Here is a 110,652-nt window from a genome sequence, read left to right as displayed (position 1 = left end):
GGGTTCATGACCGCTGTAGTACCGGGCCCGGATCGCGGAACAAAAAAAGGGCTCCCCGAAGGGAGCCCTCAACTCGATGCCCCGGGGGGAGGGCCATCAAGACTAGAAATCGTTCTAGCGTCGGTTATGCGGCCTGGCGGTAGGCGGAGCGGCGGCGGATGCCACCGACCCCGATGAAGCCGGCGAGGATCAGCAGGGACAGGCCCATCAGCGCCAGGGTGCCCGGTTCCGGCACTGCGAAGCGCAGGCTGCCATCGTGGGTGGACTGGGTTTCGCTGAACAGGGACTGGCCTTCGCGGGTGTCGCCGTACACGTTGTTGGCATCGTCACCGAAGAAGGTCTCCGGCGGCGGTTCCTGGATGGTGCCGGCGCTGGCAAAGGCCGAGACGATGAAGGTCGGATTGCCTTCTTCGTCTTCCAGCAGGTCGGCGAAGTCGATGCCGTCGCTGGTAAACCAGAAGCCCGGCAGCACGTTCACCACCTCGAATTCGAAGGTGAAGGTCCCTTCGATGAAGGCCCCGCCCTGGCTCTGGAATTCCAGGATGCTGTTCCCGGACTGCAGGGCCAACTCCATGATCTGTTCGCCGGCGCTGTAGTGTGCCGCCGCCGCTTCATAGTCCTGACCGAAACCGGGAGTCACGCCGGACATGAACAGCTGGAAGTTGTCGGTGCCCACCGCGGTGTAGTTGGCGTTGACTACGTAATTGCCGCCCACCGTATCGGTGCCGGTTACCACGCCGCGGAGTTCGTCCCAGAGGAGCCCCATGGAGTAGTCGTTGCCAAGGATGTCGCCGGACTGGGGTGCGGCCGCGTTGGTGGAGGTCCGGTAGGACGTGGCATCGCCGTACCCGCGGTCATAGAACACATCTCCGACCTGAACCGGGTTGTTCGGGTCCTGAATGTACTGGAAGGTCTGGGTGTTCAGGTCGAACATGATTCGGCGGACGTTTTCGACCGATCCGCTGTAGTTCGCGGTGGCGTCGAGGTTCATGTCGAAGTCGATCACCTCCGCTGCCGTCGCGGTACTCGCACCTGCGGCGAAAATGCCGACGCAGAGCGAAGAAAGAAGTACTTTTTTCGCGTTCAAGGGATTCTCCTGATGCTCAATTTAAAACGATTCAACCATCGCCGTGGTTTGGCCTGGTGGCCGAGTCCGTTGTTGTCGCAGTTATTACGAAGCAGATGCCGTGCCAATTTCGGCCTCGAAAATTAATCGCTCACAACCCATTGTTTGTGCGATAGAAAATGTTGGGGCTTAGCGGCGGGTTTTGGATTCGCCGCCGCGTGCGGGTGGTTTGCCCGCGATCCCGGGGCGGAACTGTAAAGGGGGTCGACGAAGGCTGGCGTGGGTTCGGGGCTTCAGGTCGATGGGCAGGGGCCCATGGACAACAAGTTCCATAAAATCAGCGATCTGTCGGAAATGCCCCCTTGTAAAGCCCATCGACAACGGGCCACGGGAGGCCCCGGGATCGACAAAGGATCGGGGCGAAGGGCCGTTTGCGAGGGTGGGGCGTGATGTGCGGGGTACGCGAACACCGAAGGACCGGTCGGGTCTGGCGGGCGCGACGGGCCTAGGGAGACGCTGATCAATGCGCACGTCCGCGTTGGTGCCCCATTTTTCCCGAGACAAGGCGCGCAGCGCAGCGCCGTAGTCATTCTACGGTCAAGCGGCGCAACGCAGGATCGGGGAAAATGGGGCCCAACCCCGAAGGGGCTCGGCCGATTTTGCCCGCTGACCGCGTTGCGGCTCGCTCATGTAGCTCGGCTACACTTCACTCGCCGCGCCTTGTCAGCCCGCAAAGTCGACTCGAGCGCGGACGTGCGCATTGATCAGCGTCTCCCTAGGCGGTACGCGCCCGCGACAGTCGATGCGCGACGACCAGCATGGCGGGGAGTACCAGCAGGTCGAACAGCAGGGCCGCGATCAGCCCGAAGGCGGTCAGCCAGCCAAAGGCAGCCGTGGGCTGGAAGTCGGACAGCGCCAGCAGCAGGAACTGAGCCACCAGCACGATGGTGGTGGCGGTAATCGCGCGACCGCTGCGGCGGAAGCTCCGGGCAAGTGCCCAGGCAACCGGGCTGCCACGCCCGCGGCGCCGGCGATAGTTGTGCAGGATGTGGATGGTGTCGTCCACGGCGATCCCGATGGCGACACTGGCAATCATGGCCGTGGCCATGTCCAGCCAGATGCCCAGCAGGCCCATCAGGGCGAAGATCATCGCCACCGGTGCCAGGTTGGGGATCATGCTGAGGAGGGTCAGGGGAACGGAGCGCCACATCAGCAGCATCAGCAGCGTGATCATCGCCGCCACGGCATACAGGCTGTGGAGCTGGCCTTGAATCAGCAGGCGTTCCTGATCCGCAAACAGCCTTGCCATGCCGGCCATGTCCCACTCGAGATCGGCCGGTGGGTTGGCCTCCAGATACCCCCGCAGATCGTCCATCAGCGCGTTGATGGACCGGGCGCCGTGGGCGTTCAGGTTGAGCAGGATGCGGCTGCGTTCGAAGTCGCGGTCCACGGCATCGAACAGATCGCGGCCGTCGTAGATGAACAGGTACTGGGCGACCAGGTTGGGGTCGTCGGGGATCCGGCGGTACGCCGGGTCTTCCTCGTTGAAGGCCCAGTGCATCTCCGCGACCAGGTCCGGCAGGGACAGGCTGTAGTCGACTTCGGGGCGCTGGTCCAGCCAGTGCTGTACGCGCTGGATCGCCTGCAGGCGTTCCGGGTCCTGGAGGCTGTCCCAGTCCGGGCCGTCGAACACCACCTCCAGTGCCATCACCCCGGAGAGTTCGCTCTCCACCGCGCGGGTGGCCTGGGTAATCGAGTGGTTGTCGTCAAAGAAGGCGTAGAGGTCGGTCTCGACCTCCACATGCCGGATCTGCGGGATCGCCAGGGCCAGGAGGATGGCCGTGGCCAGCAGCACCCACCCAGCCCGGCGGATGGCCAGGTGTGCCGCCAGCGCGGTCACGCGGTCGAGCAGGAGCAATCCGCGCTTGGGCGTGAGCCAGTCGCCGTGGTCCCAGCGTCCCATGATCGCGGGCAGCAGTAGCAGCACGACCGCTGCGGCAACGAGGACGCCAAAGGCCCCGATCAGGCCAAAGGTCTCGATCGGCCGGATGCTGCTGACTTGCAGCGAGGCAAGCCCCGCCGCGGTGGTCAGCGCCATGAACCACGTGGGTCGGGCCACGGCGGCAAGCGCCGCTTCCACGCGCGCGCGCCCCTGGTGGCCGCGTTGCGCGGCGTGCAGCATGGCGTTGAAGAAGTGCATCAGCATTGCCACCGTGAGCGCCGTCAGCAACGGCGGCAGGATGGCGGAGATCAGCGTGAACGGGCGGTCCAGCAGGATCAGCAGGGCGATCGCGGGGCCGGTCACCGCACTGATGGTGGCGGCGGACAGCACGACCACCAGCGGACGCCGGAACAGCCACCACAGGAGCAGGAGGCTCACGGTCATGGTGCCCGGAACCAGGAAGGCGAGGTCCTTGACCATGGCCCGGAGCTGGGCGACATCCAGGGCAATATGTCCGGCAATGGCCGCCAGCTCGTCTTCCAGGTCGTGTGCGCCGATCCGGTCGCGCAGCAGGCGTTCCAGTTGCAGGCGTTGCAGGCTGTTGTCGAGGGCGTGCGGGCGCACGATCACGGCCAGCGCCTCGCCTCCGGTGCCGGCCACCAGTCCGGGGGCGAAGCGATCGCGCAGCACTCGCTCGCGCCATTGTTCCGGGCTGCGTTCGTCCAGTGCCCGGCCGTCGACCAGACGATCCACCGTGAATCCGTCCGCTGTCGCCCGGATGTGATCCAGGGTGGTGACCGACAGCACCCGTTCGACGGCGGGGTCGGCCTCCATGTCCCGTGCCAGCGCATCAATGCGTTCCAGGAAGTCCGCTTCGAACAGATCGCTTCCGGTGAACAGGCCGACCAGCACCTGATCCTGGGGGAAGCGTTCGCGCAGTTCGCGATCGAAGGTGACGGCCGGGGCGTCCTCGGGGAAATAGGACTCGGGTGCGTTGTCCAGATTGACCTGCAGCAGGACGGGTCCGGGCAGGAGGATCAGCAGGGCCAGGATCCCCAGCGCGAGCAGGGGATGCCCCCGGAGCCAGCGCATCAGAACTGACCTCGCCAGCCCGTCACCAGCATGCGGTTATCGCGATAGAAGCCACCGGCGGTACCCTCGGCACCGTCCAGCCAGTGCAGGCCGATATAGAATTCCATGGGCTCGCGGGCAATCCACGCGAGTTCCGGGTTCAGGTAGATGTCGCGCCGGTTCAGGCCAACCGAGTACCGCATGCGGGCGCGCCAGTTGTGGCCGGCAAACGGGCTTTCCAGTTCCCCGGTCAGGAAGTAACTCTCCCGGGCATCCAGCATGTCCCCGGCATTCAGCAGGTGCTGGCCGGCCAGTTGCGTGGTCATGCGGAAATCTCCGTCCCCGGGGAAGCCCTCGGCACCGATCACCCAGTCGACGCCTTCCACCGTGGTCTGGCGCAGATCGTCCGCGCGGGTGACCGGCACATCGCTGAGCCAGGCGGCCTCGGCCCGCCAGGTCCAGGCGCCGGTGGCAAAGGCGGTGTCGCCGCCGACCACCCAGGTGCGCGGGTGCACGGCCTCCAGCGTCGGGCTCCCGGCGGGCTGACCGGTCAGGATGGCTTGGCGGGTATCGGCATCGAAGCGGTAGTAGGGCTGCGAGTGCCGGGCGCGCTGGATGGTCACGGCAAAGTCGGCGCCCCGCCCGGAGCGTCCCAGTCGCACCCCGGCGCCGCCATTTCCGGAGACATCGTCGTCGAGCGTGGCCTGTTCGATCAGGGGCGCCAGTGCCGGGTCTTGCGGCAGCCCCAGCAGGCGGCCGCGGTTGCGGTCCACCGGGTGCCAGAGGCTGTCGCGATCGGGCAGCTCCGCCGGCCGGAAGATGGGCAGGAACACCAGGTCGGCGTGCCAGGGCCCCTCGAAGAATTCCGCGCGGATGGCGGGATTCGCGCGTCGGCGTTCGCCGTAGGGGTCCAGCCCGAAGCGGGTCAGATCCTTGGTGCTGAGCCGGTCGGTGGGCGGAATCTCGTCCACCCGTCCCCACAGGATGCGCTGGGTGCCGACCGTGATGCGCGTGCGGTCGCCGCGGTAACGCAGGAAGTTCTCGTCGTAGTCGGCGCGGGCCCGCGTCGTGCGCGGATAGTCGCCACCCTGTTGCGCCTGGACGTCCAGGCGGGCGCCCAGGCGCAGGTCCCAGTCCTCGTTCAGGTTGTGCCGGGCGCTGACCACGGCGCGCCCGTGCTGCACGTAATCCACGGGCCGCCCGGACGTGCCCAGGACCCCGAGTTCGATCATCGCCTCGTCGACGCGCAGGTCCCAGGCGGAGGTGCCGGTTTCGGTTTCCGCCTCTGTGTCCTCGTCCGGCCGGTCGCCAAATACAAATTCGCGCCGTGTTTCGCCGTCGGGGGCGGCCGCAACGCTGCCCGCCGGTGCCGAGTCGGTGGGTTGGGGGTCTTGAGGAGGTGCGGCGTTTGCTGGGTCGGCGGCCCCGGCCTGGCCGGCAGGGGTATCCGGGCTCGACAGGACGGCGCCCACCTGCAGGGTGCGTTCATCGCCGGTGAAGGCGTGCGGATTGTGCTCGAACAGAAGGCGGATCGTTTCCTGGATGGAGGTGTGTTCGTCCGGGCGCAGGTGCTCGGCCAAGTCCCAGAGGGTGTCGCCCGGCTGTACCGTATACGGTCCCGGAGAGGCGGACGCCAGGGGCAGGGGGGCCAGCATCAGCAACGCGGCGAGGACCAGGGCGGGGTGCCCCCCAGCCCGCAGGCCGCCGGCGTCATGGGCGATAGGGGCGCGCAAGGCTCGGGTCCGACAGGCCGCGGATGCTGAACAACTCGCTCGGCAGCCCGCTGTTGTAGGTCACGTCCTCGACCTCGAGGATGGTTGTGCGGCCACTGGCAAGATCGGTCATGGCGCTGCGGGTGACCGTCCAGTAGCCCTGGATGTCCTCGATCCGCTGGACCTCCAGGCGTTTGGACGGCTCGTCGCCCCCTTCGTAGAGGTCGATTCGCAACGGCAGCAGGGTTTCCTCGTGGATCCAGCTGACGCGCTTGCTGTAGACGGAGTTGCCGGAGTCCACGGGGATGCTTTCGAGGACGGTGACGGGCGCTCCTTCGTAGGTGTCCTCGCCCAGGATGCGATGGTGGTCCTTGTGTGGCTCGCGGTCTTCCAGATCCTCGAAGTAGAGCTCGGACTGCACGAAGCTGCCGCCGCGATTCTCGCTGCTGATGCGGCGCTCGCGCTGGATGGCAGGTAGATACAACCACTGATCGACGTCATCGCCGGGGTGGTTGTGGATCAGGATGGCGGTGTCGGCGATGTTGCGCGGCGAGGTGAAGCGGATGAGGTTGCGGCTGGCGCCGGGCTCGTCGCCTTCCAGGCGGTATTCGTAGCTTTCGCGTACCCGCTCGCGGCGGCCGCCGCCGGTGAGGGTCATGATGCCGCGGGTGACGGCGTCGTCGCCGTCCGGGCGTTCGTGCACTGCGCGCGCCAGATCGCGTGCCGCGGATTCCTCGGCCAGGGCCGCGGTGGGGAGAGCGGCGGCCGACAGCAGCAGGGCCGTGCTGGCGAATATGGCGATCCGGGTCATCATGGCGTCATTGTACTCCCGGGTTTGCGGCCCGCTGCTGGGCGCGCTGGGCGTGCAGTCGCTTGCGGGCCATGCGGATCAGCAGGCGATGCAGCGGGTTGCGGTTGCCGCCCGGGCGCCACGTCCGCGCCAGTCGCTGGCGGTAGGCATCGAAATGCACGCCCCGCGGGGCCCACGTGACCGACCCGCGGCCCAGCAAGAGCTTGAGCACCTCGGTACCCATGACCCCGGCGCACAGGTCGCAGGCCATGGGCGTGGAGGGCCCGCGCCGCGCGGCCAGGTCGACGGCTGCCGGGTCGGCCAGGTAGCCCATCTGTAGCATGGCGGGGGCCAGGCCAATCATGAAACGAAGCGCCAGCTCCTCGTCGTCCAGGCCGTCGTGCAGGTCGAAGTAGGCATCGAAGCGCATCCCGCCGGGACGGAAGTTCAGGAGCGCCGCCCCCATACCGAGGGGCGCCACCGTGACGGCCGGGATGCCGCGCTCGGCGCAGGCCGCGAACACCTGGCGCCGAATGTCGAAGGCGAAGAAGTCGAGGCCATCGACATAGACATCCACGCCGTCGAGGAAAGCCTCCAGGTTGTCCGGGTGGATGCCCTGCGGATAGGTGTCGACCTCGAGCTCCGGGTTGATGTCCCGGGCCATCTCTTCCAGCACCTCGACCTTGGGCCGGTCCAGGCGCGACAGGGCTGCCCCGACCTGGCGGTTCATGTTGTGCAGTTCGAAGATATCCGGATCAGCGATGCGGAAGTGGCCGATCCCGAGGCGTACGAGTGTCAGCAGATGGGCACCGCCAACGCCGCCCAGGCCCGCGATTGCAATCCGCGCCCCGCGCATCCGCTGCAGTTCGCTGGTGGTCACCCAGCCGACGGTGCGGGCGAATGCCGTCTGGTAGTCGAAGGCGGAGCTCAATTCCTCAACCCGTGGTATCCATTTTCAGGTCTCGTTGGTTGCGGGCGCCACGTCCGCCCGGCCGGCAAGACTTTGGGGCGCATGGGGGCAGCGCGTGGCCGGATGGCTTTCATCGGCATCGCGGTGGGGAGTGGATGTGGTCTGCGCAGCAGGGTCGACTCCACGTGCCGGCACAGCTCGCTCAGGGCACTGGATCGCCGGATGCTTTCGTACGCCTCCCCGGAGTCGATATAGAACGCTGCGCGCTTGCCGTGATAGTGCACGATCTCGCCAATTTGGGTGAACTCGAGTCCGGTGTGGCGCAGGATGCGGGCGAGTGCTGGCTCCATCATGGCAAAGGCATGCTGCTTGCGGTGGTGCACGCAGAGCAGGGTCGCGGCCACGAACAGGCTGACCGCCAGGATCGGGAATACGCGAACCTGGTCGGGCGAGATTTCCAGTGCCTCGATGTCGCCGAACGGTGTGGCGGTCTCGCCATGGCGCCGCCGAAACATGCCGTGGACGGCGAGGCGGGATACCTCGCAGATGTTGTCGCGGTCCAGCCGGTCGGGGCGCCAGGCGCTGTCGAAAAAACTCTCGCTGCAATGGCGTTCCATCGGCAATTGCGTGATCGAATCATGGGCGTCGACATGGACCACTCGCACACACCCGGCCGCCATGGCGCTGGGCTTGTGTTCCAGCAGGCAGTGCCAGGCCTGGGTGTCGTACTCGTCGATCTCCTTGTGCCCCGGGCAGTCTTCTTCACGCTCGAAGCCGAACTCCTTGCAGTACACCTGATAGCGAAGATGCTGGATCTCCTCCAGGCTTTGCCCGGTGCGCGTGGAGAGGTCGAAGTACCGATTGAACGCACTGACTACCGAGTCGCTTTCCACGACTAGTTTCCTCCTGCTACGAGCCCCGCCGTATCCGAGGGCGGACCCCATGGCTCGGGAGCTTCCGCATGGCGCGGCGTGCATTCCGGTCCGGGACTCTCCCATGCAGTGTAGTGCGGAACTTCCGAAAGTGCCGGAAGCTGCAATCGCTGCCGCCAGGCCTTCAGGGCCTCGCCCGCTTCGTCCGTGTGCGTCAGGCAGGGTATGCGTGTGCCGCGATGCCGGTGCGGCGCGCCACAGACCTCGACGGGCAAGCCATGACATCGCAGCAGTCGCGCGAGCGCCGGGCGCACCAGAAAGAACATGCGCAGGTATCCATGCCGTCGCGCGTATTCCTGCGAGGCCTGACACAGGTGATAAAGCACCTCGGGCGAGGCCCCGCGTACGATCAGGCGCGAAACTTCCACTGCTGGAACATCGGCTTCGGCCTCCACCTCCGGGAACAGTCGGCAGTTTTCCGTGGTAGGCAGTGGGCGTTTGCCCGGGAGGATCAGGCGCATCGCGCCGACCCAGCGCGTTTCCGGCGGGCGACCCTCGTGGCTGATCAGGAAGTGTTCGGCATGTTCGTCGTAGGCGTCGCGCTCGATGCCCTCAGGATGCTGCTCGGCGGGTTCGAACCCGGTTTCGCGGCAGTACACCTCGTAACGCAGCCGATAATGAATGCGGCGGGCGGCCTCCGAACGGGCGAGGTAGGTGCGGATCCGGCCGGGGCTACCCATTTGAAAGGGCGCGTCCGAAATCGGACGCGACGAGCGGTTGCGGGGTTGTTTTTGCGATTTCTGCTTGAGTGGCCATCCAGTGTTTCATCTGTCTGCTCCCGTGGGTTGGCGATTGGTAGCCGCTCGCTTCAGGCGGCGGCATTCACGAACTGCAGCCCGACCCCTCGTGGACTGGAAAACACAACGACGCCGTCGCGCGCGCCGTCATTCGGCACGATTACCCGGATGGCGGTCCCGGGCGGCAGCCGCGGCTGGTAGCGCAGCGGCATGACGCGTGCGCCGGAGCGCGAGACGTCCACCAGACGACAGTGGCCCGGCCGTCCCTGGATCCACATTTCCGTGCGCAGGTTGACCGCCTCGCGCGGCCAGCGCCGTCGTTCCCTCTGCTCGCTAGTGGCCTCGTCGGCCTGTTGTCCCTCGCTGAACTGCCATGCGATGGCGGCGCCCCAATGCTGCTCCTGGGCCGATCCGGCGTAGATCTGTGCCTGTGCCGGGTCGGTGACCGGGGGCGACCCCAGGCGGTTGATCAACGCCGCGACGAAGCTGGCGGAGACTTGTTCGTACTCCCCGGCGGATTCCAGGTCCTGATATAGCTGGCCATGGATCTCGTCGAGGATGCGGAGGCGTTGATCCCAGGTTTCGTTTGCGATTGCCGGGAACCAGAAGTCCGCGAGTTCCAGTGCCAACTTTTCGTGACTCATCAGCGATCCTTGATGGTCGGTGCAGGGGCCGCTGCAGATGTGAAACTCTACCCTGTGTGTACAGCAGCAAACTCTGTACCAGTACACAGAAATGACAGGGATTCGCTCATCCTCGCGCGAGTCGCCTGCGCCGTGATTTGCCCGTCAGTTCGCCAGCTGTAAACAATCCCGACATCTGTGGACAGTCCCTGGCAAACCCACTTCAATGAACCTGGGATTTCTCCCAACCCGGCCTCGCCGGCACGCCGGTGTCGAGCCCGGGGGGTCCCGGCGCAAGGCAGACGCGTCCGGGGGGCAGGTATTCGTTAGCAGATCGGCCCGCGGACGCTACCAGGCGCCGGTGCGGTCGGCGGGAAGCTGGGTTGTATGGAAAAGATCGTTCAAGAGCTCTGGCAGCATGTTCGCTCTACTTGGCGCAAGCGCTGGTGGATCCTGCCCATTGCATGGCTGGTCTGTCTGGGCGGCTGGGCTTACGCCCACAACCTGCCGGACACCTATCAGGCGGAGGCCCGGGTCTATGTGAACACCCAGTCGGTTCTGGATCCGCTGCTGCGCGGGATGACGGTGCGGCCGAACACCGAGCAGCGCCTGCGCATGATCACCCGTACCCTGTTCAGTCGTGACAACCTCGAGGAGATCGCCCGCGAGAGCGATCTCGACGTTCTGACCGGCAACTCCAACCTGGATGCCCAGGTCGCGTTGCTGCGCGCACGGCTGACGCTGGACGTCGGCGAGCGCGACAACATCTATAGCGTGAGTTTCCGTCACGGAAACCCCGAGGTGGCCTATCGCGTGGTCCGCGAGACGGTTGACCTCTTCATGGCCCGCGGCATGGGCGACTCGCGCCTCGATCTCACCACCTCGCAGCAGTTCATCGAGCGCCAGCTCGATAACTACGAACAGCAGCTGCAGGAGAAGGAGGCCAAGATCGAGCAGTTCAAGCGCGACAATGCGCGCTTCCTCAGCGGCGACGGCAACTTTTACTCGCGTCTCGAGCGCACCCGTGACCAGCTGCAGCAGGCGCGCTTGCAGGAGCGCGAGGCGCAGAGTCGCTTGCAAACCCTCCGGCGGCGCGCCGGAAGCGGACAAGGTGGTTACGAAAACCTGGAGCTGGACCGGCGCATCAGCGAGCTGCAGGAAAGCATCGACGCGATGCGTCTGCACTACACCGACGAGCACCCGGACGTGGTCTCGTCACGGCGCATTGTCGAAGAGCTGGAGGCGCGTCGTGAAGAAGAGGCGCGCAACCCGCAGGCCATCCGACGCGTGGGCAGCGGCAACGAGGTGCTGCAAAACGCCATCAGCGAAACCGAAAGCGAGATCGCGTCGCTGACCACTCGGATCGCCGAATTCGAGGACCGGGTTGCGCGGCTGGAGGGCGACGTGGATCGCGCACCGGCGGTGGAGTCCGAGCTGACCTCCCTGACCCGCAATTACGACGTCATGCGCAACTCCTATCGCCAGTTGCAGGATCGCCGCGAGCAGGCGGTGATGTCGGGGGCCGTCGAGAGTCAGACCGACGCGGTCGACTTCCGTGTGCTCGAGCCGCCGCGTCAGCCCACAGCGCCGGCCTCGCCGGATCGACCCATGCTGGCCACGGCCGTACTCCTGGTCGGTCTGGGTGCGGGCACCGGCTTTGCGTTCCTGCTGTCGCAGCTGCGCCGAACGATCAGTAGCAGCCAGCAGCTGGCGGCGGTCACCGGCCGCCCGGTCCTGGGCAGTGTCTCGCGTGTGCGTACGCCGATGAGTCGCCATCGCCGCTTGTCGGAGCTGATGGTATTCACCGCCGCACTGGGGACGCTGGTGCTGGTGTATGCCGTGGTCATGGGACTTTACGCGACCGGCTCGGAAGTCCTTCTGGACGATCTCCTGGGGCTGTTGCGATGACGGAACCACGCAGATGCGGGATGGGATGCCCCGGCAATCCGGTGGCGTGCCGACTATCTTTCAGGGAACCGGCCGACTCGATGGAGTCGGTTGCCGGCAAGGGGCTGACAGCATAATGAGTATTATCGAGAAGGCGCTGGACAAAAACCGGGCGCGTCAGCCGGTCCCCGAAACAACGGCCGAACAGGCGGCCACCCCCGAAGCCGCCACGCGCGAGCCCGAACGCTGGCGAGAGCCAGTGTCGCAGGAAGTCAGCATCGATTTTGCCTGGCTGCGCAAGCAGGGGCTCATCGTTCCGGGGGATCAGCGTTCCAGCGTGGCGGAAGAGTTCCGCATGATGAAACGCCCCCTGCTGAACAATGCATTCGGACGACATGCCGCGATGCGCGTGCCCAAGGGCCGGCTGATCATGATCACCAGCTCCCTGCCGGGGGAGGGCAAGACCTTTACCAGCGTGAATCTGGCCCTGAGCATGGCGATGGAGCTGGAGCGCACCGTGCTGCTGGTGGATGCCGATGTATCACGACCGGCTATCCCCCGCACCCTTGGGTTTCACGCCGATCTCGGGCTCATGGATGTCCTCAGCGAACCCGACATCCAGATCCCCGATGTCCTGCTGCGCACCAACGTGGAAAACCTGACCGTTTTGCCGGCAGGCCGCCCCCACGGACGCTCGACCGAGATCCTGGCGAGCGACGTGATGCGGGATCTGGTCGATGACCTGCATGACCGGTACGAGGATCGCATCATCCTGTTCGACTCCCCGCCCCTGCTGGCCACCAGCGAGCCGGGTGTCCTGGCGACGCACATGGGGCAGGTCGTGATGGTAGTGGAGGCCGATCGCACCCCGGCGAGTACGGTGGAGCGAGCCATGCATCAGCTGGATTCCTGCGGCGTCGTGCTCACCTCCCTCAACCGCGCGACGCCGGGTATCGGCATCGGCGGTCAATATTACGGGGGTAGCTACTATGGCATCGAGCGTGATCATGTCGCCGACACCCCCGCCCGCTAGCTTCCAGCGCCAGGGGGGGCCGTTGCCGGCGCGCTGGTGGCTGGTCGGCACGGCGGTGGTCGCGCTGGCATCGCCCGCAAGTGCGCTGGCCGTCGAGTGGACGTTGACCCCGCGGGTCACGGTGTCGGCCGAGGTCACCGACAACGCCCGTCTGGCCCCGCGAGGCCAGGAGGAAGCGGACCTGATCGGTACCGTCAGCCCCGGATTTACGCTGCGCGGGGAAGGCGCCCGCAGCGATACCCGTATCGATTACCGCCTGAACTCGCGCTTTTATCTCGACGACTCGCGCCAGGGGCGCACGACGCACGCCCTGCGCGGGCGCAGCAACTGGGAGCTGGTGGACGACACCTTCTTTGTCAATGCCGGGGCCTCGCGTACCGAGCAGGTGGCGTCGATTCTCGACCCGGTCGGCATCGGTGGCAGTACCCCGCGCGGAAACCTGCAGGAGACCACCTCCTACAGCGTTTCGCCGATGCTGCGGACCCGTTACGGCAGTTTCGCCACGCAGGAGGTCCGCTATACCTATGGCGCGACCCTGAACCACCAGAGCAATCGCCAGGACAGCGACTACCACCGGGGCGAGTACGTCCTCAATAGCGGGGCTGCCTTCAACCGCCCGTTCTGGCAGGTCGCCGGGTTCTACGAGGAGGAGCGCTTCGATAATGGCCTGGAGGGCGAGTTCGGGCAGGTCAGCGGGACGCTCGGCTATCGTTTCGGGCGGTCCCTGCGTCTGTTTGGCGTGGTGGGCGAGGACTTCAATGATTACGCGACGACCCGCGAAGACGATGACGGCAGTTTCTGGCAGGTCGGCGCAGGCTGGGCCCCGACCCGGGTCACCAACATCGAGGCGCGTTACGGCGAGCGCTATTTCGGCAAGAACCGCGCGCTGTCCGTGAATCATCGCAGTCGCCGCGCGACCTACCGTCTCAGCTACGACGAGGGGGTGAGCTCGACCCGGCAGCGGCGTGAGGGCCCCTTTGCCCAGCTGGCGGAGGATGCGCAGTTCATGACCATCGACGAGTTGCTGGATCGCTACACCCTGGAGGAGATATTCCTGTTCGCCCTCAATCCGCAGCTGGGCGACGAGGCCTTCGTTGAAGGCTTCTACTTTACTCGTAGCTGGCGTGCGGGCTGGAGCTATGACACCGGCCGCAGTGTATTCGGGATCAATCTGGTGCAGACCGAGCGTGAATCCGAGACCCAGACCAATGTCGGCCTGTTCGAGGACAACCGGACCCAGCGCGGGGCCAATGTCTTCTGGCAATGGCGGTACGGCCCGCGCACGACCTCCCTGGTGAGCACTGGCGTCACCCGGACCGATTTCGCCGACAGCGATCGCGAGGACGACCTCTGGTACCTGCGTGCCAGTGTCAGCCGTCAGCTGACCCCGGACACCACCGCGAGCCTGGCCGTCCGGCACCAGCGGCGGGAGTCGAACAGCGCGGACAACGAGTATCGCGAGAACGCGATCATCGGCACGCTGACCAAGGAGTTCTGAGGCATGTACGAAGAATTCTACGGCTTCACCGGTCGGCCCTTTGCCCTGAGTCCCGATCCGCGTTTTTTCTATGCCAGCAAGGGCCACAGTCGGGCGATGGCGTATCTCGAATACGGCGTGCAGCTGGAGGAGGGCTTCATCGTTATTACCGGCGAGGTCGGGGCCGGCAAGACGACGTTGGTGCGCAGTCTGTTCGAGACCCTGAGTGACAAGCCTCTGGTGGCGGCGCAGTTGGTCAGCACCCAGCTGGATGCAGAAGACTTGCTGCGTTCGGTCTGTCTCGCGTTCGGGCTGGACGATGCCCCCAGTCACAAGGCCGGCCAGCTGCGCCGTCTGGAGACCTTCCTGCGCGATACCCGGGCGCGTGGCCAGCGCGCCCTTCTGGTGGTCGACGAGGCGCAGAACCTGGGCCCCGATGCCGTGGAGGAGCTGCGCATGCTCTCCAATTTCCAGGGCGAGGACGGGCCGCTGCTGCAGAGCTTCCTGCTCGGGCAGCCGGAATTCCGGCGCCTGTTGCGGAGCGAGGACATGCAGCAGCTGCGCCAGCGGGTGATCGCGACCTACCACCTGGGGCCGATGGACGCAGACGATACCCGGGCCTACGTCGAGCACCGGCTCGCCCGGGTCGGCTGGAACGAACGGCCGCATTTCGACGACGACATCTGGGCGCGCATCCACGACTACACCAGTGGCATCCCGCGCAAGGTAAACACCTTCTGTGACCGCCTGCTGCTGATGGGGTACCTGGAGGAATGTACCGACCTGGATGCCGCGCGGGCGCAGCAGGTGATCGACGAGATCGAGGAAGACCTGGAAGGGGTCCTGCTGGATGAGGGGCCGTCTGCCACGGGGCGCCCCGAAGCCGGGTCGGGGTCGGACGGCCTGGATGATCGCCTGGTGGCCAGCCAGGTCTCCATGCTGCGGATCGAACAGGATATCGAGGCACTGGAGGAACGCCTGCAGCGGATTGAGCGCAATCTCCTGGTCAACTTCCGGGCGACTCAGGAGGTGCTGAAGATCGTGCGCGACGAGGGCTACGAAACGGAGGCGCTGGCGCCCGTTTCCAGTGCCGCGCAGTCGTAGCGGCCGAGGCCTGTCATGCAGACGCAAAGTGCCGATCGGCCCAACGCCCTGACCGTCGATGTGGAGGATTACTTCCAGGTCTCGGCACTGGCCCCGCGCATCCCGCGCGATACCTGGGACACCCGCGAATGCCGGATCGAGCGCAACCTTGATCGCATCCTCGAGCTGTTCGATCAGAGCGGCGCGCAGGCGACCTTCTTCACCCTCGGCTGGATCGCCGAGCGTTACCCGCACGCGATCCGCCGCATCGTCGACGCCGGCCATGAGCTGGCGAGTCACGGCTATGGCCACGAGCGGGTCACGGATCTGGCGCCCGCCGCCTTCCGCGCCGATATCGAGCGCGCCCAGCGCATCCTCGAAGACCTCTCCGGAGCCCCGGTCCGCGGCTATCGCGCGCCCAGCTTTTCGATCGGCGAGGGCAATCTCTGGGCGCTGGAGGTGCTGCGCGAGGCGGGACTGGAGTACAGCTCGAGTATCTACCCGGTGCATCACGATCACTACGGTATGCCGAAGGCCCCGCGACACCCGCATCGCCCGATGCCTGCCGGGGTCCTGGAGCTGCCCCCGGCGACCCTCCGCATGGGCGGGCGCAACCTCCCGGCGGCCGGTGGCGGCTATTTCCGGTTGCTGCCTTATGTGATGTCGCGCGGGGCCCTTCGGCGTATCGGGGCACTGGACGGGATGCCGGCGGTTTTCTACTTCCACCCCTGGGAGATCGATCCCGATCAGCCGCGGGTGTCCGGGCTCGGGGCGCGGAGCCGTTTCCGGCACTACGTGAACCTGCACCGGATGGAGTCGCGCCTGAAGCGTCTTCTGCAGGACTTTCGCTGGGATCGCATGGACCGCGTGTTTGCCGCGGAACTGGCGGCACCCGAGGACCATGCAAGAGTGACAGGGGAAGACAATGTACGAACCGCCTGATCAACGTGCCAGCGGTACCGGTGCCCTGCAGGTCCGGACGCTGTGTGCGGCCGACCATGCGCGCTGGGATGCGTTCGTGGAGCACTGTCCGCAGGCCACCTTCTTCCACCGCGCGGGCTGGTCGACGGTCTTGCGCGAGGCGTTCGGACACGAGACGCACTTCCTCTATGCCGAGGTGGATGGCGCCATACAGGGCGTGCTGCCGCTGGGCCGTATCCGTTCCCGCCTGTTCGGGGACTCGCTGTCATCGCTGCCGTTCTGTGTCTACGGCGGTGTGGCCGCAGTCACCGACGCCGCGGCCGCGGCGCTGGATGCCCGAGCACAGGAGCTCGCCCGCAGCCTGAATGTCGATTATCTCGAGTATCGCCTGCGCGAACCGAGGCACCCGGACTGGCCGACCAAGAGCGAGCTCTACTTCACCTTCCGCCGCCTTCTGGATCCGGATGTCGACGCGAACATGAATGCGATCCCGCGCAAACAGCGGCGCATGGTGCGCAAGGGCATCAAGGCGGGCCTGGTCAGCGAAGTCGAACATGACATCGACCGCTTCTACCCGATTTACGCGGCCAATGTCCGGCGCATGGGGACCCCGGTCTTCGGCCCGCATTACTTCCGCAAATTGCTCGACGTGTTCGGTGATGATTGCGACGTGTTGACGGTGACGCACGAGGGCGAAGCGGTCGCCAGCGTGGTCAGCTTCTGGTTCCGCAACGAGGTGCTGCCCTACTACGGCGCGGGAACCCCGCGAGCCCGCGAAGTGGCGGGCTACGACTTCCTCTACTGGGAGCTGATGCGCCGTGCCTGCGAGGCGGGCTACCGGGTATTCGATTTCGGCCGCAGCAAGCGCGATACCGGGTCTTTCAGCTTCAAGAAGAACTGGGGCTTCGAGCCGCAGCCGTTGTACTACGAATACGACCTGGTGCGTGCCCGCGAGATGCCGGACGTCAATCCCCTCAACCCGAAGTACCGCTACTTCATCGCCGCCTGGCAGCGCCTGCCGCTGCCCGTGGCCAACTGGCTGGGCCCCAAGATCTCCCGCTCCCTCGGCTGAAGGGCCTTTTCACCACAGGGCCAAAGAGAACACTGAGCAGGTCAAGGGCGGATTGACCACGAAGGTCGGTTTACGAGAACTGCCGGGTGCACGAAATGCTGGAATCGGGCCTGTCCTGCGTCTCTCAGGTTCCGATACCCGTCACTTACAAGGGGCAGACGCTGGATTGTGGATGCCGTATCGACATCCTGGTCGAGGACAGACTGATGATGGAATTGAAAAGTGTGGATGACCTGCAACGGGTTCACGAGGCCCAAACCCTCAGGCACATGAAACTCGCGAATAGCGCGCAAGCCCTGTTGATCCATTTCGACAGCGTGCGCCTCAACGATGGCCTCAAACGCCTGGTTCTTTGATTTGAATGCCCTTCTTCGTGCCTTCGCGAGCTTCGTGGTGAACAAGCCTTATGGATGATCTGTTGTATCTGGTGCACCGGATTCCGTGGCCGCCCAACAAGGGGGACAAGATCCGCTCGCACCACATCCTGCGCTATCTGGCGCAGCACTATCGCGTGCATCTCGGCACGTTCATCGATGACCCGGCCGACGCTGCCTACCTGCCCGAACTCGAAGGGCTGTGCGCCAGTGTCTGTGCCCGTCCATTGCCGCGCCGCCGTGCCCAGTTGCGCGCCCTGAGCGGCTTGCTGAGTGGCGAGGCGCTCAGCGTGCCGTGGTATCGCGACCGGGAACTTGCGCGCTGGGTCCGTGCAACGCTGGCAAGGCAGCCGGTCGCCCGAGCCCTGGCCTTTTCCTCGGCGATGGCCCAGTACCTGCCGGAGGGGGGCGGGCTGACCCGGGTGGTCGACTTCGTGGACGTGGATTCCGACAAGTGGACGCAGTATGCGCCGACGCGGCGCTGGCCCATGAGCGCCATATATCGGCGCGAAGGGCGGCGGCTGCTGGCATACGAGCGACAGGTCGCGCAGGCCAGTGACGCCAGCCTGTTCGTGTCGCCGGCCGAGGCGGACACCTTTCGCGAGCAAGCACCGGAAGTGGCAGGCCGGGTGCATGCCCTGAACAACGGTGTCGATGCCGCCTTCTTCTCGCCCGATGCGGTTGCGGCACCCGGTCCCTATGCGGAGGGGGTGCGCACCGTGGTGTTCTCGGGGGCGATGGATTACTGGCCCAATGTCGATGCCGTGATCTGGTTCGCCGACCACGTCCTGCCTGCGCTGCGGCTCGAACATCCCGGTGTGGAGTTCTGCATCGTTGGCAGCCGGCCGGCCCCGGAGGTGATGGCGCTGGCGGATCGCCCCGGTGTCACGGTGACCGGATTCGTGGACGACGTGCGACCGTGGATCGCGCACGCGACCGTCGTCATTGCACCCCTGCGAATTGCCCGTGGGGTGCAGAACAAGGTCCTGGAGGCGATGGCCCTGGCGCGCCCGGTCGTGGCCAGCCCGCAGGCTCTGGAAGGCCTGACCGCGATGGCTGGGCGCGAGGTGATCCGTGCCGAGGCCGAACCGGGCGCGTTTCTGCAAGCCGTTTCCGGATATCTGCGTGCACCGGATCCGGCGCTCGGGCACGCGGCGCGCACCCGGGTGCTGGCGGACTATGACTGGGCGCGCAATCTCGCGCACCTGGGCGAGTTTCTCCGCCTGCACCCCGGCGGGGTCCCCGGCGCCGAGCCGGTCCCGGAGGCTGCCCATGGACGCTGAAACGCTCAACATCCGGGCGTCCGTGCGCGGCTCGTCCTGGTGGCTGGCCGGGCCGGTGCTGGTGCTGGGTCTGGTCGTGCTGGGATGGATGTTCTACCCGACGTTCGAATCCATTGTGGCCGTCTGGAACCGTTCGGAGACCTTTGCTCATGGTTTCCTGATTGTCCCCATCGTGCTGTTTCTGTTGTTTCTCAAGCGCGAGGAGGTGCTGGCCCTGGAGCCGCGTCCTTCCTGGTGGGCGCTGTTGCCCTTGCTGGGCTTTTCGCTGGTCTGGGTGGCGGGAGAGCTGGTGGATGTGGTGTCCGTGCGTCAGTTCGCGGCCGTCCTGATGATCCCCGCGCTGTTCTGGCTCGTGCTGGGCAATGCGATCACCTGGCGCTTGCAATTCCCTCTGGCGTACCTGCTGTTCGCGGTCCCGTTCGGTGAGTTCCTGGTGCCGCCGCTGATGGATTTCACCGCGGACTTCACCGTAACGGCGGTACAGCTCACCGGGATCCCGGTCTATCGCGACGGGTTGTATTTCGATCTGCCCACGGGCCGCTGGTCGGTAGTCGAGGCCTGCAGTGGCGTGCGCTATCTGATCGCGTCGGTCGCGCTCGGTACCCTGTACGCCTATCTCATGTATCGCAGCCCCTGGCGGCGGCTCGTGTTTGTCGGCGTCTCCATCGTGGTGCCGATCGTCGCCAATGGCCTGCGGGCCTACATGATCGTGATGATTGGTCATCTGAGCGACATGGAGTATGCGGCCGGGGTCGATCACCTGATCTATGGGTGGATCTTCTTCGGGGTGGTCATTGCGCTGATGTTCGGGATCGGGGCCTTCTGGCGCGAAGATATGGACCCGCCCACCGCACGCGTGCACACGCCGAAACAGCGACGCTCGTTGCAGGCCGGACCGTTCGCCGTGGCGGCCCTGCTGGCGGTGGTGCTGGCCAGCGTGGCCCCGCTGTATGCGGATTGGATGAACCAGCGTGATCTCGGTCCGGTGGCGGGTCTGGGCGTGGGCCCGCTGGTCCCGCCCGGCTGGCGGGTGCTGGAGGATCAGGCCGATGCCTGGGAGCCGGGTTATCGCGGCGCCCGCGATGGCCGGGGTGGCCTCGTCACGGCGGAATATGGCGGGCCGCCGGTGGGCATGCACGTGCTGTTCTACCGCGAACAGCACCATTACGGGAACATGGTGGGCTGGAGCAATACCCTGGCCGGGCGTCACCGCGTGGGGTCCTGGTCGCAATCCCATCGCGGGCAGGCCACGGTCGACGGTTACCCCAATCCCGAACGTTTCCTGTTGCACGGGCCCGGGCAGCAACTGCTGGTCTGGCGCTGGTATTGGGTGGACGGCCAGCTGACCACGTTGCCGCATACGGTCAAGGCTCGCGAGGCGCTGAACCGCCTGGTGGGAGGCCGCGATGACGCGGCCCTGGTCGTGCTCTATGTGCCCTATGGCTCCGAGCCCGGGGAAGAGGAGGCGACGCTACAGGCCTATGCGGCCGACGTCCTGCCCGAGCTCCTCGAGCAGCTCGCCGCTGTCGCGCGACAGTGACGGTCGCATCCGCCAAGACCGTCCGGGATGGCGATCCGCGACCCTGCGTGGCGCATATCATCCATCGCCTGGACATCGGCGGGATGGAGAACGGGCTGGTCAACCTGATCAACCACATGCCCGCGGACCGCTTCCGGCACGCCATCATCTGCATGACGGACTACACCGATTTTCGCCTGCGCATCCGGCGCGACGATGTCAGTCTGCATGCCCTGCACAAGCGCGAAGGCAAGGACCCGCAGGTCCACGTTCGCCTGTGGCGACTGCTGCGCGCCCTGCAGCCGGATATCGTCCATACCCGGAACTTCGGCACGCTGGAGGCGCAGGTGACCGCCGCGCTATCCGGCGTGCGCGCGCGCGTGCATGGCGAACACGGTTGGGATGTCGGCGACCTGGACGGCACGCGCGACCGCAACCGCCGATTGCGCCGGCTGATGCGGCCACTGGTCCGACACTACATTGCCCTTTCGCAGCATCAAAAGGGATACCTGCGGGATGCGATCGGGGTGCCCACAGCGCGTCTTTCGCACATCTTCAATGGTGTGGATACCGGCCGTTTCGCACCAACGTCAGAGGCGTTCGTGCCCCCGTTTCCAGAGGGCTTCCGGGGCCCCGGCACCTTCGTGATCGGCTCGGTCATGCGCATGCAGGCGGTCAAGGCGCCGCTGGACCTGGCACGGGCCTTTGTCGCACTGCGCGAACGGATGCCGACGGAATTTCCGCGCCTGCGTCTGGCGATGATCGGGGACGGCCCGCTGCGCGGGGAGGTCCGCCAGCTGCTGGAGCAGTCCGGGGTGGCCGGCCAGGCCTGGATCCCCGGTGCCCGGGAGGATATCCCCGACTGCCTGCGGGCGCTGGACCTCTTCGTCCTTCCCTCGCTGGCCGAAGGCATCTGCAACACCATCCTCGAGGCGATGGCCACCGGGCTCCCGGTGGTCGCGACGGATGTCGGGGGGAACCCGGACCTCGTCCAGCCGGGGGTGACCGGGGTGCTGGTCCCGGCGGGCGATCCGGACGCGATTGCGGCCGCGCTGATGGCCTATCCCGGCGACCCGGCACGGACCGCACGGCAAGGTGTGGCCGCTCGTGCGCGGGCCGAGGCGGAGTTCAGCATGGACGCGATGGTCGCGGGGTACATGGGGGTGTACGACCGGGTATTAGGTAGACGCTGATCCATCGACGCGACTGCGTGGATGGATCAGCGTCTACCTTGGCGGCACAGAACGCGGGTCGGCGCCACCGTTAGTTCCGGCGCTAACGCCAGGGGCCCTGTGGCGCGTATCGCGGTCGGTCCGCGGCGGGGTTGTCGTTTATGCTGAATTTTCCGTGATGGTGCGGCGGGGCTTGCCCCGATCAGGGCCTCCCCGGGGGCACCGTCCGGCGTCACTTGGCCTCGGCAAGGAAGCGATCAGGAACCCGACATGTGCGGCATTACCGGCATCTTCGATCTGCGCGACCGGCAGCCGATCAATCGGTCCCTGCTGGAGGCGATGAACGAGACCCAGTTTCACCGCGGTCCGGACGAGGGGGGTGTGCACCTGGAGCCGGGCGTCGGGCTGGCGCATCGCCGCCTGTCGATCATCGACCTCTCCGGCGGGCAGCAGCCGCTGTTCAACGAAGACGAGACCGTCGTTGTGACCTACAACGGCGAGATCTACAACTTCCCGGAGCTGACCGCCGAGTTGCAGCAGGCGGGGCACCGGTTCCGCTCCCACTGCGATACCGAAGTGATCGTGCATGCCTGGGAGGAGTGGGGCGAGGCCTGTGTGCAGCGCTTTCGTGGCATGTTCGCCTTCGCCGTCTGGGATCGCAATCGCGACACCCTGTTCCTCGCCCGCGACCGCCTGGGGATCAAGCCGCTGTACTACAGTGCGCTGGCGGACGGGCACCTGATCTTCGGCTCGGAGCTCAAGGCGTTGATGGCGCATCCGGGGATGCCGCGACATATGGACCCGCATGCGGTGGAGGACTATTTCGCCTTCGGTTACGTGCCGGAGCCGCGCAGCATCTTCCGGGGCGTGCACAAGCTGCCGCCCGGCCATACGCTGACCGTGCGCCGCGGACAGGGCAACCTGAGTGAACCGAGCGAATACTGGGACATCCCGTTCGGCGACAGTGGTGTGGCGGATGCAGCGAACGCCGCGGAGGAACTCACGGCGCGCCTGCGCGAGGCAGTGGACGTCCGCATGGTCGCGGAGGTCCCGCTGGGGGCCTTCCTCTCGGGCGGGGTGGATTCCAGCGCGGTGGTCGCGATGATGGCGGGGCTGTCCGACGACCCGGTGCGCACCAGTTCCATCGGCTTCGCCGATCCGGCCTACGACGAATCCCGCTACGCGCGGATGGTCGCCGAGCGCTACCACACGGATCACCGCACGCAGGAGGTCGATCCCGACGACTTTGCGCTGCTGGACCGCCTGAGCGGGCTCTACGATGAACCGTTTGCCGACAGTTCCGCGCTGCCGACCTATCGGGTCTGCGAACAGGCACGCCAGCAGGTCGTGGTTGCACTGTCCGGGGATGGCGGCGACGAGAACCTGGCCGGCTATCGGCGCTATCGCCATCACCTGGCGGAGGAACGCCTGCGCGCGCCGCTGCCCCTGGGGCTTCGGCGGGCCGTGTTCGGGACCCTGGCGCGGTGGTATCCCAAGGCCGACTGGGCACCGCGCCCGTTCCGCGCCCGCGCCACCTTCCAGGCCCTGGCGCGGGACTCGGTCGAGGGCTATTTCCAGGGGGTATCCATCCTGCGCGACGATCTGCGCGCGCACCTGTTTTCGCCAGCGTTCCGGCGCTCGCTTCAGGGCTACAGCGCGGTGGAGGTCCTGCGTCGGCATGCGGCGCGCGCTCCCACCGAGCACCCGCTGTCGCTGGTGCAGTACCTGGACATGAAGACCTACCTGCCGGGCGACATCCTGACCAAGGTCGACCGCGCGAGCATGGCGCATTCGCTGGAGGTCCGGGTGCCCCTGCTCGACCACCAGCTGGTCGAGTGGACCTCGGGCCTGCCCCCGGATCTCAAGCTGCGGGGGACGGAGGGCAAGTACGTGCTGAAAAAGGCCATGGAGCCCTACCTGCCGGAGGAGATCCTCTATCGGCGCAAGAAGGGCTTCGCCGTCCCGGTCGCCGAGTGGTTTCGCGGACCGCTGCGTGAACGCATGCGGGCGCAGGTGCTGGGGCCGCGCATCGCCGACTCCGGCATCTTCGACATGGACTATCTCAAGACCCTCGTGGACCAGCACACCAGTGGCGCCCGCGACCACAGCCCGGCCCTGTGGTCGCTATTGATGTTCGAGGGCTTCCTGGCCCGGTCGACGGCCTGATGCGGGGGTGGCAATGAAGATCCTGCATGTCCTTGATCACTCCATCCCGCTGCACAGTGGGTATACCTTCCGCACGGCCGCCATCCTGCGCGAGCAGCACCGGCTCGGCTGGGAGACGTTTCACCTGACCAGCCCCAAGCAGGGTGCGGTGGATGCGGACGAGGAGGATGTCGACGGCCTGCACTTCTACCGCACGCGCTATCGCCCCGGGACGCTGCCGGGGCTGGGCGAATGGGGGCTGATGGGTGCCCTGACCCGGCGCCTGGAGGCCGTGGCCCGGGAGGTGCAACCGGATGTGCTGCATGCCCATTCCCCGGTTCTCAATGCCCTGCCGGCGCTGCGGGTCGGCCGGCGTCTCGGCATCCCCGTAGTCTACGAGGTGCGGGCCTTCTGGGAGGATGCCGCGGTGGATCACGGGACCAGCCGCGAACACGGGCTGCGCTACCGCATGACGCGCGGTTTCGAGTCGTACGTGTTCCGCCGGGTGGACCACGTGACGACCATCTGCGAAGGCCTGCGGCGGGACATCGTCGCCCGGGGCATCCCGCAGGACCGCGTCACCGTGATCCCGAATGCGGTGGATGCCGAGGCCTTCCGCCTGGGCGGGGCGCCGGACGCCGAACTCAAGGCGCAGCTCGGGCTGGCCAATGCCCGGGTGCTGGGTTTTATCGGCTCGTTCTATGCCTACGAGGGGCTGGACCTGCTGCTGGAGGCCTTTCCGCGCATCCGGGCGCAGGCCCCGGATGTCCGCATCCTGCTGGTGGGTGGCGGGCCGCAGGCGGAACGGCTGCAGCAGCAGGCCCGGCGCCTGGGCATCGCCGAGCAGGTCGTCTTTGCGGGCCGGGTGCCGCATGACCAGGTACAGCGCTACTACGACCTGGTGGATCTGCTGGTGTATCCACGGCACTCGATGCGGCTGACCGAGCTGGTGACCCCGCTCAAGCCGCTGGAGGCGATGGCCCAGGGGCGACTGCTGGTGGCCTCGGACGTCGGCGGACACCAGGAACTGATCCGGCACGGCGAAACCGGCTGGCTGTTCCCCGCCGACGACCCGGGGGCGCTGGCGGACACGGTGCTCGACACCCTGGCCCGCGAGCCCGAATGGGATGCGGTACGCGCCGCGGGGCGCCGCTTTGTCGAGCAGGAACGCACCTGGGCGAGGAGTGTTGCCCGATACCAGGCGATTTACGAACGTCTGCGGGGTGTCGTGGAGCCCGCCCATGCCCGGTGACCGGCGTCACGCTGGCCGGCGCCCGCGCCTGGTGGTGTTCACCCGCGTCTACCCCAACGCGGCGCAACCCAACCTGGGGCTGTTCGTGCGCGAACGCATGCGGCGGGTGGCCGAACACCTGGACCTGGTCGTCGTGGCGCCGGCCCCGTGGTTCCCCTTCCAGGGGCTGCTCGGGCGTCTCCGGCCGCACTCGCGCCCGCCGCTGCCGCGCTACGAGGAGCAGGACGGCATTGTGGTCTATCACCCGCGGTTCTTCTGTTTTCCGGGCGTGCTCAAGTGGACCGACGGGTTCTTCCTGGCGCTGGGCAGTTTCTGGCTGATGCGGCGGTTGCGGCGCGATTTCCGGTTTGATCTGATCGACGCCCACTTTGTCTATCCCGATGGCGTGGCTGCGCGCTGGCTGGCGCGCTGGTTGCGCTGCCCCTACACCATCACCCTGCGCGGCAGCCTCGTGCGTTTCGCCGGCAGCGCCCTGCATCGGCGCCAGATCAACCGGGCGATGAGCGCGGCGGCGCGGGTGTTCTCGGTGGCGGACTCGCTGCGGCAGGATGCGATCGCCTGGGGGCAGGCCCCCGGGCATGTGCAGGTCGTCGGCAACGGCGCGGACCTGCGGCGTTTCCATCCCGAGGACCGGGCCGGGGCCCGCCAGCGTCTGGGTCTGCCGCAGGAGGGCCGCTTCCTCGTGTCGGTGGGGGGGCTGACCGAGCGCAAGGGCTTTCACCGGGTGATCGCGACCCTCCCCGAATTGCTGCGCACGCAACCAGACCTGCACCTGGTCATTGCCGGCGGCGCGACCCCCGAGGGCAACAACGAGGCCGAGTTGCGCCAGCAGGTAAAGGGCCTGGGTCTGGATGGCCGGGTCTGGTTCCTGGGGCAGGTATCGCCGGAAGACCTGCGTTTCGTCTATTCGGCTGGCGACGTGTTCGTCCTGGCCACCCGGTTCGAAGGCTGGGCGAATGTCTTCCTCGAGGCGTCGGCCTGCGCCCTGCCGATCGTGACCACCCGGGTTGGAGGCAACGCCGAGGTGGTGAATTCCGATCAGGTCGGGATCGTGGTCCCGTACGGCGACCATGACGCGCTGCGCGACGCCCTGCTGGAGGCGCTCGAGCGCCAATGGGACCGCGAGGCCATCCTGGCCCATGCGCGGGCGAATGCCTGGGAGACGCGGATCCCGGAGCTGGTTGCAGCCTTCGAGCAGATCGCGGCCGCGGATACCGCGACGGCCCCCGGGACCGCGCGGTCCGGCTGAACATGGGGCTTTATACCCAATGGGTGGCGCGCGGCCTGTTCCCGCTGCAGGAGCGGCTCAAGGGTCACCCCACGGTGGCGTGGCACAAGGCCCTGGAGGCCACTCAGTGGTGGACGCCGGAGGCCCTGCAGAGCCTGCAGCAGCAGCGGCTGCAGGGGCTTCTGGAACGTGTCGCGCGGCAGGTGCCGTTCTACCGGGAATGGTTTGCGCAACAGGCCTGGTCGCCTGCGGCGTTCTCCGGCATCGCGGACCTTCAGCGCCTCCCGGTCGTCGACAAGGCGCTGATCCGCGAACAGGGCGCGGCCTGGCGCGCGGAGGGCGCGAGGAACCTCGAAGAGCAGCACACCAGCGGGTCGTCCGGCGAGCCTCTGAGGTTCTGGCTGGGCGCGGATCGCATCGGGATGGATATCGCCGCAAAGTGGCGGGCAACCCGCTGGTGGGGCGTGGACGTGGGCGACCGCGAACTGGTCCTGTGGGGATCCGCCGTCGAGAACGAGGCCCAGAACGGCATGCGTGCCTGGCGCGATCGCCTGTTCCGTTCGTACCTGGTGCCGGCCCGCGACCTGAATCCGGCGCGGCTCGACAGCATCATCGAGCAGATCCGCCAGCGGCGTCCGCGCATGCTGTTCGGGTATCCGTCGGCATTGTCCCGCGTGGCATGGCGGGCGCGCGAGCGAGGGCAGCGGCTGGATGATCTCGGGATTCGTGTCGCCTTCACAACCTCCGAGGTGTTGCGCCCGGAGTGGCGCGCGGTGATCGGCGAGGTGATGGGCTGTGGGGTCGCCAACGAATACGGCGCGCGCGACGCTGGGTTCATCGCCCGCGAATGTCCGGCGGGGGGCATGCACATCACGGCCGAGGCCCTGATCGTCGAGATCCTGGATGCGGAGGATCGACCGGTGCCGCCCGGCGCGACCGGAAACATCGTCATCACCAACCTGGTGGGCCCGGAATTCCCGTTCATCCGCTATCGCACCGGGGATCGGGGTGCCCTGGACCCGCGTCCCTGCCCCTGCGGGCGCGGCCTGCCGCTGCTGCGCGACATCGACGGCCGTGCCAACGACGGCCTGATCGCGACGGACGGTTCCTGGATCCACGGCAGCCGCTTCAACTACCTGATGCGCGATCTGCCCGGGCTGCGCGCCTACAAGGTCATCCAGCACGACCGACACCACGTCGAGGTGCTGCTGAGCCTGGTCGCCGCATTGCCGGCGGCCGCCGAGGAGCGCCTGCGCCGTGCATTGGTCGACGCGCTGGGGCAGGCGGTCCAGGTGGATGTGCGGGCGGTGGATGCCATCCCTCCGGAGCCCAACGGCAAGCACCGTCACGTCGTCTGCCGCGTTCCCGATACCGATCAGCCAGCCCGGAACGCCTGAGTACTCACCACGAAGCGCACGAAGATACGAAGAAGGGCTAGTTAACAGGAAGCGGGGAAAACGGGAAGATTCGTGACGGTGGCGCTGGGACGTGCCGGGCGATCATAATAGCCCCCAGTGCGGCGCGTGCAGGTGAACCGACCGGGAAGCCGGTGTCTCGTGCGTGGGCGTGGTTGGAGGCCGAGATGCGTTTCGCTGCGCTCAACACATCCTACCCGCTACTGGGAACCCGGCTCAGGCAGTTTGTTTCCACGAACGGAATTCCCGGATCTGTTTCAGGTCCGCCTGTTCCGATTGCTCCGCCTTGAACAAATCCCAGCGCACCTGAAGGTTCAACCAGAAATCGGGCGACATGCCGAAAAAGCGTGCTAGACGCAGCGACGTGCTTGGCGTAATGCCGCGCTTCTGGTTCACGAGCTCGTTGATGCGCTGATACGGAACATGGAGCGCGTCCGCCAACTGGCGCTGGGAGATATGCATCGGCTCCAGGAACTCTTTCGCCAGCATTTCACCGGGGTGGGTCGGCTGTCGGTGGGTAGGGATGCGGACCATGATTGTGCCTCAGTGGTAATCCGTGATTTCGACCTGGTCGGGCCCGGAGTCTGTCCAGGCGAAGCAGATCCGATATTGCTCGTTGATTCGAATGCTGTATTGGCCTTTTCGCTCTCCCGCCAGGGCCTCCAGCCGGTTACCCGGCGGGACTCTCAGCTCCTCAACGTTCATGGCCGAATCCAGCAATTCCAGCTTTCTTGCGGCAACCCGCCATACAGATTGTGGGCAGACCTTGCGAGCAGCCTTCGACGAAAGCCCGTTGAAGATATCCTCAGTGCCTCGATCCTTGAAGCATACAATCATGGAAACACGGTATCACGGGTTCCATGCTATTCCAAAACCTGAAAAGGGCGGGGCGAAGGGCGCGTGGGTGTCACGGCCTGGAGATCCCGGCTCTCCGCTTCGCTGCGGCCGGGATGACGATGGTGGTGTGCTGCGGCCCGGATGACGGGGATATGGAAACCGTTGCAGTCGGGACTGCCCCAAGCGGTCGATCGCGGGCCATTTCGTCCAGAGCATTCGCGCGTTTCCCGCCTTCCTGTGACCCGCCCTTGCGTCGTGTCTTCGTGCGCTTCTTGGTTCATGCCAGGCGGGCGGCGGGGTGCGATTCGAGCCAGAGGTCGAGCATCATCAGGATCCAGACGAAGTCGCCGTAATAGGCTGCGTGGCCCTCGCGGTGCAGGCGGATCAGCTCGTCGATGAAGTCGTCGCGGAGGAAATTGCGGCCCTTCAGTCGCAGCAGGCTGTCGTATGCCAGCTCCCGCAGCGGCGCGTGCTCCTGCATCCAGACGCCGAACGGCAGGCCGAAGCCGTGTTTTTTCTTGTCGATGATGGCGTCGGGCAGGAAACCGGTAAACGCCTCCTTGTAGAAGTGGCGCAGCCGGCCGTTGCGCAGCTTCAGGTCCGATGGTACGCGGCAGGAGAACTCGACCAGATCGTCGTCCAGCATCGGGAAGGCGACATCGACGCCGGCCAGCTGGCACATCCCGGTTACCTTGCGCAGGTCGTTGTCGGCCAGGGTTTGCTGCCAGTCCAGGTACATCATGCGGTTGAGGGACGAGGCCGATTGCGGCTGCGCGTAGATCCCGCGCATCAACTCCCAGGGGGCCTCGCGGTCCACCGCCGCGAGAAACTCCGGTGCGAACATCGTCTCCGGCGCCAGGCGGTGGAGGTAGTTGTAGGTCTGCAGTCGATCCGGCAGCGGGATGCGCGCCTGTTCCACGTAGCTGCGGGCCTTGCCGGCCAGCGGCAGGCCGCGCGGCAGGCGGGTGAACAGCGGATCCAGCAGGTGGTGGCGTAGCGGCGCGGGGATCCGGCCCCAGTGTTCGAATACGCCCTGCTTGGCGTAGCGCGCATTCCCCGCGAACAGCTCGTCGCCGCCATCCCCGGCCAGTAGCCGGGTGATGCCGGCGTCGGCCGCCATGCGGGCGCAGAAATAGGCCGGCAGGGCCGACGAATTACCGAAGGGCTCGTCGTAGCTTCCGGCGATCCGGGGCACGGCGTCGACCACGTCCTCCGGCGTCACGTAGTACTCGTGCGCCTGGGTCCCGAAGTGCCGCGAGGCGATGCGCGCGTACTCCATCTCGTCGTATCCGGGCGCATCAAAGCCGATGCTGAAGCTGTCGGCCCCGGGGTGCATGCCGGCGAGCATCCCGGCCACCGTCGAGCTGTCCAGGCCGCCGCTCAGAAAGGCGCCGGGGCGGGGGGTGTCCGCACGTCGTTCCACCGCTGCTTGCGCGTGTTCGTGCAGGGCATGTTCCAGGGCCTCGGGCGTGGCCGCGCTGTCTTCCTCGAAGCGCGGGCGCCAGTAGCGGGACACCTCGGCCCGGTCGCCGTTGTGGGTCAGGCGGTGGGCGCCCGGCAGTTTCTCCAGCCCGGAGAACAGGCTGACCGGGGCCGGAAGCATGTGGAAGAAACAGTAGTGGTAGAGCCCCTCGCGGGTCACCTCGGTGGCAACCGCCGGGTGTGCGGCCACGCATCCGGCACTGGTGCCGAAGGCCACGCCGCCATCCAGGTGCGCAAAGTGAAGCGGTGTCTGGCCCAGGCGGTCGATGCCGGCCACCAGGCGGCCGTGCCCGGAATCCACGATGGCCAGTGCATAGTCGCCGCCAACCTGCTCGAAGAGGCCGATGCCGTGCTGCCGCCAGGCCTCCAGCAGGGCTTGCGCCGGGTCGTGCTCTCGCGCCCGTCGGGCCAGGGCAGGGTCCCGCCATTGCGGATGGCCGGTGATGGCGGCAATGACGTCGGCCTCCTGCGCGATCCAGCCGCCCCGGACCCGGCAGCCGCCCAGGCGGTTCGTGCATTGGGCGTCAGGCGCCCCGGAGAGCCCCGGGAGCGCCTGTCCCTGGGCCTCAAGGGCGCCGGCCGGTGATGCGGCATTCACCGCGAACCATCCACAAAGTCCCGCCATCCGTCCGCCTGTTGCCTGGTCGGGCCAGGGAAACGTTGATTGATGTATGCGTTCGCGCTCGAGTCGTTGTTGCTTGCTGACAAGGCGCGGGATGCGCGGGGCGAGGCCGCGCGCACTGCTCGCGAGCACGAATCCGTGCCGTGCTGGACCTCATTCTACGTGCGGGTCCGGGTGCGCGCGGTGGTCCGAGGCCCAGGGGCTTAACGAGCCGATCACGCAGGGGGCGCCGTCTGCCGGCGCCGATCTGGACAGCCCGTGCAGATGCGGTAACCTGCCGGACAATCCCGCATCCCGGCCGGGCAGGGATACCCGACCTTCAGGAACCCGTCATATGTCGACCCTCGATCACACCAAGAACCTGCTGGACAGTGCCCTGAGTCTGAACGGGAGAGCGCAGCACTTCGATCGCAAGACCACGCTGTTGGGTGGCGTACCGGAGCTGGACTCGATGGCGGTCGTTTCGCTGATCACCTCGATCGAGAGCCATTTCGACATCGTGATCGATGATGACGATGTCAGCGCCGAGACCTTCGAGACGCTCGGCACTCTGGTCGATTTCATCGACTCCAAGCTCGACAGCTAGGCGCGCGGCATGGAAGCCGGGTTCCTGGAGGGCAAGGCCGGGCCGGTATTCCATGTGCTCCATCTGCCGGATGGTCCCTCCATCCGGGGTGCTGTGCTGTTTGTCCCGCCCCTGGCCGAGGAGCTCAACAAGGCTCGCCGTATGGTGAATCTGCAAGCGCGCCGCCTGGCGCAGGCGGGCTACGCCGTGTTGATCCCGGACCTCTACGGGTGCGGCGACAGCGGCGGTGACTTTGGCGACGCGGACTGGGATCTCTGGCTGGACGACCTCGCACGCTGCAGCGAACACCTCGAGACGCGTTGCCCGGCGCCGTTCATGGTCTGGGGAGTGCGGGCGGGTTGCCTGCTCGCGGGTGACTTCCTGGCTACACGTGCGCAACCGGCGACGGCCGCGATCTTCTGGGCCCCGGTCCCGAATGGCGAACAGCACCTGACCCAGTTCCTACGCCTGCGCATGGCCGCCGGGCTGATGGGTGGGCAGAAGGAAGGTACCGCCCAGCTGCGGGCACAGCTGGATGCGGGAGAGCCGCTGGAAGTCGCCGGGTATACCCTGGCGCCCGGGCTGGCCGCGCGCCTGGCGGCGGCCCGTCTGCAGCGGCCGCACGCGGAGGCGATCGAATGGTTCGAGGTGGCCGCGCAGGACACCGCACCGCTGCCGCCGGCGAGCGAACGTCTGATCGAGCGCTGGCGAGAGGAGGGCGCCGCGGTCACCGCGACGGTCGTTGCTGGCGATGCCTTCTGGTCCACCCAGGACATCGTCGAGGTGCCGCAATTGCTGGAGGCGACCATGCAACGCCTGGAGGCTCTCCCATGAGCGAGCGCGCCGTCGTCTTCCATGTGGGGGAGGACGAACTCCTGGGGATCCTGCATCCCGGCGCGGAGGGCGCCCGGCGTGGCGTGCTGATCGCCGTGGGTGGGCCGCAGTACCGGGTAGGCAGCCACCGCCAGTTCCTGCTCCTGGCCCGACACCTCGCGGCGCAGGGGATACCCGTTTTCCGCTTCGATTTCCGCGGCATGGGCGATTCTTCCGGTGCCCAGCGAACGTTCCACGACGTGCACGACGACCTGCATGCGGCCGTCGATACCTTTGCAGGCGAGGTGCCGGGGATGCACGAGGTGACCCTGTGGGGCCTGTGTGGCGCGGCCTCTGCGGCGTTGTTCTATGCCTGGCGCGACCCCCGTGTGACTGGCCTGGTGCTGGTCAACCCCTGGGCCCGCACCGAGGAAGGGCTGGCTCGGGCCTACCTGAAGACCTACTACCTCCAGCGCCTGTTCTCGCGCGATTTCTGGTCCGGGGCCCTCAAGGGGCGTTTTAACCCCTGGGTGTCCCTGCGCTCCCTGGGGCGCATGGTCGGCACTGCGGTTGGTTCCGGTTCCGGTGGGGCTTCCGGCGAGCCCGACAACACAAGCCCGGATCGCATCGACAAAGGCCCCCTGCCGGACCGGATGGCCGAGGGCTGGCGGCGCTTCCAGGGACCCGTCCTGGTGATCCTGAGCGGCGATGACCTGACCGCGGCCGAGTTTCGCGATGTGGCGACGAACGCGCCGGAATGGAGTGGATTGCTGCAGGAGCCGCGCGTGACCCTGCGCGAACTGCCCGGTGCCAACCACACCTTTTCTCGCCGCGTGTGGCGCGACCAGGTGGCGCTGTGGACGCATGACTGGCTACAGACATTGCCGGAACGAGGGCGGGAGTGATGTCGTCCGTGGAGCAAGCCCGGACGAGCAGCAGGGCCCCGGCCGCGCCGGAGGGTCGTGATCGCAAGCCCCTGGTGTCGGTGATCATGCCGGCCTACAACACGGCCGCATATATTGCCGAGTCCGTCGACAGTGTTCTGGATCAGGACTACCCGAGCATCGAGCTGATCGTGGTAGACGACGGCTCGACCGACGGGACGCTCGACATCCTGCGCGGATATGGTGACCGCCTGACACTGCTGACCCAGCAGAACCAGGGGGCGGCCGTGGCCCGCAATGCCGGCGTCGCGAGGGCGGGCGGTGACTACGTCGCCTTTATCGATTCCGACGATGTCTGGTTGCCGGGAAAGGTCGCGGCTCAGGTGGACTACATGGACCAGCATCCCGGGATCGGGATGACCTTTACCGCCTGGGCCACATGGAAGCCCGATCCGTCCGGCACGTTCCTGAAACCCGATGCGGCCAAGGGTGCGTACCCGATGAACCCTGACGGCAAACCGCTCGTGGACCGTGGGTCCGGGTGGCTTTACAACCGTCTGCTCTTCGGCTCGCTGCCTCACACCATCACGGTGATGATGCGACGCGACCTGGTGGAACGTGTCGGACAGTTCGACCCTGATCTCAAAAGGGGGCAGGACTACGATTACTGGTTGCGGGCGTCGCGCTTGACCGAGATCCACCAACTGAACCTCGTGACGGCTCTCTACCGGCTTCATGGCGAGGGCTGCATCACCAAGTACCCCGACACGAATTACGAATTCGAGGTCGTCCGCAAGGCGCTCGGCCGCTGGGGTCGGGTTGGCCCGGGTGGAGAGCAGACGTCACGCGGCGCGATTCGCAGGCGCCTTGCCGAGACCTGCTTCAGTTTCGGCTATCACCATTACTGGGAGGGGGATCCGAGGCTGGCGGCACGATCGTTCCTGCAGTCGACGCTTCGGGACCCCTGGTCCGTGTCCACCTGGGCCTACCTGGTCCTGAGTGCCGGGAAGAGTGTGGCAGGGAGACGCAAGGCGCGGTGAGGCATTGGGCCGGGCCCGGCATCGTCCGGGCTGATTGGGGGCCCTCGGCAAGACCCAAGCCGGAGACAGAAGGAGGTTCCATGACTGAAGATCCATCTTCCGCCCAGGCCGAGCGGGTCGAGGCCGAGGCCTACGAGAGCATGATGCAGCTGGCCGAAAGCGCGGGCATCCCGGGCTTTCGAGCGGTCCGCAGCGGGACGCATGTTGCCCTGATCGCCCCGGGCCTGAAGAAGATGCTGGTCTTTAACCGGGTGCTGGGACTGGGCGTTTCAGGCCCGGCAACCGAGGCCCATATTGATGAACTAGCGGCCCTGTACGCCGAGCATGACCTTCCCTGGGCAATCGAGCTCAGCCCTCATGCCCGCCCGGAGTCTGTTCTCCAATGGCTACGCGATCGCAGGATTCGCCGGGGTGCGGCATCTGCGGTCCTGATGCGGGCCAGCAGCGACGTCCCCGAGGGGAAGAGCGATCTCGAGATCCGCCCCTGGCGGCCAGAAGACGAAGATGCCGGCGCCGCGCTGGCGGTCGATGCGTTCTCCGTGCCGCAGGAGGCAAAGGCCCTTCTGGCGGAATTGCCGCGATCACCCAAATGGCGTCAGTGGCTGGCGCTCGACGATGGAACGGTGGTGGCAACCGGCCTGTTGTATCTCGGGGACGGGGTGGCCTGGGCCGGGTGGGAAGCAACCCGCCCGGACTACCGTGGACGTGGCCTGCATGGGGCGCTCATCTCCGCTTGCCTCAGGGACGCGTCGCTGCATGGGTGTACGTCGGTGATCACGGATACCGCCGTGGGGACACCGGACAGGCCTGACCCGTCCTATCAAAACCACCTCCGCAAGGGGTTCGAGGTATTGCATCTCCGGCATACGTACCTGGCTGTGCCTGGAGTGGTCGCGCCGGCGTAGCCTGGAAACAGACGTTGGCCAGAGGCTCGGCGCAGCCTCGTGGTTACGGGGTCGCCGTCTCTTCCAGGGTCGAGATCAGTGCCTTTCGGTCGGCCTTGCCATTGGCGTTGAGCGGCAGGTTGTCCAGCGAGTGGATGGCCCGGGGCACCATCACCGTGGGCAGTCGCTGGCGGAGTCGGTCGCGGATGGCCGATTCGTCCATATCTTCCGCGACCACGAAGGCCACGATCCCCGAGGCGCCGCTTTCCGTTCGTGGCCATCCAACGGCCACTGCCTGGTCCGTGCCGGCGGCCTCGCGCAGTGCGGCCTCCACCTCGCCGAGCTCGATCCGCACCCCGCCAATCTTGATCTGGTGATCCAGGCGCCCGAGAAAGATGAGCGGTTCGCCCGCGGCCGGCCGGCGCACCAGGTCCCCCGTGCGGTAGTGCACGCGCCCATCGTCCAGGTGCACAAAGGCCTGCGCCGTGCGTTCGGGGTCCTTCCAGTAGCCGGGCGTCACCTGTGGGCCGCTGATCAGCAGTTCGCCCTCGGCCCCGACCGGCACCTCCCGCAGGGCCTCGTCCGCCACGCGCAGCCCGACCTGGTTGCCCGGATAGCCGATCGGGACCATGCCGTGCTCGCATTCCGCCGGCGAGCGCTCCCCGTCCCAGCGGTAGTAGCAGGCATCCACCGTGCATTCGGTGGGCCCGTAGGCATTGTCGACAATGGCATTGGGGGCGGCGGCCGCCATCGCCTCGGCCAGCTCCGCTGACAGGGCCTCCCCGCCAAAGCGGCACAGGCGCAGATCCGGGAACCGTCCGGGCGCCCAGCCGTTGCGGCGATTCATCCCGTGCCCGGCCGAGGGGGTGATGTCGATTACCGTGAGGGCCTTGTCCGCGATGTAGCGGTTGGGGTTGAACCACTCCTTGGCGGAGGGGCAACACAGGCAGGCGCCAAAGGCCCACGACACGTACAGGTCGAACATCGAGGAATCGAAGGTGATGTCGTAGAACTGCGAAAAGCGGTCCGTCTCGCTAATGCCGAACTCGCGGTAGCGCTCCTGCGACATCTCCACAAAACGGGCTGCGTTGCGCTGGAGCACCCCCACACCCTTGGGCTTGCCCGTGCTGCCGGAGGTGAAGAACAGGCAGGCCAGAGCATCCGGGGATACGGTCGCTGGCGCCCAATCCGCGGGCCGATGGGAATCGCCGGCCACCCGGAAGTCGTGTCGGGGCCAGCGCGTTTGCAGGTCCTCCAGTCGCTGCGTATCGGGTAGCAGGATCAGGAGCGGCCGGGAGAATGCCTGCAGGAGTTCATCGAGCCGCTCAAGACCCTGGGTATCCACCAGTAACGCTGACAGATCGGCCTGTTCGGCCATGGCCACCGTACGTTCCGTGGGAAACCCCGGGTTCAGCGGAACCAGAGCTTGGCCGGCCATCAGGGTGCCCAGAATCCCGCGGTACATCGCGAGCGAGCGCTGGGCCAGTACACCGACCCGCCCGGGCCCGGGCGGGCTCTGCTGTAGCGTGTGCGCAATGTCCGCGCCGGCCGCGAACAGCTCCTCGTAGCTCAGGACGCGACCCTCGACATCCAGGGCGGGGCGTTCCGGGAAGCGTTCGGCGGAGCGCAGGAAGCCGGTCAGTAAACCCTTCGTTATCCTGGCGTTTGGCATGGATGCAGTCCTCGCTCTCCTCGGGAACCCTTTACTGCTGCGGCTCTCGGGGGTTTTGGGGTCGGCCCGGACTGGCGGCCCATCTGGCCAGTCGTACCCAGGCACGTCCACGGTGCCTTCAGCGCAGCATCCGCGAACGCCCCATCTCGTACAATCCAGACGAGAAGCCGGCCGCCAGGCCTGGCTAACGGCCGCCTGATGGCGGTTGTCTACGGGGCCGCGATAAGGCCCCTCGTGCGAAGGATCCCGGTTCGGCGAAACCATGCTGCAAACTCTGCACAAGCTGAATGCCCTGCTCGACCCCCGCGATCGCGGCAAGGTCGTCTTGCTGCTGATCCTGATGATTGCCACGGCGTTCATGCAGACCGCCGGCATCGCCTCGGTCATGCCGTTTCTGGCGGTACTCTCCGATCCGGGCATGGTCCACGACAACGAGATGCTGCGCTTTGCCTACGAATGGCTTGGCTTCGAATCGACCAGCCGCTTCCTGTACTTCCTGGGTCTTGCGGCCTTTGTTCTGTTCATGACCGGTACCGCGCTCCAGGCATTCAACCAGTGGGCCATCACGCGGTTCACCCACATGCAGCAGTACGAGCTCTCCCGGCGCCTGATGGGGGACTACCTCAGCCGTCCGTTCACCTTCTTCCTTAATCGAAACTCCGGTGATCTGGCGAAAACGGTACTGCAGGAAACCACCCAGGCGATCAATGGCGCGCTGATGCCCGCGCTGAAGCTCGCGAGCCAGCTGTTACTCGCGGCCTTCATCATCGCACTTCTGGTTGTGGTGCAGCCCTGGCTGGCCTTGATCGCTGCGGCTGGCCTCGGTGGCATCTATGCGGTCATTTATGTGGCGTCGCGGACGTGGCTGAACCGCATCGGTCTGGACCGCGTGGAGGCCAATCGCGAGCGTTTCACGGCCGCGGCCGAGGCCTTTGCCGGTGCCAAGGAGATCCGTCTTTTGGGGCGGGAGCGTGATTACCTGGAGCGGTACCGGAAGCCATCCAAGCGGTTTGCGAGTCACCAGGCGAATGCGGTCCTGCTGCAGAGCCTCCCGCAATACGCGATCGAGGCGATTGCATTCGGCGGGGTTCTCGTCCTGGTGCTCTATCTGATGGCGGGGGACGGTGGGCTGGCTCAGGCCTTGCCCCTGATCGGCCTGTACGCGCTGGCCGGACGCCAGTTGATCCCGGCGTTTCAGAAGATCTTCCAGCAGGTCGCCTCGCTGCGTTTCAATGCGGCCGCGGTCGACAGTGTTCTTCGGGACCTTGGCCAGTTCTCTGACAGTACGCCTCCCATTTCGCGCAATGATCGACTCGCTCCGCTGGCTCCGACTCGGTCCATCAAGGTGCAAGGTCTCACCTATCGGTATCCCGAACACGAGCACCCTGCTCTGAAAGACATCTCTCTGGAGATTCGCGCCAGAACCACGGTCGGATTCGTGGGCTCGTCCGGTGCCGGAAAGAGCACCCTGGTCGATGTGTTGCTGGGCCTGTTGGAACCCGAGCAGGGCACTATCCTGATCGATGGCGAACCCCTGACACGAGCCAATATCCGTCGCTGGCAGGCAGCCCTGGGCTACGTCCCGCAACACATCTTTCTCGCCGACCAGAGTGTGGCCGCGAATATCGCCCTGGGTGTTCCCGAAGAACAGATCGACCAGGCGGCGGTCGAGAAAGCGGCTCGCCTCGCCAACCTGCACGATTTTGTAACCCAGGAATTGCCTCACGGGTACGCCACCGTCATCGGCGAACGCGGTACACGACTCTCCGGCGGGCAACGTCAAAGGATCGGCATTGCCAGGGCCCTGTACCGTGATCCCGATGTGCTTTTCTTCGACGAAGCGACGAGCGCCCTGGATAACGCCACCGAGCGCGCCGTGATGGATGCGATTCAGAACCTCTCCGGCAACAAGACCATCCTCTTGGTCGCCCATCGCCTGACCACGGTGCGTAATTGCGACACGATTTACCTGTTGGACAAGGGGGCGGTCTCGGCCGAAGGCGCATGGGACTGTCTGAATTCGCAAAGCAAGGAATTCCAGAAACTGGCATCGGGGTTGGCCTGATGGTTCCCTGAGGCTTGTAGAGCGGCATCTGGGGAAACACCGACTGAGAATCCTTCCTTCCTTCCTTCCTTCCTGCCTGGCATGGCTACCCGCCGATCTGGTGCCAGGCGGCGTTTCCCTTTTGGGCCGCATTGAATCCCCGGTAACAGCCGAAAATGGCGAAAACAGGGATTAAAACAGGCCGTAATGGCCTCAATCTCCTTCTACTAACGCTTCGGCGGAGCGCGAACTCGAGTGCGGAAGCGTGAACCAGCGCCTCCCTGAGGGCTGCATTACTGCGAGGTCCAGATCGAACACCGCTCGATTCGATTGACCGGGGTAGAAACCGCTGGGTGTTTTGCGCCGGAGGCATAAACCAACCGAGTGTAGGTTATGTGCGCTTTCGCACTGACTGGGGTCTGCAAACTCCGCACCATCTAGACCATCGGCCTAAGGCCCTTGGTCTAGATGGTGAACGGGATGCTCGTTTTGATCGCCACACCCTCGCACCTCCAGAGGTAACCATGGTGGTGCGCCGTTCCGAGGGCCAGGTCAAATGGCATCTTGCGCAAACATCCGATTTGGTTAGCGTCTCCCCGGGGCTTCGAATGATGCTCAACCTGCGTTCAGAAGCTTTCACCTCTTCCCTGGATGGCTTGTCGTTATCCCGCATTCGGGAAAGCGTTTGCGCTAGGCAACCTAGATACCTTTGGTGGATTACTCTCTATGCCGGCCACCTGACCTATCAGGGGGAGCCAGCCATTGTCTAGAGCAGCAGTCGAGGATGCCAAAGAGGCAGAGGAAGAAGCGCTCCGTCCCTTTTATGTTGGGAAGGGGAGCTGGCATTGGATCTCTGGCGAGCAGGCGGAGCAGGCACAGGCTCTCGCCTCCGGAAAATGGGCGGATGCCCTGACCGGAATTGATCTCCCCTGGCTCTGCTGGAATGTCCAGAGTGACTGGTGTTTGGTCCAGCAGAGGATGGTGGCATCTGCGGGCTGGACTCCGATTGTCGGATTCGACCCCCGGATCGGGCCGCCACCACTAATCGAGGGTGCCCGGTTGGTCGATTTCAACGAGGGCCTCGATCTGCCCGCCATGTCGATGATGTTCCCAATCGAGTTCGCCTGGCTCTTTGCCCCTCGTCTCGCTTTCTGGCACTCCGATCTGTTGGTCCGCGAGCCTCTGTTTCGTCGTCTGTCCGATCGCTTCAAGGCCCTCCGGGACGGCCAGACAGCAGCGGTAGACATGAGGCTTGGATGGCTGCGCAGACTCAGAGGCCACTACGGTCGTTACTGGGAGCTAATCGGTTGTACAACCAGGCAAGCCAGTCTGGATCAGTTCAACGCGGGCTGTGGGTGGTGGCGGCATCCAATGGCCCACCCCAACGCACCAACGGGTCCGCAAGCGACCAGTCGCAAAAAATACATGAAGGACCATGGCGTGGGCATCCTTATGTGGGACGAACAGGCGGGCGGCGATGTCGTTGCGATCAACCCCGGGCCCTTGCATGAAGGGCATTGCACCCGAATCGGGAACCCGCATTATCGGAAAACTTCGCCGACGGATGCTCGACGCGACCTGAGCAAGGACCTCCCTTCCAACTACGATTTGCGGGAAGTCTGCGCGCAGCTCGGGCTTTCGCACTTTCTTGGTCCCTCGGGCAGCAGTGACTGAACCCATGCCCGCCGCAACTGGTCATCGTTACCCCCTGCATTTCCTGGCTCCTGCAGCCGTTCGCGAGTTCATCGATTCGTTCGCCGGTGTGCCCCTTGATGACTGTCCCGGTCTTTTCCACACCAGCAGCTGGGCCTGGATTGGTCAGACGGCGTTAGAACTCCGCAATTCTGGGCTGGACGTCAGCACGGGCGAGGACTTTCACCCTGGTGCGATCAACTTCGGCCTCGCGGCGGATATCCGGCGGCGCCCTGTGAGCCCCGAGATTTTCAAGGTCAGCCTTGATGCCGATCAACTGCGCCCTCGATGGGCGAACCTTTCGATTGTCCAGAATCAGCGGCAAACATCCCGTCGTGCATTCTGGGTCCCCCACTGGCCCCAGCCAGGCCTGGTCAGGCGCGATGCTTCCAGAACCGACTTTCGCACCGTTGGTTTCTTCGGGCTTGAACGTAACCTTTGTCGCGACCGAGAGTGGTGGGAGCGTATTTGTGCGCTGTACGGAATGGAATTCCGTTTGAAGGCGGCCCCCGAGTGGACTGACTATCACGATATCGATGTGGCCGTGGGTGTGCGTGATTTTTCCTGCAAGAAACACGACGAGAAACCGCCAACGAAGATGTTTAATGCGTGGTTAGCCGGCGCCGTTTTTCTTGGTGGTTGTGACTCGGCCTATACTCAAGTGGGAACAGACCGACGGGACTTCTTGCGGTGCGCTAATGAGCAGGACCTAATGCGATACTTAGGTCGCCTGCAGAAACAGCCGGAATGGGGATCCAATATTGTCCGCACTGCGGCTGGGTCGGTCTCGCGCACCGGGTCCCGAACGAGTACCGTCAAACGGTGGATCGAATTGATCGAGCGCGAGGTTGGGCCCCGGTTTGAAGCCTGGCAGGGGGGCAGCGATATCACCCGGCGGTTTTCCTCCGGCTCGGGCCGCTTTCAAGATTGGACTATCAGGGTTCGAAACTCCGCTTGGCGGGCTGCAAAGGCCCGCGTAGGCAGGCGATAGCGACGCAGCGCCCCGCCTGCTTTGTTGAGCGGTCCAGGTGTTCCAGATCCTCCGAACTCCGGCGTTGAGACAGGCAGCCGGTGGCCTCGCTGGGCTTTCCCCTTCGTGCGATGCGCCATTGTATGGGCCTTGCCTACATCCGATTCCCACGGGGTGCCCCCATTGCTTTGCGAACGGCGCGCCGTAGTTGGCGGATTTTGTATCGCATTTCTGGAATCCTGGACCCGGCTATGATCCGTGCCTTATAGGGGGGGCGAAACTGGTACGTCTCCATCGCCTCTTGTAGCTCCTTATCGTATGTCCGTCGACCTCGAAGTGTTTCGGACATGTATCGAATCCTGTTCTCTTGGTAGATGCGGAGGTCGAATGCATCAGCGAACCTTTCCAGATTCCCGGTGATTTCTAGGCAAAGGAGTGTCCTCAGGCATTTCTCGCAGCGCGAGCAGTTTTCCCCTCGCTCATTGGTTACGCATACGTCCAGTCCCCTTTGAGCGGTTCGGTTCTCAGCCAGGGCCACTGTCTTCTCAACCCGGGTCAACTCGCCACCTACCGGAATCACTTCGATGGATTCCGTTCCCAGCAGAGGTAGCAAGACCGGGTCCGCGTGCCCGATCGAGCGTGTCCTCCCAACAAACGTAGACCCATACGGGTAGGCCGAGGAATACAAAAATCGTTGGGTTTTATCCTGAAAGAGAAGCGCCGCAGCGCCGTTTCGGACGGAGTGGGTCTGCATGAAGTCAATGTCTTCGGACGCCTTTCTAAAGAAGGCGTCCATGTTGGAATCAACCGGCACCAGTTCTAATCCCTCTTCGGAGGCTTTGCGTTTAAGGGTCTCGTATCGCTTGATAAAGTCCGTTAGATTCGATCGTCTTTGCGACCCGACGTTGTTGTAGGTCAGAAAAGAGAGGGAAAACCCTTCGGGCGCATGATCAGGATGGTATTGAGTTAGCGTGCAGAAAGAGTCGACCCCGGAAGAAAAGCCTGTAGCAACCAGGGCCTCTCCGGGGTGAGAGCTGCGTCGTACCGCGTCTGCTTTCACCGCTATGGGTTGGAGATGGGGCGCGATGGCGAGGAGGATCGTCTGAATTGGCCCGTTTAGGTTTCGGAGGAGCCTCTCGGAAATGGTCGTGGAGAACTGTATGTCTTCTCCTAAAGCCATGGCGGGGATAACGAGGGCCAGTGCGGCCGGGTCCGATTTAGCGGAGATCAATTTTGCGTAACGGCTAAACGTACGGAAGTATAGGGAAGTGGGCATTTGTGGGTGGTGAACCGGGGCTTCGAAGATGGTCCAGTCACCTTCTTCTCGTGTTTCCGTTTGGTCGACGTAGATGGTCATGTAGCTGTACCGTTTTGTTGGCTACCTGTCTTGGCGTGTGGTCTGGAGTTGAATGCGTCGATCTTGCTCTCTATCTGTGCAATACGATCCTGAAGGATTCGTTCTCCACCTAGTCGGAAAGGGCCTTTCTGCGAGAGCTTGCGGAGCTTTCTGGCGAAGGTATAAGCCTTAATCCGGGCAAGCACAATGCCATGGGGTGACCGGTGGGCGTGCGACCATATTGTCGGAAGCTTGTGGAATTGGAGTTCAGTCTCAATGCTTGCTGACCAGTCATGCCACTTGCTCAGTAACATTTGTCGGTTCGTAATTACGGGTAGCCAGGGAACACGGAGTGCTTCGGCGGTGATCGCGCCGTGCATGGCGGAGCAGATGACCTTGCGGGACCGGCCGATCTGATCGATTACGCTGTCGCAAGGGGCTTCCGGATGAATGAAATGAACGCCGGCCTGCTCGCAAAGCTGGCGCATTCGTTCGGAGAAAAGGGCGTGATGTGGCATAAAGGCGCAGTCGATATCCTTTTTTCGGTTGAGGTCTTCGGTGCGGTGGAGGAGGATGCCGGGATCAGAGATGGCGAGTTTCGGGTCCAGGTTGAGGGAGGCGGCGGTCAAGGGGCCCCGTACGAAGTGGACCGTCCAGCGCGCGATGGCTTCTGCAGGGACCGTTCCATAACCGAGGCCGCTGCCGAAGATGTGGAGAGTGCCCGAGGTGGGCAGGCGTTCGTTGAGCAAGGTGCCAATGCCGACAAATACCTCGTCGGATCCTGGCTCAGTCTCCAGTGGCGTATTGATGAAACGTGGCCAGAGGTAGTCGTTAAGGGCGTCCCCAAAGTTGGGGTGTTTACGATAGCTGTAGAGATACATCTCTGGCTCCAGCACAATCGGGTGGAATGCTACCCGGATGTTGGGTTTGTATGAAATGGCGGTGAGCGCCACGTGCTAGCCGCTTGATCCCCATGATGGAGGAGTCGCCTTGTCCGAGGGTCCTTTGAAGATCGCCGTGGTCATCCCGTATTTTCAGCGAGAGCGCGGTCTTTTGCGCCGTTGTGTCCAATCGGTGCTCGATTGGCGCGCTGGACTTTCGATATGCGTGATTGTGGTTGACGATGGTTCGCCCTTGCCGGCTGACGAAGAGATCGGGGACCTCCTGGATGATGGAGAGATCGTGATCGTCCGCAAGGAAAATGGTGGGCCTGGTGCGGCAAGAAACACCGGTCTGGATCATGTGCCTCGCGACATACCGTTCGTGGCATTTCTCGATTCGGATGACCAGTGGATTGGGCCGTTTCTGGGAGATGCGGTTCGCGCGCTCGGCCGGGGCTTCGACCTGTTCATTGGCGATACGCAACGAACAGGCATTTCGAGGACGCGGTTCCAGTGGGCGGATTCCCCGGAAGACAATATTCACCCGGAGGACCATCCACTGATCGATCCGGAGCACGGACTTTACGAGTTTGCTGGTGACTTTTTCGATCTCCTGGTACGTCGGAGCAGCATCATTAGTGCGAATGCCATGGCATATCGGCTGGATCGATTTTCCAGGAACCGGTTTCCAGAGGGTCTGATGCAGGGCGAGGATCGGTTCTTCAAGCTGCAACTGGGGCAATCGTTGCGACGCGTAGCATTTTCGCCCCGTATTTATGCCGACGAAGGCGAGGGCGTGAATATCTTCGACAAGTCGGGCTGGAAGACGGAAGGCTATGTTCGCCTGACATCCAACTACATCGCGCTCGCGCGCATGGTTCTTGAAGAGATTCGGCTGGATGAGAAGCAGCGGGCATTTGTGCGGGGACAGCTGGCGGACTCGCGGCGTTCTTTCGTCGCGGCCGTCTTGCACCAGCTGAGGCACCGTAAACCCCTGGACTGGTCTTTGGTGAGGGCGACGCTGCGTCGAGATCCGCTGGGGGCTGGCCTGTTCTTGCCGAACATTCTGCGCCTGGCCCTCGGACGCCTTGGACAAAAGGGTGGACGGCCAACGGCGTAAGCGATGTTGCGCGGCTAGCATGGCGCGTCCCGGTGCCGACTGGGCCATTCGAGTGTCAGTTCGGACATGTAAGTGCCTTTCAGGATGCTTTCGGGGCTCTGGCAAAACCCCATGCCACTAGCAATGGCGGAGGGCAAGGGCGTCTCGTGCCAGTCGCCGGATGAGCAATCGCGCTGGGCTCCGTTCACGGCTTGTCTGAACCCGCGATTCACCCGTTGCGTGTCGGTGACAGCGTGTCCGCCTGGGTTCAGGAGGGTGAGACCCTGTCGACCGCCGTATTCGAGGTTCAGCCGTTGCACGATGCAAGGCTTCTTCAGGGAAATGATCAGGGTGACAGTGCCGACGACGTCCCGGTATGGCGCTCTCCGCAGGGCGGCGCGCCGGCCTAGCGCGCCATCCAGCAACCGCCAGTCGACTGCTGCCAGGGTTCGGGCCGGGAGGCTTGTGTCGGCAAGGCGAAGCAAAGGGCGCGGGTGTCCCGAGAGCGTTACTCGCAAGCGTTCTTCCGAAGCTTCGCTTTCGCACTGTTCGAAGTCGGTGAGTCCGAACAGGCGGTCGTCGATCAGGAACACGGGCGTCCAGCCCGCCAGGGCGGGAGCGTCCAGCAGGGCTTTTACGGGTATTCGGGCAGGCGCAGGACACAGCACGTTCCCTTGCCAGGTCACGTGCAATGGCACGCCACCGGCATAGCGCAGCTCCACGGTGTCGCGGCTGAAGGCTTGTGGAGGCTGCCCGTGCGTAGCGACCAGGGCAAGGGTGGCAGACGGTGTCCCGGCCCGGAGAAGCTCGGTCCCCATGTGGGCTGGCTGTGCGGCCTCGAGCGCATCGAGGTGGACGGCATGCTTGCGATCAGGGCGGTTCGTGCGACAGCGCGCCCATGCGACTATGGCCGCGGCCCAGGCGTTGTAGACCGACAGATGCATGTAGGGGTCCCAGCCTGTGCCCGAAATGGCGGTATCGGCGGGGTTCAGTGCCAGGAAGCCATCGGGTCGAATCTGGTCGGACCAGCGCCCAAGAAGGCCGCTCAATATCCGTCCGGATGCGGTGTCCTGGTGTGCGTCAGTTGCGGCCCCGAGCAGTAGCAGGCTCGCTACCAGACAGGCATCGCCAAAGAGCGCATGGCTGCTCCGGCCGAGGCCGCCAGCGTGGCCGTGGCCGTCCCACACGTAGAGGCTCCATCGCAGCAGGCGCTCGATGGTGAGCCGCCATGCTTCCGGTTCGCCAAGCTCCGCGGCCATGACCGCCACGAATAACGCTTTGTGATGATAGGCCGCGGGTGTGGCCCCGCGTGCCGGTGTGCCGGGGCGGGCCGGGTAATCAACGAAGGCGCCTGAAGGGGTTGTCCAGCGGTCAAGGAGTCCGCGCAGGCGCGCATGCGCCCGGGGTTCGGCCTTGCCGTTGGCCTCCTGCAGTTCGCACAGCCGGGCCAGCAAGGTCCAATTGTTGGATGGGTAGCGGCGCGCCAACTTGCAGCCTTGAGCCAATGTCCGGCTGTGCGCCACTTCGCTTGCCCGTGCCCCGGATCGCTCGAGGTGCTCCGCGAGCAGGTTCAGCAGGAAGCGGTTGAACGGGGCGTGCCCGGTCTGTTGCGCGGGCAGGGTCTCCCATGCCTCCAGGGGGCGCCGCCATGTCTGCGAGTCGGGCCCATCCAGGATTGCAAGCGCGAGAGCGGCACCGGTTTGGCCGTAGTGATCTGCGGGTGTAGGGGCTTCATCGACTGGATCGTGCAAGCCACAGCCGGGCCGGATGTGTGTGCGTAATGCAGCGGCGAGCGTGTCGAGACAAAGGTCCAACCCGGGTACTACCGGGTTGGAGGGAGGGATGATCGGTATGGCCCCCATCAGGTCTGCATCCGCAATCGAGTCAGCCCCTGGACGATGACGGCCCCATCAGGGTGCCGGACATCACCGTGTCCTTGTCTGCGCGGACTGGTTCGGGGTCGGGATCGGGGCCGGGGGCGAGGCCTGGCTCTGTGGGCGGATCGGATGCCGGGGCCGTGGCCGCTTGTGGGGCCTGTTCCAGTTCCCTGCGCATGATGACGGTCAGGGCGATAAAGGCATACAGCAGGTTGAAGTAGGCGACATCCAGGAAGATGCCGGATATCAGATAGCCCACGAGCCCAATCTGCAGGGCCCAGGCGTACTCCGACAGCCAAATCTCTCCGGTCCGTTGGCGCGCCGTGCGCCGGACTCGGTTGAGTGTGTGAAAGGTAAAGGCGATCAGCAGCAGGAATACGGCCAGGCCGCCGAACCCGTGTTGCCCCAGGATGCCGAAATAAACGCTGTGCGGGGATAGCACGTGGCGCCAGCCGCCCTCGAAATTGGCATACCCAATCCACCAGTCGTAGCCCAGCGCGGCGTTGCGGAAGCCCATGCCAGTGAGCGGTCGTTCCAGCGCCATGTTCCAGGCTATGCCCCAGGACTGGATGCGTTGCATGGCGGAGGTGTCTTCCTCGTAGGTCTCGATCGTCTGCCAGCGCTCGACCAGTGGCTCCGGTGCAGTGACACCGACCACCGCTATCAGGAAAAAGCCGACGCCGACCATTAGCCATTTCCTCTGCATGTGCCAGAAGAGCAGGGGCACGATCGCGAGCAGGCCGACAAAAGCCCCGCGCGAGTGAGTGGCGAGGATCGCGATGGCGGTGAGCCAGAAGACGCCATAGAGGAACCAGCTGATGGGGCGCGAGAATCGACGGAGCAGGTCGAATCCGAGGTCGACCCACTGGTGATGGAACATGCGCGCGCTTGCCAGGATGAGTGGCAGCACCATGAGCATGGCCAGGCCGATGTAGGTATTGCCGGAAAGGTAGGAGCCAACGGGCCCAAGGACCATGTGAGCCCCGCCCGTCTGGATGGCGAAGATGCCGCCCTTGAATCCGTAGAAGGCGAGCGAGGCGGTGATCACCAGCAGCAGCCAGACAATGCGGCGCTCGCCGTAGATCAGCAGGGGGGTGATGAAGGTGATCAGCAGGATCTTCATGAAGTGGATCCAGAAGTCCCATGCGCCACTGGAATTCACCGCGAAGTGGCTGGTCATCGCGAAATACGCCGCCAGCGCGAACAGCATCACCGTCTCGCGCGTGAACGGAAACGGTTTGCGGTCCTTTGCCAGGAACAGTGCGATCAGGGTCGCCCCGCCGAAGTAGGTCGCCAGGGGCGCCCCGCGCATGAAGGTCCAGGTGTGCCACTGGGGCGCAAAGAGCCCGACCCAGAACCAGGCCAGGATTCCGATCCACGCGTAGCGCACGATCAGGGGCACGAGCACGACGACGATCAGGGCGAGCAGGTAATCACGCATGCAGTTCGAACCTCGCGCCGCTGTGGCCGGGACGGACGGAAAAGGGATGGCTCATGGCGCGTCTTTTCGGATGTTACACGCGGCGAGAGGCATTTAAGGCCGGGCCGACGAACGGACTACTAACGCTGCGGCCGGGTCGCGGCCAGCGGTGCAAAGTGCGTGGGGTATGATCGATCCGTCAGCCTCCGAGACCCCTTGGCGCCGAATGTCCTTTCTCCTGCACGATTCCGTATTGATGCAAGCCGAGCGCTCGGCGGCCGTGCCGGCCCTGCGCCATCGGGATGCCGTCGAGGACTACGCGAAGCTGGCGGCCAGTATCGAGCGCTCGGCGGCGCGCCTTATGGGGTGCGGCCTGGAGCGTCAGGAACGGGTGGCGGTCTACCTCGACAAGCGGCCGGAGACGGTTCACGCCCTGTTCGGTGCGGCTCGCGCCGGCGGTGTCTTCGTTCCGGTCAACCCGCTACTCAAGGCGGAACAGGTGGCGCACATCCTGCGCGATTGCAACGTACGCATCCTGGTGACCTCCGCGGACCGCCTGGCGGCACTGCGTGCGGCACTCGCCGGGTGCCCCGACCTGCACACGGTGCTAGTGGTGGGGCAGGAGCCGAGCCAGGACTCGGGTCAGGACTCGGGCGATGCCGGGGGCGGGCATGTGCGAGTGGACGCCTGGGATGCCGAGCCGGATCGAGATGGTTTGAGCGGGCACCGGGTGATCGATACCGACATGGCCGCGATCCTCTACACCTCCGGGAGTACTGGACGCCCCAAGGGGGTCGTGCTCTCTCACCGCAATATGGTCGCGGGCGCGCAGAGCGTGTCGACCTACCTGGACAACCGGCCGGAGGATCGCATCCTAGCGGTGCTCCCCTTCAGTTTTGACTATGGCCTGAGTCAGCTGACCACCGCCTTCCGGATCGGGGCCGAGGCCGTGTTGCTGAATTACCTGCTGCCGCGCGACGTGATCCGGGCCGTGGAGCGCGACGGCATCACCGGCCTTGCGGCCGTCCCGCCTCTGTGGATCCAGCTCGCCCGCCTGGAATGGCCGGAAGCGGCACGCGCCTCCCTGCGCTATATCACCAACTCCGGCGGTGCGATGCCGAAGGAGACACTCGCGGCCCTGCGTGAACAACTTCCTCGCACCGATTGCTACCTGATGTACGGATTGACCGAGGCATTTCGTTCCACCTATCTCCCGCCGGCCGAGCTGGACAAGCGCCCCGGCTCCATGGGCCGGGCGATCCCCAATGCGGAGATCCAGGTGGTCCGCGAGGACGGCAGCCCCTGCGCCCCCGGTGAGCCGGGCGAGCTGGTTCACCGTGGTGCGCTGGTCGCCATGGGGTACTGGAATGATCCGGAACGCACGGCGGAACGTTTCCGCCCCGCGCCGGGCCAACCGTCCGGTGTGCCCCTGACCGAGATGGCGGTGTGGTCCGGCGATACGGTACGCATGGATGCGGATGGGTTCCTCTATTTCGTTGGCCGCCGTGACGAGATGATCAAGACTTCCGGGTACCGCGTGAGCCCCAACGAGGTGGAAGAAGCGGTCTATGCCACAGGGCTGGTGGCGGAGGCCGCCGCGCTGGGGGTGGAACACCCGGGCCTGGGGCAAGCGATCGTGCTGGTGGCCCTGCCGCAGGCCCCGGGGCTGCGGGCGGATGACCTGATCGACGCGCTACGCCCCCATTTGCCGGGCTTCATGCTGCCGGCGCATGTCGGTTTGTGCACCGAGCCACTGCCGCGCAACGCCAACGGAAAGATCGACCGCAAGGCGCTTGCCAGCGAGTTTGGCGACCTGTTCCGGGAAGGGGTGCCGGCGTGAACGATACCCGCCCCGACCACAGTCCGATGGACCAGTTCAGCGTGGTGGACGACTGCCTCCAGCTTGGAGGGCAGTCGCTCGTGGATCTGGCCGCGCGTATCGGACAGACCCCCTTTTATGCCTATGACCGGGACGCAATGACCCGCCGGGTCGCGCAGCTGCGCCGCAGCCTGCCGGAGGGCCTCTCGCTGCATTACGCGATCAAGGCCAATCCGATGCCGGCGGTCGTGCAGCACATGGCCGGGCAGGTGGACGGGCTCGACGTGGCCTCGCAGCGCGAGATGCAGGTGGCGCTCGATACCGGCACCGGCCCGGATGACATCAGCTTCGCCGGACCGGGCAAGTCGGTGCCGGAGCTGGAGGCCGCTGTCGCGGCCGGGATCACCATCAACCTGGAATCTCCCACCGAACTCGAGCGGGTCGGCGCGATTGCCGCGCGCACCGGCTATCAGCCCCGTGTCGCGGTCCGGGTGAATCCCGATTTCGAGCTGAAGAGCTCCGGCATGCGCATGAGTGGCGGCCCCAAGGCCTTCGGGATCGATGCCGAACGGGTCCCCGACCTGCTGGCCCGCATTGGCGAACTCGGGCTGCATTTTCGCGGTTTCCATATCTTCTCCGGCTCGCAGAACCTGCGACCAGAGACCTTGGTCGAGGCGCAGGGGCAGACGTTCGAGCTTGCCCTGCGTCTGGCCGAGTCCGCCCCGGGGCCGGTCGAGATGCTGAACATCGGCGGCGGCTTCGGTATCCCCTATTTCCCGGGCGATCAACCGCTGGATCTCGGGCCGGTCGCGGAGCACCTGGAAGGCCGTCTGCCTGCGGTGCGGGATGCGCTCCCGGATGCAGAGATCATTCTCGAACTGGGGCGTTACCTGGTGGGCGAAGCGGGCATTTACGTGGCCGAGGTTCTGGATCGCAAGGAGTCGCGCGGTCAGGTGTTCCTGGTCACCAATGGCGGCTTGCATCACCACCTGGCCGCTTCCGGCAACTTTGGCCAGGTGATCCGCAAGAACTATCCGGTGGTGGTGGGCAATCGCGTGCGCGGTACCGAGCGCGAGGTCGTGAACGTGGTGGGCCCTTTGTGCACGCCGCTGGACGTGCTGGCCCAGCAGATGGAACTGGCGCGCGCCGACGTGGGCGATCTGATCGTGGTGTTCCAGTCGGGCGCCTACGGCTACACCGCGAGCCCCACGCGCTTCCTCAGCCATCCGGAACCCGTGGAGATCCTGGTGTGAACGGCGCTATTGCCGCGCCCCCGGAAAGCCCGGCCCTGCCGCTGGCGCGCCAGACGGTGTATCTGCCTTTCCGCTTCGGGTATCGCACCCTGGCGGAGCCGGTGCGCACGATGCAGGTGCTGCAGCTTCCGTTTACCCGGATTCGTGGCGAGCATGCCGAAGAGATCCTGACGGCCGCACCGGACGAGGACTGCCTGATCCGCTCCATGCCGGTGGAGGCGCCCCTGCCCCGCGTCTCGCGGTTTCGGGGGCGATTGCGCTTCGTGCCACGCCAATACCAGCGCCATTTCATCGATTTGACCACCGGGTGGGACGCCTATCAGGGACGGTTCACCGCGAAGACGAGAGCGAGCATGCGCCGCAAGGTGCGCAAGCTGGCGGAGGCCTCCGGCGGCGCGGTCGACTGGCGCCAATACGACACGCCGGAGGGGATCCAGGAGTTTCATCAACTCGCCCGCGAGGTGTCCGCCCGGACCTATCAGGAGCGCTTGCTGGATGCCGGTCTTCCCGGGGGCAAGGCGTTCGTCGAGCAACTGGTGGAACGTGCTCGCGAGGGGCGGGTGCGCGGGTACCTGCTGTTTCTGCAGGGGCAGCCCATTGCCTATCTGTACTGTCCGATCGACGACGGGATTCTGCGTTACGCATTCCTCGGCTACTTGCAGGAGCATGCCGACCTGTCCCCCGGCACGGTCCTGCAGTGGCTGGTGCTGGAGGCGCTGTTCCACGAGGAGCGCTTTGCCCTGTTCGACTTCAGCCCGGGGGAAGGCGCGCACAAGTCCCTGTTCGGGAAGGACTCCCGCTATTGCGCCGACGTGTACCTGTTGCGCCCGTCCTGGCGTAACCGCGCCCTGGTGTACTCGTATCTGGCGGTCACGGACCTTTCGCGTCTGGCCAGTGATGTCCTGAGCCGCTTGCAGCTCAAGGGCCGGGCCAAGCGTCGTGCCCGGGCGGCCGCGGCAGGCTGAGGGGCGATCGCTCGTGCGCCGGCTGCGCCTGTCACCGATGACGTTCGAGGCATCCGCCCTGTGGCTGCTCAAGCGACTGACCGGTCTCCAGGTCCACTGGCTCTACGAACTGCGCGCGGACGCCACGGACGGCGGGAGTCCGCACGAGGGGCCGCCGGAAGTGTGCTACCACCAGTTTTGTGATGTGGCGGGGTTCGACGGTCTGCCCGAGGATCAGGCCCGGTCGATCGCGGGACACACCGGCCGCTCACCCCGGCGCCTGTTGCGCGAGGGCGGGCGCATCCATGCAATGGAGACGGGCGGACGGATCGTGTCGCAGCTGAATGTGCAGTTCGGCGCATTCGATGTCTCCACGCCGATTCCGTTGCGGTTCTCCCTGCCGGCCGAGGCGTTCTTTGTCTCCTTCCTGTACACGCCCGAATCCGAGCGCGGGCGGGGGCACGCCCAGGCACTGGTTCGGCATGCCTGCGAGATGCTGTTTCGGGAAGGCTACGGTCGTGCGTACTGTCATGTCCGCTCCACCAATATTGCCTCTCGTCGGGCATTCCGGCGCGCAGGCTGGCGGCCGGCGGGGATCATTGTCGCGACCACGTCCGGACGCCTTGTCGCCACCCCCGGTACCCGCCGGCGGGGCTTCGGCGTCACGCGCCTCAAACCCGCCGCAGAACCCTTCGGATCCGGTCCTTGAATTTCAGGCGTGCGGCGAGGGCAGAGAGGGTGTCAGAGAGTCTGTTGAAGCTGCCCAGCGAGGTGTAGAAGAGGGTCCCCCGCACGTTTCGGGGGAACAGGTAGAACTTGCCTTCGCGGCGCGACTGGTTCGAGAGTTTGCGCTTTGCCGCGTTGTCTCCGTGCAGCATGTCGACGCGCTGGATGGTCGGTGACAGCGAACAGAGGTCCTGGAGGGTCCGCGCTTGCAGCACAATGCCCGGATGCCATTCGGACCAGTCCGGGTCGTAGCCGATGTGGTGGCTGAAATAGGTGCCCTGAAAGACAAAGCCGACTCTCCAGGCGACCAGCTTCTGGTCCACAAACAAGCCGTAACATCGCGCGTAGCCGCGTTCGGCGGCGGCCTGCAGCATGCGCTCAATCCAGTGCCCCCGCTTTACCCCCAGTCCGAGCAGGCGGCTTTGGTAGGTGCGGGCCGATACGGGCTCGACGGTATCAAGAAACGCCGTGATCTCTTCCGGTCGGGACAAGACATCCAGGCGTGCGCTTTGGCCGAAGTGTTCGTTGAATCGACGTTCACTGCGGCGGATGTCCTGGCGGGCCTTGCGTGGCAACGAGCCGAGATAGGCATCGAAGGTGCCTGGCAGGTCCGCCAGACGCCGCGTGTCCGTCTCGCCGCTTTGCAGTACGTGGTAGTGACGGCGGAGCTCGGCCGATTGCAGCGCCTGCCAGAGCGGTTCGCCTTCGACCACGCCGATCAGGAACACCACGCCGCGCCGGTCCAGGTGGCCTTTCAGCTCGCCGAGGACGGCCGTCAGGTCATCCTGCGACCAGTCGGGCAGGTTGCCGGTGAGCACATGGCGGCGGATCTCGATGCGCCGCAGGGCCATGCCGCCGAGGACGAAGCTGAGGGCCCCGTCGTGGACATAGATGGGTAACTGGCGGGAGTCCCGCTCGGCCAGCAGCACGCTGCCGTGGCCGGGGTGCCGTATGGCGAGCAGCCACTCCGGGTCATGCTCCATCATCGTGCCCGGCGCCGGGGGCGTGAAGGTCTCGCCCGGCGAGGCCTGGCGCAGGCCCCAGTTCGCTGGGCGGGCACGATCGTTCTGGTGGGTCGCCGTGGCGCTGGGGGAGCGGGCCATGCTCACACCCCGACCGAGGCGTGGTTGAGGCGGTTGACGAGGATGCGTCCCAGGGCCCGATAGGCGGGGACATCAAGCGTGTCGTCATGGGGTGCTGCCGGCTCGTTTCCGAGTGTGCTCATGCAGGCCGCCTCCAGATCGGGCTGTTCCGCGACGAATTTGCACAGTCGTTTCAGGCGGTGACGATTGATGCGATCAAGGGTCGGCGACCGGGCGGCGTCGCCCCGGTGCTTCACGAACTCGAATGGGTGGGTGAGGACCACGACATCCGATACGCCCTGTTCGCGGGCCTTTTTCAGGACGGTCCGGGTCTCCGGCCAGGAGCATCCCGTGATCGTGAGGGTCTTGTAGTGGCGTTCGCCCCGCAGGCAAAAGTCCGTGTAGGTGGTGACCGGGAACTCGCGTATGCCGTCGATATCGTGATGTCCGGCGAATAAGTGCAGCTCGGGCTCGCGCGGGCGGTAGATCGCCAGGCCGATGTTCGAGGCGATCCCCATGCCGCAGCGGCGCATCGCCGCGTAGACGCCAAGCCCGACCTTGAGCCCGCCGGTACGCAGGACCGTGGGCGCGGGCAGGCCCCAGCGGGTGAAGGTGTCCTGGCCCATCCGGATCAGCCGAACCTGCTCGTCCTCGCTGCGGCGGGTGATGTCATCGTTCGGCGGATTCGTCTGCAGCTGTTGAGACCAGTTCGGCTGTTCGAAGTACGTCCAGCAGGGGTGCAGGTGGAGTTGCACGTCATGCCCCCGCGCGGCGATCTCGCGCGCGATGCCCCCCATGAGCTCGTCTCCGAAATAGCAGGTGTTCAGGGTCTCGACAAAGAAGGTGCCGCGAATGCCGTACTGCTCCAGGGTCTCCAGAAGATAGCCCAGACCTTCCGAGCGACCATGGCGCTCGCAGTAGACGGACGGCGGGCCGATCGGCCGCCGGCCCTGCGGGTCGGCAAAGGCCCCGCCGATGCTGAACTCGGTGTCGACCGTGATGTGGACACGGGTGGTCATGCGGCGCGGCGGTCCAGGGGTTCGGCGAGGTTGCGGGCCAGGCGCAGGCCGAAGCGCGGATGATGGAGCGGATCGGTGCTGATACTTTCGTCGGCCTTTTTCGTCAATACTCGGTTGGATCGATCGGGCCCCCGATGTGCCGGTTCCAGCTGAAGCGCATCGGTTTCGGACCGGCATCTGCGTGGAGCTTCAATGTGGCGGCCGAAGTAGGTCGGGTGGACCGAGGTCCCCTTCGGGGATTTCCAGGGTCCGCCAACGTTCCTGTAGCTCTGTCTTGTCACCTTTAGCCCTCCCTTCCGTGTTTCCCACTTCCAGGGCTGTGCGAACGAGTTCTGTTTCGTCCGGCTGGCATCATGAATTCGGCCCTGGTTGCAGGATTCCGGTCAGGTCGCGCCATCCCATGCTGGTCGCGTACCCGGTATCGACCAGGCGTTGCACGGCCTCCCGGGCGGCGGATCCGTTCAGGTTGTAGTGCTCCATCTGGATCAGTCGGGGGCGAAATGCCTGCAGGTCGATGCTCTTCAGGATTTCCAGGTCGAACCCTTCAGTGTCGATGACGAGAAGACTGGCGTCGTGGAGGTCATGAGCCTCAATCAAGCGCTGCAAGGTGCACACTTCGACGGTGATGGGGGCAATGGCCGAGCGATAGCCGTTGCGACGTTTGACACGCTCGAGTTGCTGGCGGTCGAAGGCACTGTACAGGTCGAGGGGTACGCCCTTTTCCTGTCGCTCGGCGAAGACGTACAGGGTCTTCTCTCCTGCTTCGGGGCCCACGGCGCAGTTGGCGAGGGCGATGCCGTCCGTATCGTCGTACAGCGCCTTGAGACGTTCGAATGGGCCCGGATTCGGTTCCACCATGAGCCCGCTCAGATGATGCGCGATGATGTGCTTGCGCAGATTGTCGTCCCGTACGCCATCGTTGCTTCCGATCTGGATGAAGCGGGCGGTTGAGCCTTGCGACTGTCGTTCCTTGATGGCGCATTCGATGAGGTCGGGTGCATGGCGCGCCGCGAGGTGGAAGGCCTCGAAGCGTTGCATGCTTTCGTATGTCACCAGGTCGAGGCCCAAGCGGTTGAGCACGGAACGTACAGTGTTTTTCACGTGGCCTCTCACGTTCCGGCTCCCATGAAGTGCAAATCCATACGGCGCCCCTCCGTTTCCGTCTCGCGAGTTCTGTGCTCCAAGGTGACGAATATCATTGGGGTCATGCGGCGCGGCGTTCCCGGGGCTCGGCGAGGTTGCGGGCCAGGCGCAGGCCGAAGCGCAGGGGCGTGCGGTCCCAGGGGGTAAAGCGCGGGAGCTGGAACGGATCGGAAGCCGCGCGCGCGGCGCCGGCGGCGGTGGAGACGGCGGCATCGAAGCCGCACTCGCGCGCGATCTGCACGTGCTCGGCGGCGTAGTCGCGGTCCGGGCGGCCGTTCGGGTAGGCGAACAGGCGCAGCGGGCGGTCCAGCAGCGTTTCCAGATCGGCCTTGCCGCGCTGGATCTCGGCGCGCGCGGTGGTGGCGTCCACCTCGGTGAGGATCGGGTGGGTGGCCGTATGCCCGCCGATCCCCATGCCCGCTGCCACCAGTTCGCGGACCTGCGCGCGGGTCATCATCAGGTCGTCTGGCAGCTCCAGCCCGAAGCGCCGGGCAAGCGCCTCGGTGCCGGCTGTGCGCTGCTCCGCGGGCTGGTACTTGAACCGGCCGATCAGTTCGCGGATCAACTCCCGCCGGTCGGCGACCGTGTCCAGCTGCCGCTGTCCCAGCCCCTCCGGCGTCAGATCGATGGGTCCTGCTGGCAGGCGGCGTACGGTCTCGATCAGGGTATCGTTGAACATGCGCCCGCCGTCGAGATACCCGGTAGCGATGAAGAACGTGGCCGGCACGCCCGCCTCGCGCAGGATCGGCAGGGCGACCTCGGCGTTGTCGGCGTAGCCGTCGTCGAAGGTCACGCTGACCGCGCGGGCGGGCAGGGTGCCGGCCTGCAGGCGGTCCACGGCTTCGTCCAGTGGCAAGGGGTTCATGGAGCGGGCCAGCAGGCGCATCTGCCAGCGAAACTCATCGGCGTGCGGATCGCCGGGCAACAGCGGGTCGGGTGCGGGCAGGACGCGGTGGTAGATCAGGATGGACAGCCGCGCGCGGGAGCCGCCGGGCGACATCAGGGACAGCAGCGAGCGCAGCAGCATGCGGGTCAGCCCGTGGCGCGCGCGCGCGGCTCGTGCCCCAGCCATTGGGCGATGACGGAGGCAATGCGCTCGCCGGCGCGGCCATCCCAGTATTGCGGGGCGCGGCCCTGTTTGCCGCCATGGTCCATGACGTCGCGGAAGGCGGCCTGCAGACGCTTCGGGTCGTGTCCGACCAGGACATTGGTGCCCTCGTCGATGGTGATGGGCCGTTCGGTATTCTCCCGCAGGGTGATGCAGGGTACGCCCAGGGCCGTGGTTTCTTCCTGCATGCCGCCGGAGTCGGTGAGCACGACTCGTGCGTCCTTCATCAGGCCCAGCATTTCCAGATAGCCGGCCGGCGGCAGGACCGCGATGGGCGCCTCCCTCAGGTGGTGGTCCAGCCCGGAGGCCTGCAGCCGGTCGCGGGTGCGGGGGTGCAGCGGGAAGACCAGGGGCAGTTCGCGAGCGATGGTCGCGAGAGTGGCGATGAGGCGTTCCAGGATCGCCGGGTCGTCGACATTGGAGGGACGGTGCAGGGTCAGCACGCCGTAGGCGCCCTCCGGGGCGAAGCGCGCCGGGTCGATACCCGCGGATTGCAGGGATGCGTCCCAGGGCATGGCCCGCTCGAGGTTGTGGAGCTGGGTGTCGATCATCACGTTGCCGACGAAGTGGACGCGCTCGCGATCGATCCCCTCGCGTGCGAGGTTGTCGATGGCATGGCCTTCGGTGGTGAACAGGAGATCGGAGACCTGGTCGGTCAGAACCCGGTTGATCTCCTCCGGCATGCGTCGATCGTAGCTGCGCAGCCCGGCCTCGACGTGGATCACGCCGATCCCCTTCTTGGCCGCGACCAGGGCACAGGCGATGGTGGAGTTCACGTCGCCCACGACCAGCACGGCCCGCGGGTTCAGCGCGTCCAGCACCGGCTCGAAGCGGCTCATGACCTCGGCGGTCTGTACCGCGTGGGAGGAGGAGCCGACTTCCAGGTTGATGTCCGGGTACGGGATGTTCAGATCGGTGAAGAAGCGCTCGTTCATCGCCGGATCATAGTGCTGGCCGGTATGCACGAGCTGCGTGGTGATGCCCGCGCCGGCCAGCGCGCGCATCACCGGGCCGATCTTCATGAAATTCGGCCGTGCGCCAACGACGCACACGATGTCGCATTGCTGATGGCTTGTCATGGGCTGTCGAGATGTCCTGTGGGCGCATGGGCGGGGCCCGCTTGCGACGACGCCAACGGGCGCTGCTGGGCATCCGCGATGGGTCCGCGAGGCCCGGTCGGGATCCCTGTTGAATCACTTTATCGTGTCTGCAGAAACATGCTGGGCCTTCGTGAATGGCTCGTTAGATCCGGTGTGAGTGGTAGTGCGTGACAACAGGGTGGCCGGGGGCCATCGTTGAGTTCGGCAAGTGGGTTGGGTAAGCGTTTTCGGCAAGGGAGGCCTCGGTGATGGAACGTTTCGATCGCGGGCTGTGCCGTGCCCTTGGCGGGTTGCTGGCGGCGTGCGTCTTGCTGCAGGGGATACCGGCCGCCATTGCAGATCCAGGCACTTCTCCGGTCACAAGTGAGCCTGGAACAGACCTGCCGGATACGGCCTGGAACGTGGTACGGGCGGGTCCGGAAGATTACCGTGCGCGGGTGGCGTCGCTGGAGCCCGGCGACTGGCTGCAGCTGGCACCGGGCGACTACCCCCAGGCCCTGCGGCTGCATGGCGTGCGCGGAACGCCGGAGCAACCCATCGTGATCAGTGGCCCGGTCGACGGCGAGCCCGCCATCCTGCGCGGGCGGCGTGGGGCGAACACGATCAGTCTGGTGGACGCCGAGCATGTCGTGATCCGGCACCTGACCCTGGATGGTGGTGGCGAACCCGTGGCCGGGGTGGTCGCCGAGGCGCGCGGTGATGGGGTCCATCACGTGATCCTGGAACACCTGACCATCCGTCATTACGACCATTCGCAGGGCAACGCCGGGATCACCACGCGGGCGCCCGCCCGGGACTGGGTGATCCGGCACAACGAGATCCACGATGTGGGGACCGGGATGTATCTGGGACAGCCGGACGGGACCAGCCCGTTTGTCGCTGGCGTGATCGAGCACAATCACGTTCACCGCACCCTGGGGTACAACATCCAGATCAAGCACCAGACGGACCGCGACGGGATCCCGGGGATGCCGGCGGAGCCGCGGGAGACCCGGATTCGCTACAACCTGCTGAGCAAGGCAGAGCGCGCCAGCGACGGGGGGCGGGCGCGGCCCAACCTGCTGGTGGGGCATTTCCCGCCCACCGGGTTGGGGTCGCAGGACCGCTATCGCATCGCGGGGAACCTGCTCTATCAGAATCCGCACGAGCGTCTGTTTCAGGGAGAGGGAAATATCGAGCTCCACGACAACCTGTTCGTGAACGATGCCGGCGACGCGGTACTGGTGCGGCCGCACAATCACCTGCCGCGCGAGACCCGGATCGCGAACAACACGGTCCTGGCGACCGGCTTCGGCATCCGCGTGGACGCACCGGACCGGGCATACGAACAAGAGGTGGCCGGCAACGCCGTGTTTGCCGGGGACCCGCTGCAGCTCTCGGGGGGTATCGTGGGCGGCGAGAACTTCACCGCGGCGCGCGCGGACGCGGCCCGGTATCTGGCGGCACCGGATGCCGGGCAGGATGCGCTGGATCTCTATCCCCGGGAGGGCGCTCTGCACGAGCGTTCTGCCGGCGTGAGTTCGGCCCCGGCCACGGGTGCGGATCGCGACTACAATGGCCGTTTGCGCGAGCAGGCAGTCTGGGGTGCCTATGCCGGGCCGCCGGGGCCCAACCCCGGACGAGCGGACGGTGTCGGGCCGCGTGTCCCGGGCTGTGCACCCTGCCGCTGACGGGTTGCGAGCGTCGGTATCGCATACGAAAACGGAGAGGTAACCGGCCGGGCGCCCTCCATTACGATTGGCAAAGAGAACGGACATCTTATGCATACGCTTCCCGCGCTGGATGAAGTCACCATCGGAGTAGTCGGTCTGGGGTACGTCGGCCTGCCACTGGCCGTGGAATTCGGCCATCAATGGCCCACCCGCGGGTTCGATATCGACCCGGAGCGGGTGCGGCAGCTGCAGGCTGGAGTGGACCGCACGCGCGAGGTGGAGCCGGAGAAGCTCGCCGCGACCCCGCAGCTGACGTACACCGCCGATCTCGAGACCATGCGCGAATGCAACGTGTTCGTGGTGACCGTCCCGACGCCGATCGACCTGCACAAGCGTCCCGATCTCGGCCCGCTTCTGGGAGCCAGTCGCAGTGTGGGGCAGGTCCTCAAGCCGGGCGACACGGTAATCTACGAATCCACCGTTTACCCGGGCGCGACCGAGGAGGATTGCGTGCCGATCCTCGAGGCGCAGTCCGGGCTGGTGCATAACCGGGACTTCTTCACCGGCTACAGCCCCGAGCGCATCAACCCGGGCGACAAGGAACACGGGGTCACCTCCATCATGAAGGTCACCTCGGGCTCCACCGCTGAGGTGGCCGACTTCGTGGACGGGCTGTATGCGCGGGTGATCACCGCCGGGACGCACAAGGCCGAGAGCATCCGCGTGGCCGAGGCCGCCAAGGTGATCGAGAACACGCAGCGCGACGTGAACATCGCCCTGATCAACGAGCTGGCCCTGCTGTTCGAGCGCCTGGGCCTGGATACCGAGGCGGTACTGAAGGCGGCCGGAACCAAGTGGAACTTCCTGCCCTTCCGGCCGGGCCTGGTGGGCGGACACTGCATTGGCGTGGATCCCTACTACCTGACGCACAAGGCACAGGCGGTGGGCCATCACCCGGAGATGATCCTGGCCGGGCGGCGCGTGAACGATGCCATGGGCGCGCACATCGCGGACAACACGGTGCGCGCCCTGGTGCGCAAGGGCATCAACCCGGTGGGGGCGCGGATCCTGGTGATGGGGCTAACCTTCAAGGAGAACTGCCCGGACCTGCGCAACACCCGGGTGATCGACATCCACGCCACCCTGGCTGGCTACAACGCCGAGGTGACGGTCTTCGACCCCTGGGTGGACCCGGCCGAGGCCGAGCACGAGTACGGCATCACGCCGGTGACCGAGACGCCGGCACCGGGGCAGTTCGATGCAATCATCGTGGCCGTGCCGCACCGCGAATTCCTGCAGATGGGGATCGAGGCCATCCGCGAACTGGCACGGCCCGAGTCGGTAATCTTCGACGTGAAATCGGTATTCCCCCGTACTGCCACGGATCTCCGCCTGTAAGGGGGCGCCGAGCCCATCAGCGTTCGCGTTGATGCCCCCCCCAGGTTCCTGATGGGGAAGCTTCGGGACCTGGCGCGGCGCGCACCGTTCCCCTGGGCCCCGGCGCGGCGCACGGATGGTGAACGCCACGCCCGCATAACGCCCGCGCTGTTCATGGGCGCGGCCGGAGCTACAGTGGCGGGACGCTTTCGTCCCGGGAGACGCTGAACCGTGTGTCCGTCCGCGTTGTTGCCCCATGGTTTCCGACGTGCCGCCTGATTGCAGGGGCGTCGCTGCGCCCCATGTGCATTCGGGCGTGACGCGCGCCTGCACCGATTCATGGATCGGCGCTTCCCTGACCCTTCGATGAGCCGGCCGCGCGCCGGTTCGGAACCGCTGTCGCTGCGTACCTGCGCGCTGTGGGCCTGGCTGTCGCTGGGCGCTGCGGTCTACCTGACGCTGCTGCCGTTCGAGTTCGGCTCGATGAGCCTGGAGCGTGCCTGGGAGATCTACCGTGGCATGAGCCTGACCGGCCCCGGGACCAGTGGCCGCCAGCAGTTCATGGCCAATGCCCTGATGTTCCTGCCGCTAGGGTTCTTCTGGACCGCATGGCTGACTCATGGTCGCCGCAACCGGCTGCTTGCGGCCGGCGCGTTCGTCTTCGTGGCCGCCCTGGGCCTGGCGGTTACGGCCGGCGTGGAGTTCTTGCAGGTGTGGTTGCCGTACCGGCATCCGGCGGCGGCCGATATCGCCGGAAACTTTTCCGGGGCAGTGGCCGGCTCGCTCGCCTGGCTGGCGTTGCGCGACCCGTTGGCGCGCTGGCGTCGGGTGCTGGAGGGTGCGGGTGCGCAGGCCCTGACCGCCGGGCTGGTGATCTATGCCGCCGCCTATGTGATGGTCGGCTTTGTCCCCTTTGACCTGGTGCTCGCCATGGACGAGCTGCGGGCTCGCCTGGCATCCGATGCCTGGGGCTGGTGGGTCGCTGCCGGGGCCTGCACCAGCGGGATTCGCTGTATCAGCTGGCTGACGCTGGAGGTGGTCGCCAGTATCCCGGTGGGGCTGCTCCTGGCATTGTGGCTGCACCGGCGCGGCGCCTCGCTGCTGGGGGCCGGGATCCCGCTGGCCCTGCTTCTTGCGGGGCTGCTGGAGCTGTTGAATCTCGCCACCCTGTCGGGCATCGCCGAGGGGCGGTCCGTGCTGTTGCGGGCCCTGGGGATGGGCATCGGCCTGGTCCTGTTCCGGAACCTGCCCGCGCATCCCCATGGCGTGATCCGGACGCTGCAGCAGTTCGCCACGCCGATACTCGTGATCGGTGCCGTGTTCTACGCGTTGTTGCTGGTCGCGCTCAACCACGGTTTCGGCCCGTTCCACGCCGATGTGGAAGCGGCCCGAACCCAGTGGGCCGACCTGAACCTGTGGCCGTTCTACTACCACTATCACGTGGACGAGATTCACGCCCTGCGCAGTACGGCGCTGCATCTGGCCATGTATGCACCGCTGGGGTTCCTGGTCTGGTTGTGGCAGCTGCGCCGTCCCCTGCAGCCGTCGGCGCTGAACCTGCTGGCCGTCGTGGCAGGGGTTGTCCTGGCGCTGCTGGTCGAGGCCGCCAAGCTCTTCGTGGACGGCGCGCGCCCGGACCCGGCCAGCCTGGTGCTTGCCGGCCTGGCCGCCTGGGCGATGGCCGCGCTGCTGCAATGGCTGGGTCGTGCCAGTGCCGTGGGGGGCGCACCCGCGGGACGGGCTGCGGCTGAACCACGCGGTCCCCACCCGGAGCCGGCCGGGCCGGGCCCGAATCCGCGCGGTTTTCAGCGCCTGCGCCAGGCGCTTGCCGGCCTGCTGGCGCTGGCGACTCTGTTGCTGGCGGTGACCTGGCCGGTCGTGCCCGTGGCACTGAGCGCCGGGTTGCTGGCCTATGCCGCATTGCTGGCGTGGCGGCCGCAGGGCTGGCTGTTCGTGATCCCCGTGCTGCTGGCCACCCTGGACCTGACGCTCTACCACGGGCGCCTTTTCGTCTCCGAGCTGGACCTGTTCCTGTTGATGACCCTGGCCATGGCCCTCTGGCTCGGGCCGCATGCGCTGCATGCGGGGGCATCGTTGTTGCCGCGCGGCATCCGTTGGGCGCTGGGTCTCCTGGTGGCCTCGACGCTGATCAGCCTGGCGGTTGCCCTGTTCCCGCCCGGCACCTGGAACCCTGGCGAGGCGGTGCATTTTGCCCACCAGTGGAATGCCCTGCGGGTGGCCAAGGGCCTGTTGTGGGCGGTTGTCCTGCTGGCGATGCTGAGGGTTGCGCCTGTCCCGGTGCCGGAGCAGGTGACGCGCTGGTTTCTCCCCGGGGTGGCGCTGGCCCTGCTGGCGCAACTGGCGTTCGTGGTGCGCGAGCGGGTTACCTATCCCGGGCTGCTGAACTTCGATAGTGGCTATCGGCTGTCAGGGCTGTTTTCGGAGATGCAGGCGGGAGGGCCCAGCATCGAGACCTTTCTGGTGCTGGCCTTTCCCCTGGCCCTGATCTGGTGCTGGCGCCAGCGCCTCGGCCTGATGCTCGCCGGCTCGGCCCTGCTGGCGGTCGGGACGGCATACGCCGTGGCGATGACCTATTCGCGCGGCGGTTATCTGGGGTTGGCGGTGGCTGTGGTCGTGCTCGCGGTCGGGGTGCTGCTGGCGGCGTTGCATGGGCGCATGCAGGCTCGGCAGGGGGCACTGGTCGGTGTGCTGTTGCCCGTGGTGGCGATTGCCCTGGTTGCGGGCACCACGTTGGGCGGGTTTGCCGAGCAGCGGATGAGCCACATCGAACGTGACTTCGGAGTCCGCATGGATCACTGGCAGGCCGCCCTCGAACTGCCGGGCGGCGGGCCGCTTTCACCTCTGTTTGGGCGGGGTGTCGGCAGTTTTCCGGAGCACTACCGGACCGGAAACCGGGACGGGCGCTTGCCCGGCAATCTGGCCTTCACCCGCGCGGAGGGTGAGCCGCGCCTGCAAATCGGCGGTGGCGATTCGTTGTTCGTGAATCAGCGGGTGAGCCTGCCCCGCGACGGTCTCTATACCTTGACCGTGGAGGCCGCCAGTGCCCAGCCCACGGGATTTCGAGTCTTCATCTGCGAGAAGCCCATCCGCCATTCCTTCGTTTGTCGCAGCGAAGGCATGCGTCTGGAAGACGGCGGACGTCAGACCTTCCAGTGGACCTTCGATCTGGATCCGATGGAGACACGCCCCTGGCCCATTCAGCGCGGCTTGGTGTTGTCGCTGGGGGTCGATGCGCGCCAGCGGTCTGTCACCGAATTTTACAGCGTGCAGGTTCAAGATTCGGCCGGTCGTGAATACGTCGCCAACGGCGACTTCGAGCATCTGGGCCGTTACTGGTACTTCACCACGGACCATCTGTGGCCGTGGCGGGTCGAGAATCAGTGGCTGGAGATCTATTTCGATCAGGGCTGGCTGGGTCTTCTGGCCTTTGTGTGGCTGACGCTGGTGGCCCTGGTTTTGCTGGTGCGGCGTTCGCTGGCGGGCGATGCGGTGGCGCTGGCGTCGACTGCCGCGTTGACAGGGGCGTTGTCGATCGGCGTGTTCAGTACGCTGTTTTACTCCCCGCGGATCGCCCTGTTGTTCTACCTGGTGCTGTTGCTGGGCGTGGCGGCGTCCGCAGCGCCGGCTGCAAAGGGCGTCAGGCAATCCGCGAAGCCCCGAGCGGGTTGAATTTGGGGCAGTCGCGCGGTGCGCAGTCGGGGGCGTTATGGGCCAGTCCGGTCCGCTCGGCTTGTGCCTAACGCTGCCTCGATCCCGCGCCCGGTCGGGCTGTTAAGCTCGCAGGACGAAACCGCGGTGGGGCCGGGGAGATGGGCGAGGCCTTTGATGCATTCGACGAGCGGCTGATGGAGCTGGCTCATTTTGTGGAGGAGGCCGAGTCCCTGGAAAAGGGGTTGGCCGGCCTGGCCGCGCTGGTCAGTCACGCCATGGAGTGCGAGCGCTGTTCGATCATGCTGCTGAAGCCGGACCCGGACGGGGGTGCGGCGCGCTTGCGCGTCCAGGCACATCACGGGTATCTGCCCGATCAGGCCTATGACGTGAGGCAACCGCTTGGCTCGGGAATTTCGGGGCGGGTGGCGAGTGCGCGCAAGGGGCTGCTGATTCGTGACCTGCATGCCTCCGATCTTGCAGCCGAGGCGCGGCGGGCCGAGGGCGCGGGTCCGGTCGACGTGATCGCGGTGCCAGTGATTCTGGAGGGCGATCTGCTGGGCGTGATCAACATCGACAGCCCCGAGGGGCGGGGCCGGCTGACGCAGGAGGATTTGCGCCGGGCGTTGATCCTGGCCCTGGTGGTGGCGAAGTCGGTCCTCGTCCATCGGCTAAAGGGGTTGTTGCGCACGAGTTTTACGCAGATGGCGCTGGCGCGACAGCCGGGGGCGGCAACGGGCCCCATTACTCACGCCCCGGAACGCGTGGCCCGGTTGCTGGCGCGCACGCTGTACGACGAGATGAGCCGGGCCGGATTCTCCCGCGATCATGTGCTGATTGCCGCGACCGAACTCATCGGTCAGGTCAGCGAGGGCCGGGAATGAACCATCACGCGGTCATGGCGATGGCGCAAGGTGCGAACCGGTGAAGGATGCCGGCTTCGAACGCCGCTGGCGCCAGCGCTTCCTGGAGCGCGGGGCGAACCTGGAGGACGATGCCGGGATCGCGGGCTGGACGCACAGCGGCCTGCATAGCCGTGTCCGGCAGTTCGAGCGGCTGTGGCGGCGCGCCGACCTGGAGCCCGGTCGCTGGCTGGATGTCGGCTGTGGCGCGGGAACCTACACACGGATGCTTCATGCGCAGGGCCATGGGGTCTGGGGGCTGGACTACTCAACGCCCTCCCTGCAGAAGGCGCGGGATCGAAGTGATCCGGCAATTCCCTGGCTGGCGGCGGACATCAATCACCTCCCGCTTGCGGACGCCGCCTTCGACGGGGTGCTCTGCTTCGGCGTTATGCAGGCCTTGTCGGATCCAAAGCCGGCACTTGCCGAGATTCGGCGCGTTCTGCGCCCGGGAGGCGAGGCCTGGGTCGATGCGCTGAATCTGCGTTGCCTGCCCACGGCGGTTCGCGAATGGCGCCGGTGTCGGCGAGGGCGTCCGCCGCATCTGCGCTACGACGACCCTCAGGGTTTTCGCGCGGCGGCGGAGGCCGTGGGTCTGCGGCCCGGGGCGTTGTACTGGCTTCCGTTGGCCCCCGGCCGCCTGGCGCGCTTGCAGCCGCTCCTGGAGAACCGGGGCACCCGGGGTTTCCTGCAGGCAGTGCCGGCCGCCGGGGCGTGGCTGAGTCATTCGTTCATTCTGCGGGTGCGGCGGGTATGAGGGGCGGGCCACTCAGGGCTGTCGGAAAACTTTCCACTCGGCGCCTCCGCGTGCCCCGCGGGCTTTGTATCGTCGAGGGTCGGAGCCTTTATATCAGTAAGTTACCCGTTATTCAAAAGGCTGGCATCCCGCTTGCTATGTTCCAGGAGAAAGCGTCTGATTGCAGTGTACCCCCCGGATCGCAGCCCATTGCGGCGTGGCCGGGTGCCGTTGCCCGGACGGCGAAATGGCGAGGTTTGACCTGGAGCAGGCAAGCATGAGTGATGAACACGAGCACAACGGAAATCATGGCCCCGAAGACGTAGGCGAGAGCAAGTCCACCGCTCCCGTGGACCCGGACACGGGTTCGTCCGGCCTTCGCAGTCGCAGCCGGCGCCGCCTGGCCGCGGCCGGCCTGGGTGGGGCGATGCTGGTGTCGCTCCCGGCCAAGTCGGTCTGGGGCGCTCAGGGGCAGTGCTCGCTGTCGGGCAACATCTTCTCCGCCAACGTTTCCAACATTGACCACGAGTGCACCGCGGGCGATGGCTGTACCTCGGCGTTCTGGAAGGACAACTGGGGTGCCTGGGAGTGCACCGGGTATTCCCCGGGTTCCTGCATTCAGACCAGCGGGACCGACAACAACTGCCAGCGTTTTGACGCCACCGTGGGTACGGGCGGGGCGACCTCCTTCGAGGAGGTCTTCGGTTACAGGCCGGAATGCCTGACCGGCACACCCTCGCTGATGGAGGTGCTCCATGCCTGGGGCGTGTGCAGGGGGTCGCTCGACTGGCATGCCGTGGGTGCTGTTCTGAACGCAGCGTGTACCTCGATCGACTTCGGCGCCTCGGTCGACGACGTGATCAAGGCCTATTCGATGGCCCGCGAGGATGTGGGCAAGCACTCCGCGGTGAGGAACGTCTTCGCCTACATGAACGAGCGCTTCTGCCCGATCAACGGCCTGGGCGACTGCGGCGACGGCTACACGCGCAACGAGGCGGGCGAGTGCGTGGAGGTGCGGACCAACTCTTCCACTCTCAATCGTTGATATCCCGGGGCGCTGCCCACCAGCGCTCCTGGGCCGGTCGGTACACGAGGCCCCCTTGTCCGTTTCTGAAGAATCCCTTGCGCTGATCCCGCTGCCTGCCGCTCACGTGCGGGCATGGGGTGAATCGGTGGTGGTCTATGATCAGCGCTGTGGCGAGACGCACGTGCTGCAGCCCCCTCTGATCGACATCTTCCAGGCCCTGCAAGAGGGGCCGATGACGCCGGCCACCCTGTTCGAGTACCTTGAACAGCGATATGACGCCACGGAAGGGGACCTGGAGGATGCGATGCACGCCGGCTTGAGCCAGTTGCGGCAGCATGATCTGATCCGTGTCTCCCCGGAGTCGCGGGACGCGTGATTGCCCATGAAGACCTGAGGGCGGGGTTGCGGGACGCCGGCCTTGCCATCCAGGTGGGGCCCTTCGTGGTCCGCTTGCGTTCGCGGCTGGACCGGGTCGAGCACTCCGTGGCCCTGTTCTACGACCGGCAGCTTTTGCCGGCCGCCAGTACCCCCTTCGCCGACTTCCACGTCACCCTTGCGGGTTCCCCCGGCCTGCGCTCGGTTTGGCGTCCGCAGGCGCGTTTCTTTCTGGATGGCCGCTCGCCCTTCCGCCCCCTGCCGCTGGCGCACGCCTATCCGCTGTTCGAGTGGGGGCTGAACTGGTGCATTGCCCAGCACGCCCATGACTTCCTGATGATCCACGCGGCGGTGCTGGAGCGCGACGGCCGGGCGCTGGTGATGCCGGGCGAGCCCGGGGCGGGAAAGAGCACGCTGACCGCGGCCCTGACCCTGTCGGGCTGGCGGTTGTTGTCGGACGAATTCGCCCTGCTGTCGCTGGCGACCGGCAAGCTGGTCGCGCTGCCGCGTCCGGTCAGCCTGAAGAATGCCGCCATTGACCTGATCCGCGAACGCTATCCGCAGGCGATCATCGGTCCCGCCTCCCACGACACCAGCAAGGGGACCGTGGCACATCTGAAGCCACCGGATTCGAGCATTGAACGGATGCACCAGCAGGCCGGGCCGGCTTGGCTGGTCTTCCCGCGCTTTGCGGCTGGAGGGCGCGACCGACTGCAGCCGCTGGAGCGGGCCGAGGCCTTGCTGAAGCTGGTCGGCTCGTCCTTCAATTACAGCGTGGTGGGCGGAGCGGGTTTCGAGGCAGCGGCCGATCTGATCGAGCAAAGCGCCTGCCTGAATCTGGAGTACGCGGACCTGGATGCCTCCCTGGGGTTGCTGAACGATCTGGCCGGGGCGGGCGCATGACGCGCCCTGCGCTGGAGCAACTGCTCGCGGTCCTCGCCGAGCCGGCAGCTTCCCGCAGTCTTTCGCTGGCGGATTGGGATTGGCTGGTCCGGGTGGCGCGAGTGGCCTCTCTCGAGGGGCGGTTGCAAGCCTTGATCAAGGATGCCGGGGCATTGTCGGATGTGCCTCCGGCGCCCCGGCGACACCTGCACGTCGCGCGGGTCCTGGCGGATCGTCAGCACGCCATGGTTCGCTGGGAGGTGGCACGGATTCACGAGGCCCTGGCCCCGGAGGCGATCCCGGTGATGCTCCTGAAAGGCGCGGCCTACGTGATGGCCGGGTTGCCCAGTGCGCCGGGGCGCCAGTTCTCCGATGTCGACATCCTGGTCCCGCAGGCGCAGATCCAGTCGGCGGAACAGCACCTGTTCGTTCAGGGGTGGGTCTGCGAGGGCTACGACACCTACGACCAGACCTACTATCGCCAGTGGATGCACGAGCTGCCTCCGCTCACGCACATGCGGCGCAAGAGCGTGCTGGATGTGCATCACACCATCCTGCCGCCTACCGCGCGGTTGCATCCCGATCCGGAACTCCTGTGGGCGGCCGCGCTGCCGCTGGATGGCTTTCCCGGAATGTACGTTCCGGGGCCGGCCGACATGGTCCTGCACAGTGCGACGCATCTGTTTCACGATGGCGAACTGGAGAACGGCCTGCGGGACCTGGCGGATATGGATGCGCTACTGCGTCATTTTGTGGCGGAGGATTCGGACTTCTGGGAACACCTGACGGCGCGCGCCTTCGAGATGGATCTGGCACGCCCGCTCTACTATGCGTTGCGCTATGGTCGCGAGTTCCTGCAGACCCCCGTCCCCGATTCGGCGTTCCGCGCGTTGGCCGCGGCGCGTCCGGCGCCTCCTCTTCTGGCGCTGATGGACGGCCTGTTCCGGCGCGGCCTGAAACCGCATCACTGGAGTTGCGACGGCCGGTTGTCCGGCACCGCCCGCTGGTTGTTGTATGTACGCTCGCACTATCTGCGCATGCCCTTGCACTTGCTGGTTCCGCACCTGCTGCGCAAGGCGGCCAAGGACCATCGCAAGGGCAACAGGAACCAGGCCGAGCCCTGATCAGTGTTTCCCTAGGGCTCAGGGGGCTGCGGGGCCAGAAACCATGGCTTCGGAAAGGGCCATCAGGGGTGCGAGAAACAGTTCGCCGCGGAACAGGATGCGCGGGCCTGCCACCAGCCCCATGCACCGATAGCGTAGTTGTGCCATGCCGGAGCCCGCCAGGCCGCGCCCGGCGGTTTCCACTTGCTCCGCGGGGCTCACCAGGATGTGCAGGGCGTCGGCGCTGCGCAGGGCGCGTGCCAGCCGCTGGTCCACGCTGATGTGGTGCGCGGTGTAGACCATGGGGTCGCGGTAGAAATCGTGGCCGTCCGCATCGGCCTTTTCGAGCAGGGCGCAGGAGATTAGCGCGGCGGGAAACATGTCCGGAAAGTTGATGCGATCTTCGAGCTCGTCGAAGTAGTCCGCCTGACGCACGAGTGATCCCGACAGCAGGTTCTTGGCATTGCTGTTGGACATGAACTTGCGCTTGTGGAACCACCCGTTGTCCGCGAGCACGCAGCGATCCTCGAGCTGCTCGAGTCGGACATCCGCGGGCAGCGGCAATGACTCGCCAGGCAACGCCTGGGGTGTCAGGGAGTCGCGTACATGGCCGAGCAGCACCAGTCCGCTGCCTTTGCGCATCGCGATGCGATTGGATACCTGCGGCTGTCCCGACGCATCCGTGCCCCGGAGGGTGGGTTTGACGACGGTGGTGAACGGCTCGTCCACGCGCAGGGCGCCGGCGAACGTGAATTGGTAGTTGCGGAACCGGAGTTGCGAGGTGCTTCCGGCATCGCCCTCGGCGATCCGCATCCGGGTGACCAGGGCCTCTGCCAGACACTCCAGCTGAAAGCCCAGCACGATCGGTCCGCCAAACGGATTGCCGCGGATGCGCGTCCACTTGTCGCCGTCATGGAATGGGTTGAAGTCGTCCGTGGCGTTGCGCGCCACATCGATGTGGATCTGGCGGTAAACGCAGCGACTATCGGACGATGAGGCCGCCATGGGTGTGCCTTTGTCCGGCTCGGACTTGCCGTGAGGGGAGGGGGTGCGGATCGGCCTACTCCTGGTAGCCGGCCAGCAGCGGGCGGATCCGGTCGGCCGGGACCGCGTAACTGATCCCGCTGGGCCGGCTTACTGCGGCCTCGCGCCCGCCCTGGACGAAGACCTGGTTGATTACGCCGACGACTTCGCCACTGTCGATGCGGTAGAGGGGGCTGCCGCTGTTACCGGGGTAGGCGGTGGCATCCAGCTGAAACACCATCGGCGCGCCGGCGCGCAGTTGCCGGATGTGAGCCTCGCTCAGTTCTCTCGAGCGGCGGGCGGTGATCGCCATGGGGGTGCGTGCGGCCACGTTGGCACGATGGGTCGCGGGGTAGATGCCCAGGATCATGCCGATCGGGTAGCCAGTGAAAGCCAGCTGCTCGCCCGCGCGTACGGCGTCCGACGATCCCAGTCGCAAGGGGGGCAGTGGAGGGCCGGCGATCCGCAACAGGGCCAGGTCGTCGTTCGCCGAATGGGCCACAAGCTCCGCGCTGTGGATGGAGGTGTCGCGACCTTCGCCGCTGACTACCACGAGTTGCTCGCGGTTTGCATGATCCAGTGATTCCGGGATCACATGGTGATTCGTAACGATGAGTCGCCCGTCGCCGACCGCAAATCCGGTTGCGAGGTAATTGGCTCGCGGGCTGCGCGACGGCTGGTGGGTCGCGATACTGACTACCGAGGGCTTGATGCGCTCGATCGTGTCCGGCAGCCCGTCGGCGGCAGCCGGGCGCTGGGTAACCAGCAGGGCCAGAAGGCTCGCCGTGGCCAGCACCTTCAGCGTCTTCCTCGCGCGCTGCCAGGTGTCTGCCGAAAAGCCCCGGGAGAAGAGGGCGGATCGCTTGCTCGTCGTGCTGTCCATGGGCCATCCCCGCCAGTCGATGGTTCGAGTCTAGGTCAGGCGGTTCCGGCCGTGGTGGTGATGCGTTAGGCGAAGGGGGTCATGGCCAGTGGGCGCTTTAACGCCGCGTCGACACCCCGTCAGTTGAAGACGATGGTCTTGTTGCCGTGGGTAAGGACGCGGCCCTCGAGGTGGTAGCGCAGGCCGCGGGCGAGGACCCAGCGTTCGACGTCGCGGCCCTTGCGGATCAGGTCCTGCACGCCGTCGTCGTGGCGGATGCGGGTGACGTCCTGCTCGATGATCGGGCCGGCGTCGAGGTCCTCGGTGACGTAGTGGCAGGTGGCGCCGATCAGCTTCACGCCGCGGGCGAAGGCCTGGTGGTAGGGGCGGGCACCGACGAACGACGGCAGGAAGCTGTGGTGGATGTTGAGGATACGCTCGGGGTATTCGTCGCAGAGCGTGGGCGGCAGGATCTGCATGTAGCGCGCCAGCACGATGGCATCGGGCGCCAGCTCGGCGAGGCGCGCCTGCAGGGTGGAAAAGGCGGCCTCGCGATCTTCGCGCGGCACGGGGATGTGCTCGAACGGGATGCCGTAGCAATCCGCCAGCGGTGCCAGGTCGCGGTGGTTGGAAAGGATCGCCGGGATCTCCATCGGCAGTTCGCCGTTGCTCCAGCGGGCCAGCAGGTCGCTGAGACAGTGCGGTTCGCGCGAGACCATCAGCACCACGCGCGGGCGGGTGTCGGCCCCCGCCAGCCACCAGTCCATGCCAAGATCGCGGGCCAGTTCATCCAGCCGTTCACGCAGGGCGGGCTCGGCGTCCACGGGCAATGAGAACACCCAGCGCATGAAGAACCAGCCGGCCTCGGCATCGGTGTGCTGGGCCGCCTCGGTGATCCAGCCATCGGTATTTGCGATTGCGTTGGCAATACGCGCGACGATTCCGTGCTGATCCGGGCAGCGGATACTCAGCCGAAAACGGGGTCGATCATCCATGTCGTTTAAGTATCCCGAATAAGGTCCAGGGCGGGTTTCACCACGAAGCGCGCAAAGGCGCGGAGAAGGTCATGGACATTTTTACCACAGAGGGCATCGCCCCAACCGAAGTCATCCCGGAAACCGCGCAGCGGTTATCCGGGATCTCCCGGGGTTGGCGATGCGTCGGTGGCAGCCTTGGAAGATCCCGGCTCTCCGCTGCGCTGCGGCCGGGATGACGAGATTCTGCTACGCATCGGGTCCGGGCGGTGCCAAAGGATCAATGCGATTCGCGGCGCGCCTCAGCATCCTGCCTCCCACAAAGCCATCCCCGGTTATCTCCGTGACCTCTGTGGTTCATTCGCCTTGCCCTCTTCGTCTCTTCGTGCGCTTCGTGGTGAACAAATCGGCGCAAGGAAGGACGGGGCGGGTCAGGCGGATTCGCGGCGCAGGCCGGTGGGGATGGAGAAGGTGATGGTCTCTTCGCGGCCGGCGAGTTCGGAGACGGCGTCGACGCCGTGTCCGCGCAGGAAGTCGAGCACCTCGTTGACCAGGACCTCCGGGGCCGAGGCGCCGGCGGTGACGCCAATGCGGCTCTTGCCCTCGAGCCAGGCCGGGTCGATGTCGGCTGCGCCGTCCACCAGATAGGACTCCACGCCCATGCGTGCGCCGATCTCGCTCAGGCGGTTGGAGTTCGAGCTGTTCTTCGAGCCGACCACCAGCAGCAGGTCGCATTGCTTCGCCAGGTCCTTCACCGCGTCCTGGCGGTTCTGGGTGGCGTAGCAGATGTCCATCTTGCGCGGGCCTTCGATCTTCGGGAAGCGCGCGGTGAGGGCGTCGATGATCCCGGCGGTGTCGTCCATCGACAGCGTGGTCTGGGACACGAAGGCAAGCCGGTCGGGGTGGGCCACCTCGAGGTTCTCGACGTCCGCGATGGTCTCGACCAGCATCATGCTCCCGCCCCGGGAATCATCGAACTGGCCCAGGGTGCCCTCGACCTCGGGGTGCCCGGCGTGGCCGATCAGCACCACCTCGCGGCCCTCGCGAGCGTAGCGCGCTACCTCCAGATGCACCTTGGTGACCAGCGGGCAGGTGGCGTCGAACACCGTCAGGCCGCGTTGTTCGGCCTCCTGCTGCACACGCTTGGGCACGCCGTGGGCGGAGAAGATCACCACCTGGCCGTCGGGGACCTCGTCCAGCTCGTCGACGAAGCGCACGCCGGCATCCGTCAGACGCCCGACCACGTGCCGGTTGTGTACCACTTCATGGCGGACGTACAGCGGCGCGCCGTAGATCTCCAGGGCGCGTTCCACGATCTCGATGGCGCGTTCCACCCCGGCGCAGAAACCGCGCGGATTGGCGAGCTGGGCCTGCATGCTCATAGGAGACTCTCCTGCGACCTATTGCGGTTCACTTACCGATAGCACATCCACCTCGAAGGTGAAGTTCTGCCCCGCCAGCGGGTGGTTGAAATCCACCGTCACGGTGTCGTCCTCTACCGCTTCGATGCGGCCGGGTACGGCATCGCCGGCCGGGCTGTTGAACTCGTAGATGTAGTCCACTTCCAGCGGCAGGTCGGCCGGGAACTGCGAGCGCGGCATCTGCTGCACCGCCGCCTGGTCCCGAAACGGGAACATGACGCCGGCCTCGATCGCAAATTCCCGGTGGTCGCCCGCGATCAGACCGACCAGCAGATCCTCCAGCCCGGGCAGGATCTCGCCGGAACCGATCTCCAGGGTGATGGGTTCTTCGCCCGTCCCGTCCACGACAAAGCCGTTTTCCAGGATCAGGCGGTAGTGCATCTCGATGTGCGCGCCCTTGGTGGCCGTGGTCATGTGTGCTCCCGACTAGTCTGTGTTGCCCGAGTGGCTGCGATCGCCCTCGATGAAGGTCGCGACGATCAGCGTGATCGCCCCTACAACAATGGCCATGTCCGCCACGTTGAAGGCCGGCCAGTGATAGCCCGCCCAGTGAAAGTCCAGAAAATCCACCACCGCACCGTAGCGCACGCGGTCGATCAGGTTGCCGATGGCGCCGCCCAGCACCAGGCCCAGGGCGGTCACCGACCACCAGGCCTGGCGTGGCAGGCGGGCCAGCCAGACGAGGATCAGAAGCCCGATCACCACGGCAATGCCGGTCAGCAGCCAGCGGCCCCAGTCCCCGGCCCCGGCCAGAAAGCTGAAGGCCGCACCCGGGTTGTACACCAGCGACAGGTTGAAGAAGCTCGTGACCTCGACCGGCGCGAACAGCGTCAGCGCATGCTCCGCCCAGACCTTGGTGACCTGGTCGGCCAGCACGATGGCCACCGCGATCAGCAGCCCCGGGCCGAGGCCGGACCCCCGCAAGCCCATCAAGCGAAACGCCGGGTCTCGCCCGGGCCGTCCACGTTACTGACGCAGCGCCCGCACAGTTCCGGATGCTGGGTGTGTTGACCGACGTCCGGGCGGCGGTGCCAGCAGCGGGCGCACTTGGGCTGTTCGCTCTTGTGCACCGCCACGCCCAGCGGCGTCCCGTCGCCGAGTTCCGCGGCATGCGCAGCTTCCGGTGCGGCGCCTTCGGCGAGGCGTGCCTCGGAGGTGATCAGCACGAAGCGCAATTCGTCTCCGAGGCGTTCCAGCAGGCTGCGGGCACTCGAGTCGGCCGGCAGGTGCAGGTCGATCTCGGCATTCAGCGAGGCGCCGATGCCCTGCTCGTTGCGCGCCAGTTCCAGGGCGCGGGCGACATGGGTGCGCACCTCCAGGATGCGGTCCCAGTCGCCATCGGAGAACGTGGCGTCTTCCGGCAGGGGCGCCAGCCCCTCGTACCAGGTGGCGAACAGCACGCTGTCCGGACGCTCGCCGGGCAGCAGTTCCCAGATCTCCTCGGCGGTGAAGGTCAGGATCGGGGCCACCCAGCGGGTCAGGGCCTCGGCCACGTGATACAGCGCGGTCTGTGCCGAGCGGCGGGCGTGCGAGTCTGCCTGGGTGGTGTACTGACGATCCTTGATCACGTCCAGGTAGAAACTGCCCAGCTCCACCGAGCAGAAGTTGTGTACCCGCTGGTAGATCTGGTGGAACTGGTAGCCGTCGTAGGCCTGCGTGACCTGGCCCTGTACCTGCAGTGCGCGGGCGACGATCCAGCGATCCAGTGGCAGTAGATCCTCCAGCGGCAGGGCGTGTTCGGCCGGCTCGAAGCCGTTCAGGTTGCCCAGCAGGAAGCGCGTAGTGTTGCGGATGCGGCGATAGGCATCGGCGGTGCGGTCGAGGATGTCCTTGGAGATCGCCATCTCGCCGGAGAAGTCGGTCGCCGCGACCCACAGGCGCAGGATGTCCGCCCCCAGGGTGGAGACCACCTCTTGTGGCGCGACCACGTTGCCGCGCGACTTGGACATCTTCTCGCCCTTCTCGTCCACCGTGAAGCCGTGGGTCAGCACCGCCTTGTAGGGCGCCTCGCCACGCATGGCCACGCTGGTCAGCAGGCTGGACTGGAACCAGCCGCGGTGCTGGTCCGAGCCCTCCAGGAACAGGTCCACCGGCAGCTCGCCCAGTTCCGGGCGTTTCTCCACGACCGTGGAGTGCAGCACGCCGGAGTCGAACCAGACGTCCAGCGTGTCGTTGAGCTTCACGTAGTCGTCGGCCTTCTCGCCCAGCACCTCTTTCGGATCCAGCTGAAACCACGCCTCGATACCGTCGCGATCGATGCGCTGTGCGATGGTCTCGATCAGCTCTGCGGTATGCGGATGCAGGCGGTTGGTTTCCTTGTGCACGAAGAACGGGATCGGCACACCCCAGTTGCGCTGGCGCGAGATGCACCAGTCCGGGCGGTTGACCACCATCCCGTGGATCCGGGCCTGGCCCCAGCTCGGCATCCACTCCGTGTCGGCGATGGCCTTCAGGGCATCGGCGCGCAGCTCGGCGTGGTCCATGCTGATGAACCACTGCGGCGTCGCGCGGAAGATGATCGGGGTCTTGTGGCGCCAGCAATGCGGATAGCTGTGCTCGAACTTTACCGCCACGATCAGCGCGGCGTGCTCCTTCAGCACGTCGATCACGTGGCCGTTGGCCTGGTGCACGTTCTCGCCGGCGAAGTGCGGGGTGTCGGGCAGGAAACGGCCATCCGGGCCCACCGGGTTTTCCACCGGCAGGCTGTACTGCAGCCCGACCGCATAGTCCTCCTGGCCGTGGCCGGGGGCGGTGTGCACCGCGCCGGTACCGGTCTCGGTGGTCACGTGATCGCCGAGGATCAGCGGCACGTCGCGCTCCAGGAACGGGTGGCGCAGCATCAGGCCTTCCAGTGCCTGACCCTTGGTGCGTGCCACGATGTGGCCTTCGCCCAGGGAGTAGCGCGCCAGGCAGTCCTCGACCAGGTCCTCCGCCAGCAGGATGCGCTCGTGTTCCAGCTCCACCAGGGCGTAGTTCAGTTCCGGGTGCAGGGCGACCGCCTGGTTGGCCGGCAGGGTCCATGGGGTGGTGGTCCAGATCACCACGCTGATTGGGCCGCGCGAGCCGTCGATGCCGTCGAAGCGGCGCAGGAAGTCGATGTCGTCGACCACGCGAAAGCGTACGTCGATCGCCTGCGAGAACTTGTCCTCGTACTCGACCTCGGCCTCGGCCAGGGCCGAGCCGCAGTCCACACACCAGTGCACCGGTTTCTCGCCCATCTGCACGTGGCCACGCTTGAAGATGGTGCCCAGCGCGCGGACGGTGTCCGCCTCCACCTGGTAGTTCATGGTCAGGTAGGGGTTGTCCCAGTCTCCCAGCACGCCCAGGCGCTGGAAGTCCGCGCTCTGGCCGTCCACCTGCTCCTGGGCGTATTCGCGACAGGCCTTGCGGAAGGTCGCGGCGTCCACGTCGCGCCCGGCCTTGCCCAGCTTTTGTTCCACCTTCAGCTCGATCGGCAGGCCGTGGCAGTCCCAGCCCGGCACGTAGGGGGCGTCGAAGCCGGCCAGCGTGCGGCTCTTCACGATCACGTCCTTGAGGATCTTGTTGACCGCGTGGCCGACGTGGATCGAGCCGTTCGCATACGGAGGGCCGTCGGCCAGCACGAAGCGCGGCCGCCCGGCACAGTATTCGCGCAGGCGCTGGTAGCGGTCCTCGGCCTTCCAGGCCTCCAGCCACTCCGGCTCCCGCGTCGCCAGGCCGGCGCGCATGGGGAAGGCCGTCTCGGGCAGGTTGAGGGTGTCCTTGTAGGGGTTCGGCGGTGCCGGTTTGCGTGCCATTAGCGAGTTCCGGATCGGCCCTGCGGGCCGGTTTCAGTCGTGTGCGGAGAGTTGCGTGCGGGCGGTTTCAACGTCACGCGCGATCTGCGCGCGCAGCGCCTCCAGTCCCTCGAAGCGTTGTTCGCCGCGCACCTGCGCGACGGGTTCAAAACAGACGGCCTCGCCGTACAGGTCGGGCTGGCCCTCGAGTACGTGGGCCTCCAGACGCTGTTCGGTGCCACCCACCGTCGGACGCCAGCCGATGTTGGCGACGGCGGGCAGGGCCTCGCCGGAGGCCCGGCGCAGCCAGCCGGAGTACACCCCGCGCAGTGCCAGCGGCCATGGCCCCAGGCGCAGGTTCGCGGTGGGAAAGCCGATGGTGCGCCCGCGCTTGTCGCCGTGTGCGACCCGGCCGTGCAGCCGGTAGGGCCGCCCCAGGAGTTCCGCCACGCGGGCGAAGTCGCCGGCGACGGCGGCGGCGCGCACCCGCGTGCTGCTGATGCGCCCCTCGGCGTCACGCACCGTCGGGGTGGATTCGACGGTGAAGCCAAGCCGTTTGCCGGCCGTCTGCAGGGCCGCCTGATCGCCCTCGCGCCCGCGTCCGAAACGGAAGTCGTCGCCCACCAGCACATGGCGGGCGCCCAGACGGCGATGCAGGACCTCCTCCATGAAGGCCGTGGCCGAAAGCCCCGCCAGCTGCGCGTCGAAACGCAGGACCCAGGCTGCGCCGAGGGCGCTGTCGCCCAGCGTCACCAGGCGATCGCGCAGCCGCTGCAGGCGGCCGGGTGGCGCGGGGGCCTGGGAGCGTGCGGCGAAGTACTCGCGTGGCAACGGCTCGAAGGTCATCAGGAGCGCCGGCGCCTGGCGATCCTGCGCCGCCTCGAGTAGCCGTCCCAGAACAGCCTGATGACCACGATGCAGACCATCAAAGTTGCCAATGGTCACCACCGCGCCATGCATGCCGGCTGCCTCGAACGCCTTGCTGTCGGCCGGCCCCAGGCCGCGAATCAGCCGCATCGCCCCGATCCCGCGCAAAACCGAAAGTATAACCCGCCGGGGCCTTCCCCGGCATCATTGATCGGTGCCTTCGCGCAGCAGCAAGTGGTGCGGGCGCACGCCGGTCAGCCACAACGTGGCGGCGAGTGTGGCGGTGCCGGCCAGGATCAGGCCGGTGAGCGCCAGCAGGCGGGTGTCGACGGGCCACTCGGTCCACTGGCCGAACCCCGGCGAGAGCCAGATCAGCACCCCGATCATCGCGGCGAGCCCCAGGGGCAGCCCCAGGCGTAATGAGCGCAAACCCGGTCCTGGCTGGTAGATGCCCTCGCGGATCAGCCCGCGGTAGAGCAACCCGGCGTTGATATAGGCCGAGGCCGAGGTGGCCAGCGCCAGTCCGGCGTGCGCTCCGGGCGTGCCGGAGAGGTACCACGGCAGCACAAAGGCGCCGTTCAGCACCATGTTCCAGAGCATGGCGATGATCGCGATCTTCACCGGGGTCTTGGTGTCCTGGCGAGCGAAGAAGCCAGGCGCCAGCACCTTGATCAGGATGAAGCCGGGCAGGCCCAGGGCATAGGCCGCCAGGGCCATCGCGGTCATGTAGGTATCGAACTGGGTGAAGGCCTGATACTGGATCAGCGTGGCCAGGATCGGCACTGCCAGCACGACCAGGCCGACCATGGAGGGCAGCGCGACCAGCATCGCCAGGCGCAGGGCCCAGTCCAGGGTGCGACCGAAGGCGGCCGGGTCGGCCAGGTTGTACTGCCGCGCCAGGCGCGGAAGGATCACCGTGCCGATCGCGATCCCGAACAGGGCCAGCGGCAGCTCCACGAAGCGGTCGCCGAAGTACAGCCAGGAGATCGATCCGGCCACCAGGAACGACGCGATCAGGGTGTCCACCAGCAGGTTGATCTGTACCACCGAGGTCCCGAGGATCGCCGGCAGCATCAGCTTCACGATCCGGCGCACCCCCTCGTGGGCGCGTCCAAAGCGCGGGCGCGGCAGTAGCCCCGCGCGCCACAGAAAGGGGATCTGGAAGGCCAGTTGCAGGGCCCCGGCGATAAACACCCCCCACGCGAGGGCGACCACCGGCTCGTCGAACATCGGCGCCAGCCACAGCGCGGCGACGATCATCGACAGGTTCAGGAAGACCGGGGTGAAGGCCGGCACCGCAAAGCGCCCGATGCTGTTGAGAATGCCGGCTGCCATCGCGGTCAGGGAGATGAACAGCAGATACGGGAAGGTGATCCGCAGCATGGCTGCGGCGAGGTCCTGGCGCCCGGCCTCCTGGGTGCCCAGCCCCGGGGCGAACACCCAGATCAGTGCCGGCGCCGCCAGGATCCCGATCAGGGTCACGACGGTGACCACTGTCATCAGGGTGCCGGCGGTGTGATCCAGCAAATCACGCAGGGCCTCGCGTCCGCGCTTCTCGCGAAACTCCGCGAACACCGGAACGAAGGCCTGGTTGAAGGCGCCCTCGGCGAACAGTCGGCGCAGAAAATTCGGGATGCGGAAGGCGACGAAAAAGGCGTCGGTGGCCGGGCCGGCGCCGAAGGTGACCGCCAGCACCATGTCGCGCAGATAGCCCATGATCCGGGAGATCATGGTCATGCCACTGACGACGGCGGTGGAGCGAAACAGGCGGTTCATCGCGTGCGGGAGCAGCCTTCGGGAAAGCCCCGCAGTGTACTTGAATCATTCTCGATGAACTTCCGCATTCACCACGAAGCGCACGAAGACATGCAGGAGGTCCGGGTCAAGGGCGATTGCACTGCGGATGAGCACTGCGAATCCGTCTGTTCGTGTGCTTCGTGGTGAATACAGAACGCCGGACACGAAAAAGGCCGCCCGGAGGCGGCCTTTTCGGACGGTCCAACGAAGGAGCCGTCAGCCTTGGGAGTGGCGCCTTAGATGGCGGTCACTTCGCCGGCGGCCAGGCCCTTGGCGGTTTCCTGGATTTCAAAGGAGACCTTCTGGCCTTCGGCCAGGGTCTTGAAACCCGAACCGCTGATCGCGGAAAAATGGACGAATACGTCCTTGCCGCCATCATCGGGGGTAATGAAACCAAAACCCTTGCTCTCGTTGAACCACTTCACAACACCAGTATTCACAACTTGTAACCTCTTCATGTAACTAACAAATGTGTTCGTGGCATGCTGCCAACAGATCAACGGGAGCACTGGTTCAGAAACTAGAAACTTCCTAGTGTTGTCGCTCAACCACGAATCACGCTCCCGACTATACGCGCCATCCCAGGCAAAATCCAACGCACCTTCATGAACCTTTTTTGGCGCTGCGAAGCCGATTTTCCGGGTTGGGTCGCGGTCCACGTCCGAACCGCACAAGGCCGCGAAGAAAGGCAGAATCAAGAGCGTTTCCACTACGGTTTTCTGCGTGCGAAACAGAAACGGGCGTCAGAGTTGACGGATGTCGACGAAGCTGCCGCGGGTCGTGTGGCGCAGGCGCGGCAGGGCATCCAGGATGGCGCGCGCGGCGTTTTCCGGGTCGGGCATGTCCGGGGTGCCGCGCGCCGCCTTCAGGCGCTGGAGTACCGGGAAGCTCTCGCGGTCGGCCTCGTCGCACAGGTAGTCCTGCATCGCGGTGTCGACCAGGCCCGGGGCGAAGGCGTTGATGGCGGTCTCTTCGGGGAATTCGTGCGCGTAGAGCTGCATCATCATGTTCAGCGCGGCCTTGGACAGCGAATAGCCGCTCCAGCCGGCATGCCCGGAGACCGACGCGCCGGAGGAGATCGCGATGATCTGGCCGACGGCCACACGATGCTTCAGCAGCGCGTCGAGGATGACCTTGTTGGCGAAGGTGTTCACGTCCATCAGCAGGCGCAACTCGTCCATCGGCGCGTCCTGCATGCGCTGCATGTGGCCCAGTAGCCCGGCGTTGAGCACCACCAGATCAACGCGGTCCACGCCGCCCAGCAGTCGCTCCATTGCGGCCCCGGTGGCGTTGAAATCGCCCAGATCCACTTTTTCGTCGCCGCTCACCCCGGCCTCGGGGCAGCCGCGCCGGCTCATGCCGTAGACGCGGGCGCCTTGTTCCAGCAACACCCGGGTCATCCCCAGACCCAGGCCACTGGAATTGCCGGTGACGAGTGCCGAACCGAAACCGCTGTCCTGCATGTCGTTCTCCTTGGTTTTTCTGTTGGGCAGATTGTCTACCACGAAGCGCACGAAGGCACGAAGAAGGGCCAGGTCAAGACAGATTCCACCACGGAGGGCGCAGAGAAAACCGCAAAGTCTTCAGGCGGATTGGCAGCGTATCGGGTCGAGGCCCGGCAGTTCCGTGAGACGGATGCGATTCGCGGCGCTCATCCTCCTCACTCCATTGCCCTGAGTTTGCTCCGTGCCCTCGTGCGCTTCGTGGTGCACACAAAAAGCGCCTACCCTGGTGTGTGTGCGCGTTCCTTCCATTCGCGTTCGAGCTGGGTGGCGGGCATCGGGCGGCCGAGCAGGAAGCCCTGGACCTCGTCGCAGCCCATCTCGCGCAGGAATGCGTGCTGCTGTTCGGTCTCCACGCCCTCGGCCAGGACACGCAACTTCAGGGTTTTGCCCAGGCCGATGATCGCGCGGGTGATCGCCTCGTCGTCCGGGTCGTTGCCGATACCCCAGGTGAATTCACGGTCGATCTTCAGCGTGGTCAGCGGCAGCCGCCGCAGGTAGCGCAGGGATGACTGCCCGGTGCCGAAGTCGTCGATCGCCACCGAGACGCCCAGACGCACCAGACGCTGGAGCATCTCGGCCGCCGCGTCGATATCCTCGACCAGCACGCTCTCGGTGATCTCCACCTCCAGGCGCTCGGGGGCGAGCCCGGCCGCCTGCAGGGTTTCCAGGATGCGCTCGGGCAGCTCGGGGTCGGCGAACTGCCGGGCGGACAGGTTGATGGCCAGGCGCAGCGGTGGCAGGCCCAGGCGATCCCATTCCGCCAGTTGCTGGGTGGCGGTGCGCAGGACCCAGTCGCCGATGGGCACGATCAGCCCGGTCTTCTCCGCCAGCGGGATGAATTCGCCCGGCGACACCATTCCGCGCTCGGGGTGGCGCCAGCGGATCAGGGTCTCGACACCGACAGTGTGGCCGCGATCCAGTCCGATCTGCGGCTGATAGTGGAGCTCGAATTCTTGCTGGCGAAGCGCGCCACGCAGTCCCTGTTCCAGCTCCAGCTGTTCGCGCGCCTGGGTGTTCAGCTCCTGGGTATAGAAGCGGCAGGTGTTGCCGCCAGAACCCTTGGCCTCGTGCAGGGCGCTGGTGGCATGGCGCAGCAGGTCGTCCTTGCCGCGCGCATCCTGCGGGAACAGGCTGATGCCCACGCTGCTGGTGGCGACATGCTGGCCCTTCCCGAGCGCAAACGGTTCCGAGCAGTGATCCAGAATGGCCTGCGCGCGTTCCTGCGCATGGGCGAGGTCCTCGATCTCGGTCAGGATCACGGCGAACTCGTCGGAGGCCAGTCGGGCCAGGGTATCGCGCGGGCGCAGGAGGTTTTGCAAGCGCCGGGCCAGGGCGTTCAACAGGGCGTCCCCGGCGTCGTGGCCCAGGGTGCTGTTGATGGAGGTGAAACGATCGATGTCCAGCAGCAGTACCGCCAGCGATTCCCCCTGACGCTCGGCCTCGCCCAGGGCGGCGCGCAATCGGCTGCGCAGCCCGGTGCGGTTGGGCAGGCCCGTCAGGGCGTCGAAATTCACCAGCTTGAACAGCGCCTGCTCGGTTTTCTCGCGCTCGGTCAGGTCCTGATGGATGCCGAGGATGCGGGCGGGCGGATCCGCGGCGCGCTCGCCCTCGGCCAGCATGTAGCGTTCCTCGCCGTTGGGCAGTAGCAGGCGGTGCCGAATCGAGAAACGCTCGGTTTCCCCGTTGGCCAGGCGCAGCAGGGCAAAGGCCAGGGCCGCGCGGTCATCCGGATGGGTGGCTTCGACCAGCGCCTCGCGGGGCATGGAGCGGGGCCGGTCTTCATGCCCGAACAGGACGCTGGCACTGGGTGACAGCTGGAGTTCGTCGGTCTCCAGTACGAACTCCCAGTGGCCGATCCGGGCTACCCGCTGCGCGGCCACCAGGCGCCGATGACTGTCCTGCAGGGCCTGTTCGGCGCGCATGCGTTCTTGCACCTGACGGGTCAGCAGGTCGATGGCCTCGCGCAGGTGTTCGGCCTGTTCCGGCGTGTCGGCGGGGTGCCCCGGCCGCTGCTCGCGCAGCACCACGAACTGCACGTGTTCATGCGTGTGCTGGCAGGTTCCGATATCGAGCAGGGCCGGCCGCGACTGGCCGTCCTCGCAGAGGAGTTCAACAGGGTCGCGGCGGGGGATCCAGCCATCCGCGCGCGTCGATTCGCGCAGCCGTTCGAGTAGATCGAAGGCCGGATCGCGGGGTGTGATCAGGGCAGCCAGGTCGCGTCCGTCCAGGCTGCAGGCGGTCGTGCCGAACAAGCGTTCCGCCGCCGGGTTGGCGTAGCGCACGTGGCCATCGGCCGTGACGAACAGCACCGCCTCGCTCAGGGCGTTGACCAGATCGATCGGCGCCGGGCTGTGCATGGCTTCCAGGGCGTAGGTCATCCTGACACTCCACCCTTGGACCCGGTCCCCGCGGCGGCGCCCCAACGATAATCCGCCTCCACCAGGTTGCCGCTGCCGTGATAGCGAACCTGCTCGCAGAGCTGACGCACCAGGTTCAGACCGCGCCCCCATAGGCGCTTGTCGCCACGGCCTTCCAGGGCCTCCTGGATCTGGCGGTGGTCAAAGCCCGGCCCGCTGTCGCGCACCCGGATGCGGATGCAGTGCTGGCCGGCCATGGGCCGGTAGCGCAGGGAGATGCCGATCCGGCCGCGAATGTCCCGCAGCCCCTCGGTCCGCTGCTGGTAGTACTGCTCGAAGCCCTCCACCGTGGCCTTCATGTCGGAGTCCAGGCGCAATACGCCGTGTTCGAAGCCGTTGTTGCAAAGCTCGGCGATCACCGTCTGCAGCGCCTCTGCGTGTCCACCCCCCAGGTTCGGCAGCCATTCCAGCAGCTGGGTTCGGGCGGCACCGACCAGATCAACCTCGGCCAGGCGCTGGTCACTGGCCTCCAGCGACCAGCGCAGGGTGCCCCGGAGCTGGCGATCCTGCGGGTGCTCGCTCTCGGTGACCACGGCGGGAGAGCAGTCGATGGTCACCAGGGTCATGTCGTCGGTGGGTGTCTGATCGCCGCAGTGGGCCTCCAGCGCCTCGCGGATGCGCTCGAAGGCGTCCTCGGCAGATCGGCTCGCCTGGCAGTCCCGAAGGATCGTGTCTTCGCCGAACGCGGTCCCGGCGACATCGGTGGCCTCCAGCACCCCGTCGCTGACCAGCGTGAGCCAGTCGCCCTCGTCGAGGTCGAAGGAACGGGCGCCGGTATCGTGGTCGAGGCGGCCGAGGATGCCCAGGGGCATGGCCTGGGACTGGATGCGCCGTACCCGGTCCTGTTGCGTGTTGCACAGCCAGGCATCGGGCATGCCGCCGTTCCACAGGCGGACCCGGCGGCCGTCCGCGGAAAACGTGGCGAGCAGCGCGCCCATGAACATCGCGGCTGGCAGGAAGTCGTGCAGGACGTGGTTCAGCTCGTGCAGCAGTTCCTGGTCGTCCACGCCCTCCTGGGTCAGGGTGTGAAAGGTCTCGCTGACCGGATACGTCCCGATCGCGGCAGTCAGGCCGTGGCCGGTGAAGTCCCCGACCAGCACGCGCAGGGCTCCGTCGGGGGTGTACCCGGAGAGCACGACGTCGCCGCTGAAGGTGGAGGCCGCGTAGCGGTGCAGCCGCAACCGATCCAGGCCGCGATTGCGGCGGGTGATGGCGCGCGAGAACAGGCCTTCGGCGGTCTCTTCTTCCCAGGCCTGGCGAGCCTGGGCGCGCAGCAGGGCCTCATTGCGGCTTTGCAGCCCCGTGTGCAGGTCGCGCAGGCGCTCCATCGCATGGATCTTGGCCTTGAGGACCGCGAGATTCAGCGGCTTGCTGAGGAAATCATCCCCGCCCGACTCGATGCCGCGCAGCAGGGCATTCTCATCGTCCAGGGCGGTCAGGAAGATCACCGGGACGAAGTGGTGGCCCATCTCGGCCTTGATGCGGGAGGTGGCCTGGTAGCCGTCCAACTCCGGCATCATCACGTCCATCAGGATCAGGTCCGGCACTTGCTCGCGGCAGGCCTCCACGGCCGCAAGACCGTTGTTGGCCTCGCGGATTCGGTATCCGGCGCCCATCAGCATCATTCGCAGCAGGCGGCGGTTGTGCGGGTCGTCGTCGACCACCAGCACCAGCCCCTCGCCGGAGATCAGATCGCCCGGCGAGGATTCGTTGCTGGTCGGGATGTTGGTCTGTTCGTCCACGACCCTGCTACTGAATGCGGAACAGGCGGCCGAAATTGGCGATATCCAGCACCTTGCGTACGCCCTGGGAGGCCCCGGCGACGGAGACATCGGAGAACTCGCCCCCGGCGTGTTCTCGCAGCAGGAGCAGCATGCCCAGAGCGGAGCTGTCCATGTATTCGGTCTGCGAGAGGTCCACGGTGTAACGCACGCCAGTCCCGGCGGTGTCGCGGTAGGCGGCGCGGAAGTCCTGGTGCTGTTCGAAGTCGAAGCGGCCCTTGACCCGGATGCGGACTTCCTTGCCGTCGTCGGAGGTGTGTTGCTCGATGCTCATATGCGATTCCTGGCGCTTTGGGGGGCTTCGTGCCCGGTGAAGTAGGCGCTGAACAAAGCCACCCTGGCTTGTTCGGCGCAAGCGATGCTGCAAACCCGAGTCGCAGCTTGCGGCGGAATCAACCGTTTGGTCCGGTCGATTTCGGCGGCACATCCGACGTGCCGCGGGGAGGCGCGAATGAAGCTGCGCTTCCCCGGCGGCTGATGGCCGGCGTGATGCCGGAAGGGCGACGTCGGCGGGGTGTTGGATGGCAAGACTTCAGAACAATTCCACGTCAGAACAATTCCACGTCGCCGGTGGCCATGTTCTGCTGGTCCACCGCGCGGTGGTAATTCTCCTGGCGACGCTCGCGCCACTCGCGCACGCGCTGGGCCATGGCCCGGGCGTCCTCGGTCGAGCGGGCCTCGTGCAGGATGCCTTGCAGCTCCTGCAGGTGAGTCACGGCCTCTTCGGCGGTACCCAGCGATTGCCGGGCGATGTCCTCGAACTGCAGTGAGCGTATGGCGATGGCAACCGCCTGGTGCATGCGCTCGCTTAACTCTGCTTCCTCGCGGATGCGTTCGTCCAGCTCGTCGGTGGCGCGCCGGGCGTATTCGAACAGGTGGGAAATGCGCTCCTTTTCGCCCATGGTGTCGCTCATGTCGCGCGAGGCCATGTCGTGCACCGTGCCATGCACCTTTCCGATCGACTCGCGGGCCTGGTCGATCTGCTTGCGGATGTCGTCGTGGAAGGTCGCCGAACGCTGCGACAGCGAGCGTACCTCGTCGGCCACCACCGAGAAGCCGCGCCCGGCCTCGCCGGCACGGGCCGCCTCAATGCTGGCGTTCAGCGCCAGCAGGTTGGTCTGCCCCGCGATCGCGCCGGCGCTGTCCAGCAGTTTGAACACCCCGTCCATGTGCTGGCTCATGTCTTCCATGTGGTGGGCGCTCTCGACACTCTGGCGACTGATCTGCACCAGGGTGTCGATGAACATTTGCAGGGTCTCGTCGGACTTGCGGGTCAGCTCGGTGATCACCTCGGCATTGGTCATGTCCTCGGCGTTGTTACCCTGGGAGGCATCGCGGCTCATCAACTCCGTCTGGCGGCCGGCAATCTCGTGCATCTCGTTGAAGCTGGAACCCAATTCCTTCACCGCCTCGGCGATCAGCCCGCGCTGTCGGCCGATCTCGGCCGACAGCTGCCCCAGTTCGAAATCCATTGCCTGATCCAGCTCGTCGGAGAGTTCTCGCCCGCCGGTGGGCTGGCCCGGGGATGCGCACTCATCGGAAGCGGTGTCAGCGGACGTCGGCCCGCGCTGCTGGATGCCCAGAGCCAGCAGCGCCGCCAGCCCGGCCAGGATCGCGGCGGCCAGTGCCTGCCACCAGGCGGCGGAGAAGCCGGCGATGATGGCCGCGAGCAGGAGCAGGGCGGTCAGTACCAGCGCCAGGGCTTTGTGGGCCGAATCCCGGGTGAGCCATTGCATGCGGTCGTCCATTCACATTGCTCCTATTGGCCGGATGCGGCGGCGTTGCGGTGGTCACGGATCAGGGACGCGGCGATGCCCCCCAGCGGCAGTACCTGCACCGCGGCGTCCAGTTTGACCGCTTCGCCAGGCATGCCCCAGACCAGGCTGGTGCTCTCGTTCTGGGCGATAGTGTGGGCGCCGGCGTCGCGCAGCGCTCGCAGACCGCGGGCGCCATCGTCGCCCATGCCCGTCAGCAGGGCGGCGACGACGTTGGCCCCCGCCTGCTCGGCGGCGGAGTTGAACAGCACGTCGACGCTGGGGCGGTGGCGGTTCACCGGCCCGCCCTGGTCGAGGCGGCAAATGTAGCGGGCGCCGTCGCGCGCCAGGCGCAGGTGGTAGTCGCTGCCTGGGGCCACATAGGCGTGCCCGGGCATCACGATATCGCCGTCCTCGGCCTCTTTCACGCTGAGTGCGGTGTTGCGGTCCATGCGTTCGGCAAAGGCGCGGCTGAACCCGGCCGGGATGTGCTGGGTGATGAGGATGCCCGGGGCGTCCGGCGGCAGCGCGACCAGCACCTCGCGCAGGGCCTCGGTGCCACCGGTAGAGGCGCCCAGGACGATGACCCGGTCGGTGGTTCGGAAACGTCCGCTGCCCGCGCTGGCCAGCCGCTGCGGTGCCGTGGCGGGTGTGGCGCTGCGTGCCTGCAGACGGACGCGCGCGGCCGTGCGGACCTTGTCGATCAGCACGTCGGCGTAGTCCTGCAGGGCATGGGAGACATCCACCTTGGGCTTGGTGACAAAATCCACTGCGCCGACCTCCAGCGCCTCCAGGGTCACGTCGGCCCCCTCCTCGGTCAGTGACGAGACCATCACAACCGGCATCGGGCGCAGCCGCATCAGATTGCGCAGGAAGGTGATGCCGTCCATCTTCGGCATCTCCACATCCAGGGTCAGCACGTCCGGTTCGTGTTGCTTGATCTTGGTGCGAGCGTCGAAGGGGTCGGCGGCGGCAGCCACGACCTCGATGTCCGGCGCCTGGGACAGGATTTCCGTAAGCAGCTTGCGGATCAGGGCCGAGTCGTCGACGACCAGGACGCGAATGGGCTTGGAGGTGGCAGACATCTAGAAGAGCTCCACGTCGCCCTGCAGGGGTTCGTCCTGCAGTCGGCGGCGGTAGTCCTGCTCGCGTTCGAGCAGGGTGTTGTTGTGCAGGGACACGAGCTTCTTGACCCGTGCCCGCCCGGTGGCGGGGAAGAACACGACCTTGCGCGGCCAGCGCCCGCCCACGTCTTCCGCCACCAGTTCCAGGTTCTCGTCCTGCAGGAACCGGCGCATGAAGGCGATGTTGCCCGCGCCGACATCGCTCATTCCGGCCATCACGCGGCCACCACCAAACATCTTGATGCGCAGATCCTCGCGCCGGGCTCCCAGCTTTAGCAGTTCGTTGACCAGGAATTCCATCGCATGGGTGCCGTAGCGGGTGGCGTTGGAGACGGCCGGCCCCCAGCCGCTGTTGCGGTCGCCATCCGGCAGCATGAAATGGTTCATGCCTCCGACCCCGGCTTCGGGTGACCATACGCAGGCGGAGACGCAGGAGCCGAGTACCGTCGTGATCAGCTCCGAACGCGATACCGTGACATAGCATTCGCCTGGCAGCAGCTTCGCCGCCGGGCAGGCATGCGCCCGATCCCAGTAACGATTGATGTGCGCGAAGGCGCCATCGTGCAGCTGCGGCAGGGTGGGCATCAGCGGGCCCGCCGGTACAGCGTCTGTTCCAGCAGCCGGAAGTCATCAGTCACGCGGAACAGGGACTCTGAGTGACCGATAAAAAGATAGCCCTCCGGGCGTAGCAGTTGGGCAAAGCGCTCCACCAACTGCTTCTGGGTTGGCTTGTCGAAGTAAATCAGCGTGTTGCGGCAGAAGATTACGTCCAGCGGGCCCTTCATCGGCCACGGATCGAACAGGTTCAGTTGGCGGAAGTGCACCATGGCGCGCAGTTCGTCGCGGATCTTCACCCGGTCCTCGTTGGCCCCCTTGCCGCGCAACAGCCAGCGTTGCTGGCGTGCGCCCGGGATGCCGGTGACGCGCTTCGCGTCATAGACCCCGGCGTCGGCATGCTCGACCACGCGCGAGTCGATATCGGTGGCCAGGATGCGTACCTCATCCGGCGAGGGCAGGGCCTCGGCCAGGGTCATGGCGATGGAGTAGGGCTCCTCGCCGGTGGAGCACCCCGCCGACCAGACCTTCAGCGGGCCGTTCGGGTTGAGCCGTCGGATCTCCTGCAGCACTGGGCCACCCAGCATCTCGAAGTGATGCGGTTCGCGGAAGAACGCGGTCAGGTTGGTGGTCAGCGCATTGATGAACTCCTCAATTTCGCCCTCGTCATCCCCTTCGACTCGGTCCAGATAGGTGTCGAAGGCATCCAGCCCGAGCACGCGCAGCCGCCGCGAGAGCCGGCTGAATACCAGCTCCTTCTTGCTCTCGTTGAGCATGATTCCGGTGCGTTCCTGCGTTAGGCGGACAACGCGCCGGAAGTCGCGTTCGCTCAGGCGGTCGGAGGCGGCCAATCAGTGTCTCCCTGAGATGGATTGATTGCGGGGCCTTAGAATTCTTCCCATTCTTCGGTCGCCGCCTGGCGCGAGGGAGCCGGGGTCGGCCGTTTGGCCGATCCGCCTTCGTGGTTGCCGCCGGCGGAGGCCGGGCGCTTCAGTCCGGGCGTGCCACTAGCCGCCCTGCCGGTGGCTGGTCGTGCAGTCGACTGCGGCATGGCCTGGCGGGCCTTCGGTGCCTCAACGCCCTTGAAGAAGCCCATCAGGTCCAGCAGCTCGCGTGACTGGTCGTCCAGCGACTCGCTGGCGGCTGCGGCTTCTTCGACCAGCGCGGCGTTCTGCTGGGTAACCTCGTCGAGCTGGGTCACAGCCTTGTTGATCTCGTCGAGGCCGGTGGATTGCTCCTCGCTGGCGGCGGCGATCTCGGCAATGATGTCGGAGACCTTCTTCACCGAGTCGACGATCTCCTCCAGCGCCTTGCCGGAGTTGTCGACCAGCTTGCTGCCCTCGCCAATGCGCTCTACCGAGTCGTTGATCAGGGTCTTGATCTCCTTCGCGGCCTGGGCACTGCGCTGTGCCAGGTTGCGCACCTCGGTGGCGACCACGGCAAAGCCACGCCCCTGCTCGCCAGCGCGGGCGGCTTCCACTGCCGCGTTGAGCGCCAGCAGGTTGGTCTGGAACGCGATCTCGTCGATCACGCCGATGATGTCGGCGATCTTCTTTGACGACTGGTTGATCTCGCCCATCGCCGAGACCGTCTTCTCGACGATCTGGCCGCCTTCCTGCGCCTTGTCGCGCGCGGCACTGGCGAGCTGGTTGGCCTGGCGGGCATTGTCGGCGTTGGATTTGACCGTGGAGGTCATCTCCTCCATCGACGAGGCCGTCTCCTCCAACGAGGAGGCCTGCTCTTCCGTGCGCTGGGACAGGTCGGTGTTGCCCTGGGCGATCTCGGCCGAGGCCGAGCGCACGTTGCCGGCGCCCTCGAGGATCTGCCCAACCAGGTTGTCGAGGTTCTCGAGCGAGGTGTGGATGGCGTCGCGGAATTTCCCGAACTCTCCCTGGAAGTCGCCTTCCATACGCACGGCCAGATCGCCCTCGGACATCGCTTGCATGACCCGGGAGCCCTCGCGCAGCGGCGGGACCACCGCGTCCAACAGTTCGTTGACACCCTCGGCAATATTGCGCGCAAAGCCCTGGTAGTCCTCCGGCAGCAGGCGTTCGCCGAGGTTGCCGGCAGCCGCGTCCTTGATCAGGGCGTCAATGGCATCCTCGGCCCGACGCATCTCGGTGGTGTCACGCCATTCGACCATGTTACCGGCGTAGTTCCCGTCGGCATCGATAATGGCGGTCGCGTTTAGGTTGAAATACAGGTCCGCGACCTGAATGTTTGCCTCGAAGGGCAGACGCGCGGGGTTCTGGAGGATCGCACGCTGGTGCGTCGGGTCCTTGTGGAACTGGTCGATCGACTGCCCCACCAGGTTGTCCGGATCGAAGTTCGGGAACTCCCGGCGCAAGACATCGCTACGGCTGCGAAGCAGGCTCACCACGGAAGGGTTGGCATAGACGATATTCATGTCCGGATCGCACATCATCAGCGCGGTTTGCGAACCCTCGACCGCGGCGCGCATTCGCGTGCGTTCTTGCTCCACGCGTTCCTGTTCGGTGATGTCCTGCCACTCGACCATGTTGCCCAGGTAGTTGCCGGCGTCATCCAGCACCGCTGTCGCGTTTAGACGAAATTTGAGGTCGGCGACCTGGATCCGGGCCTCGAAGGGCAGGTTTTTGGGGTTCTGAAGGATTGCGCGCTGGTGCGTCGGGTCCTTGTGGAACTGGTCGATCGACTGACCCACCAGGTTGTCCGGATCAAAGCCCGGGAACTCCCGGCGCAGGGTGTCGCGCCGGTTGCGCAGAAGTTCGACCACGGCCGGATTGGCGTAGACAATGTTCATCTCGCTGTCGCACATCATCAGCGCGGTCCGCGCACCTTGCACGGCGGCACGCATGAAGAGGCTGTTCTGGTCACTGCCGGTGTCGGTTTGCGGAATGGCGGCCATCGGGGTGTCCTCGCTTTGCTTGTTCGTCTGGCGCGATGCCGGGGTGCGGCGACGCGCGGGTTTGTTCGTTTTCTTGGAAGTGTCGGTTTGCGGGCCGGATAGGGGCTCGGGCGTGGCCGTAGCCGTAGCGGTCGGCCGGGTCGCGCCCGAGACCTCGTCGCCGCTCGCCTCGCCGGCCGCGCTGGATTCGTCCAGCCAGCCCAGCGGGTCATTGCCCAGCTTGTTGCGTTTGCGTGTCGTCATGGCCCGTTCTCCCTGGCTCGAGGCTCAGGCGTGTGCCGCCGTCGGGCGGGTGGTTGTTAGTGCTCCGGCCGCGACCAGGTCGGCGGCCAGTTGCTGAAAGTCCTCGGCCGCACGGTGACGCGGCTGGTACTCGAATATCGTCTGCCCGAAGCTCGGGCTTTCGGCTAGCACCACCGTCTCGCGGATGGTGGTCGGCAGCAGCGCCTCGGCGAAGTGCTCGCGGATGCGTTCGCGGACCTCGCGGGCATGCCGGCGCTGCTCGACAAAGCGCGAGAGCACAATCCACTTCTGGCGGGCCGAGCCCAGGCGCGCCTCGACGCCCTGGAGGATGCGCATCAGTCGCGACAGGCCGTTCAGGGCCAGGAAGTCACCGGCCACGGGAATCAGCATCTCGTCGGCCGCGATGATCGCGTTCATTCCCAGCAAGCCCGCCGAAGGCGGACAGTCGATCAGCACGAAATCGAATGGCTGATCCAGTGCGTCCAGGGCCTTCTTCAGGCGCCAGCCGCGTTCGGCGCCGCCCTCATTCAGGTTCTCGACCTCCTGCAGTTGATCCCCGGCGGCGACGATCTGCAGTCCGTTGGCGGCCTCGCTGAAGGCATCCTGCAACCGGGCCCCGTCCTGCAGTACGCGGTCCAGGCCGGCGGGGTCTTCCAGCCCGAAGGCCATGCTCAGGTGGCCTTGCGGGTCGGCGTCGATCGCCAGCACCCGGTAGCCCTGCAGGGCCAGGGCATGGGAGAGGTTCAGGGTCACCGTCGTCTTTCCGACCCCGCCTTTCTGGTTGATCACCGCGATGGTTCGCATGGTCCGTGTGCGAGGTCGGGCTTACGCCGTCGCCTCGGCCTCGATGGCATCGGCGCTGGCAATCAGGCCCGGACCCAGCAGGGTGTCGATGTCCAGCACCAGGATCATCTGTTCCTCGACGGTCGCCAGCCCGCGTACGAAGTTGACCCCGATGCGGGTCCCGAAGTCGGGTGCCGGCTGCAGGTCTTGCGCACCGATGCTGTAGACCTCGGAGACCGCATCCACGACCACGCCCATTACGCGTTCGCGTTCCTCGCCGACCACGCGCAGCATGATGACCACCGTGGTGGGGCCGTATTCCAGCGGCTCCATGCCGAAGCGCAGACGCATGTCGATGATCGGCACAATCATGCCGCGCACGTTGATCACGCCGCGGATGTAGTCCGGCGTGTTGGGCAGGGGTGTGGGGCGTTCCCAGCCCTTGATCTCCTGCACCCGCAGGATGTCCACGCCGTATTCCTCCTCCGCGAGGATGAAGGTGAGGTACTGGTCCTCGCCGGCGGTGGCCGGGTCGTGGATCGATTGGGTTGCGTCGTTCGCCATTGCGTTCGGCTCCTTGATGATCAGGCCGCGCGGGTATCGCGCCCGCTGGCCATGCGCGCGATCCCGGCGACATCCAGGATCAGGGCCACCTGGCCGTCCCCGAGGATGGTCGCGCCGGCCGTGCCGGGGACCTTGCGGAAATTGGTTTCCAGCGTCTTGATGACCACCTGTTGCTGACCGAGCAGGTCATCGACCCGCAGCGCCACGCGCTGGTCGTCGGCCTCGGCGACCACCAGCAGGGCGCGTTCCGGCAGCGGGCTGGGCTCGGTACGGCCGAACAGGGCCGCGAGGTCGACGATCGGAATGTATTCGTCCCGGAGGCGGTATAGCGGCAGCCTGCCGAAGGCCTGTTTCACGCTCTCTGGCAGGGTCTGCAGCGACTCGACGATCGCGATCAGCGGGATCACGAAGGTCTCCTCTCCGATCTTCAGCAGCTGGCCATCCATGATCGACAGCGTCAGCGGCAGGCGGATGGTCAGGCGCGAACCCTTGCCGGGTTCCGACTCCAGCTCGACGTTGCCACCCAGGCCGCGGATGTTTTTCTTGACCACATCCATGCCGACGCCGCGGCCGGACAGGTCGCTGACCTGGTCCGCCGTGGACAGGCCGGGTTCGAAGATCAACTGCAGGATCTCGTGGCGGTCCGGGTGCTGGTTGGGTCCAACGAGGCCGGCATCGCGGGCCTTGGCGAGGATGCGGTCGGCATCCATGCCCTTGCCGTCGTCGCGGATCTCGATGACCACGTTGCCACCCCGGTGGAAGGCCTCCAGGGTGACCTGGCCGGTCTCCGGCTTGCCGGCCGCCGCGCGTTCTTCGGGCATTTCAATGCCGTGGTCCACCGCGTTGCGCACCAGGTGCACCAGCGGGTCGCCCAGGTGTTCCATCACGGTCTTGTCGACCTCGGTGTACTCGCCTTTCAGGGTGAGCTCGATCTGCTTGCCGAGCTGCCCGGAGATGTCGTGCACCAGCCGCGGGAATCGGTTGAAGACCTGCGCGATCGGCACCATGCGGATGCTCATCACGCTTTCCTGCAGCTCGCGGGTATTGCGTTCCAGTTCGCCCAGCCCGGTGCGCAGGCGCTCGATCTGCGCCTCCATCTGCGACGGGTCTTCCTCGAGTTGTTCGCTGATGTCGGTCAGCATCGACTGGGTGATCACCAGTTCGCCCACCATGTCGATCAGGGCGTCGATCTTGCCGGCGTTCACCCGCATGGAGCTGGATTCCGCCCCACGGTTACCGCTACCGCCGCGCGCAGCGGGGGCCGCCGGCGGACGGTCGGTGGTCGCGTCCGTTTCTGTCGCATCGGGCGTCAGCAGGGGCGCTTCAGGGGTCGGCTCGCTGGCCGCGCCGAGGGGTTCAATCAGGAGATCGCACTCGTCCTCGACCCACTCGAAGACCTCCTGGATCTGATCGCGGGTGGCATCGCCTTCCAGCTCCAGGGTCCAGGCGAGGTGGCAGTCCTCCGGGTCGAAGGCATCCGCGTGGTCCGGCAGGCGATCGGTCTCGCAGTGCACGCTGAGCGTGCCGAGTTCCTCCAGCACCTCGAACATGCGCAGGGGGTCGTTGCCGGTGCGCATCAGGTCCGCGTAGGGCTGGAAATGAATCCGCCAGCCACGCGGGCCAGTACGGTTCCCGTCGGCGGGGGCATTGGTGCCGCCAGAGTCTTCGGCCTCACGGTTGTCCGCCGGGCTGCTCGCGGGCGCGGCATCCCCCAGATGGGCCTCGATCAGGGCGCGCACTTCGGCCACCTCGGCGGGGTCGGCCTCGCCGCCATCGCGGGCGGCATGCAATTGCGCGCGCAGAGTATCCACCGCACGCAGGAGGAGGTTCACCGTTTCCGGGACCGCCTCCTGCTCGCCGTTGCGCATGCGGTCCAGCAGGGTCTCCACACCATGGGTGAACCCGGAGATCGCGCCGAACCCGAAGGTCCCGGCTCCGCCCTTGATCGAGTGGGCGCAGCGGAAGATCGTGTTCAGCGTCTCCGGATCGCCGCCGTCCAGCGCCAGGAGTTCGGTTTCCATGCGCTCCAGCCCCTCGAAGCTCTCCTCGAGAAAGGCATCGATGAACTGGGCCATGTCGATCGACATGACTAGCGCAGCACCCGGTTGACGGTGTTCATCAGCTGATCGGGGTCAAACGGCTTCACCAGCCAGCCGGTCGCGCCGGCGGCCTTGCCTTCCTGCTTCTTCTCCGGCCCGGCCTCGGTGGTCAGCACCAGGATGGGGGTGAACTTGTAGCCGCCCAGCTTGCGCAGCTCGCGGGTCAGTTGCAGGCCATCCATGGCCGGCATGTTCACGTCGGTGATCACCAGATCCGCCTTGGCACCCTGGGCCTTGCTCAGGCCATCCTTGCCGTCACGGCCCTCGACGACCTCGTGCCCCGCCTGTTTGAGGGTGAATGCCACCATCTGGCGCATCGAGGCGGAATCGTCCACCACCAGAACCTTAGCCATTCATGTCTCCTGAATCCTTGTCGTCGTGTTGTGCGGCGCTCGATCCAAACCCGTCGTCGGGTACGCCCAGGGCCTGCAGGGCCTGGGCCAGCACCGCGCTGGTCCGGGTTAGCGAACAACCTTGCGCATTGCGGGCGGCCGAATGGCGGGCCATCAGCAGGACCTGCACGCCGGCGGCATCCACATCCGTCACGGCCGCCGAATCCAGCTGCAGGTCTTCGCCGACATCCAGTGCCGCGCGCAGTACTTGCCAGCATTCGGCTGCGGTATCGATGCGCAGGCGTTTCGGCAACGCAATGGGGGTCATCTGCAGTACCCTTTTATGAACTCGGTCACACTGTACAGGTGTTGTACAGTATTGTTCCAGTTCTTTGTAAAAATCTTGTACGGCTGGAAGCATTAAACCTTGAGACACGTTTCACCCCGGCCGCCCGATCAATGGCTGGATCTTCGGCCCGGCAGCGTGAGGAGATGGCCGCTTTCATCCCCGGAAACTCGTTCGTTCATGCGTGATCTGATCCCAGGGAGCCACTGACATGGAGGCCCGTACGCTCTACCGGTTGTCTGCCGATAATGCAGGCTGGCAGGTGGCTGCGAACTGGCTGCGGGCTGCTGCGGCGCAGGGGCCGGTGCTGTGGGTGGGCCGTTCGCCGCCCGCCGGGGTGCCGCATGTGGCGCCGGCGCAGGCTGGGCATTGGCTGGGGCACGAGGTACAGGCCCTGGTATTCGAGGCCCGGCAACCGCTCGCGGTGGATGCCCTGGTCACGGTCGCAGGCCTGCTGCTCGGCGGTGGCACCCTGGTGATCCTCGACGGCACCGGCGGAGACGGGGCGTTTGCCCGCCGCTGGCAGGCGGCACTGGCCGAGCCGTGGGTGCGGACCGTGGAGCCGCCGTCGGCGGATCGGCTGCCCGGAATCATGCCGAGGGCGGCGGGCCCGTTTGCGTGGACGCCGGATCAGGCCGTCGCGCTGGGGCATTTGGCGGGACTCGCGCCGGGCGAATGTGTGGCGTTGACCGCCCCGCGTGGCCGCGGCAAGTCGACCCTGCTGGGCGAGTTCCTGGGCGCGGCACTGCAGCGCGGCGAATCCACGATCACGCTGACGGCGCCGGGACCACGGGCCGTGGACGCATTGCTGGCGCGCGCCCGACATTGGACGCACGCGCCGGAATGGCACTACCGGGCCCCGGACGTTTTGCTGGAACACGCGGAACCGCTGGATACCTTGATCATCGACGAGGCCGCGAGCATGCCGGTCGAGCGCCTGCTCCAGTTGGCCCGGCTGGCACGGCGCCTGGTGCTGGCGACCACGACCGGCGGCTTCGAGGGGAGTGGACAGGGCTTTCGGCTGCGTGCGCTGCCGGCCCTGGAGGGGGCGGGCTTTTGCGTGCGGCTACAGACCCTGGATACACCGGTCCGCTGGGCCCCGGGCGATCCGCTCGAGGACTGGATGAATCGGCTGTTCCTGCTGGAGGCGGCGAGTCGCCCCCCGGTCTCCCAGGCCGTGCGGCTGCGCTGGAGCACGGGCACGGCGCTCGCGGACACGCCGCAAACCCTGGAGGCAGTAATGGGCCTGCTGGCAGATGCCCATTACCGCACACGGCCCTCCGATCTGGCGCGCTGGCTGGATGATGCGGGTGTTCACCTGTTGCTGCTGGAAGGGGCGGCGGATGGCGCCCTGTTCGGGGTGGTTCTGATCCAGGAAGAGGGCGGACTGGAACGCGGGATAGCCGAAGCGGTTTGGTCGGGCGAACGGCGCCCGCAGGGGCATTTCCTGCCGTGCACCGTTGCGGCCCGGGGTGACTTCGACCTGGCGGGGGAGGGCGCGTGGCGCATTCAGCGCATTGCGGTGCATCCGCATTGGCAGGGGCTGGGCCTGGGGAGTCGTCTGTTGCGTGCGGTCGCGGACCGGGCTGGTGCCAAGGGGGTGGCGCTGATTGGCGCGAGTTTCGGGCTGCAACCTGTGTTGCTGCACCTTTGGCTGCGCGCGGGTTATGGCCTGGTGCGAGTCGGCATCCAGCCGGATGCGGCCAGTGGCCAGGTGAGCGGCGTGGTCCTGCGTGCGACCGCGCCCCGATTGCAGCCCCGGCTGCAACAAGCATTGGCGGCCTTTCGGCGCGACTGGCCGGCCTGGCATCCACGGTTCCTGCCGGACACGACCGCAGCCATGGTGAGCGAAGTCCTTGGGGATCAGGATGCGGAGGGAGATTGTCCCTTGCCGCCGGTTGACCCGGTGGCGGATCTGAAGGAGGTCCGAGCCTTTTCCCAGCGGGCGCGGCCCCTGGAGTGGGCGCTTCCCGCGTTGCTGCGGCAGTTGGCGGTGGCGCCGCCGGACGAGCCGGAAGGTCAGCTGCTCGAGGCGAGCCTGGCGCAGCCCATCGACTGGGACCGACTGGCACGCGAGCTGGAGGTTTCCGGGCGGCGCGGCGTCACCCGAAGGTTGCGTCGCGCCGCCCGGAACTGGCTGGAGGCCCGGAGCCTGTAACCCGCCCGGTCAGAGCCGGAACTGGGCCAGTGCCTGCTGGATCTCCTTCTCTACCTGCTTGAGCTCGTCGGAGGCGGCGCTGACGCGGTCGGCGGTATTAGCCGACTGATCCGCCTCGTCGGAGATCTGCACGATGTTGCGGTTGATGTCCTCGACTACCGTGCTCTGTTCGCGCGAGGCGACCGCGATCTGCTCGGTCATCTCCACGATCGTGGTCACCGACTGGCGGATCTGTTGCAGGGCACCGTTCACCTCGGAGGTGTGCTCCATGGTGGCCTCGGCCTCTTCCTGGCCGTGCTGCATGGCCTTCACCGCGCTGGTGGTGGCGGACTGCAGGCGCGCGATCATGGTCTCGATCTCGTCGGTGGATTCCTGCGTACGGGTCGCCAGCTTGCGTACCTCGTCGGCCACCACCGCGAAGCCGCGGCCGTGTTCACCGGCGCGGGCGGCCTCGATGGCCGCGTTCAGGGCCAGCAGGTTGGTCTGTTCGGCCACGCCGCGGATCACCTCGAGGATGGTCCCGATCTGTTTCGAGTCCTCGCCCAGCTTGGCCACGGTGTCGGCCGCCTGTTCGACCGTCCCGAGCAGCGAGGCCATGGACTCGATGTTCTTGCTCATCACCTCGGAGCCGTTGTTCACTGCATTCCCGGCCTCCTGGCCCGCCTGGGAGGTCGCATCGGTGTTGCGGGCGATCTCCTCGGCGCTGCTTTGCAGTTCGTTGATCGCGGTGGCGACGCGGTCGGTCTCGTCGCGCTGGCGCGAGACGGCCTCGCGGGCCTGGTAGGCCTCCTGGTTCAGGTTCTCGGTGGCGCGATTCAGCGTCTCGGTGCCGCCGCGGGCATTGCCGATGGCCTGGGCAATCTTGTCGGTGAAGCGGTTGAAGGCCCGGCCCAGCTGTGCGGTTTCGATCAGGCCGTTCTCGTCCAGGCGGCGGCTCAGGTCGCCGTCGCCGTCCGCGATCTCCTCGAGTGCCGCGGTCGAGTGGGCCAGGGCGCGCCGGACCACCAGGATGATGAACACCGCGCCGGCCAAGCCCAGAATCACGCCAATCAGGGCCAGTACGCCCTGGGTGGTCTGGGTCGCGCGCATGTCGGCGGTCAGGGCGGCGGCGCTGCGCTCGGCGCGATTGGTAATCCGCTCGCTGAGTCCCTGCAGGTGGTCACGCGCCTCGATCAGCACGGGCCCGATCTCGGTACGGATCAGGTAGGCGTCTTGCAGCGCCTGTTCGCTGCCGTGGATCTCGATCAGGTCATCCAGCGCCGTGTTCTGGGTGTCCAGCGCCCCCTGAAAGTCCTCCAGCGCGATCTGCTGTTCGAAGTCCAGCTCGTCGAACTGGTCCATCAGCTGTGCGGTGATGTCGTTGGTGCGAGTCGCGAACAGTCGGACATTCTCGCGGAAGGCATCGTCACGGAAGGCGATAAAACCGCGCAGGTTCGAGGTGACCTGCACCACCGACATGCGCAGGTCATGCAGGGTGTCGAGACGATCCCAGGACCGCTGGAAGCGCGGGAGGCCCATCTCGGCGCTGATCATCATGTTGGTCTGCTGGGTCATCTCGCGGCTGGCAGGGTTGGCCCGGGCATTGGCGATTCCCAGCGCCGGCATGTTTTCGGCGGCGTTTTCGGCAACCTCGATCAGTCGGTCCTCGAAGCTGGCGAACTGGTTGACCAGGCGGCGGACCTCGGTTGCGCTGGCGGACAGTTCCTCGTCGGCAGCGATCACCGGGTTGTCGTTCAGGGCGCGGGTTGCGCCATCGAGGTCACGCATCGCGTTTTGCCACGCGTCGCGGTGGGACTGCTCCTCGCTCATCAGGTAGAACCCGAGAAACGCAGCGCTCTCCTGCAGCAATTGCTCGACGTCATTGACCCGGGCCACCGCCGGGTAGTCGGCCTGGGTGAGCTGTTCAACCCCTTGGCTGCCCGTACTCATCGCGCGCAGGGCCAGCAGGGAGTTGATGATCAGGATGGCGACCACCAGGCCAAAGCCGGCAATCAGCAGCCCCCGAATGGAGAGTTTGTCCAGCATGCGATGACTCCTTCTGGGCGCCTTGTGTCCGGCGCTTCACGAACCGGCCGCGGCCATTACGACCGCGGACTCGAAAGGTGGTGATTCAACCCCTGTTACGGCCGGCCGCGCTCAGAGTTGAGCCGGTTATTCAGGGAGTCGCCGGAGGGTGGACGTGCCGGGGCTTAGTCGGATTCCAGCTGTTCCCAGCGCTCGTAGCAGTGGGCCAGTTCTGACTCGACGGTTTCGAGCCGCGCCTGCAGTTCGCGCATGCGGTCACCGTCGCGCAGGGCATCCGGCTCGGTCATGGCCGTGGTCAGGCTTTGCTGTTCCTGTTCCAGGGCCTCGATCTGTGCCGGCAGGGCCTCCAGTTCGCGCGCGGTCTTGTAGGACCGTTTGCGTGGGATCGTCGGTGCCGGCTCGGGTGCGGGCGCCGCGGGTTTGGCCGCGGGCTCGGCCTTCGCGGTCGCTCCGGACTCGCCCTCCAGCAGGCGCCGGGTGACCCGTTCGGGCAGGTCGGACCAGCCGCCGACGAACTCCTCGACCGCGCCATCGCCCGGCAGGACCAGGGTGGAGGTCGCGACGTTGTCGAGGAAAGAGCGGTCGTGACTGACCACGATAACGGTGCCGGTGTACTCGATCAGCAGCTGCTCCAGCAGCTCCAGCGTCTCCACGTCCAGGTCGTTGGTCGGCTCGTCGAGCACCAGCAGGTTCGCCGGGCGCAGGAACAGCTTCGCCAGCAGCAGGCGGTTGCGCTCGCCCCCGGACAGCGCCGATACCGGCTGGCGGGCACGCGCGGGCGGGAACAGGAAGTCTTCCAGATAGGACAGGATGTGGCGGCTCTCGCCGTTGACCATGACCCGGTCGCGGCCCTCGCCGACCGCATCCTGAACCGTGGTCGCCTCGTCCAGACGGGCACGGGCCTGATCGAAGTAGGCGATCTCCAGCTGGGTCCCCAGCTTGACGCTGCCTGCGAGCGGCTCCATCTGGCCCAGGAGTCCGCGCAGCAGGGTGGTCTTGCCGGCCCCGTTGGGTCCGACGATGCCCAGGGCATCCCCGCGCTGCAGCAGCAGGTTCACGTCGCGCACGATGGGCGTGTCGTAGCCGAAATCGGCGTGTTCCGCCTCGATCACCAGGCGTCCGGAGCGCTGCTCCGGACTCAGCTTCATCTTTACCTGGCCGCCGCGTTCACGGCGTTCGGCACGCTTGCGACGCAATGCCTGGAGTGCCCGCACGCGGCCTTCGTTGCGGGTGCGTCGCGCCTTGATGCCCTGGCGCACCCAGACCTCCTCCTGGGCCAGCTTGCGGTCGAACTCCGCGCGCTGGGTCGCCTCCGTTTCCAGCCTTTCGGCCTGGCGCTCGCGGAAGGCCTCGATGGATGGTGGGTGCTCGTACAGATGCCCGCGGTCCAGCTCCAGGATGCGCGTGGCCACGCTCTCCATGAACTGGCGATCATGGCTGATGAACACCACGGTCAGTCCGCTCTCGATCAGGAACTGTTCCAGCCAGCGGATCGCGGCCACGTCCAGGTGGTTGGTGGGTTCGTCGAGCAGCAGCAATTGCGGGCGTTGCACCAGCTCGCGCGCCAGCCACACCCGTCGCTTCAGCCCGCCCGACAGCGCGGCGAACTGCGCCTCGGGATCCAGGCTCAGGTGCGAAATCGTGGTCTCTACCCGGTTCTGCAGGCTCCAGCCGTCGATGGCGTCGAGTTTCGATTGCACCGGCCCCATCTTGTCCAGGGCGTCCATGTCACCCGATGCAGCGGCCTGGCTCAGGTGGTGGAAGCGTTCCAGCAACCGGCCGGCCTCGCCGAGGCCCTCGGCGACCACGTCAAAGACCGTCCCTTCGATTCCGGGCGGTAGTTCCTGGGTCAGGTAGGCGGTGGTCAGGCCATCCTGGCGGGTCAGTTCGCCGGAATCGGCCTGGGCTTCGCCGGTGATGACCTTGAGCAGGGTGGACTTGCCCTCGCCGTTGCGCCCGGCGATCGCGACGCGTTCGCCGGGCTCCAGGCTCATGTTGACGCCATCGAGCAGGGAGGCCATGCCGTAGGCCAGGTGGATGTTGCGCAGGGTGAGAAGTGCCATTCGAATTCCGGTCGCGAGCAAGTGTTGTTGCGGGCGTCAAGACTATCACCTTGGCGTGCCGTAGCGCGCACCGTGAGGCCTTTCAGGCTCGCCATCCCGGAGCAGGAATCGCATTCTTTCTACCGCCTTCCGGGAGAGGCTGGCCCTGGTTCGTCGTCGGTGTTTACGGTGCCTTCGTCGGGCCTCCTGCCGCGTTGTGGCAGACCATGGTTCGGCATCTGGTGTTTGCGGTGGCTCCGGTCCGCCGCCTGCCACGCGCTCTCTCGCGAGCGCACCGCGAGGTCCTTTCTTGCTTGCCCAAGAAAGGACCCAAAGAAGGGCACCCGGATTTCGCCCGGGAACCTCGCTCCGGACGCGCTGGGCCGGCGGCGCTGAACTCGCTACGCCTACGGCTTCGCTCAGACATCCAGCGCCTTCTTCCGGCCCATCACGCCCTCCGCGAGGGGCTCCATACGGGAGGAGAAGGTCAAAACAGGCGGCATCTCGTAGGGTGCGGTTGAGCCCAGCGAAACGCACCATCTCCCACGCCGTGCGAAACCCTGATGCGATTCGCTGCGCTCATCACATCCTACGCCCCTACCCCCCGGCGCCCGCCACGCGGGCGCGGCACGCCATGGCCAAAGGCCACGCGTGCCGAAGATGTATGAAGACCTAGCCATCATCCACTGGCAAGAACGCTGGGATAGCCGTTGTTTTGACCTGCCTCCCCGTTGTCGTCGCGCCGAGTGGAGAGGCTTTTCGCGGGATTCAAGGCGCTGGATGTCTGAGCGGAGCCGCAGGCGCAGCGAGTTCAGCGCCGCCCGCGAAAAGCCTCGGAGCGAGGGAACCCCCGGCCCGCGCAGCGGGCCGGGGTCGCGGCAGTCGGGCGTGTTTCTTGGGTACTTCTTTGCACGAGCAAAGAAGTACCTCGCGGTGCGCTCGCGAGAGAGCGCGTGGCAGGCGGCCGGACGAAGGCACCGTAAACACCGGAGGACGAACCCGGACCAGCCACAACTAGGCAGGCGGCTGGGCGAAGGCATGTAAACACCGACGACGAGCCGTGGCCAGCCGGCGGAGTCGGCGGGGACGAGGCGGGCGTCAGGCTTCGCCCATGAGCCAGGCGCTCACGGCGCCGGCGAGGCTCATCAGCGCGAGCACGAAAATGGCGACTTCGGTGCCGGCCAGCTGGGCCAGCAGCCCGAACAGGCCGCCGATCAGTAGCAGGCCGCCGATGACGGTGTTGCTGACGGCGGTGAACGCGGCGCGCGTTTCCTGGGTTGCCATGTCGACCAGGTACGTCTTGCGGCCCAGACGCACGCCGGCATGGCTGACCCCGAGCAGGAAGAACAGGGTCGCATAGACCCAGCCGCCAGGAACCAGCGCGTGGTCCGTACCCACTGGAGCCAGCCAAACGCTCAGGGCGACCGCGATGCCGAGGCCGGCTGCAAGGAGTCCCGAGAGGATCAGGACCCAGCGGGCGGAGCGGTCGGACAGCCGGCCCCAGACCGGGGCGCTGACGGCCGAGGCCAGGCCGCTGGCGAGGATCAGCAGGCCCAGGGTGCCCAGATCACCGGCGGTCGCGTCCTCCGCGAGCAGGACGTAGAAGGGGAGTGCCAGGGCCGTGCTCATCAGCAGCGCGCGGGTCAGGACGAAGTGACCGAAGGCGCGGTCGGTCCACAGCAGGCGCATCGACTTGATGGCTTCGGTGACGGCGTTGCCGCCACCCTCGGTGGCACCCGGATCCTCGCGCAGCCGGGTGAAGGTCGCGGCGGCGACCCACCAGGCCCCGGCCGAGGCGGCCAGCAGGGCCACGAACACGCCAATGCCGGCCTCTTCCAGGTTCGCGAGAGTGAGGTAGATGCCCAGCCCCAGGGTGAAGAACCCGGCCAGCGACGCGGCGTAGCCCATCACCGTGCCGCGGCGATGCTTGGCGATGGTCTTGCCCAGCACATCCTTGGCCGCGACCGAGTTGATCCCGCGCGAAAGCGCAAAGACCACCAGTAGCCCGAGAATGGCCCAGCCGGCGGCTGCACCCTCCAGGGTCAGCGCGACCACGGCCATGCCGGCCACCGCGAGCCCGGAGAGCAGGCTGCCGAGGATCCAGAAGCCCTTGCGGATGGCCCGCCGCCGGATGGCGGCGGCCACGAACAACTGCGGCAGCAGCGAGCCGGACTCGCGGATCGGGACCAGGAAGCCGGCGAAGGCGGCCGGGGCCCCCAGGGCGCCCAATAGCCAGGCGAGGACCAGGCGGGCCGAGGCCAGCTCGTCGCCGATCTTGCTCAGGGTGTTGGAGACCAGGTGGACGAAAAAGTTAGTCGGCTGGGCGTTGCAGGCGTTTTCCGGGATGTCCTTGCAGACGCGGGCGTCCTCGTCCCCGGCGATGGTCTCGTACAGGGAGATCAGCGGGCGCGGCAGCTTGTCCGGGTCATGTTCGGCCATGGAGTCCTTCCGTTGCGGTGCCCCCCGGTCATTGCGAGGAGCCGAAGGCGACGTGGCAACCTCCCGAAGTTGGCAACGCGCCAGGTCCCGGTGGCTCCGGTGGGAGATTGCCGCGTCGCTGCGCTCCTCGCAATGACGGCGGCTGACTAACGCCGTCCGGCCAAGGGGTCGCTCGGATCGACGCTGTCGCGGAACGGCTTGCGCCGGTCGAGGTTGGTCAGCTGATAAACGTTGCCCAGCCAGTTGTTGATCACCGCCAGCGCGGTGTCGTGCCAGGTGTTGTCCAGGCGGTCCAGCAGCAGCGCCTCGGGCAGCGCTGGGATCTCGGTGCAGTGCTCCAGCGCGGCCTCGACCTGCTCGCGATGCTCGCCGAGGATCGCGGCGGCCTGCGGCATCAGGTAGTTCTCCGGTAGCGGCGGGTAGGCGTCGCGTTCGCCCTGGATGTAGCGCACGACCTCGCGCTTGTATTCCTTGAGCAGGCTGATGGAGTCGTACTCCGGGTGGCCCTGGAAGAAGACCATGCGGAAGCCGTCCGGCGAGGCACCCAGGTGGATCCCGGACTGCTCGCTCTCCACCAGTACGCGCAGGCCGTGGCGTTCGAATTGCTCGCGCGAGACATCGTTGTAGCGCGAGTGCGGCACATCGAAGCGGGTGTTGACGCCGGTGACCAGCGGGTGCCCGCGGTCCACCACCCGGTGCGGGAACACGCCCCACAGCTTCTCGCCCATGTGCACGCGGCGCTCGCCGTAGCGTGCCTGCAGCACGGCGTGGGTGGCGAGGCAGGAGCAAAGCGTCGAGGTCACGTTTTCCCAGGCCCAGTCCACCACCTCGGCCAGCGGCTCCCAGAATGGCTCCAGTGCCAGGTCCGGCTGGGTGACGTTGGCCCCGGTGATGATCAGCGCGTCGAGACCCTCTTTCTTCAGGTCCTCGAAGTCCTCGTAGTACTGCTTGATGTGATCGCGCCCCTTCGGCCCGCGCTTGAGCTGCGGCAGGGTGAACGGGTGGATATAGAACTGCGCGATCTGGTTACTCTCGCCGATCAGGCGAAAGAACTGACGTTCGGTGGCCGACAGGGCGGCGTCCGGCATCATGTTCAGCAGCCCGATGTGCAGCGCACGGATCTCCTGCTGCTGCGCGAAGTCGCTGGGCAGTACGGTCTCGCCCTCGCTCTTCAGACGGGCAAAGGTGGGCAGATCGGAATAGGCGACAAGTGGCATTAGAGGCGAGCCTCCCGTTCCAGGGCCATGCAGACCAGGTCATCGAAGTCGGCCGCGTTGCGTACGCGCGCCAGCTCGGTGGTGCTGATGGTGTAGCCGTGGGTCTCGGCGATCGCCTCGTAGCGCGGCAGGCGCGCGCGGAACAGGCGCGAGAAGACCCAGCGCACGAAGGCGTCCGGATCGATCTGGGCAACGTAGTCCAGCCCCTCGTCACGCATGTATTCGGCAAGCTGCTGGTCGAGGAAGGCCTCGCGGTAGTACAGCGGCTTGGGGTCGCGCTCGGCGCGCTCGATCAGCTGGCGCTCGTCTTCGTCCGTTGCCTTGATGTACAGGATCAGGGTGTGCTCGGCCAGTGTCTCGAGCACGCCGGGGCTGTCCAGTTCGCAGACCGAGCCACCGGCGTCATTGACGAAATGCGGGTAGCCGAACAGCGTTTGCGCCTTGTGGATGAAGTCCGGCACGTCGAGCATCGCCTGCACCTCGGCCTGGTGGTGCAGGGTCTGGCGGCGCTTGAATTCGGTCAGCGGCAGGCCGCCCAGCTCCGGGTTGCCGAGCTTGCCGAGGAAGCTCGCCACCGGGTGCAGGTTGTCCACGGTGATGTTGTTGATGATCTGGATCGAGTCCGAGCGCAACAGGTCGCGCAGGAACGGCACCGCCATCGCCTGGGCCTTGATGTTGTCCAGGATCGGCTCGCTCAGGTAGCGCGTGCCGATGCGGTAGTCCCCCGAATAGTGGAACCAGTCCTCGCGCCGGAGCATGTTGGACAGGCGCGTCTTGCCGACACCGGACATCCCCAGCAGGGTGATGCGGCGGTGCTCCTGGTTGCGGTATTCGTCGGGTGTCAGGCGCATGGGGACTCGATTAGCGTCGCAGGATGAACAGGATGCCGGCGATCACCGCCAGGCCGCTGATGACGTAATGGTCGTACTGGAACTGCAGCCCCAGCAGGCCGCGCAGGCCGAACAGGATCAGCCAGACGCCCAATAGAATGTTGCCGAGTATGCGCATCCCTGCGGAATCCTCCGGTTAGCGGATCAGTTGGCTCAGTTCGCGGAACTGCGGATCGGCCGCGTCGCGCAGCCATTCGAACAGCACCGATTCGTGGTTGGTAATGATGGCGCCGGCAGCGCGCAGGCGTTCCAGCCCGTTGCGTTTGCGCCCGGCGTCGCGCGAGCAGACCCCGTCCTCGACCACGAACACGGTTACGCCCGCGTCCAGCAACTCCAGCGCCGTCTGGGTCACGCAGATATGCGTCTCCGAACCGGTCAGGATGACCTGGTCGCCGCCTGTCAGGCGCGCGCGCAGGTCATCCTCGGCGCAGCAGGAGAAGGACGTCTTGTCGGTGACCGTGCCGTACCCGTCGAGCGCTTGCTGCAGAGTGGCGGTGACTTCGCCCAGGCCCTGCGGATACTGACGCGAGACCTCGATCGGGATATCCAGCTTGCGTGCGGCCTCGATCAGGCGGGCGGTATTGCGCTCGACCTCGTCCCGCGCGTCCGGCATGGCGGCCAGCAGGCGTTCCTGCAGGTCGATCAGGACCAGACGCGAGCGCGCACGCTCGCAGCGGGCTCGCGGATTGGAAGCGGCAGCGGCCATTACTCCAGCAGGCGGTTGATGGCCTCGAGATCGGTCACGCTCAGGCGGCCGGCGGCGCGCTGCAGGCGCAGCGACTCGCTGAGGAAGCCGTAGCGGGCCTCGGCGTAGTCGCGCTCGGCGCGGAAGACCTCGCGCAGGGCGAGCAGGACGTCGACCTGGGTGCGGGTGCCCACCTCGAAGCCGGCCTCGGCCGCCTCGAACGCGGACTGGGTGGAGGCCAGGGCCTGCTCCAGGGCGCGCACGCGCGAGTTGTTGGAGATCACCGACAGATAAGCGCTGCGGGTGTCCTGGGTCGTACGGCGTTCAACCAGCGACTGGCCTTCCTGCGCGGCCTGGAAATTCTCGCGCGCCTGACGGGTGAGGGCGCTGACACGACCGCCGGTGTAGAACGGGATCTCCAGCTGGATCCCGACCTGGGCTTCGGTGCCCTCGAAGAACATCGCCCCGCCGGTCGTGCCGGCATCAAGGCCGTGATAGCGGTTCTCGTTGACCGAGGCGTTCAGATTGATGCGTGGCAGGCCCTCGGCGCGCTGGCGCTGGATCTGCTCGCGCGCGCTCTCCGTGCTCAGACGCTGGGCGGCCAGTTCCAGGTTGTTCGCCAGGGCGATATCCACCCAGGCCTGCGGATCGGCCGGATCCGGCGGGGTCAGCTCGGCGTCGTCGCGCAGCATGTCGAGCTGGTCCCAGTAGGTATTGGTGATCACCGCGAGCTGTTCGCGGGTCAGGTCCAGCTGGTTCTCGGCGCTGATGCGCTCGGCCTCGGCAAGGTCGCGCTGGGCCTGGGCCTCGGTGACGTCGGTGCGTGCGACCAGGCCGACCTCAAAGCGGCGCTCGGTCTGTTCCAGCTGGCGCTCGATTGCCTCGACCTCGGCCTCGCGAAAGGCCAGGGTCTCCTGTGCGATCAGCACGTCGAAGTAGGCCTGGGAGACGCGCAGGATCAGGTCCTGACGGGCGGAATCCAGTTCCGCCTCGGCGCGGGCGATCTCGAGATCCACCTGCACAAGATCAATGTAGTTGCGGCGGTCGTAGATGCTCTGCGAGAGATTGACGCCAAAGCTGGTCTGGCGCCCGTCGTCGCTTCCGGGGCGGTTGCGGTCGTCGCGGTAGAACGCGCCGGCCTCGGCCTGCCCGGAGATCTGTGGCAGCAGGGCAGAGCGAGTGATCGGGCGATTTTCCAGCACGCCGCGGTATTCCGCCTCGGCGGTGCGCAGCTCCGCGTCTTCCGTGGCGGCGCGCTCGTAGACCTCCAGGAGGCTCGAGGCGGCGGCGGGGGCCGAGATCACAAGGACCAGCCCGGCGGTGGCGAGAAGCGACGGCAGACGGTTCATGGACGCGACTCCGGAAGGATATTAGGAAAAGCCTATCCTATCAGAGCCGGTTCGGGCATGGGACCTTCATCCCAGGTTGGCCGCGCCTGAAATGGGCCCCTCGGGTGCCGCTCAGAATTCGAAGGCGGGCTTCGGCTCGAAGCCCACCAGCGGCTTCACGCGGGTCTCGAACAGCTCCTCGTGGCGGCAGCCGTCCTCGGTGGTGCGGATGATCAGCTGGGCCTCCATGATCGGACCGTCACCGGTAATCACGAACAGTCGCCCGCCCAGGGTCAGGTAGGGCTCGAGGAAGTCGTCATATTCGGTCATGCCGCCGGTCAGGATGATTGCGTCGTAGCGCGGGCGCGGCGGGGTCCAGTCGGGCGTCACCGAGGCGGTGCGCAGTTGCGCGTTCTCGATGCCGAGATCGGTCAGGCGGTTGCGGGCGGCCAGGCGCAGCTCGTCGATGCGCTCGACGCTGTCGACCTGGGCCGCCAGATGGGACAGGCAGGCCGTGACGTAGCCGGAACCGGTGCCGATCTCCAGCACGGTTTCGGTAGGCTGCGGCGACACGGCCTGCAGCAGGCGGCCGATCACGACCGGCGGCAGGGTGTTCTCGTCGTGCCCCAGGGGGATCTCGGAATCGGCGTACGCCAGGGCCTGATAGGGCTCGGGCATGAAACGCTCGCGCGGGAGCGTTTCCATTACGTCCAGTACACGGGTGTCCAGCACGTCCCAGGGGCGGACCTGCTGTTCGACCATGTTGATCCGGGCCTTGGCGTAATCCATCGCGGTTTCCTCAGTGCGCTCGACAGCCGCGAAAGAGTACGTTCACGGGCCGAAACAGGCAAGTAGATACCGTCTTGCCCTACGGGGTGCAAGGAGTTTCATGGCGGGCTTGATACGGGGTTTGGGATTTGAGCACACCGAAGGCGATGTGCAGGAGTTTGCGCATGGCCGCCCCGATCGCCGACATCTTGGCCTTGCCGCGTGTCAGCAGACGTTGATGCTGGTGTCGCACGTCCGGGTTGTACCGGGTCGCCACCACCGCCGCCATGTAGAGCGCCTTGCGCAGTCGGCTGGAACCGATCTTCGCCAAC

Annotated in this window: 92 protein-coding genes and 1 pseudogene; 37 read left to right on the top strand and 56 right to left on the bottom strand. The window is 66.2% G+C overall.

Annotated elements, in window-relative coordinates:
- Positions 1-124: 124 nt before the first annotated feature.
- From F622_RS0111015 to F622_RS0110980, 8 genes are all read right to left on the bottom strand, one after another.
- A complete protein-coding gene (locus F622_RS0111015; protein ID WP_026331572.1) occupies positions 125-1,087 on the bottom strand; it encodes a PEP-CTERM sorting domain-containing protein in 963 nt (320 codons plus the stop codon).
- 754 nt (positions 1,088-1,841) lie between these two features.
- Positions 1,842-4,100, bottom strand: coding sequence for an RND family transporter (locus F622_RS0111010; protein WP_019571972.1), 2,259 nt, complete (start codon positions 4,098-4,100; stop codon positions 1,842-1,844).
- Positions 4,100-5,812: a LysM peptidoglycan-binding domain-containing protein gene (locus F622_RS0111005; RefSeq protein WP_019571971.1), complete on the bottom strand. Its 1,713-nt coding sequence runs from the start codon at positions 5,810-5,812 to the stop codon at positions 4,100-4,102. The genes F622_RS0111010 and F622_RS0111005 overlap by 1 nt, the downstream gene beginning before the upstream one ends.
- Positions 5,790-6,605: an outer membrane lipoprotein-sorting protein gene (locus F622_RS0111000; protein WP_019571970.1), complete on the bottom strand. Its 816-nt coding sequence runs from the start codon at positions 6,603-6,605 to the stop codon at positions 5,790-5,792. The genes F622_RS0111005 and F622_RS0111000 overlap by 23 nt, the downstream gene beginning before the upstream one ends.
- Positions 6,606-6,609: 4 nt before the next feature.
- Positions 6,610-7,512 (bottom strand): ThiF family adenylyltransferase, encoded by a 903-nt coding sequence (locus tag F622_RS0110995; RefSeq protein ID WP_019571969.1) that lies wholly within the window; start codon positions 7,510-7,512, stop codon positions 6,610-6,612.
- On the bottom strand, positions 7,509-8,384 hold the full coding sequence (locus F622_RS0110990; RefSeq protein WP_018144839.1) for a PEP-CTERM/exosortase system-associated acyltransferase: 876 nt from the start codon (positions 8,382-8,384) through the stop codon (positions 7,509-7,511). Before F622_RS0110990 ends, F622_RS0110995 begins: the two co-directional genes overlap by 4 nt.
- A 2-nt stretch (positions 8,385-8,386) precedes the next feature.
- A complete protein-coding gene (locus tag F622_RS0110985; RefSeq protein WP_019571968.1) occupies positions 8,387-9,103 on the bottom strand; it encodes an acyl-homoserine-lactone synthase in 717 nt (238 codons plus the stop codon).
- A 128-nt stretch (positions 9,104-9,231) separates the two neighbouring features.
- Positions 9,232-9,804, bottom strand: coding sequence for a PilZ domain-containing protein (locus F622_RS0110980; RefSeq protein WP_019571967.1), 573 nt, complete (start codon positions 9,802-9,804; stop codon positions 9,232-9,234).
- A gap of 366 nt (positions 9,805-10,170) precedes the next feature.
- On the opposite strand from F622_RS0110980, the gene F622_RS0110975 reads away from it, so the two are divergent.
- The 14 genes and pseudogenes from F622_RS0110975 to F622_RS0110910 all read left to right on the top strand — a co-directional run bounded on the left by F622_RS0110975 (position 10,171) and on the right by F622_RS0110910 (position 27,626).
- Positions 10,171-11,691, top strand: a complete 1,521-nt coding sequence (locus F622_RS0110975; protein WP_019571966.1) for an XrtA system polysaccharide chain length determinant — start codon at positions 10,171-10,173, stop codon at positions 11,689-11,691.
- Positions 11,692-11,806: 115 nt separating this feature from the next.
- Positions 11,807-12,703, top strand: coding sequence for an XrtA-associated tyrosine autokinase (locus F622_RS0110970; protein WP_019571965.1), 897 nt, complete (start codon positions 11,807-11,809; stop codon positions 12,701-12,703).
- Between the two features lie 22 nt (positions 12,704-12,725).
- On the top strand, positions 12,726-14,201 hold the full coding sequence (locus tag F622_RS0110965) for a TIGR03016 family PEP-CTERM system-associated outer membrane protein (protein ID WP_026331571.1): 1,476 nt from the start codon (positions 12,726-12,728) through the stop codon (positions 14,199-14,201).
- A 3-nt stretch (positions 14,202-14,204) separates the two neighbouring features.
- Positions 14,205-15,284 (top strand): XrtA/PEP-CTERM system-associated ATPase, encoded by a 1,080-nt coding sequence (locus F622_RS0110960; RefSeq protein ID WP_019571963.1) that lies wholly within the window; start codon positions 14,205-14,207, stop codon positions 15,282-15,284.
- Positions 15,285-15,299: 15 nt separating this feature from the next.
- Positions 15,300-16,205, top strand: a complete 906-nt coding sequence (locus tag F622_RS0110955; RefSeq protein ID WP_019571962.1) for an XrtA system polysaccharide deacetylase — start codon at positions 15,300-15,302, stop codon at positions 16,203-16,205.
- Entirely contained in the window at positions 16,189-17,256 is a 1,068-nt protein-coding gene (locus tag F622_RS0110950) for a FemAB family XrtA/PEP-CTERM system-associated protein (protein ID WP_019571961.1), read from the top strand. Before F622_RS0110955 ends, F622_RS0110950 begins: the two co-directional genes overlap by 17 nt.
- 77 nt (positions 17,257-17,333) lie before the next feature.
- A pseudogene (locus tag F622_RS0110945) lies at positions 17,334-17,612 on the top strand (GxxExxY protein); the annotation flags it as partial.
- Between the two features lie 50 nt (positions 17,613-17,662).
- A complete protein-coding gene (locus F622_RS0110940) occupies positions 17,663-18,913 on the top strand; it encodes a TIGR03087 family PEP-CTERM/XrtA system glycosyltransferase (RefSeq protein WP_018175549.1) in 1,251 nt (416 codons plus the stop codon).
- A complete protein-coding gene (gene xrtA, locus F622_RS0110935; protein ID WP_019571959.1) occupies positions 18,903-20,453 on the top strand; it encodes an exosortase A in 1,551 nt (516 codons plus the stop codon). Before F622_RS0110940 ends, xrtA begins: the two co-directional genes overlap by 11 nt.
- A gap of 47 nt (positions 20,454-20,500) precedes the next feature.
- Positions 20,501-21,625, top strand: coding sequence for a TIGR03088 family PEP-CTERM/XrtA system glycosyltransferase (locus F622_RS0110930; protein WP_018169311.1), 1,125 nt, complete (start codon positions 20,501-20,503; stop codon positions 21,623-21,625).
- A 249-nt stretch (positions 21,626-21,874) separates the two neighbouring features.
- Complete coding sequence (locus F622_RS0110925; RefSeq protein WP_019571957.1) at positions 21,875-23,770, top strand: XrtA/PEP-CTERM system amidotransferase; 1,896 nt, start codon at positions 21,875-21,877, stop codon at positions 23,768-23,770.
- A gap of 13 nt (positions 23,771-23,783) precedes the next feature.
- Positions 23,784-25,001: a TIGR04063 family PEP-CTERM/XrtA system glycosyltransferase gene (locus F622_RS0110920; protein ID WP_019571956.1), complete on the top strand. Its 1,218-nt coding sequence runs from the start codon at positions 23,784-23,786 to the stop codon at positions 24,999-25,001.
- Positions 24,991-26,250: a glycosyltransferase gene (locus tag F622_RS0110915; RefSeq protein WP_018650662.1), complete on the top strand. Its 1,260-nt coding sequence runs from the start codon at positions 24,991-24,993 to the stop codon at positions 26,248-26,250. The genes F622_RS0110920 and F622_RS0110915 overlap by 11 nt, the downstream gene beginning before the upstream one ends.
- Before the next feature lie 2 nt (positions 26,251-26,252).
- Positions 26,253-27,626 carry a phenylacetate--CoA ligase family protein gene (locus F622_RS0110910; RefSeq protein ID WP_018650661.1) on the top strand — a complete coding sequence of 458 codons (1,374 nt, stop codon included), beginning with the start codon at positions 26,253-26,255 and terminating at the stop codon, positions 27,624-27,626.
- 234 nt (positions 27,627-27,860) lie between these two features.
- Here F622_RS0110910 and F622_RS0110905 read toward each other — a convergent pair whose 3' ends face one another.
- From F622_RS0110905 to F622_RS0110895, 3 genes are all read right to left on the bottom strand, one after another.
- The gene (locus F622_RS0110905; protein ID WP_018175554.1) at positions 27,861-28,178 is read right to left on the bottom strand and encodes a HigA family addiction module antitoxin; all 318 of its coding nucleotides are present in this window, start codon (positions 28,176-28,178) and stop codon (positions 27,861-27,863) included.
- Between the two features lie 9 nt (positions 28,179-28,187).
- Positions 28,188-28,481, bottom strand: a complete 294-nt coding sequence (locus F622_RS0110900) for a type II toxin-antitoxin system RelE/ParE family toxin (protein WP_018175555.1) — start codon at positions 28,479-28,481, stop codon at positions 28,188-28,190.
- 277 nt (positions 28,482-28,758) lie between these two features.
- Complete coding sequence (locus F622_RS0110895; RefSeq protein ID WP_038096363.1) at positions 28,759-30,588, bottom strand: asparagine synthase; 1,830 nt, start codon at positions 30,586-30,588, stop codon at positions 28,759-28,761.
- Between the two features lie 331 nt (positions 30,589-30,919).
- Between F622_RS0110895 and F622_RS0110885 the strand changes: the two genes are divergently transcribed.
- The 5 genes from F622_RS0110885 to F622_RS0110865 all read left to right on the top strand — a co-directional run bounded on the left by F622_RS0110885 (position 30,920) and on the right by F622_RS0110865 (position 34,792).
- Positions 30,920-31,171, top strand: coding sequence for a phosphopantetheine-binding protein (locus F622_RS0110885; RefSeq protein ID WP_018169304.1), 252 nt, complete (start codon positions 30,920-30,922; stop codon positions 31,169-31,171).
- A 9-nt stretch (positions 31,172-31,180) separates the two neighbouring features.
- A complete protein-coding gene (locus F622_RS0110880; protein WP_019571952.1) occupies positions 31,181-31,984 on the top strand; it encodes a hydrolase 2, exosortase A system-associated in 804 nt (267 codons plus the stop codon).
- Positions 31,981-32,868: a hydrolase 1, exosortase A system-associated gene (locus tag F622_RS0110875; RefSeq protein ID WP_019571951.1), complete on the top strand. Its 888-nt coding sequence runs from the start codon at positions 31,981-31,983 to the stop codon at positions 32,866-32,868. The genes F622_RS0110880 and F622_RS0110875 overlap by 4 nt, the downstream gene beginning before the upstream one ends.
- Positions 32,868-33,887 (top strand): glycosyltransferase, encoded by a 1,020-nt coding sequence (locus F622_RS0110870; protein ID WP_019571950.1) that lies wholly within the window; start codon positions 32,868-32,870, stop codon positions 33,885-33,887. The genes F622_RS0110875 and F622_RS0110870 overlap by 1 nt, the downstream gene beginning before the upstream one ends.
- Before the next feature lie 80 nt (positions 33,888-33,967).
- A complete protein-coding gene (locus F622_RS0110865; RefSeq protein WP_019571949.1) occupies positions 33,968-34,792 on the top strand; it encodes a GNAT family N-acetyltransferase in 825 nt (274 codons plus the stop codon).
- 43 nt (positions 34,793-34,835) lie between these two features.
- On the opposite strand, the gene F622_RS0110860 is transcribed toward F622_RS0110865, so the two are convergent.
- A complete protein-coding gene (locus F622_RS0110860) occupies positions 34,836-36,443 on the bottom strand; it encodes an amino acid adenylation domain-containing protein (RefSeq protein ID WP_019571948.1) in 1,608 nt (535 codons plus the stop codon).
- A gap of 262 nt (positions 36,444-36,705) precedes the next feature.
- Here F622_RS0110860 and F622_RS0110855 point away from each other — a divergent pair, with 262 nt between their 5' ends.
- The 3 genes from F622_RS0110855 to F622_RS14220 all read left to right on the top strand — a co-directional run bounded on the left by F622_RS0110855 (position 36,706) and on the right by F622_RS14220 (position 41,170).
- Complete coding sequence (locus tag F622_RS0110855) at positions 36,706-38,508, top strand: ABC transporter ATP-binding protein (RefSeq protein WP_018650651.1); 1,803 nt, start codon at positions 36,706-36,708, stop codon at positions 38,506-38,508.
- A 741-nt stretch (positions 38,509-39,249) separates the two neighbouring features.
- Positions 39,250-40,161 carry a hypothetical protein gene (locus F622_RS0110850; protein WP_019571947.1) on the top strand — a complete coding sequence of 304 codons (912 nt, stop codon included), beginning with the start codon at positions 39,250-39,252 and terminating at the stop codon, positions 40,159-40,161.
- Between the two features lie 4 nt (positions 40,162-40,165).
- Complete coding sequence (locus F622_RS14220; RefSeq protein WP_231365753.1) at positions 40,166-41,170, top strand: hypothetical protein; 1,005 nt, start codon at positions 40,166-40,168, stop codon at positions 41,168-41,170.
- 133 nt (positions 41,171-41,303) lie between these two features.
- On the opposite strand, the gene F622_RS0110840 is transcribed toward F622_RS14220, so the two are convergent.
- Together F622_RS0110840 and F622_RS13480 are read right to left on the bottom strand one after the other, a co-directional pair.
- Entirely contained in the window at positions 41,304-42,506 is a 1,203-nt protein-coding gene (locus F622_RS0110840) for a hypothetical protein (protein ID WP_019571945.1), read from the bottom strand.
- Entirely contained in the window at positions 42,503-43,366 is an 864-nt protein-coding gene (locus tag F622_RS13480) for a polysaccharide pyruvyl transferase family protein (protein WP_019571944.1), read from the bottom strand. The genes F622_RS0110840 and F622_RS13480 overlap by 4 nt, the downstream gene beginning before the upstream one ends.
- 109 nt (positions 43,367-43,475) lie before the next feature.
- On the opposite strand from F622_RS13480, the gene F622_RS0110830 reads away from it, so the two are divergent.
- The gene (locus F622_RS0110830) at positions 43,476-44,486 is read left to right on the top strand and encodes a glycosyltransferase family 2 protein (protein ID WP_019571943.1); all 1,011 of its coding nucleotides are present in this window, start codon (positions 43,476-43,478) and stop codon (positions 44,484-44,486) included.
- Positions 44,487-44,500: 14 nt separating this feature from the next.
- Here the strand turns inward: F622_RS0110830 and F622_RS0110825 are convergent, their stop codons facing one another.
- Together F622_RS0110825 and F622_RS0110820 are read right to left on the bottom strand one after the other, a co-directional pair.
- A complete protein-coding gene (locus F622_RS0110825; RefSeq protein ID WP_019571942.1) occupies positions 44,501-46,327 on the bottom strand; it encodes a hypothetical protein in 1,827 nt (608 codons plus the stop codon).
- Between the two features lie 22 nt (positions 46,328-46,349).
- Positions 46,350-47,783, bottom strand: a complete 1,434-nt coding sequence (locus F622_RS0110820) for a putative O-glycosylation ligase, exosortase A system-associated (RefSeq protein WP_019571941.1) — start codon at positions 47,781-47,783, stop codon at positions 46,350-46,352.
- A gap of 205 nt (positions 47,784-47,988) precedes the next feature.
- On the opposite strand from F622_RS0110820, the gene F622_RS0110815 reads away from it, so the two are divergent.
- The 4 genes from F622_RS0110815 to F622_RS0110800 are packed head-to-tail and all read left to right on the top strand — an operon-like array spanning position 47,989 to position 52,487.
- Positions 47,989-49,602 (top strand): acyl-CoA ligase (AMP-forming), exosortase A system-associated, encoded by a 1,614-nt coding sequence (locus F622_RS0110815; protein WP_019571940.1) that lies wholly within the window; start codon positions 47,989-47,991, stop codon positions 49,600-49,602.
- Positions 49,599-50,834, top strand: coding sequence for a pyridoxal-dependent decarboxylase, exosortase A system-associated (locus tag F622_RS0110810; protein WP_019571939.1), 1,236 nt, complete (start codon positions 49,599-49,601; stop codon positions 50,832-50,834). Before F622_RS0110815 ends, F622_RS0110810 begins: the two co-directional genes overlap by 4 nt.
- Positions 50,831-51,799 (top strand): GNAT family N-acetyltransferase, encoded by a 969-nt coding sequence (locus F622_RS0110805; RefSeq protein ID WP_019571938.1) that lies wholly within the window; start codon positions 50,831-50,833, stop codon positions 51,797-51,799. Before F622_RS0110810 ends, F622_RS0110805 begins: the two co-directional genes overlap by 4 nt.
- A 37-nt stretch (positions 51,800-51,836) precedes the next feature.
- Positions 51,837-52,487 carry a GNAT family N-acetyltransferase gene (locus F622_RS0110800; RefSeq protein WP_026313106.1) on the top strand — a complete coding sequence of 217 codons (651 nt, stop codon included), beginning with the start codon at positions 51,837-51,839 and terminating at the stop codon, positions 52,485-52,487.
- Here the strand turns inward: F622_RS0110800 and F622_RS0110795 are convergent.
- The 5 genes from F622_RS0110795 to wecB all read right to left on the bottom strand — a co-directional run bounded on the left by F622_RS0110795 (position 52,450) and on the right by wecB (position 57,935).
- Complete coding sequence (locus F622_RS0110795) at positions 52,450-53,607, bottom strand: GNAT family N-acetyltransferase (protein WP_019571937.1); 1,158 nt, start codon at positions 53,605-53,607, stop codon at positions 52,450-52,452. The two genes, F622_RS0110800 and F622_RS0110795, sit on opposite strands and share 38 nt — an antisense overlap.
- A gap of 2 nt (positions 53,608-53,609) precedes the next feature.
- Complete coding sequence (locus tag F622_RS0110790) at positions 53,610-54,605, bottom strand: polysaccharide deacetylase family protein (RefSeq protein ID WP_019571936.1); 996 nt, start codon at positions 54,603-54,605, stop codon at positions 53,610-53,612.
- A 351-nt stretch (positions 54,606-54,956) separates the two neighbouring features.
- Complete coding sequence (locus F622_RS0110780; protein ID WP_231365751.1) at positions 54,957-55,706, bottom strand: FkbM family methyltransferase; 750 nt, start codon at positions 55,704-55,706, stop codon at positions 54,957-54,959.
- Between the two features lie 103 nt (positions 55,707-55,809).
- Positions 55,810-56,775, bottom strand: coding sequence for a polysaccharide deacetylase family protein (locus F622_RS0110770; protein ID WP_026331570.1), 966 nt, complete (start codon positions 56,773-56,775; stop codon positions 55,810-55,812).
- Between the two features lie 5 nt (positions 56,776-56,780).
- Positions 56,781-57,935 carry a non-hydrolyzing UDP-N-acetylglucosamine 2-epimerase gene (gene wecB / locus F622_RS0110765; protein ID WP_019571932.1) on the bottom strand — a complete coding sequence of 385 codons (1,155 nt, stop codon included), beginning with the start codon at positions 57,933-57,935 and terminating at the stop codon, positions 56,781-56,783.
- Between the two features lie 560 nt (positions 57,936-58,495).
- Between wecB and F622_RS0110760 the strand changes: the two genes are divergently transcribed.
- The 9 genes from F622_RS0110760 to F622_RS0110720 all read left to right on the top strand — a co-directional run bounded on the left by F622_RS0110760 (position 58,496) and on the right by F622_RS0110720 (position 69,700).
- Positions 58,496-59,626, top strand: a complete 1,131-nt coding sequence (locus F622_RS0110760) for a hypothetical protein (RefSeq protein WP_026331569.1) — start codon at positions 58,496-58,498, stop codon at positions 59,624-59,626.
- Positions 59,627-59,716: 90 nt separating this feature from the next.
- Positions 59,717-61,006: a Vi polysaccharide biosynthesis UDP-N-acetylglucosamine C-6 dehydrogenase TviB gene (gene tviB, locus F622_RS0110755; RefSeq protein WP_019571930.1), complete on the top strand. Its 1,290-nt coding sequence runs from the start codon at positions 59,717-59,719 to the stop codon at positions 61,004-61,006.
- Between the two features lie 345 nt (positions 61,007-61,351).
- Complete coding sequence (locus F622_RS0110750) at positions 61,352-64,675, top strand: VanZ family protein (RefSeq protein WP_019571929.1); 3,324 nt, start codon at positions 61,352-61,354, stop codon at positions 64,673-64,675.
- 140 nt (positions 64,676-64,815) lie between these two features.
- Positions 64,816-65,538, top strand: a complete 723-nt coding sequence (locus F622_RS0110745) for a GAF domain-containing protein (protein WP_018650631.1) — start codon at positions 64,816-64,818, stop codon at positions 65,536-65,538.
- A 40-nt stretch (positions 65,539-65,578) separates the two neighbouring features.
- The gene (locus F622_RS0110740; protein WP_019571928.1) at positions 65,579-66,313 is read left to right on the top strand and encodes a class I SAM-dependent methyltransferase; all 735 of its coding nucleotides are present in this window, start codon (positions 65,579-65,581) and stop codon (positions 66,311-66,313) included.
- Between the two features lie 256 nt (positions 66,314-66,569).
- A complete protein-coding gene (locus F622_RS0110735) occupies positions 66,570-67,337 on the top strand; it encodes a hypothetical protein (protein ID WP_019571927.1) in 768 nt (255 codons plus the stop codon).
- A gap of 55 nt (positions 67,338-67,392) precedes the next feature.
- Positions 67,393-67,695, top strand: coding sequence for an HPr-rel-A system PqqD family peptide chaperone (locus F622_RS0110730; protein WP_019571926.1), 303 nt, complete (start codon positions 67,393-67,395; stop codon positions 67,693-67,695).
- Positions 67,692-68,597 carry an HprK-related kinase A gene (locus tag F622_RS0110725; protein WP_019571925.1) on the top strand — a complete coding sequence of 302 codons (906 nt, stop codon included), beginning with the start codon at positions 67,692-67,694 and terminating at the stop codon, positions 68,595-68,597. Before F622_RS0110730 ends, F622_RS0110725 begins: the two co-directional genes overlap by 4 nt.
- Entirely contained in the window at positions 68,594-69,700 is a 1,107-nt protein-coding gene (locus F622_RS0110720) for a nucleotidyltransferase family protein (protein WP_019571924.1), read from the top strand. The genes F622_RS0110725 and F622_RS0110720 overlap by 4 nt, the downstream gene beginning before the upstream one ends.
- Positions 69,701-69,718: 18 nt before the next feature.
- On the opposite strand, the gene F622_RS0110715 is transcribed toward F622_RS0110720, so the two are convergent.
- The 24 genes from F622_RS0110715 to F622_RS0110595 all read right to left on the bottom strand — a co-directional run bounded on the left by F622_RS0110715 (position 69,719) and on the right by F622_RS0110595 (position 96,750).
- Positions 69,719-70,684, bottom strand: coding sequence for a hypothetical protein (locus F622_RS0110715; protein WP_019571923.1), 966 nt, complete (start codon positions 70,682-70,684; stop codon positions 69,719-69,721).
- Between the two features lie 55 nt (positions 70,685-70,739).
- The gene (locus tag F622_RS0110710) at positions 70,740-71,585 is read right to left on the bottom strand and encodes a S1C family serine protease (protein ID WP_019568593.1); all 846 of its coding nucleotides are present in this window, start codon (positions 71,583-71,585) and stop codon (positions 70,740-70,742) included.
- A gap of 119 nt (positions 71,586-71,704) precedes the next feature.
- Positions 71,705-72,559: a formyltetrahydrofolate deformylase gene (gene purU, locus F622_RS0110705; RefSeq protein WP_019571922.1), complete on the bottom strand. Its 855-nt coding sequence runs from the start codon at positions 72,557-72,559 to the stop codon at positions 71,705-71,707.
- A gap of 410 nt (positions 72,560-72,969) precedes the next feature.
- On the bottom strand, positions 72,970-73,920 hold the full coding sequence (gene ispH / locus F622_RS0110700; protein ID WP_019571921.1) for a 4-hydroxy-3-methylbut-2-enyl diphosphate reductase: 951 nt from the start codon (positions 73,918-73,920) through the stop codon (positions 72,970-72,972).
- Between the two features lie 18 nt (positions 73,921-73,938).
- The gene (locus tag F622_RS0110695; protein ID WP_018169270.1) at positions 73,939-74,373 is read right to left on the bottom strand and encodes a peptidylprolyl isomerase; all 435 of its coding nucleotides are present in this window, start codon (positions 74,371-74,373) and stop codon (positions 73,939-73,941) included.
- A gap of 12 nt (positions 74,374-74,385) precedes the next feature.
- On the bottom strand, positions 74,386-74,889 hold the full coding sequence (gene lspA / locus F622_RS0110690; protein ID WP_018169269.1) for a signal peptidase II: 504 nt from the start codon (positions 74,887-74,889) through the stop codon (positions 74,386-74,388).
- On the bottom strand, positions 74,889-77,735 hold the full coding sequence (gene ileS, locus F622_RS0110685) for an isoleucine--tRNA ligase (RefSeq protein WP_019571920.1): 2,847 nt from the start codon (positions 77,733-77,735) through the stop codon (positions 74,889-74,891). Before ileS ends, lspA begins: the two co-directional genes overlap by 1 nt.
- A gap of 33 nt (positions 77,736-77,768) precedes the next feature.
- A complete protein-coding gene (gene ribF, locus F622_RS0110680) occupies positions 77,769-78,731 on the bottom strand; it encodes a bifunctional riboflavin kinase/FAD synthetase (RefSeq protein ID WP_019571919.1) in 963 nt (320 codons plus the stop codon).
- Positions 78,732-78,785: 54 nt separating this feature from the next.
- Positions 78,786-80,357 (bottom strand): murein biosynthesis integral membrane protein MurJ, encoded by a 1,572-nt coding sequence (murJ, locus tag F622_RS0110675; protein WP_019571918.1) that lies wholly within the window; start codon positions 80,355-80,357, stop codon positions 78,786-78,788.
- Positions 80,358-80,614: 257 nt separating this feature from the next.
- Positions 80,615-80,836: a cold-shock protein gene (locus tag F622_RS0110665; RefSeq protein WP_196799411.1), complete on the bottom strand. Its 222-nt coding sequence runs from the start codon at positions 80,834-80,836 to the stop codon at positions 80,615-80,617.
- Positions 80,837-81,121: 285 nt separating this feature from the next.
- The gene (locus F622_RS0110660) at positions 81,122-81,841 is read right to left on the bottom strand and encodes an SDR family NAD(P)-dependent oxidoreductase (RefSeq protein ID WP_018169265.1); all 720 of its coding nucleotides are present in this window, start codon (positions 81,839-81,841) and stop codon (positions 81,122-81,124) included.
- Between the two features lie 260 nt (positions 81,842-82,101).
- Positions 82,102-84,261, bottom strand: coding sequence for a bifunctional diguanylate cyclase/phosphodiesterase (locus F622_RS0110655; RefSeq protein WP_019571916.1), 2,160 nt, complete (start codon positions 84,259-84,261; stop codon positions 82,102-82,104).
- Positions 84,258-86,042: a SpoIIE family protein phosphatase gene (locus F622_RS0110650; RefSeq protein ID WP_019571915.1), complete on the bottom strand. Its 1,785-nt coding sequence runs from the start codon at positions 86,040-86,042 to the stop codon at positions 84,258-84,260. The genes F622_RS0110655 and F622_RS0110650 overlap by 4 nt, the downstream gene beginning before the upstream one ends.
- Before the next feature lie 7 nt (positions 86,043-86,049).
- Positions 86,050-86,355, bottom strand: coding sequence for an STAS domain-containing protein (locus tag F622_RS0110645; RefSeq protein WP_018169262.1), 306 nt, complete (start codon positions 86,353-86,355; stop codon positions 86,050-86,052).
- Positions 86,356-86,629: 274 nt separating this feature from the next.
- Entirely contained in the window at positions 86,630-87,829 is a 1,200-nt protein-coding gene (locus F622_RS0110640; RefSeq protein ID WP_018169261.1) for a methyl-accepting chemotaxis protein, read from the bottom strand.
- Between the two features lie 11 nt (positions 87,830-87,840).
- Positions 87,841-88,920: a chemotaxis response regulator protein-glutamate methylesterase gene (locus F622_RS0110635; protein WP_018169260.1), complete on the bottom strand. Its 1,080-nt coding sequence runs from the start codon at positions 88,918-88,920 to the stop codon at positions 87,841-87,843.
- Positions 88,921-89,544: a chemoreceptor glutamine deamidase CheD gene (gene cheD / locus F622_RS0110630; RefSeq protein ID WP_018175588.1), complete on the bottom strand. Its 624-nt coding sequence runs from the start codon at positions 89,542-89,544 to the stop codon at positions 88,921-88,923.
- A complete protein-coding gene (locus tag F622_RS0110625; protein WP_018650616.1) occupies positions 89,544-90,365 on the bottom strand; it encodes a protein-glutamate O-methyltransferase CheR in 822 nt (273 codons plus the stop codon). The genes cheD and F622_RS0110625 overlap by 1 nt, the downstream gene beginning before the upstream one ends.
- A 35-nt stretch (positions 90,366-90,400) precedes the next feature.
- Entirely contained in the window at positions 90,401-92,644 is a 2,244-nt protein-coding gene (locus F622_RS0110620) for a methyl-accepting chemotaxis protein (RefSeq protein ID WP_018650615.1), read from the bottom strand.
- Positions 92,645-92,668: 24 nt separating this feature from the next.
- The gene (locus tag F622_RS0110615; RefSeq protein ID WP_019571914.1) at positions 92,669-93,448 is read right to left on the bottom strand and encodes a ParA family protein; all 780 of its coding nucleotides are present in this window, start codon (positions 93,446-93,448) and stop codon (positions 92,669-92,671) included.
- A 21-nt stretch (positions 93,449-93,469) separates the two neighbouring features.
- Positions 93,470-93,991 carry a chemotaxis protein CheW gene (locus tag F622_RS0110610; protein ID WP_018169255.1) on the bottom strand — a complete coding sequence of 174 codons (522 nt, stop codon included), beginning with the start codon at positions 93,989-93,991 and terminating at the stop codon, positions 93,470-93,472.
- 20 nt (positions 93,992-94,011) lie between these two features.
- On the bottom strand, positions 94,012-96,078 hold the full coding sequence (locus F622_RS0110605) for a chemotaxis protein CheA (RefSeq protein ID WP_019571913.1): 2,067 nt from the start codon (positions 96,076-96,078) through the stop codon (positions 94,012-94,014).
- Between the two features lie 2 nt (positions 96,079-96,080).
- Positions 96,081-96,443 carry a response regulator gene (locus F622_RS0110600; protein ID WP_018650611.1) on the bottom strand — a complete coding sequence of 121 codons (363 nt, stop codon included), beginning with the start codon at positions 96,441-96,443 and terminating at the stop codon, positions 96,081-96,083.
- Positions 96,436-96,750, bottom strand: a complete 315-nt coding sequence (locus F622_RS0110595) for a lipid asymmetry maintenance protein MlaB (protein WP_018650610.1) — start codon at positions 96,748-96,750, stop codon at positions 96,436-96,438. Before F622_RS0110595 ends, F622_RS0110600 begins: the two co-directional genes overlap by 8 nt.
- Positions 96,751-96,979: 229 nt before the next feature.
- Between F622_RS0110595 and F622_RS0110590 the strand changes: the two genes are divergently transcribed.
- A complete protein-coding gene (locus F622_RS0110590; protein ID WP_019571912.1) occupies positions 96,980-98,926 on the top strand; it encodes a GNAT family N-acetyltransferase in 1,947 nt (648 codons plus the stop codon).
- Between the two features lie 9 nt (positions 98,927-98,935).
- Here the strand turns inward: F622_RS0110590 and F622_RS0110585 are convergent, their stop codons facing one another.
- The 11 genes from F622_RS0110585 to F622_RS0110540 all read right to left on the bottom strand — a co-directional run.
- Positions 98,936-100,951 (bottom strand): methyl-accepting chemotaxis protein, encoded by a 2,016-nt coding sequence (locus F622_RS0110585; protein ID WP_018169250.1) that lies wholly within the window; start codon positions 100,949-100,951, stop codon positions 98,936-98,938.
- A gap of 164 nt (positions 100,952-101,115) precedes the next feature.
- Positions 101,116-103,014: an ATP-binding cassette domain-containing protein gene (locus F622_RS0110580; protein ID WP_019571911.1), complete on the bottom strand. Its 1,899-nt coding sequence runs from the start codon at positions 103,012-103,014 to the stop codon at positions 101,116-101,118.
- A gap of 398 nt (positions 103,015-103,412) precedes the next feature.
- A complete protein-coding gene (locus tag F622_RS14215; RefSeq protein ID WP_082119051.1) occupies positions 103,413-103,676 on the bottom strand; it encodes a hypothetical protein in 264 nt (87 codons plus the stop codon).
- A gap of 415 nt (positions 103,677-104,091) precedes the next feature.
- Entirely contained in the window at positions 104,092-105,432 is a 1,341-nt protein-coding gene (locus F622_RS0110575; protein WP_019571910.1) for an MFS transporter, read from the bottom strand.
- A 146-nt stretch (positions 105,433-105,578) separates the two neighbouring features.
- The gene (locus F622_RS0110570) at positions 105,579-106,649 is read right to left on the bottom strand and encodes a homoserine O-succinyltransferase (RefSeq protein ID WP_018169246.1); all 1,071 of its coding nucleotides are present in this window, start codon (positions 106,647-106,649) and stop codon (positions 105,579-105,581) included.
- Positions 106,649-107,500 (bottom strand): hypothetical protein, encoded by an 852-nt coding sequence (locus F622_RS0110565; protein WP_018144769.1) that lies wholly within the window; start codon positions 107,498-107,500, stop codon positions 106,649-106,651. Before F622_RS0110565 ends, F622_RS0110570 begins: the two co-directional genes overlap by 1 nt.
- Positions 107,501-107,510: 10 nt before the next feature.
- Positions 107,511-107,657, bottom strand: a complete 147-nt coding sequence (locus F622_RS14140; RefSeq protein WP_018144768.1) for a hypothetical protein — start codon at positions 107,655-107,657, stop codon at positions 107,511-107,513.
- An 18-nt stretch (positions 107,658-107,675) separates the two neighbouring features.
- Positions 107,676-108,245, bottom strand: coding sequence for an isochorismatase family protein (locus tag F622_RS0110555; protein ID WP_018169245.1), 570 nt, complete (start codon positions 108,243-108,245; stop codon positions 107,676-107,678).
- On the bottom strand, positions 108,245-109,573 hold the full coding sequence (locus F622_RS0110550; protein WP_018169244.1) for a TolC family outer membrane protein: 1,329 nt from the start codon (positions 109,571-109,573) through the stop codon (positions 108,245-108,247). The genes F622_RS0110555 and F622_RS0110550 overlap by 1 nt, the downstream gene beginning before the upstream one ends.
- 111 nt (positions 109,574-109,684) lie before the next feature.
- On the bottom strand, positions 109,685-110,341 hold the full coding sequence (locus F622_RS0110545) for a protein-L-isoaspartate O-methyltransferase (RefSeq protein WP_018144765.1): 657 nt from the start codon (positions 110,339-110,341) through the stop codon (positions 109,685-109,687).
- A 79-nt stretch (positions 110,342-110,420) separates the two neighbouring features.
- A partial coding sequence (locus F622_RS0110540) for a transposase (protein ID WP_026331568.1) occupies positions 110,421-110,652 on the bottom strand: 232 nt, incomplete at its 5' end.

The sequence above is a fragment of the Thioalkalivibrio sp. ALMg3 genome (genome assembly GCF_000381225.1).
GTDB classification, from domain to species: Bacteria; Pseudomonadota; Gammaproteobacteria; order Ectothiorhodospirales; family Ectothiorhodospiraceae; genus Thioalkalivibrio; species Thioalkalivibrio versutus.
Note: the sequence above shows the minus strand (reverse complement) of the source record. Positions and strands in the feature narration are given on the sequence as shown.

Coding starts and splice junctions, on each gene's coding strand:
- F622_RS0110665 (WP_196799411.1), bottom strand. CDS start 80,836: ATGAAGAGGTTACAAGTTGTGAATACTGGTGTTGTGAAGTGGTTCAAC.
- F622_RS0110840 (WP_019571945.1), bottom strand. CDS start 42,506: ATGACCATCTACGTCGACCAAACGGAAACACGAGAAGAAGGTGACTGG.
- F622_RS0110800 (WP_026313106.1), top strand. CDS start 51,837: ATGACGTTCGAGGCATCCGCCCTGTGGCTGCTCAAGCGACTGACCGGT.
- F622_RS0110695 (WP_018169270.1), bottom strand. CDS start 74,373: ATGACCACGGCCACCAAGGGCGCGCACATCGAGATGCACTACCGCCTG.
- F622_RS0110555 (WP_018169245.1), bottom strand. CDS start 108,245: ATGGCCGCTGCCGCTTCCAATCCGCGAGCCCGCTGCGAGCGTGCGCGC.
- purU (WP_019571922.1), bottom strand. CDS start 72,559: ATGGATGATCGACCCCGTTTTCGGCTGAGTATCCGCTGCCCGGATCAG.
- F622_RS0110545 (WP_018144765.1), bottom strand. CDS start 110,341: ATGGATTACGCCAAGGCCCGGATCAACATGGTCGAACAGCAGGTCCGC.
- F622_RS0111010 (WP_019571972.1), bottom strand. CDS start 4,100: ATGCGCTGGCTCCGGGGGCATCCCCTGCTCGCGCTGGGGATCCTGGCC.
- F622_RS0110565 (WP_018144769.1), bottom strand. CDS start 107,500: ATGCGCCTGACACCCGACGAATACCGCAACCAGGAGCACCGCCGCATC.
- F622_RS0110975 (WP_019571966.1), top strand. CDS start 10,171: ATGGAAAAGATCGTTCAAGAGCTCTGGCAGCATGTTCGCTCTACTTGG.
- xrtA (WP_019571959.1), top strand. CDS start 18,903: ATGGACGCTGAAACGCTCAACATCCGGGCGTCCGTGCGCGGCTCGTCC.
- F622_RS0110905 (WP_018175554.1), bottom strand. CDS start 28,178: ATGGTCCGCATCCCTACCCACCGACAGCCGACCCACCCCGGTGAAATG.
- F622_RS13480 (WP_019571944.1), bottom strand. CDS start 43,366: ATGTATCTCTACAGCTATCGTAAACACCCCAACTTTGGGGACGCCCTT.
- F622_RS0110815 (WP_019571940.1), top strand. CDS start 47,989: ATGTCCTTTCTCCTGCACGATTCCGTATTGATGCAAGCCGAGCGCTCG.
- F622_RS0110585 (WP_018169250.1), bottom strand. CDS start 100,951: ATGCTGGACAAACTCTCCATTCGGGGGCTGCTGATTGCCGGCTTTGGC.
- F622_RS0110645 (WP_018169262.1), bottom strand. CDS start 86,355: ATGAGCATCGAGCAACACACCTCCGACGACGGCAAGGAAGTCCGCATC.
- wecB (WP_019571932.1), bottom strand. CDS start 57,935: ATGACAAGCCATCAGCAATGCGACATCGTGTGCGTCGTTGGCGCACGG.
- F622_RS0110920 (WP_019571956.1), top strand. CDS start 23,784: ATGAAGATCCTGCATGTCCTTGATCACTCCATCCCGCTGCACAGTGGG.
- F622_RS0110955 (WP_019571962.1), top strand. CDS start 15,300: ATGCAGACGCAAAGTGCCGATCGGCCCAACGCCCTGACCGTCGATGTG.
- F622_RS0110640 (WP_018169261.1), bottom strand. CDS start 87,829: ATGGACGACCGCATGCAATGGCTCACCCGGGATTCGGCCCACAAAGCC.
- F622_RS0110720 (WP_019571924.1), top strand. CDS start 68,594: ATGACGCGCCCTGCGCTGGAGCAACTGCTCGCGGTCCTCGCCGAGCCG.
- F622_RS0110870 (WP_019571950.1), top strand. CDS start 32,868: ATGTCGTCCGTGGAGCAAGCCCGGACGAGCAGCAGGGCCCCGGCCGCG.
- F622_RS0110985 (WP_019571968.1), bottom strand. CDS start 9,103: ATGGGTAGCCCCGGCCGGATCCGCACCTACCTCGCCCGTTCGGAGGCC.
- F622_RS0111000 (WP_019571970.1), bottom strand. CDS start 6,605: ATGATGACCCGGATCGCCATATTCGCCAGCACGGCCCTGCTGCTGTCG.
- F622_RS14140 (WP_018144768.1), bottom strand. CDS start 107,657: ATGCGCATACTCGGCAACATTCTATTGGGCGTCTGGCTGATCCTGTTC.
- F622_RS0110820 (WP_019571941.1), bottom strand. CDS start 47,783: ATGCGTGATTACCTGCTCGCCCTGATCGTCGTCGTGCTCGTGCCCCTG.
- F622_RS0110790 (WP_019571936.1), bottom strand. CDS start 54,605: ATGACCACCCGTGTCCACATCACGGTCGACACCGAGTTCAGCATCGGC.
- F622_RS0110655 (WP_019571916.1), bottom strand. CDS start 84,261: ATGACCTACGCCCTGGAAGCCATGCACAGCCCGGCGCCGATCGATCTG.
- F622_RS0110910 (WP_018650661.1), top strand. CDS start 26,253: ATGGGGCTTTATACCCAATGGGTGGCGCGCGGCCTGTTCCCGCTGCAG.
- F622_RS0110715 (WP_019571923.1), bottom strand. CDS start 70,684: ATGGCGGCCTCATCGTCCGATAGTCGCTGCGTTTACCGCCAGATCCAC.
- F622_RS0110605 (WP_019571913.1), bottom strand. CDS start 96,078: ATGTCGATCGACATGGCCCAGTTCATCGATGCCTTTCTCGAGGAGAGC.
- ileS (WP_019571920.1), bottom strand. CDS start 77,735: ATGGCACGCAAACCGGCACCGCCGAACCCCTACAAGGACACCCTCAAC.
- F622_RS14220 (WP_231365753.1), top strand. CDS start 40,166: ATGCCCGCCGCAACTGGTCATCGTTACCCCCTGCATTTCCTGGCTCCT.
- F622_RS0110860 (WP_019571948.1), bottom strand. CDS start 36,443: ATGCCAAACGCCAGGATAACGAAGGGTTTACTGACCGGCTTCCTGCGC.
- F622_RS0110970 (WP_019571965.1), top strand. CDS start 11,807: ATGAGTATTATCGAGAAGGCGCTGGACAAAAACCGGGCGCGTCAGCCG.
- F622_RS0110770 (WP_026331570.1), bottom strand. CDS start 56,775: ATGCTGCTGCGCTCGCTGCTGTCCCTGATGTCGCCCGGCGGCTCCCGC.
- F622_RS0110660 (WP_018169265.1), bottom strand. CDS start 81,841: ATGCAGGACAGCGGTTTCGGTTCGGCACTCGTCACCGGCAATTCCAGT.
- cheD (WP_018175588.1), bottom strand. CDS start 89,544: ATGCCCACCCTGCCGCAGCTGCACGATGGCGCCTTCGCGCACATCAAT.
- F622_RS0110610 (WP_018169255.1), bottom strand. CDS start 93,991: ATGGCGAACGACGCAACCCAATCGATCCACGACCCGGCCACCGCCGGC.
- F622_RS0110795 (WP_019571937.1), bottom strand. CDS start 53,607: ATGGCCCGCTCCCCCAGCGCCACGGCGACCCACCAGAACGATCGTGCC.
- F622_RS0110635 (WP_018169260.1), bottom strand. CDS start 88,920: ATGTCTGCCACCTCCAAGCCCATTCGCGTCCTGGTCGTCGACGACTCG.
- F622_RS0110855 (WP_018650651.1), top strand. CDS start 36,706: ATGCTGCAAACTCTGCACAAGCTGAATGCCCTGCTCGACCCCCGCGAT.
- F622_RS0110875 (WP_019571951.1), top strand. CDS start 31,981: ATGAGCGAGCGCGCCGTCGTCTTCCATGTGGGGGAGGACGAACTCCTG.
- F622_RS0110940 (WP_018175549.1), top strand. CDS start 17,663: ATGGATGATCTGTTGTATCTGGTGCACCGGATTCCGTGGCCGCCCAAC.
- F622_RS0110590 (WP_019571912.1), top strand. CDS start 96,980: ATGGAGGCCCGTACGCTCTACCGGTTGTCTGCCGATAATGCAGGCTGG.
- F622_RS0110900 (WP_018175555.1), bottom strand. CDS start 28,481: ATGATTGTATGCTTCAAGGATCGAGGCACTGAGGATATCTTCAACGGG.
- F622_RS0110750 (WP_019571929.1), top strand. CDS start 61,352: ATGAGCCGGCCGCGCGCCGGTTCGGAACCGCTGTCGCTGCGTACCTGC.
- F622_RS0110595 (WP_018650610.1), bottom strand. CDS start 96,750: ATGACCCCCATTGCGTTGCCGAAACGCCTGCGCATCGATACCGCAGCC.
- F622_RS0110600 (WP_018650611.1), bottom strand. CDS start 96,443: ATGGCTAAGGTTCTGGTGGTGGACGATTCCGCCTCGATGCGCCAGATG.
- F622_RS0110895 (WP_038096363.1), bottom strand. CDS start 30,588: ATGGCGGGACTTTGTGGATGGTTCGCGGTGAATGCCGCATCACCGGCC.
- F622_RS0110550 (WP_018169244.1), bottom strand. CDS start 109,573: ATGAACCGTCTGCCGTCGCTTCTCGCCACCGCCGGGCTGGTCCTTGTG.
- F622_RS0110980 (WP_019571967.1), bottom strand. CDS start 9,804: ATGAGTCACGAAAAGTTGGCACTGGAACTCGCGGACTTCTGGTTCCCG.
- F622_RS0110615 (WP_019571914.1), bottom strand. CDS start 93,448: ATGCGAACCATCGCGGTGATCAACCAGAAAGGCGGGGTCGGAAAGACG.
- tviB (WP_019571930.1), top strand. CDS start 59,717: ATGCATACGCTTCCCGCGCTGGATGAAGTCACCATCGGAGTAGTCGGT.
- ribF (WP_019571919.1), bottom strand. CDS start 78,731: ATGCGGCTGATTCGCGGCCTGGGGCCGGCCGACAGCAAGGCGTTCGAG.
- F622_RS0110915 (WP_018650662.1), top strand. CDS start 24,991: ATGCCCGGTGACCGGCGTCACGCTGGCCGGCGCCCGCGCCTGGTGGTG.
- F622_RS0110865 (WP_019571949.1), top strand. CDS start 33,968: ATGACTGAAGATCCATCTTCCGCCCAGGCCGAGCGGGTCGAGGCCGAG.
- lspA (WP_018169269.1), bottom strand. CDS start 74,889: ATGGGCTTGCGGGGGTCCGGCCTCGGCCCGGGGCTGCTGATCGCGGTG.
- F622_RS14215 (WP_082119051.1), bottom strand. CDS start 103,676: ATGATGGCTAGGTCTTCATACATCTTCGGCACGCGTGGCCTTTGGCCA.
- F622_RS0110735 (WP_019571927.1), top strand. CDS start 66,570: ATGAGTGATGAACACGAGCACAACGGAAATCATGGCCCCGAAGACGTA.
- murJ (WP_019571918.1), bottom strand. CDS start 80,357: ATGAACCGCCTGTTTCGCTCCACCGCCGTCGTCAGTGGCATGACCATG.
- F622_RS0110710 (WP_019568593.1), bottom strand. CDS start 71,585: ATGGACAGCACGACGAGCAAGCGATCCGCCCTCTTCTCCCGGGGCTTT.
- F622_RS0110925 (WP_019571957.1), top strand. CDS start 21,875: ATGTGCGGCATTACCGGCATCTTCGATCTGCGCGACCGGCAGCCGATC.
- F622_RS0110745 (WP_018650631.1), top strand. CDS start 64,816: ATGGGCGAGGCCTTTGATGCATTCGACGAGCGGCTGATGGAGCTGGCT.
- F622_RS0110580 (WP_019571911.1), bottom strand. CDS start 103,014: ATGGCACTTCTCACCCTGCGCAACATCCACCTGGCCTACGGCATGGCC.
- ispH (WP_019571921.1), bottom strand. CDS start 73,920: ATGAGCATGCAGGCCCAGCTCGCCAATCCGCGCGGTTTCTGCGCCGGG.
- F622_RS0110950 (WP_019571961.1), top strand. CDS start 16,189: ATGTACGAACCGCCTGATCAACGTGCCAGCGGTACCGGTGCCCTGCAG.
- F622_RS0110825 (WP_019571942.1), bottom strand. CDS start 46,327: ATGGGGGCCATACCGATCATCCCTCCCTCCAACCCGGTAGTACCCGGG.
- F622_RS0110885 (WP_018169304.1), top strand. CDS start 30,920: ATGTCGACCCTCGATCACACCAAGAACCTGCTGGACAGTGCCCTGAGT.
- F622_RS0110620 (WP_018650615.1), bottom strand. CDS start 92,644: ATGACGACACGCAAACGCAACAAGCTGGGCAATGACCCGCTGGGCTGG.
- F622_RS0110570 (WP_018169246.1), bottom strand. CDS start 106,649: ATGCCACTTGTCGCCTATTCCGATCTGCCCACCTTTGCCCGTCTGAAG.
- F622_RS0110960 (WP_019571963.1), top strand. CDS start 14,205: ATGTACGAAGAATTCTACGGCTTCACCGGTCGGCCCTTTGCCCTGAGT.
- F622_RS0110575 (WP_019571910.1), bottom strand. CDS start 105,432: ATGGCCGAACATGACCCGGACAAGCTGCCGCGCCCGCTGATCTCCCTG.
- F622_RS0110880 (WP_019571952.1), top strand. CDS start 31,181: ATGGAAGCCGGGTTCCTGGAGGGCAAGGCCGGGCCGGTATTCCATGTG.